Here is a 114,451-nt window from a genome sequence, read left to right as displayed (position 1 = left end):
CAACGTGATCGGCAAGCCGGGGCTCGCGGCGCGGCTCTGTGCTGCGTTGGCTAGCCAGGTGGTGGTCCAGCACCCAGAGTTGCTCGCGCGGCACCGGCGAGCTGTGAACGTCGGTGAACTCTATTGAGCCGCCTCAACGTCTTCGTCACGGTCGGGATGGGGCCGTGGCCGTTCGATCGGTTGATCGCTGCGTGCTCGGCGTTGTGTGCCGACCATGAGGTGTTCATCCAGACCGGTACGTCGACGCTGGTGCCGCCGTGTCCGCACGAACCGTTCATCGGCTACGACGAGACCATGCGGCGGCTCGCCGAAGCGGATGTCGTGATCACCCACGCGGGGAACACGGTGCGGCTGGTGGAACGGATGGGAAAGGTGCCGATCGCTGTCGCCCGCGAGGCGGCACGTGGTGAGATGCGCAACGATCACCAGGTCGAGTATCTCCGCGCCGAAGAGCCCCGCGGGCGAGTGGTCGCTCTGTGGGGCTCGCTGTCGGAGCTGGCGCGCACGGTAGCCGATCATCCGGCAACCGAGGAGAAGTTGCTAGCGGCAATGAAACCCCTAGCCGCCGTCGACCAAGCCGCACTGGAATCCGTCATGGACCGCGCAACCCAAACCCCATCATCGGGCCCTTGTTCCCCGGCGCGTCGGCGTTCGTCGGTCCCAATTGCCGAGGACAACCCGTTCGCGAAGCACCCGACGGCACGCTATGCCTGGGCTTTCGAGCACCTGCGGTCGCGGACCGGGCGGCATCTGGATCTCGGCATCGGCGACGGGACCTTCCTCTCAGCTTTGAGAGACCGTACTGCGTTGAGTGTCGTCGGCGCGGACCCGCATCCCGGCTACCTCACCGCCTTACCGGGGGCTGAGCCGCTCGTGCGAGTAGGGGAGGACCTCCCTTTTGCCGACGCGTCCTTCGACTCGGTCAGCATGCTCGACGTGCTCGAACACACCCGCGACGAACGGTCGACCCTCGCGCAGGTTCATCGCGTACTCCGGCCAGGTGGTCTGCTGGTGCTGACGGTGCCGGCGCGACACGTGTTCTCGTTCCTCGATCCGGACAACGCGAAATTGCGGCTTCCCCGGCTGCATCGCGCGGTCTATGCGGCCCGGTTCGGGCGGGAGGTCTACCGACAGCGCTTCGAGGACTCGTCGGACGGCCTGCGCGGTGACATGGCATGGGATCGTCAGGAGCACACCAACTATCGGCCCGAGGACCTGCTCGGGATGCTCACCCAGGCAGGGTTTCGGCCCCAGTCGCGGGACGGCGCCAACCTGTTCTGGCGGTTCCTGCAGGTCCCGGCGCTACTGGCTCCGTCCCGAGCGCGCGCTCTCTTCGACGCCCCACTCCGGATCGACGGGTCTGTCTTCAAGTCGGCGAATCTCTTCCTCACTGCCGTCCGCGGCTAGCACTTCTCGGAACCAGGTGATCGTTCGGGCGATGCCTTCATCGAACGTGACCTTCGGCGCCCAGTCCAGGACCTTGGTCGCCAGGCCGATATCCGGGCGGCGAACCATTGGATCGTCCTCCGGCTTCGGGATGGTGGTCAGCTCGGACGACGATCCCACCAGCTCGCGGATCCTGGTCGCGATCTCGCGGACAGTCAGCTCTTCGGGATTGCCCAGATTCATCGGACCCGGGTGATCGGAGGCGGCGAAGCGGGTCACGCCTTCGACGAGGTCGCTGACGTACTGCACCGACCGGGTCTGGCTTCCGTCGCCGGCGATCGTCAACGGGATGCCGCGGAGTGCCTGGGTGACGAAGGCCGGAATCGCCCTTCCGTCCTGGGGGCGCATGCGTTCGCCGTACGTGTTGAAGATCCGTGCGATCCCGGTGTTGACGCCGTGCGTACGCCGGTAGGCCATCGTCAGCGCCTCGGCGTACCGCTTGGCCTCGTCGTACACGCCGCGCGGGCCGACCGGGTTCACATGACCCCAGTAGTCCTCGCGCTGCGGGTGCTCGCGCGGATCGCCGTACGTCTCCGAGCTCGACGCGAGGATGAACCGCGCGCCCTTCTCCCGGGCGAGTCCGAGCGCGTGCAATGTGCCGATCGCGCCGACGGTCAGCGTCTCGATCGGAAGCTGCAGGTAGTCGACCGGGCTGGCCGGCGAGGCGAAGTGCAGCACGAGATCGACCCGACCCGGCACGTGGATGTAGTCGACCAGATCGCACCTGACTAGCCGGAAGTCCGGCGATTCCATCAGGTGCTGGACGTTGGTCGGACTTCCGGTGACGAAGTTGTCCAGACACACGACCTGATAGCCATCGGCCAACAAACGTTCACACAGATGCGACCCAAGAAACCCGGCCCCACCCGTCACGACAGCACGCTGCATCAGATTCCCCCTCCCCAACCTCACCATAAGCCCTCGCAACTTCTCCGGTCCCGTCTGCATCGAGCCAGGTAGTCGTGTTTCTAGCGAAGGGGATTTCATGCGCAGATTGTTCGTCGCGGCGGTGGCTGCGGCTCTGACACTCATTCCAGGCACCACGGCGTACGCCGGTACGCCGTCGCCCGGTGGCCGGATCCTGTACGTCGCCGTGGATGACGCGGCCGGTGGACCAGGAAACATCAAGAGTGTGCAGCCGAATGGTCAGGGCGTTCAGGACACCGGGAAGTCGGCCTACTGGTATTCGTCGCCGGACTACTCGCCGGACGGTTCGCAGATCGCCTATGTCGACGGCTTCAGCATCCGGGCGATGGCATCCGATGGATCGAATGATCGGTGGTTGGTCGACGGGGGTTCGGCCCCGGCGTACCCGCGCTGGTCGCCGGACGGGCAATGGATCATCGCGGAGTCCGGTGGAGACATCTGGCGGGTCAGCAAGGACGGGTTCCCGGGAGGCTGGAGTGATCTGACCGGCACGCACGACAGCAACGATCTGGTGCCTTCCTGGGGACCGAAGGGGCATCGGTTCGCGGCCGCGACCTTCAACGAGGTGCGGATCTACAGTGCGGACGGGTCGCAGGTTCGGAAGATCATTCCGTTGGAGGGGGCCTACCGGCTGGACTGGAATCCGGCTGGAGACCAGCTCGCGGTCGAGGCGCACGGTGATCTGTGGCTGGTCGATGTCGGCACCGGGGCGGTTCAGCGGTTGACGAACACACCGAACGTTCAGGAGCTGAGCCCGGTCTGGTCGCCGGACGGGCGCTGGCTGGCCTACGGTCGCGGGGCCGGCGTCTACGACCCGAACGTCCCTGGCTCCGGTGTCAGCCCAGTCATCTGGCTGATGGACAAGTCCGGCGCCCACCCCCACTCCCTCAACACCACCGGCCTCCCGTCCAGTTGGCGCGCCCAGAGCTGACGGTCGCGGCACCACCGGGTAGGCAGCACGCCGGGGTGCTGACCCTTCGGGCGGGGAAGCTTGGCCTCGGGTGGATGTCATCCGGGGTCGAGCGAGGGGGAATGGGGATGGACGAGCCGGACGAGGTGGCGGAGTTTGCCAGGCTGTTCAACGGGTTCCTGGAGCGGATGCAGTTGCCGCCGGCCGAGAACGCGCGGGAGAGCCTGAGAGAGCGCTTGCTGGCTCACCTCGGGATCGATCCGGAAGACCTACCGGTGGTGTCGGCGAAGTTCTCCGCCTTCGAGCTGCCGAACGTCCAGCTGGCGGTCGAGGCGTGGTTCGACGAGTTCGAGGTGGTCGGGCTGGCCGGTTCCGATCGCAATCACCATTCGTTCTCCGAGTTGCTCGAGCTCTCGGCGCATCGCCGGTACGGCATCGGCTCGGTGGACTACCAGCGGCTCTCGATCGCGGTCGACCAGGAGATGGACTGCGTCGCGTTCGGGTTCTACCTGGGGAGTCAGGGCGAGGACCGGTACGTCGCGCTGCTGCGAGCCGCCAACCCGCAGTACGGGCGTAGTGCGGTGGAGCTGGAGGTCATTGCCGTCAGCAAGGAAGCCGGAGAGCGCTTCCTCGGGGAACTGCCGGCGTTGATGCTGGAGCACAACGTGTTCCGCGGGCAGGTGGTGTCGTTCGAGGGGCACGAGTTCGGTCCTGGGGTCGGGCCGTTCCGGCTGCATGCCCGACCCGGGATCTCGCGCGATGACGTGGTGCTGCCGGACGGCGTACTGGAACGCGTCGAGCGCGAGGTGATCGGCATCGCGGACCACCGCGAGGCGCTGCTCGCAGCTGGGCAGCATCTGCGGCGTGGTGTGCTGTTATACGGACCGCCTGGGACCGGGAAGACGCACACGGTTCGGTATCTGCTGTCACGGCTGCCTGAGTTCACGGTGGTACTGCTGGCCGGGACGAGCATCCGCTATATCGCTGAGGCTTGTGGTCTGGCGCGCATGCTGCAGCCGGCGCTCGTCGTACTGGAGGACTGCGATCTGGTCGCCGAGTCCCGGGATCACATGTATGGGGGAGGGCCGCTGCTCTTCCAGGTGCTGAACGAGATGGATGGTCTGACCGAGGAGGCGGACGTCGCCTTCTTGCTCACCACGAACCGTGCTGATCTGCTGGAGCCGGCGCTGAGCCAGCGACCTGGTCGAGTCGATCTTGCTGTCGAGATACCGCTGCCTGACGCCGCTGGTCGTGCGCGGTTGCTGTCGCTCTACGGACCGGCGCTGTCGCTGACCCCTGCGGTCGTCGATGAGGTGGTGGCGATGACGGAGGGTACGACGGCTTCGTTCGCCAAGGAGCTCGTACGCCGGGCAGTCCTCGGAGGCGCCGAGAACGACTCCGTCCCCGGTGACGCCGAACTCCGCGCCGCCGCCGAAGACCTCCTCTCCGACCGAGACGCCCTCACCCGCCGCCTCCTGGGCGCCACCGACCCCGTCCCCTACACCACCCCACCAGAAGCAACCCCAGGTCTCGCCCCAACCTCCTACTGAGCATTCTGAATCGTGCGAAGCTCGTCGCATCCTCCGGCGGACGGAGATTGTCGGCAGCGCCCGATAGGTTGCGCTCATGGAGCTGCACGGACGACCCGACCCGCCCACCGAAGTCGGAGAGAAGGAGACGCTGGTCGCGTTCCTCGACTTCCAGCGCGCCACCCTGCGCTGGAAATGCGACGGCCTGACGCCCGAGCAACTAGGGACCGCCGTCCTCGCGCCCTCCACGCTCACCCTGCACGGGCTCGTCCGGCACATCACCGAGGACGAACTCGGCTGGTTCGGCGGCACCTTCACCGACCAGCCCGCCAACTACCCGTACTACACCCCCGAAACCCCCGACCGCGCCTGGACCGACCTCGACCCAGCCGCGTACGCCGAGGACCTCCGTCGCTACGACGAAGCCGTCACCGCAGCGCGCGCCGCCATCGCAGACCTCGACCCCAGCACCATCGGATCGGACAACGGCGAACGCTTCTCCCTGCGCTGGGTCCTCACCCACATGATCGAGGAATACGCCCGCCACAACGGCCACGCCGACCTGCTCCGAGAACACCTCGACGGCGCAACAGGCGAGTAGCGCACCGGCACCGACGGACGCTCCCGTGGCCTTGCCGACGGAGCTTATTCCTTGCTGTTGAGTGGGTCGCGGCCGATGAAGGCCAGCAGGCGGGTCTGTACGTCGGCGTCGGCCGGCACATGGACCGCCGGGCCGTACTGGCCGGAGGAGCGGAGGAGGTCCTCGATCGGGGTCATGCCGGCGAGGAGGTCGGCGCAGAAGTCCGCGTCGAGCTGCTCGTCCTGGCCGGTGGCGCGGGCGAGGTCCCAGGTGTGGAGGAAGACATCCGTTGTGTAGAAGCGATCCACCGCGTCAGGGAGAGGCAGCTCGCCGACCATTGGGTGCTTGAACGGGGTGGTCGACTCAGGTCCGTCGAGCAACCGCTGCACTGCGTCGGCGTGTACTTGCCAGGCGGCGACCGGGTCCTCTTCCGTTGACGGTCCGCGGTCGAGGTCCAGACCGGTCGCGCTCTTCAGAAAGCCAGGGAACCACTCGACCAGGTGCCCGACCACATCTCGAGCACGCCAATCCGGCACCGGAGCCGACGCGTCCCAGTCGGACACACCCAACACCCGCTTGCTGAACCCAGCAGCCACCACCCGATGCCGCTCACCCGGCTCCACCGGAAGACTCATCTCTCCACCCCAGCAGCGATCCCGGCGCTCTCATCTGCGATGGTTCCCGCATTCTCATCGGCGATCCCGGCGCCCTCACCTGCTGCGAGCAGGTCGTCCAGTTTGGCGTAGCCCTCGTTGAGGCCGGTTTCCATGCCGCTGCGGAGCCAGGCGTCGCGGCTTTCGAAGCTGTCGCACAAGGACTGGGTGTGCAGCCGGGTGCGGCCGTCGCCGAGGTCTTCGAAGGTGAGCGTCTCCAGCGCGACCCCGTCCGGGTCGCCCTCCCAGGTGAACGTCTGCACGATCCGGCCCGGCCGCACCTCGTGGAAGCAGCCGTAGAACGCGAACTCCATCCCGTCCCGGGCAGACACATACCGCCAGTTGCCACCAGTTCTCGCATCCCAGCGGTCCACGGTGGTCGTCATCCCCTCCGGACCGACCCACCGAACGAACACCTCCGGGTCGGTATGCGCCCGCAACAACTGCGCCGGCGTACCGGCGAAGTCGCGGGTGAGCCGGATGATCGGAACCGCCGGATCCGCCTCGATCGCCGTCTTCTTCACTGTCTCGTTCATGCCGTCTCCTCGCGTGCCGGGTGCTGCCCGGTCGCCTCGTCGTCCATCTCCGCCAGTACCGCGTCCAACCGCTGGTACCGCGCCTCGGCCCGTTGCCGATACCGCTCGATCCACTTCGTCATCAGGTCGAAGACCTCCGCCTCCAGATGCACCGGACTGCGGTGCCCGTCCGAAGACCGGCTGACCAGCCCGGCCTGCTCGAGCACCTTCAGATGCTTCGAGATCGCCTGCACACTCACCTCGTACGGCGCCGCCAGCTGACCCACACTCGCGTCGCCCTCGGTCAGCCGGGCCACCAGATCCCGCCTGGTCGGATCAGCCAACGCGGCAAACACCTGCGACAACGGATCACTCATCCCCAACTCCCCAACCTCAACCACTCGGTTGACAATGACCGTAGATCCCAGCCGACTCGTTGTCAACCAGTTGATTGAGGATGGAGCGAGAGTCGCAGCCGGGTGCACCTCGGGTGATGGCAGGATCCGGTCCCATGAACGACTCCGCGAGACGTCAACGAGAAGCCGATCTGGTCGCCTACTACGACGCTGAGGTCCGTGAGCGTGCCGACCGGCCGCTGCCCTCCGACCGGCTGGCGCAGCGGGACGCTTTCGTGGCCCAGTTGAAGGATGAAGGGCTCGAGCGCGTCCTGGAGATCGGCTCGGGGCCAGGCCGGGACGGCGAGGCGTTCGTCGCTGCTGGGCTGACCTACACCGGCGTCGACCTTGCCCCCGAAAGCGTCAACGCCTGCCGGGCACTCGGCCTCGATGCCCACGTAGCTTCGGTCCTCGAACTGCCTTTCGAGGATGCCGCCTTCGACGCCGGATGGACGATGAGCACCTTGCTGCACATCGCCAACGAAGATCTGCCGGCAGCCCTGGCGGAGATCGTGCGAGTCCTCCGCCCCGGTTCGCCGCTCGCGATCGGCCTCTGGGGAGATGAACTCGTGCGCGAGCACTCCTGGGACGACGATCGCGACTTCGGACCCCCGAGGTTCTTCAGCATCCGCACGGACGACGTACTGCGCGAAGAGCTGGCGAAGCACGCAACGATCGAGCAATGGACGACCTGGGAGGTCGGCGGCCCCATGCACTACCAATGGGCGCTCTTGCGAACAGCCGGCTGACTTGCGCCTTCGGCGTACCGGCTGACTTGCGCCTTCGGCGTACCGGCTGACTTGCGCCTTCGGCGTACCGACCGACATGAGGTATGTGCCGGGGAAGGGCTTGCCGCTTCGGTGGCGAGCGTGAGCTGAGCGTGAGTGGGGGAGGTCAGGCGGACACCTCATGTCCGTCGGCACACGCCAGACGCTCGGCCGGCATCGGGTGGGGCGCAGCGACTGGGCCGCGATGAGGGTGCCGTCGTCAATGCCGACGGAGGAGCCGCGTCTGGGGTGGGAGCCCGGCGTCGTAGGAGCTGGCGACGGGGTGGGCCTTTCGGGGTGGTTGCGGATGGAGGTGGAGTAGCTACTCTCTGGGGATGGGTGGTAAGTCGAGGATTGCGCCGGTTCGTTGGGATCCGCCGGATGCGGCGGCCGAGCGGGAGCCGCGGCCGTTGCAGGTCGAGGTTGTGGCGTTGCCGGGGGAGGGGCCGGAGGATGCGCTGATCGACGAGGACGGGAGTGTTATCACCGGGCTCGTGGACGGGCGGATTCTCGAGGTCAGTGCCGATGGACGTCAGATCACCACGCTGGCGGATACCGGCGGGCGCCCGTTGGGACTCGAGTGGTTGCCCGACGGGAAGCTGCTGATCTGCGACGCCGATCGCGGTCTGCTCACGCTCGACAAGGATCGGCACCTCGAGACCCTGCTCAGCGATATCGGCGGGCGACCGATGAAGTTCTGCAACAACGCGGACGTGCTGCCCGACGGCACCATCTATTTCACCGACTCGTCGACCAGGTTCGGCGTGCACGAGTGGATGGCCGACCTGCTCGAGCACTCCAGTACCGGCAGTGTCTACCGGCTGACCCCGGACGGCGAGCTGACCACGCTCGCCACCGGCCGCCCGTTCCCGAACGGCGTCGCGCTCAGCGGCGACCGCAACACCCTCTTCTTCGCCGAGACCGCGAGCTACGGGCTCTACAAACTCGACCTGACCAACCCCGACGCCGAACCGGTCCTCGTCGCCCAGATCCCCGGCCTGCCCGACAACATCGCGCGCGGCTCGGACGGTCTGATCTGGGTCGCCATCGGCTCGCCCCGCAACGCCCTCCTCGACCTTCTGCTGCCAAAACCGCCGGTACTACGGAAGCTCGTCTGGGCCCTCCCCGATGCGGTCAAACCCAAGGCAGCCGACATCATCGAGATCCAGGCGTACGACGACGACGGCAACCTGATCCACGATCTCCGCGGCAAGCACCCGAACTTCCACATGCCCACAGGTGTCCGCGAACGCGACGGCAAGGTCTGGCTCAGCAGTCTCGGCACCACCACCCTCGCCACCTTCCCCACGCCGGCGCGTTAGCCGATCTGCCAGGACCGCTTCGACAAGCCGTACCAGAATCCATCCACGACGGTAGAAGCGGAGCCGAGCGATTTCTCCGCCGCACCCAAAGACACGAACAGCGGCGCGAAGTGCTCGGTCCGCGGATGCGCGATCCCGGCCGCCGGCGCCTTGTGCAGGAAGTCGATCAGCGAATCCAGATCCTGCGCAGCCAACGCCCGCTGCGCCCAGTCGTCGAACTCGATCGACCACGAAGGTGCCGGCCCGTCCGGCCCGCCGCTCATGCTCATGGCGCTGAGATTGTGCGTGGTGAACCCACTCCCGATGATCAGCACGCCCTGGTCCCGCAGCGGAGCCAGCTTGCGCCCGATCTCGAAGAGCTTCGCCGGATCGAGCGTCGGCATCGACACCTGCAACACCGGTATGTCGGCGTCGGGGTACATCTCCTTCAGCGGCACGTAGGCGCCGTGGTCCAGCCCGCGCGACGGATCGTCGTACACGGGAGTGCCCGGAGCCGACAGCAGCTTCAGCACCTGCGCGGCCAGCGAAGGAGCACCCGGTGCGGCGTACTGCACTTCGTAGTACCGGTCGGGGAAGCCCCAGAAGTCGTAGAACAGCGGGACGGTCTCCGTCGCCGCGAGGGTGAGTGGGGCGGCCTCCCAGTGCGCCGAAACGATCAGGATCGCGGTCGGCTTGGCGAGGCCGGCCGACACCGCGGCGAGTTCCGCGGTCCAGACGCGGTCGTCGGCCAGTGGTGGCGCGCCGTGGCTCAGATAAAGCACCGGGGTGGTCATGGCTTCCTGCCTCTCAGAAGGGTGTCACCTTCCTCAATATAGTTGAACACTCAATCTATTCCCAGAGCTCAGCCTCGGAGTCGACCGGATACTGTGCGGACCATGCGATTCGGAATCACGATCCTGCCCGAGTACCGCTGGTCGGAGGCCGCGCCGAGATGGCGGCGCGCGGAGGAGCTCGGCTTCGACCATGCCTGGACCTACGACCACCTCACCTGGGGCGGCCTGCAGGACTCACCGTGGTACGGGACGACGCCCACCCTGACCGCCGCCGCGCTCGTCACCGAAACGATCAAACTCGGCACCTTCGTCACCAGCCCGAACTTCCGGCACCCGCTGGCGCTGACCCGCGACATCCTCGCGCTGGACGACATCTCGAACGGCCGGTTCCTCTGCGGGATCGGCGCCGGCGGTGGGATCGACACCACCATCCTCGGCGGCGAGGAGCTGAGCCCGCGGCAGAAGGTCGACCGGCTGACCGAGTTCGTCGAACTGCTCGACACTCTGCTCACCACCGACAAGGTCGACTACAAGGGCGAGTACTTCGAGACGCGCAACGGCCGCACGTTGCCGGGCTGCATCCAGCAACCGCGGGTGCCGTTCGTGATGGCCGCGAACGGACCGCGATCGCTCCGGCTCGCCGCCCGGTACGGCGCCGGCTGGGTCACCACCGGCCAGAAGGCCGACGGGTACGACGACTGGTTCCGCGGCGTCGCCGAACTCGGTCGCCGGCTGGACGACGTACTGCAGGGGAAGCCCATCGACCGCTACCTGTCGATCGACAACTCCCGGTTCGCGCTGAGCAGCGTGGCCGCCTTCGAGGACGCGACCGGCCGGGCCGCCGAACTCGGCTTCAGTGACGTGATCACCCACTGGCCGCGGGCCGAGGGCGTGTACGCCGGGAGCGAGGACGTGCTCGAAGAGGTAGCCGCCGAGGTCATTCCCCGTTGGAAGGGGTAGCTCGGCGGACCCAGAGCGGTACGGCGTACCAGAAGAAGAGGAACCAGGCGAGGACGATCCCGACGATCGCGAAGGCGGCCGGGCGGGGGACCACCACGTCGAGCGCGAGCAGCAGGCCGCCGCTGATCGCGACGATGAGGAAGGCGAGGCCACCGGCCGCCATCCGGCCGGCGATCGGGATCATCCGGTCGCGCATCTTGCGCTGGAACAAGATCCGGTGGAACGAGACCGGTGCGAGCAGCAGGCCTACCGCGAGCCCGGAGGCGATCAGGGTGCCCGCGTAGACGGCGTGGGTGAAGTTCCCGGCGTCCTGGAAGCGGTTGCTGAACGGGATGCTGAGCAGGAACGCGAACAGGATCTGGGTGCCGGTCTGCGCCAGCCGCAGCTCCTGCAGCAGCTCGTTCCACTGCCGGTCGAGGCGTTCGCCGGTGTCCTCCTCCTTGCGGGAATAGCGCGCAGGCGGCTCGTCGTTCGTCATCGTTCTCCTCGCGGGTCGCGACGAATCTACCCCCGCCGGAAACGCTGGAGAGGGCCACACACCGATTGGTGTGTGGCCCTCTCGTTCTCAGTTTTTCGAAGGCTGATCCGAAGATCAGATCGGGCGGATGTTCTCCGCCTGAAGGCCCTTCTGGCCCTGGGTGATCTCGAACTCGACGCGCTGGTTCTCGTCCAGCGAGCGGAAGCCCGAGGTCTGGATGGCCGAGTAGTGCGCGAACACGTCCGCGCCACCGTCATCCGGGGTGATGAAGCCGAAGCCCTTGTCAGCGTTGAACCACTTGACAGTACCGACAGCCATTGTTGTCTATCTCCTTGATGGCTTGTAACAAGACGCGATCCACACCTCATGAACCGCGTGTCGCCGAAAGGCCCCAGACGACGAAACCGGCCGTACAGCACAGCAAAAGTCAGTGGGAGTCCAAAACTGCAACGCGATAACTGTAGCCGATCTCGGGCGCAGTGTGGGGGGTGATCGGGAACACGTGTCGCGGATAGTTGCCGCTCGCCACGCTCCGTGTCCGGCTCGTGGCAGCGATGACGGGCAGCACCCGACCCGGCGTGACCCGGGCCCGAGACAACGAAACCCACGCCGACCTGCTGTTTCTCCGCCGGCCCCGCTCCCGCAAGCGATTCCGTCGGCCGACAAGGAAGGACAACAGGCTCTGTACGCCGGGTAATGGCGAGCCGAATCTCTCGGCGTGTCGCAGTCTGGACAACTGTTGTGCGGCAGAGAAAAGTGTCCGTACGACGTGAGACGGAGGCGGGACTTGATCCTCAAAGTGGTACGCAGCGGCGGATTCGCCGGGTTGATCGCCCAGGGGGAGCTCGACACGACCGCCGAACCGGACAGCGAGCGGCTCGAACAGGCCGTCCAGGCGCTCGATCCGGAGCAGCTCGGGTCCGGTCGTCCCCAGCCCGATCGGTACGTCTACCGCCTCGAGGTGCGCGAGCACGCCGAGGCCGAGCCCACCCAGCTCACCGTCGCCGAGCAGGACCTCGACCACGACACCGCCTGGCTGGTCGACCGCGTCCTGCGCCGCGAGTAGCTTCGCCGGGAACAGCAAAGGGGGAGCTCCCGCAAGAGCTCCCCGTCAAAAACCTCAGCGCCAGTCGATCTCCGGCGCGCGGTAGAAGTTCACGCTGAGCGCATCCCAGCGCGATCCCTGGGCGCCCAGGCGCACCTTGTAGGTCTCCCAGTTGTGCGCCGACGCCTGCGACCAGCCCAGCTCGGCGATCCCGGGCAGCCGCGGGAACGCCATGTATTCGAGCTTGTCGAGGTTGTCCAGCGTCTCGGTCCAGATCGGCGCCTCGACACCCGCCACGGCCTTCTCCGGCAGGTTCGGGACCAGCGTCGCCGGGTTCCAGTCGTACGCCGTCTTCACGTCGACCAGACCCGCCCAGTCCTGCCCGTACGGCGTGTTCTCGTCGTACTTCATGTCCAGATACGCCCGGTTCGCCGGCGACATCACGACGGTTGCACCCTTCGCAGCGGCCTTCCGAGCGAGCTCCTGCGAGCCCTCGTCGTCAGTACCCCAGTACTGCGCGATACTTCCCGGCGGAAGGTCGGTGTCGCCGATCTCCTGCCAGCCCATCACGCGCTTGTGCTGCTTGGTGATGGACGAAGCAGCCTTCGGGATGAAGGTCTGGTAGTCCGTGTGCGGAGTCGAGTGCGCCTCGTCGCCACCGAGGTGGACGATATCTCCAGGAGTCTGCTGCGAGACCTCACGGAACACGTCGTCCAGGAACTTGTAGGTGATGTCCTTGGCGACACAGAGCGAGCTGAAGCCCACATCGGTTCCCGTGTAGAGCGGAGGCGCCACCCCGTCGCAGTTCAGTTCCGCGTACGACGCCAGCGCGGCATTCGTGTGCCCAGGAGTGTCGATCTCGGGGATCACCGTCAGGTAGTGGTCCGCGGCGTACTGAACGATCTCCTTGTACTGCGCCTTCGTGTACGACCCACCAGGGGTGCCGTCCACTTCCAGGCTGCCGCCGTACGTCGTGAGCCGCGGCCAGCTGTCCACCTGGATCCGCCAGCCCTGGTCGTCGGACAGGTGCAGGTGGAGCTTGTTCAGCTTATAGAGCGAGATGAGGTCGATGTAACGCTTCACCTCGGCCACCGAGAAGAAGTGCCGGGACACGTCGAGCATCGCACCTCGGTAGGCGTACCGAGGCGAGTCGGAGATCGTCGTACCGGCGATCTTCCACGGGCCTGCCTGGCGGGTCCGAGCGTCGGCCTTAGCGGGCAGGAGCTGCCGCAGGGTGGTCACGCCGCGGTACAGGCCCTCAGGCGTCGCAGCGGTGACGGTGAGCCTCGAACGCTCGGCTCGCAGCTGATAGCCCTCGGCGCCGAGGGATGCTGGGCCGTTGGTGGACAGCCGGATGTCGGCGAAACCGGGGAGCACTGGCAAGACGGGCAGCTTGTAGCCGGTGGAGCGCCGCAGCTGGGCGGTGAGCTGGTCGGCGACCTTCTTGGCCGCACGGCTCTCCTTGGCGGACGAGTCGATGCCCACGATGCTCCACGGCTGCAGCGTGAAGGTCTGGTTGGGCAGGGCGTGCTGCGAGGTTGGCTGGGGGATCAAGGCAGGCGCTCCCTGGGCCGATGGCTGGGCGGCGGCGGGCGTCGTGGCGGCGATCAGGGGTGTCGCTAGCAGTGCGGCCGTGAGCAGGCCGGCCAGCGAGACCCGACGATTGAGGCGGAGATGTCGGTCCATGACCGGAAGTGAACGACGGCTCACTGCCGGAGTCAAGATCAATTGGCAAACTCCTTAACTATTTCAGCTGTACTTGCGCGCCATGGCCAGCGCAGGCGCCACGTACGCCGAGCCGAACATCACCACGTGCGTCAGCAGCGGGTGCAGCCGGTGCAACCCGACCCGGTCGCGCCAGCCCTCGGTCAACGGGTGCGCCTCGTCGTACGCCCGCAGTACGCGCTCCAACTGAGGCATGCCGAACAGGCCGAGCATGGCGAGGTCTGTCTCGCGGTGTCCGCCGTGAGCGGCCGGGTCGATCAGGTGGACTCCGTCGGCGGACCAGAACACATTGCCGGACCACAGGTCGCCGTGGATACGCGACGGGCGCTCTTCCGGATCGTCGTACGCGCCCGATGCCAGCGTGCGGCACAGCTTCTCGAAGACCTCCAGCTGCCGCCCGTCGATCGTGCCCTTGTCGTAGGCCATCCGTAGATACGGCTGGATGCGGTAGGTCGCGTAGAACTCCCCCCACGAGTCGACGGGCTCCAGGGCATGCGGTAGCTCGATCGTGCCGATGAACCCATCGGTTTCCCACCCATCAGGCGGTACGCCGAAGTGGTGGGCGCCGGCGTCGTGCAGGACCGCCAGGCGCCGGCCGAGTTCGTCGGCCGCGGCACCGGTCGGCGGAACCGGCAACAGCCTCGGCGTGGCGAGCCGGCCGGGGGAGACCTCGAGCGGTTCGACGACGGGCACGCCACCCGGTACTGCGAGCCAGCGCAACCCGGCAGCCTCCACCTCGAAGAACCCGGGCGGCGCATCGTGCCGTTCCTTCACGAAGACGGGGACGGTCATGGACGGAACTCTGCCAGTTCAGGGACTGATCCTGCTGAGGTGTCAACCGATCGGGGCGGTGGGGTGGGGAAGGAATCCAACACCGCGTGTCGAAAGATGCGCGCGGGGTGGTCGACCTGTCATCGTAGGCGGCCGGGCCTTCTGACCAGGACGGGCCCGGTCGCATGATTCACGAAGCTGGAGGACAGATGACGCAGGTGGCAGAGCAGCCGGGCAGTACAGCCGGGCGGCTCGGCTCGGTGGTACTGGATTGCCCGGATCCACTCGAGCTCGCCCAGTTCTACTCAGCTCTGTTCGGTCTGGAGATCGATGAGCACGGCGACGGCGATTGGCGGAGCCTGACCGGCCCCGGCTCGTCGCTCGCCTTCCGGCGTTCGGAGGACTACGTTCCCGCCACCTGGCCGGGGATCGAAGCACAACAGCTCCATCTCGACCTGATCGTCGATGACCTGGCCAGTGGTCACGCCACGGTCGTCGCCCTCGGCGCCGAACCGCTTGACCCGGTCGATGCACCACCGGCGGAGAACGAGCGCGGCTGGCGGGTCTACGCGGACCCGGCCGGCCACCCGTTCCGGATCTGCCTGGAATAACGCAAACAGCGGTACCCCGGCGCCGGTCGATCCTTCGGGATCGGCCGGCGCTTCTCGTTTCCGCTCCGCCGAACTGGGCAGTGGACCGCTGGAGGTGCCGTCGTGTTCGAGGGCTTCGAGGATTTCGAACTGCAGACATCCGGTACGACGATCCGCGGCCGGCGGGGCGGGACCGGGCCGCCGATGTTGCTGTTGCACGGGTTGCCGCAAACGCATCTGATGTGGCACCGGGTCGCCCCGAGGCTGGCGCGCCGGTTCACGGTCGTGGCGACTGATCTGCGGGGCTTCGGCGACAGCGGGAAGCCGGACGGACCGGCCGACCATTCGGCGTACAGCATGCGGGCGCTCGCTGAGGATCAGGTCGAGGTGATGGCCGCGCTGGGTCATCGGGACTTCCGGGTGGTGGGTCATGATCGCGGCGCGCGTTGCGGCTACCGGATGGCGCTCGATCGCCCGGATCGGGTGGTCCGGCTGGCAGTCCTCGACATCGTGCCGACGGCTGAGGCATTCGAGCGGGCGGGTAAGGAGTTCAGCCTCGGCTACTGGGTCTGGTCGTTCCTCGCGGCGCCCGAGCCGATCCCGGAGACGCTCATCGCGGGTGCACCGGAGGTGTTCGTCGGGCGGTTGCTCGACAGTTGGTCCGCGACACCGGCTGCATTTCCTGCTGAGGTGCGCGCGCAGTACGTCGAGAAGTTCCGTGATCCCGCGACGGTGCACGCGATCTGCGAGCAGTACCGGGCGGCGGCGACGCTCGATCACGACCACGATCGCGCCGACCGGGACGCCGGCCGACGGATCGCCTGTCCCGTTCTCGCGCTGTGGGATCCGGGCGGTGCGGTTGCGCAGTGGTACGACCCGCTGGAGATCTGGCTGGAGTGGGCCGACGACGTGACCGGGGCCGCTATCGGCGCCGGCCACTTCCTGCCAGAGGAGGCACCGGACGAGACCGCCGAACGGCTCATCGACTTCCTCTGAGGCATTGACAACACATTGTCAAAATGACAAGATGTTGTCATGACTGAGAACACCGCGATTGTCCATCTCGCCGTTTACGACACGCTCGCGGACTGGGAGACCGGGTTCGCGACCGCTCACCTCAACAAGCCGCTGTGGCACAAGACCCCCGGCCGGTTCGCCGTGCGGACGGTCGGGCAGAGCCTCGAGCCGATCACCACGATGGGCGGCTTGCGCATCACGCCGGATCGCGCTCTCGCGGACCTCACGCCCGCGGAGAGCGCGATGCTGATCCTGCCCGGGAACGACATCTTCGCGACCGAGGCGTTCGTGCCGTTCGTCGAGAAGGCCCGGGAGTTCCTGACGGCCGGGGTGCCCGTGGCGGCGATCTGTGGCGCTACCGGCGGCCTCGCGATGGCTGGTCTGCTCGACGACCGGGCGCACACCAGCAACGCGGCGGCGTTCCTGGACAGCCTTGGCTACAAGGGTGCCGAGCTGTATCGCGAGGAGCCGGCCGTGACCGACGGCGACCTGATCACCGCCGGAGCGACGGCGCCGGTCGAGTTCGCGCGCGAGATCCTGGCGCGTCTCGACGTGATGGAGCCGCAGGTGCTGGCGTCCTGGTACAAGCTGTATGGCAAGCAGGACCCGGCCGGGTTCTACGAACTGATGTCCGCCTGACGCAGCAGGGAACATGATGACCAAACGCGAGCAAGAACTGCTCAGCGCCGCCGCGTTGACGGCGTTCAAGCTGAACGGGCAGTTCCTGGAGTTGGCCGAGCATCTGGCTCGGCCAACTGGCCTGACTGCCACCTGGTGGCAGGTGCTCGGTGCGGTACGCGACGAGCCGATGACCGTGTCGGGGGTCGCTCGGGAGATGGGCATCACTCGGCAGGCCGTGCAGCGGACCGCTGACCTGTTGGTCGGCCGCGGCCTGGCGGAGTACCACGACAATCCCGCGCATCGCCGCGCCAAGCTGATAGCGCTGACGCCGGAGGGGCGCGCCGCGATGATGGCGATCGGCCCGCACCACGCGCACCACGCCCGCGAACTCTCCGCAGTACTGGGCGCCGACCAACTGGCCGAGGCGGTAGCCGCTCTGGCCAAACTTTCCCAGGCCTTGGACGCCTTGGACCTCACCGACTAAAAAATTCCGGAACCAGAATCTGCCCACCCTCCGCCTTTCTTTTCTTCACCGACGAGAAGTTCCGGAACCAGACTCAGGGAACGTTCCCTTGACACTAGGGTGAACACGCCTCAATCTCTGAGAGAGCGCTCTCTCGCCTGCAGGACGATGTCGCCCATCCGTCTCCTGATTGGTTCCGCCATGTCGAAATCCCCACCCGTACTCCGCCGATTGCTGCTCCTGGTGACCGCAGCGGTCCTGATCGCCACAGCCCTCGTCAGCGGCAGAGCTCAGGCTGCCGTCACCCTCCTGTCCCAAGGCAAGCCCGTCACCAGCTCGTCCACCGAAGGCGCCGGTACGCCGGCCGCGGCCGCCGTCGACGGCAACACCGGCACCCGCTGGTCGAGCGCTTTCAGCGACCCGCAATGGCTCCAGGTAGATCTAGGCGCGACCGCAGCCGTTACCCGCGTAGTACTGAACTGGGAAACGGCCGCCGGGAAGGCCTTCCAGCTTCAGGTCTCCGATAACGCGAACGGTCCGTGGACGAACATCTACTCGACCACAACAGGCACCGGCGGCGTCCAGTCCGTTGATGTCACCGGCAACGGCCGCTACGTCCGCATGCTCGGCACCCAACGCACCACCGGCTACGGCTACTCGCTCTGGGAGTTCCAGGTGTACGGCGACACCGGCGGTGGAACGGGCCCGGTGATCCCGCCGACCGACCCGATGAACCCCGACTTCGGCCCGAACGTCGACGTGTTCACCCCGGCCACGCCGCAAGCCCAGATGCAGGCCCGACTGGACCAGGTCGCAGCCCAGCAACACACCAACCAGTTCGGCACCCAGCGCAACGCGCTGCTCTTCAAGCCGGGCACCTACACAGCCGACGTCAACCTCGGCTTCAACACCCAGGTGGCCGGACTCGGTCTCTCACCCGACCACGTGAACATCAACGGCCACGTCCGGGTCGAGGCCGACTGGCTGCAGCAGGGCGACAACCCGAACAACAAGCAGAACGCCACCCAGAACTTCTGGCGTTCCGCTGAGAACATGGCCGTCACCCCACCGAACGGTCAGATCGAGCGCTGGGCAGTCGCCCAAGCCGCGCCGTACCGGCGGATGCACCTCAAGGGCGCACCGGAGATCCAGCTCTGGAGCGGTGGCGACGGCTGGGCCAGCGGCGGTCTGTTCGCCGACACCAAGATCGACAACCGGGTCGTGTCGGGTGCGCAGCAGCAGTGGATCTCCCGGAACTCGGAGTTCGGCAGCTGGGCCGGATCGGTCTGGAACATGGTCTTCGTCGGTACGACGGGCGCCCCGCCGCAGCACTTCCCGGACCCGGCCCACACGGTCGTCGGCACCACGCCGGTGATCCGCGAAAAGCCGTTCCTGTACGTCGACAACGCGGGCAGCTACAACGTGTTCGTCCCGGCGCTGCGGCAGAACTCCTCCGGCACCAGCTGGTCGCACGGACCCGCAGCCGGTACGTCGATCTCGCTCAGCCAGTTCCTGGTCGCCAAGCCGGACACCCCGATCGCGACGATCAACGCTGCTCTCGACCAGGGCAAGCACCTGCTGCTCACGCCTGGCATCTACCACCTGACCGACGCCATCAAGGTGACCAAGCCGAACACCGTGGTCCTCGGCCTCGGGATGGCGACGCTGCAGCCCGACAACGGCACGAGCGCGATCACCGTCGCGGATGTCGACGGTGTCAAACTCGGCGGCCTGCTGATCGATGCGGGCGCGGTCAACTCGCCGGTGCTGGTTCAGGTCGGCACTCCCGGTTCAACGGCGAACCACGCGGCCAACCCCACCTCACTGCACGACGTGTTCGTTCGCATCGGCGGTGGTTCACACCTCGGCAAGGCAACGGTCAGCCTGCAGGTCAACAGCAACAACGTGATCGGCGACCACATGTGGCTGTGGCGCGCAGACCACGGCGACCAGGTCGGCTGGACCGTGAACACCGCGGCCAACGGGTTGGTGGTCAACGGCAACGATGTGACCATGTACGGCTTGTTCGTCGAGCACTACCAGCAGTACGAGACGCTGTGGAACGGCAACGGCGGACGGACGTACTTCTACCAGAACGAGATGCCGTACGACGTACCGAATCAGTCCTCGTGGACGAGCGGTGGCGGGACGCAGGGCTGGGCGGCGTACAAGGTCGCGAACAATGTCACCACGCATGAGGCCTGGGGCGTCGGCAGCTATACCTTCTTCCAGACCACCCCGTCGATCGTGAGCAGCCACGCCTTCGAAGTTGCGGACACTCCGGGCGTCCGCTTCCACGACCTGGTCACGGTCTCCCTGGGCGGCGTCGGCACCATTAACCACGTCATCAACAACGCCGGCGCCACAGCCAACCTCGCCAACCAGCAGAGCTACCTGGTCAGCTACCCCTAGGCGGTCAGAGCCTTGCGGATGCGCTTCTCCGAGACTGGATAAGGCGTCCCGAGGGTCTGGGCGAACAGGCTGATCCGGAGTTCCTCGAGCATCCACCGGACCTCGAGGAGCTCCGGACTCGGGTATTTGCCGGTCGGGACCGCTTTCAGGCGTTTCTCGTACTCCGCGGTCAGCGTGTGGACGATCGCCATCCCGGAGCGGTCGCGCATCGCGTTGGCGCCGATCTTGTCGAGACGCTGCTCGATGCCGCGCAGGTAGCGGACCAGGTCGGGTAGACGTCGCGCACCCGCTTCGGTGATGAAACCGCGATGCACTAGTCCTTCCAACTGACCACGTACATCGGAGAGTGCGGCGAGCAGGGCCGGGCTGGAGGCTCGGGAGATCTGCTTGTCGACCGTTCGTGCGTGAGCGAGTACCTGTTCGACCTGCTGGAGAATTGTCAGCACGGTGTCGGCGAGGTCAGAGCGGACCGCGTCCCGGAGTACGGAGAAGGCGGTGAGGTTCCAGGCCGGACCGCCCGCTGCCGCCATCAGCTGGTCGACAGCGGCGGAGATCGCGTCGTCGAGCAGGTCGCCGACGTTGCGGTGCGGGCCGGCCAGCAGCGTCATCTTCTGCTGGTTGGTCAGGTTGCGCTGGACGACGTCGATCACCGAAGGCATCGTCAGCAGCAGGAGCCGGCGGGTGCCGGTCCACATCGAGGCGGCCTGGTCACGCTCGGTCTCCTGCAAGCGGATCGCGACACTCTTGCCTTCGTCGACGAGCGCCGGGTAGCCCGCGACGGTCAGTCCGTTGCGGTGTTCGGAGAAGCTGCGCGGCAGATCGCCGAAGGTCCAGTCGGTCAGCCCGGAACGTTCCAGGCCGCTGACCGCCTTCTGCGCGACCTGCGAGATCGCCGCCTTCGTCTTCGGCTTCAGCCGTTCCTTCAGCGCCGCGAGATCCTTGCCCTCGGCCACCGTCTTGCCCTGGTCGTCGACCACCCGGAACGTCATCCGCAGATGCTCCGGAACGCGGCTCCAGTCCCAGTCCTCGGTCTCGATCTGTACGTCGCGCAGCTGCCGGAACTCCCTGGCCAGCGCATCCGTGAGCGGTCCAGACGCCGGGTCCAGCAAGGGCAGCACCTGCCGGGCGTTGTCGGGAGCGGGCACGATGTTCCGCCTGATTGCCTTCGGCAAGGACTTGATCAGCGTCGTGACGAGCTCCTCGCGGAACCCGGGCACGCTCCACTCGAACCCGTCGGCCGTGACCTGGTTGAGCACCAGCAACGGCAGGTGCACGGTGACGCCGTCCGCATCCGTGCCCGGCTCGAACGCGTAGGTGAGATCGAAGGTCATCCCGTTCTGCGTCCAGGTGAGCGGGAAGTCGTTCTCCTGGATCTCAGCGCCGTCACGGACCACCAGAGACCGCTCGAAGTCGAGCAGATCGGGGTCGCGCTGCCGCGCCTTCTTCCACCAGGTGTCGAAGTGCCGCCCGGTGACGACGTCCGCGCCGAGCCGTTCGTCGTAGAAGGCGAACAGCGTCTCGTCGTCGACCAGCAGGTCGCGCCGCCGGGTCCGCTCCTCGAGCTCCTCGACTTCCTCGATCAGCTTGCGGTTCTCGTGGAAGAACTTGTGATGGGTGTCCCAGTCGCCCTCGACCAGCGCGTGCCGGATGAAGAGCTCGCGGGAGACCTCGGCGTCGACCTTCCCGTAGTTGACCTTGCGCCGGGCAACGATCGGTACGCCGTACAGGGTGACCTTCTCGTACGCCATCACCGCGCCGGCCTTGCGCTCCCAGTGCGGCTCGGAGTAGCTGCGCTTGATCAGGTGACCGGCCAGATCCTCGGCCCACTCGGGCTCGATCTTGGCGTTCACCCGCGCCCAGAGCCGCGAGGTCTCGACGAGTTCGGCGGCCATCACGAACTGGGGTGGTTTCTTGAACAGACCAGAGCCGGGGAAGATCGCGAACTTGGCGCCGCGGGCCCCGAGGTACTGGTGCTGGTTCGCCGGGTCCTTCATGCCGAGGTGGGACAGCAGGCCGGCCATCAGCGAGATGTGCACGTTCTGCGGGTCGGCGGCGGCGCTGCCGGAGTTCAGGGTGACACCGACCTGGGAGGCGACCTGGCGGAGCTGGGCGAAGATGTCCTGCCACTCCCGGACCCGGAGGTAGTTCAGGTATTCGTTGCGGCACATCCGGCGGAACTGGTTGCCGGAGAGCTCGTTCTGCTGCTTCTTGAGGTAGTTCCAGAGGTTGAGGAAGCCGAGGAAGTCCGAGTTCGGATCGCGGAAGCGCGCATGTTGCTGGGTGGCTTGGGCTTCCGCGTCGGTCGGTCGTTCACGTGGGTCCTGGATCGAGAGCGCGGCGGCGATCACCATCACCTCGCGGACGCAGCCGTGCTTGTCGGCCTCGACGATCATCCGGGCCAGCCGCGGGTCGAGCGGGATCTGGGCCAGCTGGCGGCCGATCGGGGTCAGCCGGCGGTTGCGGTCGGACTGGCTCTTGCCGTCGATCGCGCCGAGCTCGGTGAGGAGCTGCAGGCCGTCGGTGATGCTGCGCTTGTCCGGCTCGTCGATGAACGGGAACGCGGCGATGTCGCCGAGCCCGATCGAGGTCATCTGCAAGATGACCGAGGCGAGGTTGGTGCGGAGGATCTCCGGGTCGGTGAATTCCGGCCGCGCCTCGAAATGCTCCTCGGAGTACAGCCGGATGCAGATCCCGTCGCTGGTCCGGCCGCAGCGGCCTTTGCGCTGGTTGGCGCTGGCCTGGGAGACCGGCTCGATCGGCAGGTGCTGGACCTTGGTGCGATGGGAGTAGCGCGAGATCCGCGCCGTACCGGGGTCGATGACGTACTTGATGCCGGGGACGGTGAGCGAGGTCTCGGCGACGTTGGTGGCGAGCACGATGCGGCGGCTGGAGCCGTGCGACGAGAAGACGCGGTGCTGCTCGGCGTTGGAGAGCCGGGCGTAGAGGGGGAGGACCTCGACTCCACCGCCCGGGCGGCCGCGCTGGGCGGCGTACTTCTCGTTCAACGCGTCCGCGGTGTCGCGGATCTCGCGCTCGCCGCTGAGGAAGACCAGGATGTCGCCCGGCGCCTCGTACTCGAGTTCGTCGACCGCGTCCAGGATCGCCTGGGTCTGGTCGCGGTCGATCGTGGCCGGGTCGTCGGGATCGTTGATCGGGCGATAGCGGGTCTCGACCGGGTAGGTGCGGCCGGAGACCTCCACGATCGGCGCGGGCCGGCCGTTCGCGTCGGCGAAGTGTTCGGCGAAGCGCTCGGGGTCGATCGTGGCCGAGGTGATGATCACCTTGAGGTCGGGGCGGCGGGGGAGTAGCTGGCGGAGGTAGCCGAGGATGAAGTCGATGTTCAGGCTGCGCTCGTGCGCCTCGTCGATGATGAGGGTGTCGTAGCGGGTCAGTTCCCGGTCGCGCTGCAGTTCGGCGAGCAGGATGCCGTCGGTCATCAGCTTCACGAGCGAGCGGTCGCTGACCTTGTCGGTGAACCGTACGGCGTACCCGATGGTCTCGCCGAGCTCGGTGCCGAGCTCCTCGGCGATCCGCTCGGCGACGGTGCGCGCGGCGAGCCGGCGCGGCTGGGTGTGCCCGATCATCCCGTGCAGACCGCGCCCGAGCTCCAGACAGATCTTCGGAATCTGCGTGGTCTTCCCCGACCCGGTCTCGCCCGCGATCACAACGACCTGATGGTCCCGGATCGCCGCTGCGATGTCGTCCTTGAGCTGACTGACCGGCAACTCTTCGGGATAGCTGATCTCCGGTACGGCGACCCGCCGCCGCTCCACCTTCTCCTCAGCCTGCTGGATCGCCTGCGCAACCCCCTGCAAAGCCTGAGCCCGCTTCTCAGCCTCTTTTACCCCCCGAACCCGCTCCAACCGCCGCCCCAACTGCTCCCGATCGCCAGTCATAACCCCCTCAAGCCGCTTCACCAGGTCGTTGAGCGAGATCTCGCCCTCGACTGGCTGTACTGGTGGAGTGGGGTTGTTGCTACGGCGGCGAGGACGTCGACGACGCGGCGCCGCACCCTGCGCGGAGGCCGGGTCCGGAGTGGAGGAGGGGGCTGGGGTGGGACGCGGTGTATCGGTCCGGGCATCAGGCATGTCGGGACCAGTTTAGGTGGGTGGTTCCAGCGGCTCACGCGGTTTTAGCGGTCAGTCGTCGCGGGAGGTGGGGACCTTGACGGCCAGGACGGGGACGGGGGCCTCGAGGAGGACGCGCTGGGCGGTGCTGCCGAGGATGAGTTTGCCGACCGGGCTGCGGCGGCGCAGGCCGAGAACGATCAGGCTGACGTCCTCCTCGGCGGCTGCTTTGAGGAGTTCGTTGGCGACGTCACCACTGCCGACCGCCTGCCGGATCGTCACCTCGACGCCCTGCTCGCGGAGCTTCGCCTCGGCCGCCGCCAGCTCGTCGGAGTTGGCGTAGCGGGAATCGACGAACGCGTCACCGCGGCTGGCATTGAGCAGCAGGATCGACGCGCCACGCAGTACCGCCTCTGCGCCGGCAGCCTGCAGAGCTGCCTCGCCTTCGGGGGTGGGGACGTATCCGACCAGGATCTTCATGGGGTCACTCTCCCATCAGTCGTCTTCGCCGAAGGTCAGCCGGTCCCTGGTCGGCTGGGTGCCGCGCACCTTCGCGACCAACTTCGGCAGGTACGGCACGAACAGCGCGAGCACGGTCAGGATGATGATGATCAGGCTCAGCGGCCGGGTGAAGAACACGCTCGCGTCGCCGTTGGAGATCACCAGCGAGCGCCGGAACTGCTCCTCCATCGTCGGCCCGAGGATGACCCCGAGGATCACCGGCGCGATCGGGAAGTCGAGCTTGCGCATGAAGAATCCGACGATGCCGATCAGCAGCGCCATCAGTACTTCGTACCCCGACCCGGACAGCGAGTAGACGCCGAGGCACGCGAAGACCAGGATCCCGGCGTACAGCAGCGGCCGTGGCACCTTGAGGACCTGGACCCAGATCTGGATCAGCGGCACGTTCATGATCAGCAGGATCAGGTTGCCGATGTAGAGCGACGCGATCAGCGTCCAGACCAGCGTGCCCTGGTCCTCGAAGAGTTGCGGCCCGGGCTGGACGTTGAAGATCTGGAACGCCGCGAGCATCACCGCCGCCGTCGCCGAGGTCGGCAGTCCGAGGGTGAGGAGCGGCACGAGTACGCCGGAGAAGGATGCATTGTTGGCAGCCTCGGGACCGGCGACGCCCTCGATCGCGCCGTCGCCGAACTCGTCCGGGTGCTTGCGGCCGGCCTTCCTCGCCCGGCTCCGCTCGATCGTGTACGAGAGGAACGTTGGTACTTCGGCGCCGCCGGAAGGGATCGCCCCGAACGGGAAGCCCAGCGCCGTACCGCGCAACCAAGGTGCCCACGAGCGAGCCCAGTCGGACTTGCTCAGGTAACCGGTCCGCAGCTTCCCCTTCTCCAGTACGGCGGGGCGCTCGGGCGTGCTGCGGAGTTTCGATGCCACATGCAACGTTTCTCCGATCGCGAACAACCCGACGATCACGATCACCACGTCGACGCCGTCGAGCAGCCGCAGGGTCCCGAAGGTGAAACGCTGAGCGCCGGACAGGCTGTCCAAACCGATCAAGCCGATGAACAGACCGACCGTGAGCGACAGCAGACCCCGGACGAGCGAGTGGCCGACGAGCGCGGTGACCGCGACCATCGCGAGCAGCGTGATCGAGAAGTAGTCGGTCGACTGGAACTTGCTGGCCAGGCTCCCGATCGGCTTCGCGACGAAGGTCAGCAGAACGGTGGAGATCGTGCCGGCCACGAAGGAACCGATCGCGGCTGTCGCGAGCGCCGCCCGGGCTCGACCCTTGAGGGCCATCTTGTGGCCCTCGATCGCGGTGGCGACACTGGCGGACTCGCCGGGGGTGTTGATCAGGATCGACGTGGTCGAGCCGCCGTACATCGCGCCGTAGTAGATCCCGGCGAACATGATGAACGCGCCGATCGGGTCGGAGAAGTTGAAGGTGATCGGGAGGAGCAGCGCGATCGTCAGGGCCGGGCCGATGCCGGGCAGGATGCCGACGAGCATGCCGAGGGTGACACCGAGGACGGCCCAGAGCAGGTTCATCGGGTCCAGGACGGTGCCGAAGCCGTGTAGCAGGTCGCCGAAGACAGCTTGGGAGATCACAGGCCCAGCACCCCTTCCGGCAGCGAGATGTCGAGGAACTGGGTGAAGGCGATGTAGACCACCACCGCAAGCACGACGGCGACGATGATGTCGCGCACCAATTGCCGGCTACCGAGTACGCGGGCCGCGACGAAGAACAGCAGCGCGGTCGCGAGCATGTAGCCGAGCGGCACGACGAGAAACGCGTAGAGCAGCAAGAGAGCGCTCACTGCGACCGGCTCGAACCAACTGCGGTCGGACGACTTCGCCGTACGGGGTGATCTGAGCCCTTCGACCAGATAGCCGAGTGACAGCAACAACCACGCCGCCGTCACCAGCAACGGAAAGAACCGCGGCCCGGCCGGATCCAGCCCCTTCGGACTACGAATGTCGAACACGCCCACCAGGAACGTGCCGCTCAGTACGACGAGAACGATCGCCGCAACGATCCTGACCAGCCGCGACGCCTCGACCTCTACATCAGAAGCTTTTGCTGTGGTTTCCTCTGTGGCGCTCACTCGATCCCCAATTCTTTGAGGAGGGCCTGGACGCGGGTGGTTTCGTCGGCGATGAACTTCTTGGCGTCGTCGCCGGTCTTGAAGAAGTCGGTCCAGCCCTGGGTTTTGCGGATCTCTGCCCATTCGGGGGAGTCGTTCACCTTGGTGATGAATTCGATCAGGCGTTGCCGGTCGGCTTCCGGGATGTCCGGTGGCGCCACGATCGCGCGCCAGTTCAGGACCTCGGCGTTGTAGCCCTCGGCCTTCATCGTCGGAAGTTGTTTTCCGTTGACCGTCATCGGCTCGCTGCCGGACGTCGCCAGGACGCGCATCTTGCCGGCGGCGATCTGCTCCTCGAACTCGCTCAGCCCGGAGATGCCGACCGTCACGTCGCCGGACAGGATCGCCGCGGTCGCCTCACCACCACCGGAATAGCTGATGTACTTCACCTTCGACGGATCCAGGCCGGCCGTCTTCACCAGCGTCCCCGCGGTGATGTGGTCGGTGCCGCCGATCGTTCCGCCACCCCAGCTGACCGAGGTCGGGTCGGCCTGGTACTTGTCCACGAGATCCTTCAGGGACTTCAGCGGCGAATCCGCCTTCACCACCAGCACTTCCTGCTCGGCGGTGACAGTGGCGATCGGGGTCGTGTCGGAGATCGTGATCTTGGATTGGTTCAGGGTCAATGCGCCGACCATCACCAGGCCGGTGATCATCAGCGTGTGCGGATCCTTGCGGTTCTTGGTGACCAGCTTCGAGATGCCGACCGCTCCACCGGCGCCGGTCACGTTCACCACCGAGATGGACCGGCCGGGGAGGAACTTGTCCTCCTGGATCACGTGCTGCATCTGCCGGGCGGTCAGGTCCCAGCCACCGCCCGGCGCCGCCGGGACCATGATCTCGACGTTGCGGGACGGGAAGTCGCCGGCGACGCTGCCGCCTTCGAGGGCCGAGCAACCGGTCAGCAGCAAGCTGATGCTCAGCCCGGCGGCGATCGCAGTACGCGACATGGGGGGTACCTCCTCAGGTACGGCCTGGTTCGCTTGGCCGAGACCGTAGCAGCATTCCACCAGGAGGTACATAGGTTCCATTAGGTGGATCACGGAGTTATCGTCGGAGCGAGAGCTGATCGGCGAGAGGGTGGGGCATGGCGGACCTGGACGGCGAGCTTCCCGGCGTACGGAGTGTGCATCGTGCGCTGGATCTGCTCGAGCGGTTCGACGACGAGCATCCGCAGTGGACGCTGGCCGAGCTCACTGCTGCCAGCGGTCTGCCGAAGACGACGGTGCTGCGGCTGGTGATGACGCTGGAGCAGCGCGGTCTGGTCGCGGCGACCGGACCCGGGCGGTATGCGATCGGACCCGGCTTCCTGCGCTGGTCGCGGTTGTCGAGCGCGAGCATGGAGATCCCGCCGACCGTGCGGGCGGCGATGAACAAACTCGCAACTAACACAGGCGAAACGGCCAACCTCTACATCAGGGTCGGCCGGACCCGGGTCTGTCTCGCGCAGGTTCAGGGCACGTTGAGCGTCCGGCACACGATCCCGCTCGGAGCCGCCTTGCCGCTGTGGGGCGGAGCCGCCTCGAAGGTGTTGCTCAGCGATCCGCCGTTGCTGAGTGCCGATCCGTCCGTGATCGATGACGTGGCCGCCGATTCGCCGTACGGCGTGAGCTTCGCCAAGAAGCTCCGGAGTGAAGCGACCGCGGCGGGGGAGCGCGGTTTCGCGATCACGCACGGAGAGCGCGAACTCGGTGCCTCCGGTGTTTCGGCCGCCGTGCGCCGACCGGATGGGCGCGTCGTCGCCGCGATCGGGATCGGAGGTCCGACCACCCGGTTCAACGATCAGCGGTTGCCCGCGTATGTGAACGCGGTCCGGCTCTGCGCGAAGACGGTCATCGCCACCGGGTGGAGCGGTTTCAGTGCCGCCTGAGTCTCGGACCGCGGACCTGCTGAGCGGCGTACGGGTTCTTGATCTGACGAATGTGCTTGCCGGGCCGTTCGCCGGCTACCAGCTCGGGTTGATGGGTGCGGACGTGATCAAGGTGGAGGTGCCGGGGTCGGGTGACCTGGCCCGGAACCTCGGCGCGGATCCTTCGCTGAGCAAGGAGGGCCTGGGGATCTCGTTCCTCGCGCAGAACGCGGGGAAGCGCTCTCTGACGCTGGACCTCAAATCCCCTGCAGGTCAAGAGATTTTCGAGCGGCTGGTCGGTGAGGCGGACGTGCTGCTGGAGAACTTCCGGCCCGGTGTCCTCGACCGGCTCGGGTTCGGGTGGGAGCGGTTGCGTGCTGTGAACGAAGGGCTGGTGTACTGCGCGGTCTCCGGCTTCGGGCAGACCGGACCGATGCGCGGCCGGCCGGCGTACGACCAGATCATCCAGGGGTTGTCGGGGATCATGAGCGTCACCGGGATGCCCGATTCGGCGCCGACGCGGACCGGGTTCCCGATCGCGGACACGCTCGGCGGGTATGCGGCGGCGTTCGCGATCTCGGCCGCGCTGGTGAAGCGCTCTCGCACAGGGCAGGGGAGCTTCCTCGATGTCTCGATGCTGGAGACCGCCATCGCGGCGATGGGCTGGGTCGTCTCCGACTACGTGATCGGTGGCCGCGAACCGCGGGCCATGGGCAACGAGAACGTCACCTCGGCGCCGTCTGGGACCTTCGAGACGGCATCGGGTGCGTTGAATATCGCCGCCAACAAGCAGGAGCAGTACGTCGAACTCTGTACTGCGCTGGACCGGCCGGACCTGCTGGCCGATCCGCGCTTCGCGACCCGTGAGGCGCGCAAGCATCATCGCGTGGAGTTGAAGACGGAACTCGAGAGAACGCTCAGAGAGCGCTCTGCCGACGAATGGGATGCTCTCTTGTCGTCGACCGGCGTTCCGGTCGCGCCTGTGCTGACGGTTCCGCAGGCGTTGTCGCTGGACCAGTTGGCAGAACGCCAACTTCTCCACGAGCTCCCCATGCCGACTGCTCAACAGGCTCGGACGCTGCGGGTTCTCGGGAGCAGTGTCCATGTGGATGGCCGTTCGACTGGGCCCTCGGTTCGGCCTCCGATGCTTGGTGAGCACACCGACGAGGTGCTTGCTGAGCTTGGCTTCACGGCCGATCAGATTGCCGCATTGCACAGTGAAGGTGCCGTATGACCAGCGACTACCAGGCCGCAGCCGATTGGTGGGCCACGTCGATCTCCGACATCCAGCCCGGCGTGATCCGGCTGCGTGGATATGCGATCGAGGACCTGATCGGTGGAGCCAGCTTCTCGCAGGTGATCTGGCTGATGGTCCGCGGTGAACTCCCCTCGGCGGCAGAAGCTGAGTTGTTGGAGCTGACGCTGGTCGCGGCCGTTGATCACGGGCCTCAGGCGCCGTCGATCGCGGCTGCGCGGATGGCGGCGTCGTGCGGGCTGGCCTTGAACAACGCGATGGCGACCGGCGTGAATCTGCTGGGCGACGTACATGGTGGCGCTGGGCAACAATGCCTGGAGGTCCTTCGGGAGTTGCGTACCGCAGTACGGGCGGGGGAGTCGCCAGAGGCAGCGGCGCGCGCCCTTGTTACGGCGTACAAGGATCGCAAGGCCTTTGTGCCGGGCTTCGGGCATCGGTTCCATCCGCGCGATCCGCGGCGGGATCCGTTGATCTCGGCCCTCACGGCAGCTGTTGATCAGGGAGTTGTCGAGGGCGATTATCTGCCGCTCGCGCTGGCGCTCGAGGGTGTTCTTGCCGAGGGGCCGAAGCCGATTCCGATGAATGTCGATGGGGCGACGGCGGCGATCTATGCCGAGCTGGGCTTTCCGCCGGAACTGGCTCGGGGGTTGTTCGTGCTGTCGCGCTCGGTCGGGCTGTTGGCGCATGCGTACGAGCAGCAGCAGGAGCCCACCCGGATCAAAGGACCGCTGCCGAAGTCGATCACGCCGACCTACCGCGGCGTACCGCCTCGTCCCGTGTCGAGTTGACAGTATCTGGGCGGCGGGTGGGGGAGAATGACCAGATGCCGGACGACGAGACCATGATCGAGCAGCGGGTGCGGAACCGCTGGGGCGAGGGCGATCGGCTGCGAGTGGAGATCCTCGAGGGCGCCGGGCGGCTGCTGTCCGAGCTCGAGGGTGAGGACGGGCTGACGATTCGCGGTGTCGCGCGGGCGGTCGGGATCGCGCCGGCCAGCATCTATCAACACTTCGACGATCGCGCCGCGCTGATCGAGGGCCTGATCGAGTACGAGTTCAGTCTGCTCGACAAGGCGATGAGCGCGGCCGAGGAAAGCCAGGATCCGGACGATGCGGTCGGTCGCCTGCGGGCGATGGTCCATGCGCATCGCGAGTTCGCTGATCTCAAGCCGGGGCATTACCGGCTGCTGTTCGGCAGTGCCGCGCGACGGGCGATCAGTGGCGAGCGACCGGTCAGTGGGCCGCTCTTCGTCGTCTTCACCCGCCTGATCGAGGCCTTCGATCGCTGCGAAGAGGCGGGGCACGCGCTGCGGGTGCCGAGTCGGCGGGCGGCGTCGCTGGTGTTCGTCGGCGTCTACGGCCGGGCCGCGCTGCTGGACGGCGTACGGATCGAGAAGCTGAGCGACGACGACTTCCTCGACGATCTGGTCTCGCTGATCTTCGCTTAGGTCCTCACTACTGCCAGCGATTACTCGGCTACGAATTGTGATCTGAATCTCACTGCCTGGTATGCCGCGGCCAGGTTACCTAACGTTTGTTCAGTAAGAAAACAATCGTTCGGTAACTCTGGGGAGACGACGATGTCCGAGATCATGGAGGACCTGGCGACCTATCCGATGGCGCGCGGCCGCTGCCCGTTCGATCCGCCGCCGGAGCTGAATCGGCTCCAGGCCGAGGCGCCGCTGAACCGGGTGAAGCTCTGGGACGGCAGTACGCCGTGGCTGGTGACCCGGTACGACGATTCCCGGCAGCTGCTCGCCGATCCGAGGATCAGCTCCGACCCCCGGCGGGACGGCTTTCCGTACGCCAGCGCGGCGCAGGCCCAGCGACCGGGCCAGTTCAACGCGTTCATCGTGCGCGACGACCCCGAGCACGCGGCCCAGCGCCGGCTCGTCACCGCCGACTTCATGATCAAGCGGGTCGAGGCGATGCGCCCGCGGCTCCAGGAGATCACCGACGGCCTGATCGACGACCTGCTCGCCGGGCCGAAGCCCGCCGACCTGGTCGAGGCGCTCGCACTGCCGCTGCCCTCCCTGGTGATCTGCGAACTCCTCGGTGTCCCGTACGCCGACCGCGCGCTCTTCCATCGGCTCGGGAAGACCCTGCTCAAGCGCGACAACACTCCCCAGCAGGCCCAGGCCGCCAGCGACGAATTGCGCGACTACCTCCGCACCCTGGTCGAACGGAAGAACGGCGACCCCAGCGACGACCTGCTGAGCAGGCTGATCGTCGAGCAGTTGCGGACCGGCCAGATGGACGTCGAGGACATCGTCAGCATGGCGTTGCTGCTGCTGATCGCCGGCCACGAGACCACCGCGAACATGATCGCCCTCGGAACGGTCGCGCTCCTGGAGAACCCGGACCAGCTGGCCGAACTGCGGGACACGGACGACCCGAAGCTGGTCGCCAACGCCGTCGAGGAGTTGCTGCGCTACCTGACGATCGTCCACAACGGGCGGCGCCGGGTGGCACTGGAGGACATCGAGATCGGTGGCGAGGTGATCCGGGCCGGCGAAGGGGTGGTGATCGCGACCGAGGTCGCCAACCGCGACGAGGCGGCGTTCCCGGACCCCGACATCCTCGACATCCACCGCGCCGCGCGGCATCACGTTGCCTTCGGGTACGGCGTACACCAATGTCTTGGTCAGCCGCTCGCACGGGTGGAGCTGCAGGTCGTCTACAGCACCTTGTACCGGCGGATCCCGAGTCTCGCTCTCGCCGTACCGGTCGACGAGTTGCCGTTCAAACACGACATGGCCATCTACGGAGTCCACGCTCTGCCGGTGACCTGGTGAAGTCTGTCGCGAGAGGAGAGGTGCTGTGAAGGTCGTTCTTGATCAGGACAAGTGCATCGGGTCGGGGCAGTGCGTGCTGTCGGCACCTGAGGTTTTCGACCAGCGCGACGAGGACGGGATCGCCGTACTGCTTGAAGAGGAGCCGCCCGCCGACGTGGAGAGCGCGACCCGGGAGGCCGCGCGGATCTGCCCGGCGCTCGCGATCACTGTGGCGGAGTAGCGTGCTGAAGCAGATCGTCGTCGTGGGTGCCTCGGCCGCGGGACTGACTGCGGCCGAGACTCTGCGGCGCGAAGGGTATGCGGGTGGACTGACGATTGTCGGCGATGAAGTGCGGCTGCCGTACGACCGGCCGCCATTGTCGAAGCAGATCCTCCGCGGCGCCTGGGAGCCGTCGCGGATCGAACTGCGAACGTCAGAGCTGCTTGCGGAGCTCGATGCCGAATGGTTGCTCGGTACGGCGGCTGCGTCGCTCGACTCGTCGGCGCGAAAGATCACGCTGGCCGACGGGCGAATCCTCGGATACGACGGGTTGGTGATCGCGACTGGTGCGTCGCCTCGTCGGCTGCCGTTCGGTCATGAGCTGGCCGGGGTGCATCTGTTGCGGACTCTCGATGACACGCTCGCACTTCGGGAGGGACTCACTCAGGCGCGCTCGGTGGCGATCGTCGGCGCCGGCTTCCTAGGTGCCGAGGTCGCCGCAGTCACCCGCGAACTCGGCCTCAAAGTCACCATGATCGACCCGCTACCGACCCCAATGCTGCGCCAACTCGGCTCCACTGTGGGCCAATTGCTGCTGGAGCTTCATGAGGCTCACGGCGTTGACGTCCGCTGCGGGACCGGCGTTGCCGGCTTCGTCGCCGCCGACGACCAAGCCGCCCACGGTCGGGATGCCTCCGTCGAAGTCACCAACGGCCGAGTCGCCGGTATCGAGCTTGGTGATGGGACCACGATTCCCGCGGATCTCGTGTTGGTTGCCGTCGGCGCCCAACCGGCGATCGGCTGGTTGGAGGGCAGTGGATTGAGCCTGGGCGACGGCGTCGAATGCGACCAGTACTGCATCGCCGCGCCGGGCGTCGTCGCAGCAGGCGACGTGGCGTCGTGGCACCACCCGGGCGTCGGCCGCCGCCGACTGGAACACCGCATGAACGCCACCGAGCAGGCAACCGCAGCCGCGCAAAACCTGCTGGGCCAGCAGATTCCCTTCGCTCCCATCTCGTACTTCTGGACCCACCAGTACGACGTCAAGATCCAGGTCTACGGCCGCTCTGGCGACAACCTGTCCTTCGAGATCGTCGCCGGCCACCCCTCCGAAGGCCGCTTCGCCGCCCTCTACGGCGACGGCGCCCGCGTAGTCGGCGCCCTCGCCTGGAACCTCCCCCGCCAAGCCCGCCTCCTCCGCCAACACGTCCTCAACCAAACCCCCTGGCACCAAGCCCTAACCCCCACCTGACCCGGTCGCGTCACCACCCCACGCTCCCCGAACCGGTCGCGTCACCACCCTCGCCGTCTCGGCGGAACTCCACCTCACCCCTCCACCCAAGTTCCCGAGCCCCCGCCACCTCCCGGAGCTATGAACACCTCATGCCCTGTCCGCACCCCCGATTCCCTGTCCCCACCCCCGATTCCCTGTCCGAACCCCCAACTACCTAGCCGGGGGTTCGGACAGGAACTCGCTCATGGCTCCCCGAGCTGGTGGCCTCGTCGCCGCTCTACCCCTAGGGAGTATCCGCTCGCGCCTTCCCGCGCTGGCTGGTTCGGGGATCGCTCAGGTTTTTCTGAGTTGGTTGCGGAGGACTTTTCCGGTGGCGTTGCGGGGGAGGTCTTCGACCAGGATGATCTCGCGGGGCGCCTTGTAGCGGGCGAGATTGGTGCGGACGTGCTGGATCAGCTCGTCCGGGGCGACCTCACCCGCCGGTACGACGTACGCGATCAAGCGCTGGCCGAATTCCTCGTCCGGCGTGCCGACGACCGCTGCATCGACGACCGCCGGATGGCTCATCAAGCAGTCCTCGACCTCGACCGGGTACACGTTCTCGCCGCCGGACACGATCATGTCGTCCTCGCGCCCGTCGACGAAGAGCCGTCCGGCTTCGTCGAGGTGACCGAGGTCGCCGGTGCTCATCCGCCCGTCGACTGTCGTCTTGCTGCTCCCGTCCGAGTACCCACCGAAGACCAGCCCACCGCCCGCGAAGATCCGCCCGGTCTCGCCGGCCGGCAGAACCTCGTCGTTCTCACCAAGGATCCGCACCGAACTCCCGAGGCATGGCCGGCCGACCGTTCCCGGTGCGGCGAGGAGATCTGCGGAAGTGGCGATCGTCGCGATCCCGATCTCGCTGGAACCGTAGGCGTCGGTGAGGATCGGCCCGAACTGCGCGATGAACCGCTCGGCCAACGCGGGGCCGAGCGCGGATGCGCCGGAGACGACCGCGCGGAGCGAACTCAGGTCGTATTCGGCGATCGCCGTCGGGCCGAGGTCGAGCAGGCGTTGGAGCATCACCGGCACCGCGACGACGGATCCTGCGCGATTCCGGTCGATCGATGCGAGCACAGCAGCCGCGTCGAAGCGCCGGGCGAGCACAAGTGGCGAACCGAGGAACAGCGCGAGCATCGAGTTGAGCAGACCGAGCCCGTGGAACAGCGGTGGGCAGATCACCATCGGTTCGCCGGAGCGCAGCCCGATTCGGTCCAGCGTGCTCGCGGTGAGTCCGATCAGCCCGATCGCAGTCGGCGCTCGGGGCGCCGCTTTCGGCGTACCGGTGGTTCCTGACGTCAGGATCGTGATGTGCCCGGGCTTGTCCGGCGCGGGTGGCGGCGGCGCGTCACCGCTGGCGAGATCGTCCAGGTTCGTCCCTTCCGAGCCGTTCCTCCAGGCCAGCACACGCGGCAGGTCGGCGTCGATGGCGAACTCTTCGTCATGGATGAGCAGATCCGGCCGATGCTTCTCCAGAACGGCCTTCTGTTGCGGTGCCGCGAACTCGGTGTTCACGAACAGCACGTCCGCCCCGAGCCTCGACGCAGCCAGCGTCGCCTCGAGGAACCCCCGATGATTGCGGCACAGCACCGCAACCTTGCTCCGAGCAACTATCCCGTACTGCGTATGCAGCTCGGCAGCCTGCTGCGCACAACGCTCGTCCAGCTCCCGGTAGGTCAGACTGCCCAATTCGTCGATCACGGCCGGCTGATCCGGATACCGGATCGCCGCCACAGCTCCGAGCGCCGCCATCGACTGCCCCCACTGCCGCAACACCCGCTCGATCGGCAACAGATGCGACGGCCGCACGCCCCGCCAAACCCCAGACCGAACCACCCCCACCGAAACACCAGCAGCCTCACCCGCAACCCGAACCACCCACCGAGGCGGCCGCATCGGCCCAATCGGCCTCACCATCCCCACCACCGCCCACCCGATGCCTGACTCATGGCTTGTTTTTCGGTTTGGTGGTGTGGCGGTAGTACTGCTCGAACAGGCGGTCGGTCGGCACTCGGAGAAGGTTGCCTAGGGCATCGGCTGGGCGGACGAAGGGCGGGGTGATGTTGTTGGGTTTGTTCGCCACGGCCGCACAAACCTGATCAGCCGCCTGCTCAGGGCTCAATCCCGGCAACTGATTGAGCATCGGCGTCGGCGAACTCATCCGCGTATGCACCAGCCCCATATACACGTTCGAAGTTGTGACCCCATCCGACCGGATCTCCTGCGCCACACACCGCAGCCAAACATCGAACGCACTCTTCGATGCCAGGTACGCCGACCAGCGCGCCATCGGTGGCGTACGCACCCCAGCCGTCGACACGTTGACGATGTGCCCGGATCGGCGCTCACGCATGGACGGCAGCAACTCCAGCACCAGCTTCGCCGGCCCCAGATAGTTGACCGAGTTCGTCCGCTCGATGTCGTGGAATCGCTGGTACGAGTCCGCGACCGATCGCCGGATCGACTTCCCCGCATTGCTCACCAGCACATCGACCCGCCCGTGCTCCGCCAGCACGTCAGCCACCAACCGCTCGATCGACGCCGTGTCGGCCAGATTGGTCGGATAACTCTCGGCCTTCCCGCCGGCAGCACGAATCTCCTCGGCGACAACCTCCAACTGATCCGCCGTCCGCGCGACCAGCAACACGGTCGCCCCGGCGCGTGCCAGTCGCTTGGCCGTCGCTTCACCGATCCCGTATGACGAACCGGTCACCATCACGACCTTGCCCCGCACCGCGGAGGTCAGCCGATCATCGGCGACCCAGCTCCGCCCATTGGTCAGCGCAACAAGCAACGGCCACCCGAACGGACGCTTCCCAGTCACCATGGACCCGACATTACCGGCAAGTAGCCAATCTGGGCAGACCCAGTCAGTTCACCTCCCGGGCGATGCGTTCCAGCCAGTCACGGAGCAGCAGGCCCATCAACCCCGGCTGCTCGATCTGCAGATTGTGTCCGGCCAGGTCCAGTACGGCGTACGTCGCGCGTGGGTAGTGGGGGAGTAGCGCGAACTGATCCTCGAACCCGACGATCCCGTCCTGTCGCCCACACAGCAGCAGCGTCGGCCGCTCGTACACCGGTCCGCTCTCGGGCGCGACCGTCAACGCCCAGTTCTTCCTGATCCGGTCCATCGCCGCGGTGTCGGCAGCATCGAGCCCGGGCTGCACGTCCTCGCGATACAGCCGCAGCGTCTCGGACGTCTGGATCACCGCGATCCCGGTGAAGTCCTCGGCCTCCTCCGGACTGAGCGACTCGACCAGACCTGGCTCGACCTCCAACACCACATGCTCGGGGACAGTCCTCTCCGCATGCTCGAGAGCTGCTCCGATCGGGCACAGCAGCCCGAGGCCGAGCACCTGGGACGGGCGCTGCGCAACCAGCCCGCGCGCGAGATACCCGCCGTACGATTCTCCGAGCAGGACGAAGGGCTCATCGCCGATCTCCGCGTCGATGAACTCGAGCAGCGCGGCCATGATCCCGTCCGAGCTGTCGATCTCCCCGGCCGGACTCGCACCCATCCCAGGCAGGTCGGGATAGAGCCGCCGATACCCCGGCACGCCCGCGAAGAACGGCTCGAGCGGACCGGTCATCAGGCGGTGGTCCGGCGTCCACCCATGCAGCGCCAGCACCGGGGTGCCTTCGCCGTGGGATTCGTAGTGAAGCGTCATGGTGGAGTTCTAACAACTCGCTCCGACAATTTCTGAAACCTCGCATAGTGTCGGTCCCATGTCTCGACGATCGCTGCACCTCAACGCTCCCGATGCCACCGTTCTGCGCGCTCGGCTGGACCGCATGAAAGAGGCCGCGGCCGGTACTGGAGTGCTGATCGCACCCGGTTCGGATTTGCGGTATCTGATCGGTCAGGCCGGCGGCTCGTTCGAGCGGCTCACCACACTCGTCATCCCCGCTGACGGCAACCCAGCGATCGTCGTACCGAAGATGGAAGCGCCCGGGTTCGGCGACGTACCGCTGGACGAGCTCGGCATCGAGGTGCTGACCTGGGTCGACGGCGACGACCCGTACGCCGTGGCGGCGGCCCGGCTGGGCAAGGCAGACCGCGTCGCGGTCAGCGACTTCACCCCGGCGCTGCACGTGCTCGCGCTCCGCGAAGCATTGCCTGCTGCGGAACAAGTGCTGGCCGGTCCGATCGTGCGTGAGCTGCGGATGCGGAAGGATGCGGCCGAGATCGAGGCGCTGCGCGAGGCGGGTGCCGCGATCGATCGTGTCCATGCGCGGGTCGGCGATTGGCTGCGGGCCGGGCGGACCGAGAGGGAGGTCGGCGCGGATATCGAGGCCGCGATCGTCGAGGAAGGACACGAGCGCGCGGACTTCGTCATCGTCGGCAGCGGTCCGAACGGGGCGAGCCCGCATCACGATGTCTCCGACCGCGTGATCGAGGCCGGTGACGTGGTGGTGGTGGACATCGGCGGACCGATTCCGGCCGGCTACAACTCGGATTCCACTCGCACGTACTCGGTCGGCGAGCCGCGCGATGCCGGCGTACTGGCGACCTATGCGGTGTTACAGGAGGCCCAGCAGGCTGCCGTCGACGCGGTCCGGCCGGGAGTGACCGCGGCGTCGATCGACAAGGCGGCGCGCGATGTCATCGAGGCGGCCGGCTTGGGGGAACTGTTTATCCACAGGACCGGGCACGGGATCGGGCTCGACGTGCACGAAGAGCCGTACATTGTCAGTGGGAACGAGCTGATTCTCCAACCAGGCATGGCGTTCAGCGTCGAACCCGGCATCTATTCCGACGGCAACTGGGGGGCAAGAATCGAAGACATCGTGATCGTCACAGAAACCGGCGTGGAGCCCGTCAATCACCGCCCCCACACCCTCACCATCGTCTAGCTCGTACTGCGTTGGTCAGCCGGCGCGGAAGGTTTTGCGGTAGGCGAGGGGGGAGACGCCTAGTTCGGTACGGAGGTGGTGGCGGAGTGACGCCGCCGTACCGAGGCCGGCCGTTTCCGCGACGCGGTCGACCGGCAGGTCCGTCGTCTCCAGCAGGTGGCACGCGTGCCGAACGCGTTGCTGCAGCAGCCAGGTGCCAGGAGACTGCCCTGTCTCAGCCTTGAACCTCCGGCTGAACGTCCGCACGCTCATCCGCGCCTGCTCGGCCAACGTGCCGAGACTCAGTTCCTGATCGAGCCGTTCGAGCGCCCAGGCCCGGGTCGGCCCCGTCCCCTCGGTGCCCTCGTCCGGCATCACCCGCTCGATGTACTGCGACTGCCCGCCATCGCGCCACGGCGGTACGACGCAGTGCCGGGCGGACCGATTCGCGACCTCGCTCCCGAAGTCGCGCCGCACCAGATGGAGGCAGAGATCCACGCCGGCCGCCAGCCCGGCCGAGGTGATGATGTCGCCGTCGTCGATGAACAGGAGGTCCTCGTTGAGCAGCACCTTGGGATAGAGCGCACGGAACAGGTCGGCACGCTGCCAATGCGTGGTCGCCGGTCGTCCGTCGAGCAGCCCGGCCGCGGCGAGTACGAACGCGCCCGTGCAGATCGACGCGATCCGGGCACCGGGCCGGATCAGCGCGAGCGCTTCGGCGACCTCGGCCGGCAACGTGCCTTCGTGGCGCGGCTGCGGGATGTAGGTGCCGGGAATGATCACCGTGTCGGCCTCGGCGAGTTCCTCCATGCCGTAGTCCGGGACGAGTGAGAACCCGGCGGCGGAGCGGACCGGCGCAGTGGTGAGCCCGCAGATGCGTACGTCGTACAGGGGAGTGCCGTCGGAGCGGGTCGCGTTGCCGAAGACGGTCGGGGGGATCGTCAGGTCGAAACCGACGACCGGTTCGAGCGCCAGGACGGCGATCCGGTGCGGTTTCACGACGTGCAGACGATCGCTGGAGGCGGTCTTCGAGGCCATGGCCATATCTTGACACATGGTGGCGGTCCGGCCACTGTTTCCGCGACGGATTCTCCGTCATCCTCGCTGGGTGACAGTGATCCTGGAGAAGAAGACTGCCCGGCTGCACCGCGCCTGGCCGGTCGCTGCTGTCGGTTTCATCACCCTGATCGGCGCCGCCGGGTTCCGGTCGGTCCCGAGCGTGTTGCTCGATCCGCTGCACGAGGAGTTCGGCTGGTCGCACGCCACGATCTCCACCGCGGTGTCGATCAACCTGATGCTGTACGGGCTGATCTCGCCGTTCGCCGCGGCGCTGATGGACAAGCTCGGCCTGCGTCGCGTCGTCAGTGGAGCACTGGTGCTGATCGCGCTCGGCAGCGGTCTGACCGTCTTCATGACCTCGTCGTGGCAGCTCCTGCTCTGCTGGGGGCTGCTGGTCGGTGTCGGCACCGGATCGATGTCGATGACGTTCGTCGCGACGATCACAGGGCGCTGGTTCGTAGAGCGCCGTGGACTCGTCACGGGCATCCTCACTGCTGCCGGCGCTACCGGTCAGCTGGTCTTCCTGCCGCTGATTGCACACCTGGCCGGCGCTTATGGATGGCGGGTGCCCGCTCTGGTTGCTACTGGTGCCGCGCTGGCCGTAGTACCGCTCGTCCTGCTCTTCCTGCGGGACTATCCGAGTGATGTCGGGCTGCGGGCGTATGGCGCTCCGGAGGGAAGTACTGCGGGACAGCGTGTGGAGACGACTGGAAACAGTGCGATGCGGGCCTTGAGTGCGCTCTGGAGGGCGATGCATCGTCCTGCGTTCTGGATGCTTGCAGGTGGGTTCGCGATCTGTGGTGCCTCGACGAACGGGCTGGTCGGCACACACTTCGTCACCGCCGCGCACGACCACGGGATGCCACCGACCACGGCCGCGTCACTGCTCGCGTTGGTCGGTGTCTTCGATGTCGGCGGCACGATCGTCTCGGGATGGCTGACGGATCGCTGGGATCCGCGGTATCTGCTGATCGCGTACTACTCGCTTCGCGGACTCTCGCTGCTGGTGTTGCCGTCTCTGCTCGGGCCGACGGCGCAGCCGAGCGTCTGGGTGTTCATCATCTTCTACGGCCTGGACTGGGTGGCGACCGTGCCGCCGACGGTTGCGCTGTGCCGCGAGTGGTTCGGGGTGGACGGGCCGATCGTGTTCGGCTGGGTGTTCGCGTCGCACCAGATCGGCGCGGCGATCGCGGCGACCGGCGCCGGGGCGATCCGGGACGCTCAGGGCAGCTACAACCTCGCGTGGTATCTCGCCGGTGGGTTGTGCGCGGCGGCCGCTCTGATGTCCGCGAGCGTCGGCAGGCGTTTGTCGCCGGCTTGAGACTCTCCGCTAGCCTCGACAATGGTTGAGGTCTAGGGAAGGGCGCATGTGGACATCGAACCTGGTGAGCTGACGGTCGGGCAGTTGGCGGAGCGCAGCGGGGTCGCGATCTCGGCCCTGCACTTCTACGAACGGCAGAACCTGATCGTCAGCCGCCGTACCTCCGGCAACCAGCGACGCTACAAACGGGACACACTGCGAAGGGTCGCGCTGATCCGGATCGCGCAACGGGTCGGTATCCCGCTCGCCGAGGTCGCCGCGATCCTGGCGTTGCTGCCGGACAACCGCACGCCGACACGGCAGGACTGGGCGCGCATCTCCGAGTGCTGGGAGGCGGAACTCGACAAACGCATCCTGCACCTCGAACAACTCCGCAACGACTTCAAGGATTGCGTCGGCTGCGGCTGCCTCTCCCTGGACCGCTGCGCCCTGGCCAACCCGTACGACGTACTCGCGACCCAAGGTCCCGGCCCGCAACGCCTGGTCGACCCCACCGGCAACCCCTGCCACCCCACCTCCTGCGCCAGCGCCTGAACCTGACCTACCCGATCTCACCTACTCGATCTCACCTACCGGCTCGACTCACCGGTGCCTGCCCACCTACCGGTTCGACTCGCCGATTTTTCGACGAAATCCGCGAGTCGAACCGGTGGGTGGGCAGGAAACCAGCGAGTCGAGCCGGTAAGTCGACAGGTCGTCTGAGAAAGGCGGGGTGCCGAGATCGGCAGGTCGTACCGGGGGTGCTTTGCCTTTATCCACAGGGGTTGAGGTCGGCGCGAGCGAACTGGGGGTGCGGGCGTCTAGGGTCTTGGGTATGGGTGAGTTGCTGAAGTTGACCGATGATCGGGCGAGTACCGCGGCGGGTGTGATCCGCGCGATCGCCGGTGATGCCGCGCGGTTGCGGGACGACCAGGAGACCGCGGTCGCCGCGTTGTGCGAGCCGAACGCGCGGGTCCTTGTCGTGCAGGCGACCGGCTGGGGCAAGTCCGCGGTCTACTGGGCAGCCACCGCCATCCGCAGATCCGAAGGCGCCGGACCAACCCTCGTCGTCTCCCCACTGCTTTCCCTGATGCGCGACCAGGTGGCCGCCGCGGCTCGCGCCGGTCTCCGCGCCGCCACCCTAAATTCGTCGAACGTCGACGAATGGTCCGGCATCGAGGACGCGCTCCGCTCAGGCGGGATCGACGTACTCCTGGTCTCGCCGGAGCGGCTGGCGAACCCCGGCTTCGGCCGGCGCGTGCTCGACGGACTGGCCGGACAGATCGGCCTGCTCGTCATCGACGAGGCGCACGCGGTCTCGGACTGGGGCCACGACTTCCGGCCGGACTACCGCCGAGTCTCCGACGTACTACAGAAGCTGAACCCCCAGACCCCAGTCCTCGCAACAACAGCGACCGCGAACGCGCGCGTGACCGAAGACGTGGCCCATCAGCTAGGGGAGTCGACCCTTGTACTACGCGGGCCGCTGGCCCGGTCGAGTCTCCAGCTCTCCGTGGTCGACGCGTTGTCGCCGCTCGACCGGTTCGCATGGGTCGTCGACCAGCTGCCGAAGCTGCCTGGTTCGGGCATCGTCTACACGCTGACCGTCTCCGATGCGCAGCGCCTCGCGGCCGCGATCCAGGAGGTGCATGGTCCCGCGGTGCCGGTCGCGGCGTACACCGGCGGGCTGGAGGCGACCGAACGGGAGAACCTCGAGGACGCGCTGCGCGGGAATCATCTGAAGGCGTTGGTCGCAACCTCTGCGCTGGGGATGGGGTACGACAAGCCTGACCTCGGCTTCGTCGTGCACGTGGGTTCGCCGCCGTCGCCGGTGTCGTACTACCAGCAGGTCGGCCGTGCCGGGCGGGGAATCGACCATGCGGTGGTCGCCCTGTTGCCGTCCCCTGCAGACGCCGGCGTCTGGGACTACTTCGCCACAGCGACGATCCCCGTGCCGGAGCACGTCAGCAGGCTGCTCCACGGGCTCGAAGCCTACGGACCGGACCAGCCGGCGACTGTCCCGTCGCTCGAGGCGGAGACCGGGCTGCGTCGAGGACGGGTCGAGTTGATGCTGAAGCAGCTCGCGGTCGACGGTGCGGTCGAGCGGGTGGAGAAGGGCTGGATCCGCACCTCGGCCGACTGGACGTTCGACGCGGACCACTACGACGGCATCGTCTCCGTACGCCGGCGCGAGGCCGACATCATGCGGGCCTACACCCGCGGCGAACGTTGCCTGATGCAACTACTGCAGGAATCGCTGGACGATCCGTCGGCCGAACGGTGTGGACGCTGTTCGGTCTGCCTCGGACTGCTGCCGGATCCGTTGACCGCGAAGCCGGATCCGGAGACAGTGCAGGCGGTGACCCGGCTACTTCGTGGTGAGACGCACGTGCTGGAGCCGCGGAAGATGTGGCCGGGTGGTGCGTTCGGGGCGAAGGGGAGGATCCCACCGGCGTTGATGGCTGAGCCGGGGCGCACCATCGTGTTCGCCGATGCGCCGGAGTGGCGCGAGGTGATCAGCGAGACCTTCAACTCCGGTACTGGGGGAGACCCTGCTGCGCTCGATGCCTTGAAGGCCGGCTGTGTCGCGGCGTTGTCCCGTTGGCGCGATGCGTGGTCCCGTCGCCCGGAGGTCGTCGTCGCTCTTCCCGCGGCCGGCTACCGCTGGCTGACCACCGAGATCGCCAACCACCTCGCGGAGATCGGCCGGCTCGAACGCGCCGAACTCACCGTCGACGCCTCAGCCTGGGCCGACGACCTCTCCTCCGCCGAAGAGGCTCGCGTCTGGCGAGACGGCCTCAGCATCGACCCGCCGACGTCCCAGGCGATCGCCGACAAGACCGTCCTTCTGGTCGTAGACGCCTCGTCTTCCCAATGGCCGATCACAGTCGCCGCCGCCAAACTCCGCGAGTCCGGCGCCCATGCAGTTCTTCCCCTCCTACTCCACCGAAAGCCCTAGCGAGCGCCCTCACTTCGCGGCCGGGTGCTCACCAACTTCGAAGTTGCTGCTCGCCAAGGCGCCGTCCTCACCCCGGTCATGCGAACCCGGCAAACCACCACCGCCGGAGGTAGTCAGCACCCGCCCCCGCCGGAGGTAGTCAGCACCCGCCCCCGCCGGAGGTAGTCAGCACCCTCGCCCGCCGGAGGTAGTCAGCAGCCGCCCGCCGGGGTGGGCAGCACCCTCCGCCGGAGGTAGCCAGCACCCACCCGCCGGGGGTAGGCAGCAGCCACCCCCGCCGGAGGTAGGCAGCAGCCACCCCCGCCGGAGGTAGGCAGCACCCATCCCTGCTCATGCTTCGGCGGGCTCGGGCTCGGGAGCGTTCGGCTGACTGGGGTCCGCGGGGAGCGACTCAGCGAAGGTTTTGAGGTCGGAGATCAGGCGGGTCCAGCCGTCTTCGATCAGGGCGCGGAGGGCGCTGCCTGGTTCGAAGCCGGTGTGGATGACGGTGAGTTTGACCTGGTCGCCGACCGGTTCCAGGTCGAAGCTCGCCTGGGAGAGGGGTTCGGCGGCCAGTTTGTCGCGCAGTTCGTCGTCCATCTCCGTCGCCCTGGCGAACTCCGGCGTGATGTGGTGCCAGGTGAACGCGAGCCGCCGGTACGGATCGTGCTCCAGCACGACCTGACCCGGTCCCGCCATCGTCACCTCGCCCATCTTCCACTCCATCGGCGAGCCGACCTTCCAGTCGGTGTCGTGGGTGACACCCCAGTACTGCTGGGTGAACTCCGGATCGGTGAGGACCTGCCAGAGTCGCTCCGGTGTGGTCTTGATGTACGTGGTGTAAACGAAATCGTTGTCGCTCATCGTTTCCTCCTCCAAGGAGTTCTTGAGATCGGCGAAGAACTGCACCCTCCGCCGGTCGTACTGCGTGATCCAGCGGTCGGCGATGGCGTTGATCGGCTCCGCGTTCAGGTAGTGCAACTTCTCCCGCCCGCGCCAGGCGGTGGTGACGAGATTGGCTCCTTCGAGCACGGCGAGGTGCTTGCTGACCGACTGCCGAGCCATCTCAAGCCCTGCGCAGAGCTCCCGCAGCGTCTGTCCGTTCTGCTGATTGAGCCGGTCGAGCAACCGCCGCCGGCTCGGATCGGCCAACGCCCGGAACACTTCGTCGTCCATCGCCACTCCCCGCTTCAACAGCCAGGCCAGCCAATATGCAGCCCATCGGCTGCGTATCTGACAATAGGCACCCAAGCGGCTGCATGTCAAAGGAGACTCCGATTCGTATGTCACTAACTATTGATTTACTTACGAGGCCGGAGCATGCTTGTAACTGTTCAGTTAGATACAGTTGGCAAGGAGGAGCTGGACATGACAACCACACTGATCACCGGAGCGAACAAAGGGCTCGGCTACGAGACGGCTCGCCAGTTGGTGGCTGCTGGACACACGGTTTACGTAGGGGCTCGCGATGCCGAGCGCGGCGCCCAGGCGGCCGAGCGGCTAGGGGCGAGGTTCGTTCAGATCGACGTCACCGATGACGCTTCGGTCGCTGCGGCGGCCAAGCAGATCGAGGCCGATGGTGGCCTGGACGTGCTGGTCAACAATGCCGGGATCGAGGAGCGTACGGCCGACGGAGGGTTCGTTGCGGCCACGGAGTTGACGGCCGACAACCTGCGGGAGGGTTTCGAGACCAACGTCTTCGGGCTCGTTCGCGTCACCCACGCGTTCCTTCCGCTGCTTCAGCGTTCGGCGGCTCCGGTCATCGTGAACGTGAGCAGTGGACTCGGGCTGACGCGGGACCTGGCCTCCCCGGACGCGCCCGCGCGGTTCTACCCAGGGATCACCTATCCGGCGACGAAGGCGGCGGTCAACATGGTCACGGTGCAGTACGCGAAGGCGTTCCCCGGCATCCGCATCAACGCCGCGGACCCCGGATTCACCGCCACCGATCTGAACCACAACACCGGAACGCAGACGGTCGAGCAAGGAGCCGCGAGCATCGTGCGCCTGGCCCAGGTCGGCCAGGACGGCCCGACCGGCGGCTTCTTCGACGCCAACGGACCAGTGGCCTGGTGACGACCTGTCCGAGCCCGATTCGTCCGCAGGCGCGGTGATCGCCATGTCCGAGGCGGCCGCGCGGAAACCACGTCCGCGCAACGCGACGGCGACCAAGGCGTTGCTGCTCAAGGCAGCGACCGAAGAGTTCGCCGAGTACGGATTCGCCGGCGCGCGGATCGACCGGATCGCCGAACGCGCCGGTGCGAACAAGCGCCTGCTCTACGTCTACTTCGGTGACAAGAACCAGCTGTTCGACGCCGTCGTACAAGAGCAGACCGATGCCGTCCTCAAGGCTGCTCCGATGGACGACGGTGACCTGTGTGAGTTCGCGATCGCCCGTTTCGACTACGTGCTGGCCAACCCCGACGCACGACGGATCGCTGCCTGGCGCACCTTCGAGCAGACCGAGCCCTCCGACGCTGAGCGGGCGGCATTCCGGGCACGAATCGAAGCAGTCGAGAAGGCGCAACGTGCCGGGCGAATCCGGACGGACATCCCGGCGGCGGACCTCTTCGCCTTCGTCTTGCGGATGACCGAGAGCTGGCTGAGCGCCCCACCCGCACTCCAAGCCGCTGGCGGTGGCGATCCGCTCTCACCCGAGCGGGTGCAACAACACCGCGCCGCGCTGCAGACCGCCGTACGCAGCCTGGTCGCCCAGTCGTAAGCGCTCGAGTGGTGCGGTTTGGCGTCCGCCACAGGCCACCGGACGGCGGCCCCGCTCGTGGTGTCGCGGCAGGTGTTCCCACGAGGGGACTTCAGGCCAGTTCGGAGAAGAAGGCGGTGAGGTCGTCGGCCAGAAGGACTGGTTCCTCGCGGGCCGCGAAGTGTCCTCCGCGGGGCATGGTGGTGTAGCGGGTGAGGTTGTAGGTCCGCTCGACCCATTCGCGGGGTGGCCGGCCTCCGAGGTCGTAGGGGAAGAGCGCGACCGCGGTCGGCACCTCGACACGTTCGACGCTCGGCCTGAGTCCGTGGGCCCGCTCGTAGTAGGGCCGGAACGACGTCGAGATCGTGTTGGTGAACCAGTACAGCGATGCCTGGGTCAGCAGGAAGTCGTCGCCGAACCGGCGGGCCGGGTCGCCGTCGCAGTCGCTCCACGCGCGGTACTTCTCGAGGATCCAGGCGAGCAGGCCCGATGGGGAGTCGGACAGGCCCTGGGCGAGGGTCAGTGGGCGGGTCTGCTGCTGGTGGGAGTAGCCGCGTTCGGCGTCGAACCACGCCTCCTCTGCTGCCAGATAAGCGCGTTCTTCGTGGGTCAGCCCTGCAGGGTCGTCGCTTTGCGGTCCGGCGACGTCCAGGATGTGCAGTCCGGCCACCGCCTCCGGGTGGGCCTGCGCGAGCAAGCTGGCCTCACCTGAACCGAGATCGGAGCCGTGTACGCCGTACCGCTCGAAACCGAGAACGTCGTGCATGAGCTGGTGCCAGATGTCGTGGGTCAGCGGGGCCTGGTCGAGGGTGGGCCGCTGCGGGGACAGTCCGAACCCGGGCAGGCTCGGGACGACAACGGTGAACGAGTTCTCCGGGCTGCCGCCGTAGCGCGAGGGCGTGGCCAACCGGTCGGCCAGGTCTGTCAGTTCGAGGAACGAACTAGGCCAGCCGTTGGCCAGCAGAAGCGGTAGCGCCCCGTCGCGCTCGGCGTCGAAACGCAGATAGTGCACCGACGTGTCGCCGACGTCGGCGAACCCGGACGGCAGGGCGTTGATCGCCGCTTCGTGCTTGCGCCAGTCGTACGCCGTGGACCAGTAGCCAACCAGTCGACGCAACTCGTCGCTGTCGGTACCGGCTGTCCAGGCCTCGACCGGCCATGGCTTCGGCCACCGCGTCCCGTGCAGGCGTGCGCGGAGGTCATCGAGGTCGGCGTCGGGCACCGTGAGTACTTGTTGGGGGCTGAGCATCCTCTGCATCCCTTCTGTCGACACCATTGAACGCTAACAGTGGTGTCGCGCCTTCGCAACACCAGTAAATGTGTATGGTGGTGTCGTGGATGGATTGGACCTGATCGCCGAGTTCCTCAATACGGTCGACCAGCGATCGTTCAGCCGGCATGGCCGGAGTCATGCCGGCGGTGAACGGCTGGCGTCGCCGGGCGATCTGGCGGACTGGCTGGCGGAGTGCGACCTGCTCGCGGCCGGTGATGAGTTGGGGCCGGAGGATCTGACGGCCGCCATCGCTCTTCGTACGGCGCTGCGTCAATCGCTCTCAGGTGAGCTCGATGCCGCCGTGGCGTTCGCGGACTATCCGCTTCAACTGGTCCACGACGGCGCAGGCAGGCTGCGAATCGCTGCACGGTCGGGCAGGCCATGGCTCGACACCATCGTGGAGACCGTGGTTCTGACCGTGGGCCGCGGAGAGTGGAACCGGGTCAAGCTCTGCGCGGCGCCGGACTGCCGGTGGGCCTTCCATGACACCTCGCGCAGTGGTCGAGGGCGCTGGTGCGACATGAACATCTGCGGCAACCGCCACAAGACCCGTGTCTACCGCGAACGCCACCAGCAAGCCGGATGATCTAGAAGGAGTACGCAGACATGATGGCGGCGGATGTTCGTGCGGTCCCGGATCTACGCTACGAGGCTCACCTGCTGTCCACTGGTGGCGACTTGGTGGCCTGCCGGCTCTGACCGCTGGTTCGCGTGATGCGCAGGACCTTCTGGCGCTGGTCCGCGTCGTCGGCGATCAGCCACTTAGGGACCAGAACGCCGGTGATCGTGCTGAGTGTCGCTCCCTCTTGTCAGGTGGCTAACAACAAATCAAGGGCTGCTGACGTCGCTGCGGTAAAAACGATTGAAGTGGCAACCTTTCTGCTCTGGGTGGCAACTGGGGTGTACCGACGAGGACGAGCCGCGGTCAGCGGTACGCCTCTCTGCCAACACCCGATCGGAGCACTACGTGTCACCAGACGACCCGCGATCCGCCGAGCAGCCGTTGCCTCGGGGTCGCACGCGCCGTCGCCGGATGCACCGGCACTTTGTTGTCGCGGCGGCGGTGCTCGCCGCCTCGGCCGGTGTCGGCCTGGCGCCCAGCGCGGGCGCCGCGCCGACCTTCCGCATCCGTGTGGACGCCGGCGCCTCCTTGGGGACGGTGCCCAGCAGTGGTGCCGGCCTCAACACCGGCTTCGGCGACGACCATATGGGGACCGCCCAGGTGTCATCGCTGATGAAGGCGGCGGGAGTTCGGCAGCTGCGCTATCCCGGCGGCTCAGGCGCGGACGACTACCACTGGAAGACCCACACCTCCGGCGACGGCACCGGCTGGATCCCGTCCAACACCGACTTCGACCACTTCATGGCGACCGCGAAGAGGGTCGGCGCCCGGCCGATCCTGACCGCGAACTACGGTTCCGGCACCGTCCAGGAGGCCGCCGACTGGGTCAAGTACGCCAACGTCGACAAGGGTTACGGCGTTAAGTACTGGGAGATCGGCAACGAGGTCTACGGCAACGGGCACTACGGCGACGGCAAGGGCTGGGAAAGGGACGATCACGCCGACAAGAGCCCGAGGGAGTACGGGAAGAACCTGGTCGCCTACTCGAAGGCGATGAAGGCCGTGGACCCGACGGTGAAGATCGGAGCGGTGCTCACCACGCCCGGCGGCTGGCCGGACAAGGAGAAGGCTGCCGGTGATACCGCCGACTGGAACAACACGGTGCTCTCCATCGCGGGAAGCTCGATCGACTTCGTCATCGTCCACTGGTATCCGGGCGGCACCACCACGGCCGACCTGCTGAACACCCCCTCCAACATCGCCGCCACCACGTCCGAGCTGCGCTCGCTGATCGCCAAGTACACGGGCTCGCGCGCCGCTTCGGTGGAGATCGCGGTCACCGAGACCGACGCCGTCGGCTCGCCCGCCTTGACCAGCCAGGCCGCAGCCCTGTTCGCGCCGGACACCTACATGACCTGGTTCGAGCAGGGCGCCACGCATGTGGACTGGTGGAACCTCCACAACGGCACGGACCAAGCACCCACCACCGTCCACGGCCAGACCGACTACCAGGACGGGGGCATTCTCTCCGCTGGAACCTGCGCCGGAGGGAAGTGCGAACCGCCGCGCGACACGCCCTTCCCCACCTACTGGGGCATCCGCTCGCTGACCGCACTGGTGAAGCCTGGCGACACCATGGTGAAGTCGTCCTCGGGCAACTCGTCGGTTGCCGTGCACGCGGTGCGAAACAGCACCGGCGGTCTGAACGTCATGCTGATCAACAAGAGCCCGCAGGACGCGGCGCCGGTGTCGATCTCGTACGCCGGATTCACCCCGGCCGCAGGGGCGGTCACGACCGTTTCGTATACCAAGGGAGGCACCGCCTTGACGACGGCGAAGCGGGGCACGGCGGTCGCACAGACGCTGCCGCCGTACTCGATCACGACTCTTCAGCTGAAGCCCGCGTCGGGGACCCCTGGCGCTGACAAGCCGACGCCCACTCCCACACCGAGCGCCGGTACGTCGGCCGCCCCCACGCCGACCGCCGGTACGCCGACCGCCGCCACACCGGTTGTCTCCGCGGGCGGGACGACCGGAACTCGTGCGCAGGCGGAGGCCGGCGCACCGGTCGGCCGCCAGACCCCGAGCAACAGGTCCGGCGGCCTGGCTTCGACCGGGATGAGCAACTCCGTCACGTACGGCGCCCTCGGTGGCCTGCTGCTCGTCGCTGCCGGCGGCGTGCTGCTGTTTCGCGGACGTCGCCGCAAGGCTTTGCACGGGAAGTGAAACCGTGTGAGTGACTGACGGCCCGGCAGCAACGCCACCCACCCCGTGGCGTGAGTGCCGGGCCGTTTGCCGTCCAGGGCGACCAAAAATCGTGTTGACGGTTGTCGCAGGATGGGAGGGTGGACATCACCAGTCTCGGTTACCGGACGGATCTGAAACTCATCGAGCTGGCCGGGAGTGAGCTGACCGACCGAGGCGAGTACGTCGTGGTCCGGACGCCCGCCAACCCGTCGTACTGGTGGGGCAACTACCTGCTCTTCCGTACGCCGTTCGCCGCCGGTCAGGTCGCCGCGCGACTCGAGTTGTTCCGAAGCGAGTTCCCGGCGGCGAAACATGTTGCCCTGGGCATCGACAACATCGACGGTCAGGTTGGTGCCGAGGAGGAGCTCGTTGCGGCGGGCTTCGGTATCGAGCGGTACACGGCGATGACGGCGACGGACGTGATCGCACCGGCGCGGCCGAACGAAGCAGCGCAGTACAGGTTTCTGGCGAGCGATGACGACTGGGAGCAGCTCACTGCGCTGAACCTGGCGACGGCGGATCAGGTAGTGGACGCCTCTTACGAGGAGTTCAATCGGCGGAAGATCGAGGCTGCGCGTGGGTTGGTGGAGTCGGGGCAGGCGGTGTGGTTCGGCGCGTTCGAAGGGGAGCGGTTACTGGCGTCGCTCGGGTTGGTGCCGGACGGTCAGGGTGCGGCGCGGTTCCAGTCGGTGCAGACGCATCCGGACGCGCGCGGGAAGGGGCTCGCGAGCACGCTGGTGTACCGCGCGTCGACGTACGGGCTCGGTGAGCTCGGCGCCGAGACGCTGGTGATGGTCGCGGACCCGGACTACTTGGCCATCCGCATCTACCGCGCCCTGGGCTTCACCGACACCGAAACCCAAACCCAACTCCTCATCCCCGCCCCCAAACAAGCATGAGGGGGCGGCGCTGCTCCAACCGCGCGGGTGACCGGAGTGGGCCGAGGGGCGCGAGTGCTGCTGCGCTCGGGCGGGCGTGAAAGGGTTGGGGGATGGGTGAGATGAAGGTTGCGTTGGTGACGGGTGGGAGTCGGGGGATCGGGGCGGCTGCTGCGGTGGCGTTGGCGCGGGATGGGTGGGATGTGGGGATCAGTTATCGCACGCAGGCTGACGAGGCTGCGGCGGTGGTTGCTAGCTGCGAGGCGGTTGGGCGGCGGGCGTTCGCCGTACGGGCTGATGTGGGTGAGGCTGCGGACATCGAGCGGATGTTCGGCGAGGTGACGGACGCGCTGGGGCCGATCGGTGCCGTGATCAACAATGCGGGGATCGTGTCGCCTGCGGGGAAGGTTGCCGATTACGACGTCGAGCGGCTCGAGCGGGTGTTCCGGATCAACACCATCGGGGCGTTTCTGGTGGCAGGCGCCGCCGTACGCCGGATGTCGACCGCGCGGGGTGGGCAGGGCGGGGTGATCGTCAACGTGTCGTCGCGAGGTGCTGTGCTCGGGTCTGCGAACGAGTACGTCGACTATGCGAGCAGCAAGGCGGCCGTCGATACGCTCACCGTCGGACTGGCGAACGAGGTCGCGAAGGAAGGTATCCGCGTGCTCGGGATCCGTCCGGGGCTGATCGAGACCCACATCCACGAGGAAGGGCGGCTGGAGCGGATCGGTACGACGCCGCCGCTGGGCCGCCCCGGCAAAGTGGAAGAGGTCGCCGACCTGATCGCCTTCCTGGTCTCCGACCGCGCCTCCTACATGACCGGCTCCTCGATCGACGTCTCCGGCGGCCGCTAGCTCGCTTCGTCAGTAGGGATGGCGAGGTGGGTGGGTTTGAATCTGCCTCGGACGGTGACGGATTCGCTGGGTTGCCAGTGGGTGGCTTCGGCGGGGTCTGCTTCGTTGACGGCCGCCATCGAGGCGATCAGCCGACCGGGTGCCACCTTGGCGAGCTCGGTGAGCCGGGCCGCCTCGTTCACCGGATCGCCGATCACCGTGTACTCGTAGCGCCGGACATCCCCGATGGTCCCGGCGACCACGATGCCCGCCGTCACCCCGATCCCAGCCGTTGCCTCAGGCAACTCATCGCGCAGCCGCCGAGCCAGCGCCCGACCGGCCTGGAGAGCGCTCCCTGCCGCGTCCGGAAGCTCCGTCGGAGCACCGAAGACCGCCAGCACCGCGTCACCGGCGAACTTGTTCACAAACCCTCCGGCCGCGTCCACCTCGTCGACGACGAGAGCGAAGAAACGGTTGAGCAAGGCAACGACTTCGCCCGGCGGCCGGGTCGCGGCGAGTTCGGTCGACCCGGTCAGATCGACGAAAAGCACGGCGACGAAGCGTTCCTCACCGCCGAGCGTGTCACTGCTCAACGCCTCCCGCACCACCGACGGTCCGACGTACCGGCCGAAGAGCTCGCGGAGGCGTTCGCGTTCGCGCAGACCCGCGGCCATCTGGTTGAAACCGGCCTGGAGCGAGCCGAGTTCGGTGCCGTCGAAGACCGGGATGCGGACGTCGAGGTCACCGTCGGCGATCACCGTCAGGGCATTTCGCACAGAGCGGACCGGCGCGACGACGGAGCGAGCGGAGAGACCGGTCAGGATCCAGCCGCAGACCAGTACGACGGTGCCGAGGGCAAGGATGATCACCGAGAGCCGGGTCGCGGTGACATCGCCCTGGACCAAGGCGAGCACGGCAGTCAGCATCAGGCCGACCACGGGAACACCCGAGCCGACCGCCCAGAAGAACACCGTGCGCGCCTTCAGCCCGGCAGCGAGCAACCGACGTGGGGGCGCCTGATAGGCCAGCGCCCGGGCCGCGATCGGCCGGAGTGCGAATTCGGTCAGCAAGTAGGAGGCGGCGCAGGTGACGAAGCCACCGTCGAAGGTCGTGACCAGCACCCGGAGAACGCTCTCTGGTTGCAGAGCGAGCGTGAGCAGGCTGAAGGTGACCGTTGCCAACAGCCACAGGAAGACCTCGATCAGGGTCAGCCGCAGCGGGAGTTGCAGGGTCGCGATCTGCTCACGCCGGGTGGCCGGTCGATCCTCGAGGACCCAGCTCGTCGTCCGCAGACCGAGCCTGGTGGACCAAACACACCCGACGACCAGCGCGAGCAGGAAGTAGGCGGGAATGGCGATCGACCGCATCACGACCAGATCGTGGCTGCTGTCCGGACCGGGGAGCACGAACAGCGCAAGAACGAAGACCACCACGGCACCGATGACGTTGGTGCCGATGGAGAAGATCGTCAGCAGCGTCTGCACCCGGAACCGCAGCATCCGCGGACTCTGGTCGGCCGGCCCCAGCAACCGCGACCCGAACGGCCGCCGTCGCAGGACGACCTCGGCATTACTCTCCGACAGCACCCTCACAGTCTGCAACGAGTTCCACAGCCGATCGGCACCGCCTCGCCCAGTTCAAGTCTTCTTGAGCGGTTTGGCACGGAGATGCCCATGGCTCTAATCGGCCGCGTCATCGGACCGGTCCATGGGTAATGTCCTGCGGACGACATCTGCCTCGGGAGCAACTGTGACGCACGACCGCCACTCCTACGCCGAACCGGCGTTGGTCCGCACCACCCACCTTGAGCTCCAGCTGGACCTGGACTTCACCGCGAAGGTGCTGGCCGGTTCAGCCACCCACACGCTCGCCTGGAGTGGCCCTGGCGACCGTTTGGTGCTCGACACCCGCGACCTGACCGTGCTCGCGATCGAGGGTTCCACCGCGGACGGCTGGGAGCCGCTGGAGTACAGCGTCTCGGTGCCCGACGCCGAACTCGGGTCAGCCTTGACCATCCGCACCCAGTCGCACGAGCGGGTCAAGGTCAGCTACCGCACGGCCCCGACCGCGACCGGGCTGCAGTGGCTGGAGCCGTCGATGACCGCGGGTGGCGTCCTGCCGTATATGTTCAGCCAGTCCCAGGCGATCCACGCGCGCAGCTGGGTGCCGGTGCAGGACACCCCGAGCGTTCGGTTCAGCTACTCCGCTCACGTCACCGCGCCGCCTGAGTTGATGGTGTTGATGAGCGCCGACAACGGCACCGCGTCGCGGCGTACCGGCTCGTACGACGTGGTGATGCCCGAGCCGATCCCGTCGTACCTGCTGGCGATTGCGGCCGGCGACCTGGTCTTCGAGCCGATCGGCGAGCGCTCCGGCGTCTGGGCCGAGCCGGAGATGGCCAAACTGGCCGCGGCGGAGTTCTCCGACACCGAAGAGATGATGCGGGTCACCGAGGCGCTCTTCGGCCCGTATCGCTGGGGTCGGTACGACATCCTCGTGCTGCCGCCGTCGTTCCCGTACGGCGGGATGGAGAACCCGCGGATGACGTTCGCGACCCCGACGGTGGTGATCGGCGACAAGTCCCTCGTCACCGTCGTCGCGCACGAACTCGCGCACAGCTGGTCCGGCAACCTGGTCACCCAGGACAGCTGGGACGACATCTGGCTGAACGAGGGCTTCACGTCGTACGTCGAGAACCGGATCATCGAGGCCGTGTACGGCATCGAGCTCGCGGTGATGGAGACGGCGATCAAGCAGCACTCGACCGTGGTGAAGCTCGATCCGCTGTCGCCCGCGGAGCTGGCGTTCGAGTTGCCTGGGCTCAACCACAAATCGGAGTACCACGGCACGACCGCGCTCGGGCCGCTGAAGGGCAACTGGTTCCTCTCCTGGTTGGAGGAGCGGTTCACCCGCGAGGTGTTCGACCCGTTCCTGCGCGGGTACTTCGACCGGTTCGCCTTCCGCAGCATCAACTCCGAGGACTTCGCCGCGCATCTGACCGAGCACCTGCTGGACAAGCATCCCGGTGTGGTGACCGACGACGAGATCGCGGCCTGGTTGGACGAGCCGGGGATTCCCGCCTTCGCCGAGCGCGCGCAATCCGCTCGGTTCGCGGTGGTCGACCAGAGGCGCGACAAGTGGCTCGCGACCGGCGATCTGCCCGACGCGGCCGGCTGGACGACGCACGAGTGGCTGCGGTTCCTCGACGCGGCGCCGGACGTGTGGACGGCCGAACAGTTGCAGCAACTCGATCGCGAGTTCGGTCTGACCGGTACGGCGAACGGCGAGATCGCGCGTCGGTGGTACTCGATTGTTGCCGCCAGCACCTACACCCCGGCGTACGGCGAACTGGCGAGCTTCCTCACCCGGGTCGGCCGGATGAAGCTGGTCCTCCCGGTCTACCGCGCCCTGGTCGACAACGGCACCGACACCGCCTTCGCCACCCAGGTCTTCGAATCAGCCCGCCCGGGCTATCACCCGATCACCACGTCCGCGGTCGAAAAGATCCTCGCCCGCCCTAGAGGGTGAGCATGTAGCGGTGGGTTCGGTGGGTTTCCTGGTAGCCGAGGGTGGTGTTGGTGCGTTGCATCGGGGTGTTGGTGTCGACGGTGTCGGTGAGTAGGCCGGAGACGTCGGGATAGGCGGATCGCGTACTGCGGATCGCGGCGGCCTTCATCCACAGCGACAGGCCCTGGCCGCGGTGCTCGGGGAGGACCGCGGTGCCGTAGTGCTGGGCGTCGCCGTTGGCATCGGCCGGTACGACGAGTTCGGTGTAGCCGACGATCTCGCCGGTGGAGCGGTTGATCGCGGCCGTGGTGAGCAGGTGTTCGCCGCGGCGCTCGACGACGTTGGCGATGTGCCGGACCCGGTCGACGTCCCAGATCTCGGCGCCGTAGTCGATGTCGCCGAGCGGCGCATCGTCCATCGCCTTCCGCGATTCGGCGTACGTCTCGACGAGCTCGTCCGGGACGACGCCCGGCCAGGAGGCCAAGCGGTATCCGGCCGGCTCGGGCACCGGCGGCTCGGCGTACGTCGAGAGGTCCAGTCGCGCGAAGATCAAGGTCAGCCCGACGGCGAAGTCCCGGTTGGCCAGGAACTGATCTCCGGGCGACCCGACAGTCGCATCAACGAGGATCGTCCGTACTTCGTGCTCCCGGCCGGCCGCCGCTGCGACGGCGAGGAGTTCTGACCCGACGCCGTGACGGCGTTCGGCCGGGTGGACCGCGATCTCGAGCTCGGCGAGGTGCGCGTAGGCGGCCTTGCTGTTGAGGCGCAGAAACGCGGACCCGACCGGATTGCCGTCGCGGTCGGACGCCAGCCAGGCGATCCGGCGGCTGAACGGCCGGTAGTCGGGATCGGTCAGTGGAGTGATTGAGATGGCCAAGTCGGCAAGGTAACCGGGCCGTGCAGGCGCAGGCAACTACATTCCGCCACAAGTGAGCGTTGTTTCGGATACGGTGCTTCGGAGCATTGACACACGAGGGGAGCTCGGGGTGGACCAGCAGTACGGGGGAGAGGCGGCGCGGACGATCGGTGGCGATCATCTGGCGCTGCGGGATCAGGTGCTGGCCGAGTTGCGCCGGCGGATCGTCGACGGCGACTACGCGCCGGGCGAGCGGCTGACCGAGAACCGGCTGGCCGATGACTTCGGCGTGTCCCGGAACCCGGTCCGGGAGGCGCTGCGGGTGGTGGAGACCGAGGGGTTCGTGCAGATCCTGCCGCGGCGTGGTGCGGTGGTGGCGACGCTGGACGAGACGGCGATCCGGGATCTGTTCGCAGTACGGGAGCAGCTCGAGACGCTGGCAGCAGGGTTGGCGGCCGAGCGGGCTACTGCCGAGGACGTCGAGCGGCTGCGGTCGTTGCTGGCGAAGGCGAGTGCTGCGACCGATGCGGAGGACTTCGACGAGGTTGCAGAGCTCAACAGTGCGTTCCATGTCGCTGTGATCGAGATCAGCGGCAACCGTTGGCTGGCGTCGATGTCGTCCGCGATGTACCACCACGTGCACTGGGTGTTCCGCGTCGGCGCAGCGAAGCGCGCACCGCACTCCTGGAGTGAGCACATCCGCCTGGTCGACGCCATCGCCGCAGGAGACCGCACGGCAGCCGTCGACGCCGCCCGTCAACACGTAGAAGCCGCCGCAGCCGCAGCCCTCGAACCAGACCAAAGCTAGCGCCTAGCTGCAGCTACGGCATCTCGTTGGCTAGCGGCCTACGGCGTAGCCCTGCATTCCTCTTGGGTTGGCTGCGGCTGCCAGTACGCCGTCCGCTTCCCGCTTGACCGCACAGAGCCGACCCAAGCTCCAGGGATCCGCTGACGTGACCGCGTGCCCGCGGCGTACCAGCTCATCCCGTACTGCGCTGCCGAGGCGACTCTCCATCACCAGCCCACCGGGCTCGGTCGCCCGCGGATAGAAGGACGACGGGAACCCGGTCGAGTGCCATGCCGGTGCATCGATCGCCTCCTGGAGATCCTGACCGCCCGCAAGGTGACGCAGGAGGAACAAGAGCTGCCACTGGTCCTGCTGATCCCCACCTGGTGATCCGCAAGCGAGCACGGGTGCACCATCACGCAGTACGAGAGTCGGCGTCAGCGTCGTCCGCGGCCGCAGCCCAGGTGCGAGCGACGACGGGAGGCCTTCCTCCAGCCAGAACATCTGCAGGCGACTCCCCAGACAGAACCCCAGCTCGGGGATCGTCGGCGATGACTGCAGCCAGCCGCCGCTCGGCGTCGCGGAGATGACGTTGCCCCACTGGTCGATCACGTCGATATGACAGGTGTCGCCGCGCGTGACGCCTTCCTTGGAGACCGTCGGCTCGCCGGTCGTCCCGTCGATCTGGTAGTTGCCAACAGCAACCGATGTCAAGCGCGGGACCCGGCCGTCCGGACTACCCGGCCGAAGCTCCAAGACCGCGCTCTCTCCGACCAGAGCGGCGCGCTCGGCGGCGTACGCGGGGGAGAGGAGTGTCTTGAGTGGCACGTCCGCGCCGTCGCCGTACCAGGCCTCCCGGTCGGCGTACGACAGCTTCATCACCTCAACAGTGGTGTGCACTGCTTCGGCACTAGTCAGATCGAGATCCGCCGGATCACCCAGCTCAGCTAGAACAGCCAGAGACTGTAGTAGCGCGGGACCTTGTCCCCACGGACCCGTCTTCGCAACTGTGTGCCCGTGCCAGTCGTAGGTGGCCGGCTCTTCCCAACTCGCCTGGTACGCCGCCATGTCAGCACCGGTGATGAGGCCGCCATGGTCTTCACCGCTGGAGTCTCTATGCGGCAGCCGCGAGAACTTGTCGACCGCCTCGGCGATGAAGCCTTCACGCCAGGTGTGCCTTGCCCGCTCGACCTGGTTCACCCGGTCGTCACCAGCGCCCTCGGCTGCGACCAGGAGTCGCTCGAGCGTGTCGGCGTACGCCGTGTTGCGGAAGAGCTTGTTGGTGCTCGGCGGCTTGCCGTCCTGCAACCACAGGGCGGCGGACGTCGGCCAGTGCTCGGTGAAGAGCTGCTGCACGTTGGCGACCGTGTCACCGACGCGGCCGACCAGCGGGTGTCCGTTGCGCGCATAGCCGATCGCCGGCTCGAGCACTGTGCGCAGCGGGAGGCTCCCGTGGTCGCGTAGCAGCAGGAGCCACGCGTCAACGGCTCCTGGTACTGCGGCAGCCAGTGGACCGGACCCGGGAATCATTGCGAGTCCCAGCGAACGGTAGTGCTCGATCGTGGCGCCAGCAGGCGCCACGCCTTGTCCACAGAGCACCCGTGGAGTCGGGTCGGCGGCGGTAGCGATGATCGCCGGCACCTCACCGCCGGGGCCATTCAGGTGCGGCTCGACGACGTGCAGTACGAACCCGGCCGTGGCGGCAGCGTCGAAGGCGTTGCCACCGAGCTCCAGGATCCGCATGGCCGACTGCGACGCGAGCCAGTGCGTCGACGAGACCATCCCGAAGGTGCCCCGCAGGGTAGGCCGGGTGGTGAAGCTCATGAAGCGACTCCTCTGGTGAGATCTCGTACGTCGGGTCCGTGGCCGTCATCGTCGACTAGATGACAGGCGACCTGGTGCCCACCCTCTCCGATGACCCGGGACTCCGGCACGACGGTCCGGCATTTGTCGACGGCTACCGGGCATCTGGTGTGAAAGCGGCAGCCTGGTGGCGGGTCCAGCGCCGAGGGCAGGTCGTCACCGAGCAGCACTGGGCGACGTCCTCGCTGCGTTGCCGGGTCGGGCACAGGAGCGGCTGAGAGCAGTGCCTGCGTGTAGGGGTGAGCTGGTACGCCGAAGATGCGCTCGCGTGGGCCTTGTTCGACCAGTTGGCCCAGGTACATCACGGCGACCTCGTCTGCCAGGTACTCGACCGCTGACAGGTCGTGAGTGATGAACAGGCAGGCGAAGCCGAGGTCGCGCTGGAGATCGGCTAGCAGGTTGAGCACCGATGCCTGGACTGAGACGTCCAGTGCGCTGGTGGGCTCGTCTGCGACCAAGAGACGCGGCTCGGAGATCAGGGCGCGGGCGATGCTGATTCGTTGCCGTTGGCCGCCGGACAACTCGTGCGGGGAGCGTTGGGCGACCTCTGGGCGAAGGCCCACGCGTCTGAGAGCTTCGGTGACTTGGTTGCGAATGTCTGGTCGGCGCATGAGGCGTAGTGGCTCACCGACGATGTCGCCTACAGAGAAGCGGGGGTCGAGGGAACCGGCCGGGTCCTGGAAGACGATGGACACGTTGCGGCGGTGCGGTCGGAGCTGACGGCGGTTGAGGTGAGTGATGTCGACGTCTGCCAGACGGACGGTACCGCCGGTCGGCTCAAGCAGGCGGACGATGCAGCGGCCGACGGTGGACTTCCCAGAGCCACTTTCGCCGACTAGTGCGACGACGGTTCCTTGGCGGATCTGCAGGGAGACGCCGTCGACGGCACGAACCGGTCCGAAGTGCATGACCAAGTCTTGAAGCTCTAACGCGGTTGACTGCTCTGGCGGGTTCATGAGGCATCCACTGGGTTCCAGCAGGCGACCTGGTGGGCGCCGGTGGTGAGCCGCGGCTGCGTCGTAGTACAGGTGTCCAGTGCTCGCGGACAGCGGTCGGCGAAGGTGCAGGCGTCGGGTTGGATGGCCAGAGATGGCACCAGGCCGGGGATCTCGTTCAGGCGGTGAGTGTCTGCATGTCTGCCTGCTGCGGGCGACGCGGCTAGGAGTCCTGCTGTGTAGGGGTGTTGCGGGTGGGCAAACAGGTCGTGGACGCCGGCCGTCTCGACTATGCGGCCGGCGTACATGACAGCGACCCTGTCCGCGAGGTCCGCCACCACACCGAGATCGTGAGTAATCAGGACGATGCTGGTGCCGAGGCGTTCGCGCAGACTTCGCAGTACGTCGAGGATGCCAGCCTGGATGGTTACGTCGAGCGCTGTAGTGGGCTCGTCGGCGATGAGCACCTTGGGATCGCAGGCGACCGCCATGGCGATCATCACTCGTTGCCGCATGCCGCCAGAGAGCTGATGCGGGTAGTCGTCGACACGGCGTCCGGCGGAGGGGATGCCGACGAGCTTGAGGAGCTCTACGGATCGCGCGCGAGCCTTGGCGCGGGAGAGACCGTTGTGGACACGGAGGACTTCACCGATCTGGTAACCGACCGTGAACACCGGGTTCAAGGACGTCATCGGCTCCTGGAAGATGTAGGCGATCTCGCGGCCGCGGATCGAGCGGAGGGTTCGCTTGTCGGCTCCGACCAGCTCGGTGCCGTCCAGCTCGACTGAACCGTCCACTGATGCGCTGCGGGGGAGTAGACCGGAGAGAGCCATCGCCGTGACGCTCTTGCCGCACCCTGACTCACCGACGACGGCCAGTACTTCGCCGTCGCGTACTTCGAGGTCGACCTGGTCCACGGCCGACAGCGGGCCGTCCTCCGTGCGGAAGGACACGGTGAGGCCGCGCACCCGTAGTACGGGCGTGGTCGTCACGGGTGTCATCGGCGGCTCGCCTTCGGGTCGAGGGCGTCGCGGAGGCTGTCGCCGACGATGTTGAACGCCAGCGCGAGCAGCATGATCGCGAGCCCGGGCATGACGGCGGCCCAGGGCGCGCGGGAGGCGAACTGCTGCGCGTCGGAGAGCATCGTGCCGAGGCTGGGCGCCGGCGGTTGGATGCCCAGGCCGAGGAACGACAGCACCGCTTCGCCGAGGATCGCGGCCGGGATCGCGACTGTCGCCTGGACGATGATCACCGAGGCGGCGTTGGGCAGGATGTGACGGCCGAGCACCCACAGATCGCTGGCTCCCTCGACGATCGCGGCCGCTACGAAGTCCAGCGATTTGAGTCTGAGGGTCTCCGAACGGACGATCCGGATCACGCCGGGGATCTGGGCGATGCCGATCGCGATCGCCGCATTCCCGAGGCTCGCGCCGCGGATCGCTGCCAGGCCGACCGCGAGGATCAGGAACGGGAACGCCAGCACGAGATCTGTGAGCCGGCTGATCAGCGCGTCGATCGCGCGGAAGTAGCCGGCCATCAGACCGAGCGGTACGCCGATCAGGAGGGAGGTCGCGACGGCGAGCAGGCCGACGTGCAGGGAGGCGCGCAGGCCGAACATGATCCGGGACAGGACGTCGCGGCCGAGGTCGTCGGTGCCGAGAAGGTAGCCGGCTGTGCCAGGTGGGGCGAACGCCCGGTCGAGATGGGTCTGGGTCGGCTCGTGCGGCGCGATGACGTTGGCGAAGACGGCGACGAGGATCGCGACGGTGAGGACCGCGAGGCCGGTGATGGCCAGCGGGTTGCGGAGGAGCCGCTTCAGAACCTTGCGGCGGCGCGACGGCGTACCGGCTGTTGTGACGGTGACATCGACGACGGCCATCAGGCTTCACCCCTGACCCGGATCCGGGGATCGATGACGGAGTAGAGCAGATCGACGAGCAGATTGATCACGATGTACGCCGTGGCGGTGACCAGGACGACCGCCTGGATCACCGGGTAGTCGCGCTGGAAGACGGCGTCGACGGTGAGTTTGCCGAAGCCCGGGAGTGCGAAGATCCGCTCGGTGACGACGGCACCGGAGATCAGGGCGCCGAGCTGGAGGCCGACGATCGTGATGACGACGATCAGGCTGTTTCTGAGCGCGTGGCGACCAACTACTGCGCTCCTCGGGAGGCCTTTCGCTTCGGCAGTGCGGATGTAGTCGGCCGAGAGCGCGTCGAGCATCGACGATCTGGTCTGCCGCATGATGACCGCGGCGAGGCCGGTGCCGAGGATCATGGCCGGCAGCACGAGGTGGTGGAGGTTGCCGATCGGGTCGCTGAAGAACGGGACGAAGCCCGACGCCGGGAACAGGCCCAGGGCGACCGAGAGATACAGGATGGCCATCAGCCCGAGCCAGAAGTTCGGCACCGACAGGCCGAGGAGGGCCAGCGCGTTGGCCGCCCATTCGGCGGGGCGACCGCGTTGGACGGCGGCGACCACGCCGGTGCCGACGCCGATCACGCCGGCGACCATGATCGCTAGCAGGGACAGCTCCATCGTCACGGGGAGAGCGCTCTTCAGCATCGAGGAAACGCTCTCTCCCGTTCTGATCGAGCTGCCCAGGTCACCGCGCGCCGCGTGGCTGACGAACCGCCAGAACTGGACCAGGATCGAGTCGTCCAGGCCGTACTGCTCCCGGATCGCCCGCAACGACTCGGGATCGCGGTCCTCGCCGGCGAGCGCCAGCGCGGGATCGCCAGGGAGCGCTCTCACCCCGAGAAACACCACGATCGTTGCCAGCAGCAACGTGACGAGCGACTGCCACAGGCGGTGCAGCAGATAACGCTTCATCGATTCCTTCCTCGGTCGCTACTTGTCTCTCTGTTACTCGGCGTTCGGCTACTTGGCGAAGGCGGCGAACGCCGTACGGATGACGCCGTCGGGGTAGGTCTGGACGCCGAGCACCTTCTTCGAGACGCCGGTCAGGTTGCGCTGCCGGTACAGGTAGATCAGCGGGTCGTCCTCGTGCAGCTTGGTGACCACCTGGCCGTACAGCTGGATGCGTTGCGCCTTGTCCTTCGCCTGCCGGGCGTCGGTGAGCAGCTTGTCGACATCGGGACTGCTGTAACCGGCGACGTTCTGGCTCCCCGTCGTACCGACGAAGTTGTAGATGTTCGCATCCGGGTCGACCCGGCCCGACCAGCCCAGCTGCAACAGCTCGAAGTCACCACGGTCCTGCTGGTCGAGCAACGACGCGTACTCGACCGGTTTGATCACCAGCTCGAACCCGCCTTCCTTGACCATCGCCTGCAGCGCTTGCGCGAGCCGCAGGCTGTCCGGGTTGTTCGAGGTGATCATCGAGACCTTGTACGGCGTACTCACGCCCGCCTGCTTCAGGAGATCCTTCGCCTTCGCCGGGTCGTGGGCCGGGCAGACCTGGGCGGCATCGCTGGTGAACTCGCTTTTCGGTGAGATCGGCGAGCAGGCGACGGTGTTCAAGCCGTTGAAGATGGACTTCACCAGCGCTTCGCGGTCGATCGATGCCTCGAGCGCCTGGCGGACGCGCGGGTCCTTCGCGATAGGGGTGTCGAGCTGCTTGAGCGGGTTGCCGATGCCGTTCGCGTTGGCGATGTTGACGGTCAGGCCCTGGTAGCCGAGCGACTGGGACTGCAGTACGGACATATTGCTGTCCTTCTGCAGAGCCGGCGCGTCCTGGGTCGAGAGCGAATCGGCGACCTGGGCGTCACCCGACCGGAGGTTGGCCGAGCGGATGCTGGAGTCGGTGATGATCCGGTACTCGATCGCATCCAGGTGCACCTTGGCGGCGTCGTAGTACAGGGGATCCTTCACCACCTTGATCGAGTTCTGGGCGACCCGGCTGGCGAACTTGAACGGGCCGACGCAGACCGGTGCGGTGGAGAAGTTGGCACCGAGCTTGTTCACCGTGGCCGGGCTGAGGACCATGCCGGCGCGGTCGGCGAGGGCTGCGGTGAGCGGGGCGAACGGCTTCTTCAGCTTGATCACGACGGTCTTCGGGTCCGGCGTCTGGACCTCGGCGATCGGGCCGAGCTCGCTCTTGCGACCCGAACCGGCGAGGGTGAGGCCGCGTTCGATCGAGAGTTTCACGGCGGCGGAGTCGAAGGTGCCGCCGTCGGCGAACTTCACCCCCTCACGCAGCGGGATGGTGAGGCTGAGTCCGTCGGGGGCGATGGTCGGCAGGGCGGTCGCCAGTTGCGGGACGATTTTCGCGTCGGGGCCGAGGTCGTAGAGCTTCTCGCACATGGTGTGGAAGACGTAGCGCGAGTACAGGCTGCGGGAGAGGGTCGGGTCGAGCTTGTCCGGATCCGCCGACAAGGCGACGGTGAGCGTGCCACCGTCCTTCACCTTGGCTGGGTCCGCAGCATCGCCGAAGACATCCTGCCCGGCGGCCTGTCCGCTCGGCTGATCGCCGCTGGACTCCACCGGTGAACACGCCGAAACCACCAACGCGACTGCGACCACAGCCGGCGCCAGAACTCGTGCAGGCAGGAACCACGAGAGCACCCCCGATCGCGGACTCTCCGAAGGTTCTTGCTGGTCAGGATGTGTCGAGGCGCGGTTCAGCTCTGGCGCGAGGGAACTAGAGCGGTTCAGTGCGCGCCGAGTTCGACGGAACATTTCGTCCTCCCGGGATGAGCGGCTCCACCGACTGTTTCATGTATACAAGGCACCCGCGCAAGTGATTCGGCGAGTTTCACTCAACCTTTTCGCTTCTCCCACCGTCGAGCAGTAGAACGATCCAACCGACAGCCCGCAGCAGGTCGCCGGGCACTCCCGCACGACTCAGGTCGCCAACGCTGCCCGCCGGCACACCCCATTACCCCCGACCACCCCCGACGAGCCCCACGTCCCGCGTCCTACCGGTTCGACTCGCCATCGAAGGGCTCACTTACCGGTTCGACTCGCCGTCGCCCCCCGACCTACCGGTTCGACTCACCGTCGATCCCCGACCTACCGGTTCGACTCACCGATTTTTCGCGAAAAAACCGGCGAGTCGAGAAGTTGCGGTCAGTCGAGCCGGTAGGTGAGCCCTTCGACGGCGAGTCGAACCGGGAGGTCGAGCGGCCACGACCGGTACAGCCAGTGACGAACACCTGGGTCGGTCGGCAAGTAGGGCAGCGGTGATCAGGGGCGCCCAGCGGGTCGGGCGGGGATGGCCGTCGCCGGTGGTTCGGCGTACCGGGAGGTGGTCCTGCGGGGAATCTAGAGTTGTTGGTTCCTGTGCAGCAGTCGCCCAGCAGGGAGCCGCCGGGTCAAGGTGCTCTGAATGCGGCATCTGGCGATGGCTGCCGGTGTCATTGACGACCGTCGCGCTGCAGGTCAAGCCTGGGCTCGGTGACACCGACATCGCCGCGAGCCCGGAGTGGTTCGGCGACGGCTGGAAGGCCTTCCGTGAAGTGCTCGTACGCCGTGAGTTGGCTGAGCTGCTGGTCGCCGAAAGCCCGAGGGACTTCAAGATCCAAGAGGTTCCCGGGGCTCCCTGAACGATACGACCGTGTGGTCCGGCCCGCAGCGGTGGTCCGGGCCAGGAGCCGCTTCGGCCCGGCAACCCCGTCCTCGCGGCGTTGCGGGCCGGAGTACGGGTTAGGTGTTCCAGAGGGGCGGGTAGGTGATGGTGCCGGCGGGGACTGGGGTGTCGTCCAACGGGAGGACCATCAGGTGAGGGCCGTCGTCGATGTGGGGATGGTGGATGTCGAAGGTTGTCGCGGGGAGGAAGCCGAAGCGGGGGTAGTAGGTCGGGTGGCCGAGGAGGATCACCAGGTGTTCGCCGGCTGTTCGGGCCGCGGTGAGGCCGGCTTGCATGAGGGCGCCGCCTATGCCTTGGTTCTGGTGATTGGGCAGGACGGCGAGCGGACCTAGCGACAGGACCGGCGTCGAATTGATGTGCACTCGGCTGAAGAGGATGTGGCCGATGATGCCGTCGTCGGCGACTGCGACCAGGGAGAGATGGGGGAGCCAGGCGCCGGGATCGCTGCGAATCGCCTCGACGAGGTCAGGTTCATAGGTCTTGCCGAATGCCAACAGGTTGACTTCACGAATGGCGGCGGTGTCGGCGGGAGTTTCACAACGCGTGATCAGGGACAACGGAGAACCCTTCAGAACAAGGGGAACCCGGCCGATCGGCGTACGCGGATCAGGCCAGGGTCCGGGGGATGAGGACAACTGGCGGGAGCAGGGCGCCGCACACAGCGGCCGCCGACATCGCGGTCATCAACTCATCTCCCTTCCCTACTCGAAGCCTGGCAAGCACTCTATCCAACCCCCGCCGGCCCATGCAGCCGAATTTCGCCGTACCAGTCCTCCAGTACGGCGAAAGCCGCGAACCCGCTGCCGGTCACATTCTCGTGCCGCGCTCCGTCATCGCCTTCAGAAGCCCATCAGCGGACAGTAGAAGGAACGGGAATCATCATGCAGAAGACCAGCAAGATCGCGGTCGTCGGAGCAACGGGTCGCGTCGGCAGGCACGTCGTGCGAGTGGTGGAGGAACACGGCTACCAGGTCGTGCCCATCTCTCGCTCCACCGGCGTGGACGTGATCACCGGGGACGGACTGGTCGAGGCCCTGGACGGCGTCGAGGTGATCATCGACGTGTCCAGCACACCGTCGCCCCAGGAGGAGGCGGCGACCGAGTTCTTCACCACGACCGCCGCGAACCTGCACCAGGCCGGCCACAAGACCGGCGTACGCCGGATGGTGGTGGTGTCGATCATCGGCATCGACGATTCCACCGCCGGCTACAACGCGGCCAAACTCGCCCACGAGAAGGCGGCGCTGGCCGGCCCCATCCCCACCCGGATCGTGCGGGCCGCGCAGTTCCACGAGTTCGTTGAACAGCTCGTCGGCTGGGGCACCCAAGGCGATGTCGCCTATGTCCCGAGCATGCGCACCCAACTCGTCGCGGCCCGCACGGTCGCCGAGAAACTGGTCGAGGTCGCCACCGAGGCCGATCCCGCGCCGGCAGATACGCGTTACCCGGAGATCGCCGGACCTCGGGCCGAGAACCTGGCGGACGCCGCACGCCTGCTGGCCGCCCGAAACGGCAGCCCTGCCCGCATCGAAGAGGTGAGCGATCCGGCCAACCCCGACCGCGACCTGTTCGAAAGCGGCGCTCTCCTCCCCAGCCCCCACGCCACGCTCGCCGGACCCTCGTACGCCGAATGGCTAGCCGAACCCACCCGCTGAGACCCGCATAACCGTCGATCGGATCTTCACGTCGCAGGTCGGGCGCCCCTAGCGTGAGCTTGTCGCAGTGAGAACAGATCGAGTGAGTTAAGGACTGAGCTGGATGGAACCCGTCGTGTTGGCGAAGCATTTGATCGACAGCAATCGGTACATGGTTCTTGGGACCGTGGATCCGGACGGGCGTCCGCGGGTGTCGCCGGTGTACTTCTCGCCGGACGGCTACTCGGTCGTCTACTGGGTGTCTTCTCTCGAATCGCACCACTCACGGAACATTGCTGAGCGGCCTGAGGTCAGCATGGTGGTTTTCGACTCCGCGGCCGAGATCGGAAGTGGGGAGGCGGTCTACCTGATCGCCCGTGCAGAGGAGGTCCCGGGCGATGAGTTGGAGGGATGTCTCGACAGCATTGTCTGGACGCGGTTCCCGGGGCTCAAGCAGTTCTCCGCGGCGGAACTGCGCGATCCAGAGGTCCGGCGGCTGTATCGGGCACGGATCAGCGAGCACTCCATCCACATCCCCGGCCGCCACCCGGAGTACGGCACCGGCACCGACCGCCGGATGACGGTAGACCTCGGCTAAGCGCCACTGGCGAGGGCGGCGGTTGGGTCTCGGTCGGCGGGGCCGGTGGGGAGCCAGGTGTTGTCGATGAGGGTGTAGGGGTGCCAGCGGCCGGTGCGGTCGAGGCGGAGTTGGCGGTCTGCTGCGGTAAGGCGGTTGCCGGAGACCTCGAAGGTGAGGTCCCAGGCTGCCGTCAGTTCGGTCCGCGCTCTAGCGATCTCCGATGGGTCCGGAGCCCACTCGTTGTCGAGAACGTCGAGGCCGGGCGCTCCGCCGTACGACCAAGCGGTGACGCCGACTGCAAGTTCGGCGGGTCGGCCGAGGGCGGTGGCGAGGCGCTCGGTGAACATCGGGTAGTCGGCGGCAAGTCGTACGGCGTCCTGCCACTCGTCCAAGATCCACGGATCGGCCGAATGAGTCAGCAAGGCTCTGAGCTCGGCGCGGGCTCGGCGGGCGGCGTCAAGCACTAGGAGCGGGAGGCTTGCAGGCTCCATCCCGGCGGGTGGTTGCTGACCGGTGACCGCCAGCTCATCCAGCTCGACCTTCGCCGGCAGCGCAGGCGGCTCGGGCAACTCGGCCGGCTCGATGGAGAAGGCTTCAGCCGCAGGCACTCCCACAAGACCATCCGTAGCAGCTGACGTTCCAGTGGTTGCTCGTTGCTGGAGGTCGTCCAGGAGATCCTCGCGGGAGCGGCCGCGCATCAGCAGGAGTACGAACGGGTCCTCGTCGAGCAGCCAGCCGACCTGGTAGCACAACGCGGCCGCGTGCTGGCAGGGCAGCTCCCAACCATCGCAGGTACACGAGGGATCCAGGTCGCCGATCCCCGGCAACAACGGAACCGCGGCATCAGCTGCCGCCTCGACGAGATCGTGCGGCATCTCGCCATCCAGCAGCGCCGCGATGTGCCCGGCGCGCGAGCCCACCTGGTCCAGGAAGCGCGTCCACTGGTCCGCACTCAACCGGTCGACCACCACGACGGCCTCGTAGGTGTCTTCGGGCGCGTGAACCGTCGCCGCGATCCGCCCCGCGCTGATCGTGATGGTCCCGACCTGCCCCGAGTTGGCGAACCGCCGCCCGCGCTTCAGTTGGTCGTTGTCCAGTGAGGTGTCCTCCAGCGCCTGCACCCACGACCGCCCCCACCACGACTGAGCCCGCGTCACCCCACGCCGGGCCCCGAACGCCGCAAACCCCTTGGCCACCTCGCCGCTCATCGCGCGCCTCGGAGTTCTACGAGGTTGGCCAGGTCGGCGTCGGAGAGCTCAGTGAGAGCAGCTTCGCCACTGGCTAGTACCGCGTCGGCCAGTTCTCGTTTGCTGGCCAGCATCGCGGCGATCCTGTCCTCGATGGTGCCCTCGGCAATCAACCGGTGAACCTGTACCGGTCTGGTTTGGCCGATGCGGTAGGCCCGGTCGGTCGCCTGGTCCTCGACCGCCGGATTCCACCAGCGGTCGTAGTGCACGACATGGTCCGCGCGAGTCAGATTCAGTCCCGTCCCGGCAGCCTTGAGCGACAGCAGGAAGACCGGCACGTCACCCGCCTGGAAGCTCTCGACCATCTCCTCGCGCCGCTTCACCGGCGTACCGCCGTGCAACAGCTGACTCGCGATCCCACGCTCGGCGAGATGCCGCTCCAGCAGCCGCGCCATCGCGACGTACTGCGTGAACACCAGCACCGCACCGTCTTCCGCGATGATCGTGCCGAGCAATTCGTCGAGCAGTTCGAGCTTGCCCGACCGCCCGCTCAACCGCGCGCCGTCGCCCTCCTTGAGGTACTGCACCGGGTGATTGCAGATCTGCTTCAACCCGGTCAGCAGCTTCATGATCAACCCACGGCGCGCCATCTGATCACTGGCCTGTACTGCGTCCAGCAGTTCGCGCACGGTCGCCTCGTAGAGGACGGCCTGCTCCCGCGTCAGCGAAACCAGCTGGTCCGTCTCGGTCTTCGGCGGCAGCTCGGGCGCGATCCCCGGGTCGGACTTCCGCCGTCGCAGGAGGAACGGCCGGACCAGTTTCGCCAGCCGCGCGGCGACCTCCTCGTCCTTGTCGGCTTCGATCGGCGTCGCCCAGTGGTTGCGAAAAGTCCCGAGCCGCCCGAGCAACCCCGGTGTCGTCCAGTCGAGGATCGCCCAGAGCTCGGAGAGATTGTTCTCCACCGGCGTACCGGTCAGCGCCACCCGCGCCATCGCCGGAATGGTGCGCAGCGCCTTCGCCGTACCGGACGTCGGGTTCTTCACATGCTGCGCCTCGTCCGCGACCAGCAACGCCCAGCGATGCGCCCCGAGCCGGGCGGCGTCGCGGCGGAGAGTCCCGTACGTCGTGAGCACGAACCCGGCGTCGGCGCCGTCCAGTGATCGCCCGGATCCGTGGAAGCGGCGTACCGGCGTGCCGGGAGCGAACCGCTGGACCTCGCGCTCCCAGTTGCCCAGCAGCGAGGCGGGGCAGACGACCAGCGTCGGACCGGCGGTCTCGGCCGACTCCTGGCGGTGCAGATGGAGCGAGATGAGCATGATCGTCTTGCCGAGGCCCATGTCGTCGGCGAGGCAGCCGCCGAGGCCGAGCGAGGTCATCCGGACGAGCCATTGGAGTCCACGGAGTTGGTAGTCGCGAAGGGTCGCCTGCAACGCGGCGGGCGGTTCGACGATGCCGTCGACGCGGTCGGGATCGGCGATCCTTTCACGGAGCTCGTCGAGCCAGCGGGTCGGGGTGATGGTGACCTGGCGGCCGTCGATCTCGGCCGAACCGGTCAACGCGGCACTCAGCGCGTCGATCGCGGTGACCGGTTTGAGGATGCGTTCGCGGGCTTTCCGCGCGAGGTCGGGATCGATCAGCATCCACTGGTCGCGCAGCCGGACCAGCGGGCGGGTCGCCTCGGCGAGCTGGTTCATCTCGTCCTCGGTCAGCGGGTCGTTGCCGAGAGCAACTTGCCAGCTGAAGTCGAGGGTCGCGCCGCCGCCGAAGAAGCCGGGCATGTCGGAGGGCGGGCCGTCGGGGGAGGTGATCGCGGCGCGGGCGGTGAGTGCGCGGCCGAGGCTGCGCGGCCAGTGCAGGTCGACGCCCGCTGAGGTCAGTCGCTGCGCTCCGCCGGCGAGGAGATCGGCGACTTCCTCGTCGGTCAGCTCGACCCGGTCGGGGACGGGGGAGTCGAGCAGCCGGTTGAGCGGAGCCCAGACGCGGGCGGCGCGGCGAATCGCTAGCGTCGCGTCGATCCTCGCGCGCGGTCCGAAGCCGGTGACGTCGCTCGCCCACACGTCGGCGGCATCGGCAACCAGCGTGGGGTCTTTGAGACTGTGCAGCTGTACGTCGGCGCGGAACTCCTGCGACTCCGGCAGTTCGACCCGCAACGAGATCCGTACGCCGGTATCGAGGCCGGCCGAAACCTCGTCGGCCCATGACCGCAACCGCGGCACCTTCTGCGCAGCCCTCGCCGCGAACAACGGACCATGCGCCTTACTGGCCGCTGGCGACCGAGGCATCCCGTCCGCGACCGCATCGAGGAACTCCCGCACCAACTCCTCACCCACCGCCACCCGAACCCCACCCGACCCTGAGGTAGAGGTGACGCCGCCACCCCCCAAACCTCCAGCTGAGGTTGAGGTGTTCGCTTCCACCTCAGAACCGCTACTGCCTCCTGTAGAGAGGGGAAGGGCTCGGGCTTCGGGTGGGATGGATTCGGCGAGGTGGAGGATGCGGTCGACGTCGGCGGCGTCGAGTGGGCCTACTCGCCACGCGTCGTGGCCGGCAGGGGAGACTCCCGGGAGGAGCCGGCCGCGGGCGACCAGCTGGAGGGCGATGAGCGAGGCCGCACCCCAGAAGGCCGCTGAGCTATGCGCATCACCGGCAGTCCGTGCGCGACCGAGCACCGGTACGGCGTCGGCGATCGGCACCTCGATCACCGGTGTCGCCTGGAGTACGAGCTCATCGTCGGTGCGCACGACCAGGTCGAGCATCGCCTGTTCACCGACGCCGAGTGGAAGCTCTCCGCCCGCCGGATCCCAGAACGCGATCACCCCGTCCCGCGGCGGATCCGCCGGCCGGAACACCGCCGCCAACCCCGTCAGCGCACCCGCCACCGCCGTTGCCAACCCCAGATCCCCTCTCATCACAATCCACCAGCGAGCGCGCCTTCACTCAGTGCGCAGCTACCGGAACCTCCTCGCCCGGCTGATCGAACTGGGTCCGGTACAGCTCCTCGTACCGCCCGCCGTCAGCCAGCAGCTCCGTATGCGTCCCACGCTCCACGATCCGCCCGTCCTCGATCACGAGAATCTGGTCGGCCGCGCGAATCGTCGACAGCCGGTGCGCGATCACGACCGCGGTCCGCCCGGCCAGCGCCTCCGTCAACGCCGCCTGCACAGCGGCCTCCGACGTCGAGTCGAGCGCCGCCGTCGCCTCATCGAGAATCACCACGCGCGGCTGGGCCAGCAGCAGCCGCGCGATCGTCAACCGCTGCCGCTCACCACCCGACAAGCGATACCCGCGCTCACCGACCACGGTCTCCAACTGGTCAGGCAACGACCGGATCAAGTCACCGAGCCGAGCCCGCGTCAGCGCATCCCAGAGGTCCTTCTCGGAAGCCTCCGGCCGAGCTAGCAGCAGGTTCTCCCGGATGCTGTCATGGAAGAGATGCCCGTCCTGCGTCACCATGCCGAGCGTCTCCCGCAACGACTCGGCGGTGACATCACGAACATCCACCCCAGCAAGCCGCACCGCGCCCGAATCCACGTCGTACAAGCGCGGGATCAGCTGAGCGATCGTCGACTTCCCAGCGCCCGATGACCCGACCAGGGCGATCATCTGCCCCGGCTCGGCCCGGAACGACACATCGTGCAGCACCTCGACCCCGCCGCGGGTGTCCAGCTTCGCAACTTCTTCCAAGGAAGCCAGCGACACCTTGTCCGCCGACGGATACGCGAAGCTCACGTGCGAGAACTCGACGGCCACCGGTCCTGCCGGTACGACGCCCGCATCCGGCTTGTCCTTGATCAACGGCTCCAGATCGAGCACCTCGAAGACCCGCTCGAAGCTGACCAGCGCAGTCATGACCTCCAACCGCGCACTGGCCAACGCGGTCAGCGGCGAGTAGAGCCGCGTCAACAGCAACGCCATCGACACCACAGCACCCGCGTCGAGCTGATCGCGCAACGCGTAGAACCCGCCCAATCCATAGACGACAGCCAACGCAAGCGCGGAGACCAAGGTCAGCGAGGTGACGAACACCCACTGCACCATGGCGGTCCGTACGCCGATGTCGCGCACCCGCCGAGCCCGGACCGCGAACTCCGACGACTCCCGTGCCGGCCGCCCGAACAGCTTCACCAGCGTCGCGCCAGGAGCGGAGAACCGCTCCGTCATCTGCGTACTCATCGTCGCGTTGTAGTTCGCAGCCTCCAGCCCGAGCGCGGCGAGTTTGTTGCCGATCCGCCGGGCCGGGATGACGAAGATCGGCAGGATGACCAGCGCGAGCAGGGTGATCTGCCAGGAGACCCGCAGCATCACGACCAGCGTCAGCACGAGCATCACCAGGTTGCTGACGACGCCGGACAGCGTGTCGCTGAACGCCCGCTGCGCCCCGATCACGTCGTTGTTCAGCCGGGACACCAGCGCGCCCGTCCGGGTCCGGGTGAAGAATGCGATCGGCATCTTCTGGATGTGGTCGAACACCGCGGTCCGGAGATCGAGGATCAGGCCCTCACCGATGCTCGCGGACAGCCAGCGGGTGAGCAGCCCGAGACCTGCTTCCCCGACAGCGATGACGGCGATCAGGATCGCCAGCCGCAGTACCGTACTGAAGTCCTTGTGGCCGACGATGGCGTCGACGACGCGGCCGGCCAGCACGGGAGTGGCGACGGCCAGGATCGCCGCGCCGATGCTGAGCGCGAGGAACGCGGCCAGCTTCCGTCGGTGCGGTCGCGCGAACGCGAGGATCCGGCGCAGGGTCGCCCGCGAGAACGGGCGCTTCTCGTCCTGCTTGTGCATCGCGTGGTACATCTGCGTCCACGCGGTCATTTCCATACTCACAGCGGTACTCCGGCGGTCGGTTCGGCCTGGATGTCGAGGGTCTGCCGATGATCCCGCAGGGCACCGACAGTTTCCGAAGGTAGAACCTCAACACGACTAGAGGTCAACTGCACCGCCTTTACTGAGTACACTGTACGAAGTAGTGTAGCCACTCCTGGAAAGTCGTGCACATGAATACGGAGTACAGCGGCTCCGGGGACCCGAAGAAGAGCCTCGAACTGCTCTGGGGCCTGCAGGCGCGGCCGACCCGCGGCCCGAAGCCGGCCTTGACCGTCGAGCAGGTCGTCGCCACCGCGGTCCGGATCGCCGACGCCGAAGGGCTGGCCGCGATGTCGGTACGCCGGGTTGCCGACGAGCTCGGCGTCGGCGCGATGACCCTCTACCGCTACGTTCCCGGCAAGGCCGAGCTCCTCGACGTCATGCTCGACACCGTGTACGGCGAACTGCCGCGCGGCGTCGTCAAGGGGGACTGGCGGGCCAAGCTCGACGAGGTCGCCCGGGAGAACCGGCAGCTCTACCTCAACCACCCCTGGCTGCTCCAGGTCGCGGTGAGCCGGCCGCCGCTGGGGCCGCACGTGATGGCGAAGTACGAGTACGAGCTGTCTGCGATCGAGGGGATCGGGCTGGACGACGTCGAGATGGATGCCGCGGTCGCTCTGGTCAACGGATACGTGCACGGCGCGGTACGAAGTGCCGTCGAAGCGCGCCAGGTGATCCTCCGGTCTGGTATCACGGACAAGGAATGGTGGCTCGCGCACGAACCGCTGCTCGAGAAGATCGCCGACGCCCAGAAGTTCCCGCTCGCTTCACGGGTCGGTACGACGGTGGGCCAGGCGTTCGACGCGCCGTACGACTCCGAGCACGGCTTCGAGTTCGGCCTGGCTCGGGTGCTCGACGGGATCGCGACACTCCTGAAAGATCGGTAATACAGTTGTGAGTGAGTACTCACTCAGTTACTCTCGACGGCGTGAGCCCAAGAGCAACCCCTCTGCCACCTGACGAGCGCCGCGCGGCGTTGGTGGAGGCCACCCTGCCCTTGCTGGAGGAGTACGGCACCAGTGTCAGCACCCGGCAGATCGCCGAGGCGGCGGGTGTCGCCGAGGGCACGATCTTCCGGGCGTTCGGCAGCAAGGACGCGCTGATCGACGCCGCGATGAGGACCGCGTTCCAGGTCGACCCGATGATCGAGGCGCTCGGCGCGATCGACCGCTCGCTGCCGTTGGAGGAGCGGATGGTCGCGGCCGTCGACATCGCCCAGACCCGATTGCGCAGCGTCTTCAAACTGCTGCTCGCGATGCGGATGCACCGCCCGCCGGAGTGGAAGTCCGATCCCGACGAAGAGGCCCGCCGCAAGCTCGACGGCGAACGCGCCGACGAGGCCTTCGCGGACGTCTTCCGGCACGACGCCGGCCAACTGCGTTACCCGCCCGCGGAGGTCTGTCACCGGCTCCGCCTGATCACCTTCTCCGCGACCCACCCATTGATTTCGGCCGGTCGGACCCTGACCGCCGAGGAGATCGTCGACTTCGCGCTCGACGGTGTCCGCAACCATCTCCCCGGGGGCAACTGATGCTTCTTCGCCTCTTGCGTACGCACCTGCGTCCGTACGCCGGCAACCTGTCCTTGGTGGTCGTCCTGCAACTGGTCGCGACGATCGCCTCCCTCTACCTGCCCAGCCTGAACGCCGACATCATCGACAACGGCGTGGCCAAGGGCGACACCGGCTACATCTTCGGCAACGGCGGCTGGATGCTCGGCATCAGCCTGGTGCAGATCCTCTGCACGGTCACCGCCGTGTACTTCGGCGCGAAGACGGCCGCCTTGTTCGGGCGCGACGTCCGGGCGGCGGTTTTCCACCGGGTCGGCGAGTTCTCGGCCCGCGAGGTGAACCAGTTCGGCGCGCCGACGCTGATCTCCCGCAGTACGAACGACGTCACCCAGGTACAGATGCTCGTGGTGACCACCTGCACGATGCTGGTGGCCGCGCCGATCACGATGATCGGCGGCATCTTCATGGCGGTCCGCGAGGACGCCGGCCTGTCCTGGCTGGTGGCCGTCGCCGTACCGTTGCTGGCGGCATCGATCGGCCTGATCGCCAGCCGGATGGTGCCGCAGTTCCGCAAGATGCAGGTCAACATCGACGGGGTGAACCGGGTGCTGCGCGAGCAGATCACCGGCATCCGGGTGGTCCGGGCGTTCGTCCGCGAGCCGCACGAGGTGGAGCGGTTCGGCGAGGCCAACACCAACGTCACGAACACCGCGATCCGGGCCGGCCGGCTGATGGCGCTGGTCTTCCCGGTCGTGATGCTGATCCTGAACATGTCCACCGTGGCAGTGCTCTGGTTCGGCGCCTCCCGGATCGAGAGCGGCGAGATGCTGGTCGGCCAGCTGACGGCGTACATCAGCTACCTGATCCAGATCCTGTTCTCGGTGATGATGGCGACGTTCGTGCTGATCATGGTGCCGCGGGCCGCGGTCTGCGCCGACCGGATCAGCGAGGTCCTGAACACCGAGTCGTCGGTCCGGCCGCCGGTCACCCCGATCCGGAACTTCACCGGTGTCGGCGAACTGGTCTTCGAGAACGCCGAATTCCAGTACCCCGGCGCAGCCGAGCCCGTACTACGAGACATCAGCCTCACCGCGTCGCCGGGCCAGACCACCGCGATCATCGGCAGCACCGGTGCCGGCAAGACCACGCTGCTTTCCCTGGTGCCTCGTTTGTTCGACGCCACCGGCGGGCGCGTGCTGGTGGACGGAATCGACGTACGGGAGATCGACCCGGAGGCGCTCTGGGAGCGGATCGGGCTGGTTCCGCAACGGCCGTACCTCTTCTCCGGGACGGTGGCCAGCAACCTGCGCTACGGCAATCCGGACGCGACCGACGACGAGTTGTGGGAAGCCCTGGAGATTGCCCAGGGCAAGGACTTCGTCGCGGCGATGCCGGCCGGCCTGGACTCGCCGATCGCCCAGGGTGGCACGAACGTGTCCGGTGGTCAGCGGCAACGCCTGGCGATCGCCAGGGCACTGGTCCGCAAGCCTGAGATCTACTTGTTCGACGACTCGTTCTCCGCACTCGACCTCGCCACGGATGCCCGGTTGCGGGCCGCCCTGGCGCCGGTCACCGCCGATGCCTGCGTGGTGATCGTGGCCCAGCGGGTGTCCACGATCATCGACGCCGACCAGATCGTCGTCCTGGAGGACGGCGCGGTCGTCGGCCGCGGCGGCCATCACGAACTACTCCAGACCTGTCCTACATACGTCGAGATCGTCGAGTCCCAGCGGTCCGCGGAGGAAGCAGCATGACCGACCAGAAAGTGGAAGAAGCGGTGGGCGAGGACCAGCCCGCCGCGACGATCAAGTCGACCGAACGGCCGACCACCGGCCGCGCGTTCGGGCCGCCCGGCGGGATACCCGGCGACAAGTCGATGAACTTCGGTCCGTCGGCGAAGCGGCTGCTCCGGCGGCTGCGGCCGCACCGGCTGCAGGTCGGCGGAGTCATCCTGCTCGCGATCGCCAGCGTCTCGCTGTCGGTGATCGGGCCGAAGATCCTCGGCCGGGCCACCGACATCATCTTCGCCGGCGCGATCGGCAAGCCGCTGGACCGGTCCCTGACCAAGGCCCAGGTGATCGAGCAGGCCCGGGCCGCCGGTCAGGGCCGGCTCGCGGATCTGCTGCAGGGGATCGACCTGATCCCCGGCGTCGGGATCGATTTCGATGCCCTGCGCAACGTTCTGCTGCTCGTGCTGGCGCTCTACGTCGGCTCGTTCTTCCTGTCCTGGATGCAGGGCTACATCCTCAACGGTGTCGTCCAGCGGACCGTGTTCGAGCTGCGGTCCGAGGTCGAGGACAAGCTGAACCGGTTGCCGCTGAGCTACTTCGACGGCGCGCCTCGCGGTGAGCTGCTGAGCCGGGTCACGAATGACATCGACAACATCTCGACCAGTCTGCAGCAGACGCTCAGTCAGCTGCTCACCTCGCTGCTCACCGTTGTCGGCGTGATCACCCTGATGTTCGTCATATCTCCGACGCTGGCGCTGATCGCGCTGATCACGGTGCCGATCTCGATGATCCTGACGGCGGTGATCGCGAAGCGTTCGCAGGCCAGGTTCGTCGCCCAGTGGCGGCACACCGGCGCGCTGAACGGCCAGATCGAAGAGGCGTTCACCGGGCACGAGCTGGTCAAGGTGTTCGGCCGGCAGAAGGAGATCGAGGAGAGCTTCCGGCAGAAGAACGAGGAGCTGTACCAGGCTTCGTTCGGTGCACAGTTCATCTCCGGGCTGATCATGCCGTCGATGATGTTCATCGGGAACCTGAACTACGTCGTGATCGCGGTGCTCGGCGGGCTCCGGGTCGCCTCGGGCTCGATGTCGCTGGGCGACGTCCAGGCGTTCATCCAGTACTCGCGGCAGTTCACCCAGCCGCTGACGCAGGTGGCGTCGATGGCGAACCTGCTGCAGTCCGGCGTGGCGTCGGCCGAACGGGTGTTCGAAGTACTGGATGCCACCGAGCAGGTGCCGGACGACGCGACGCCGGAGAAGGTGACGGATGCGCGTGGGCGGGTCGAGTTCGAGCATGTGTCGTTCTCGTACAACCCGGACAAGCCGCTGATCACCGACCTGAGCCTGGTCGCCGAGCCAGGACAGACCGTCGCGATCGTGGGTCCGACCGGAGCCGGCAAGACCACGCTGGTCAACCTGATCATGCGGTTCTACGAGCTGAACGGCGGCCGGATCACGCTGGACGGCGTGGACATCACCGAGCTGACCCGGTACGACCTGCGCTCCCGGATCGGGATGGTGCTGCAGGACACCTGGCTGTTCGGTGGCACGATCCGCGACAACCTTCTGTACGGCAACCTGAAGGCCACCGAGGAAGACATGCTGGCGGCCGCGAAGGCGACGTACGTGGACCGCTTCGTGCACAGCCTGCCGGACGGGTACGACACGGTGATCGACGAGGAGGGCAGCAACGTCAGCGCCGGTGAGAAGCAGCTGCTCACCATCGCCCGGGCCTTCCTGGCCGATCCGCAACTGCTGATCCTGGACGAGGCGACCAGCTCGGTCGACACCCGCACCGAGGTCCTGGTCCAGCGCGCGATGGCCGCCCTGCGGTCCGACCGCACCAGCTTCGTGATCGCCCACCGCCTCTCCACCATCCGCGACGCGGACCTGATCCTGGTGATGGAGGACGGCGCAATCGTTGAACAAGGCAACCACCACGAACTGCTCGCGGTGGACGGCGCGTACGCCCGCCTCTACAACGCCCAGTTCAGCGCCGCTGTAGTAGACATCGACGAAGACCAACAGTCGTTCCACACCCCGGTCCCGCCGGTCCCCACCACAGCCCAACTCATCGCCGACGACGAGGACGAGTCGGCCCTCACCCCCTGACGCACGAGGGGACGCCCCACCCGGGGCGTCCCCGTTTCCGTTCTGGAGCCGTTCAGTCGGAGAAAGCGCCGTCTCCGTCGGCGCAGCGTGGCTGTCGGTGTGCATCCCTCCGCGCGGCGGGGTTCACCTCCTGTAATAGCAGGGCGTTAACCCGCAGAGCGGGAGCTGACTACACGCATCCTGGCCCCCGCGGTGCGGGCTTTGGCGCCAGGCGGCAGTTCGCCAGGAGGCGGAATGTGCCGACGGACATGAGGTGTCGGGCTTCGAGGCAGAAATCTGCGCTCAGGTGGGCGGCGCCGAGGGTGTATATGGCGGACACCTCATGTCGGTTGGTACGGCGCTGCGCTCTGGGGTCGCCTAGGTCGGCCTGTCGGCGAGTTTGGTGGCGATGGGTTTGGGGGTCGGGAGGCCGCGGCGGGTGAGGTCGTTGATGAAGGCCCGTACTACGGGGTCGCCGGTGGATGGGGTGAGGACGACGATGTCGCGGGTGAGTGGGGGATCGAGGCGGCGGATGCTGCCGGCGTACCCGGAAGGTAGGGCTGTGGTCGGGACCAGGGCGATGCCTAGGCCGGCGGCTGCGAGTTCGGCGGCGGTGGTGGTTTGCCGGGTTCGCATGACCGGGCTGAGGACAACGCGTTCGCGAGCAGCGACTTCGGTCAGCCAGGCGTCGAGACCGTTGTCGGGGTGGTAGCCGACGGTTCTGTACTGCGTGATTTCGGCGAAGCTGACCGAGTCGGTGCGGGCCAAGGGGTGCCTCGGGACCATCGCGGCGACGACCTCCTCGATGCCGACGAGGTCGGTGCTGCCGTTCCACTGGGTCGGCCGGGGGCCGATGGCGAGGTCTGCCCGGCCTGACTCGACCAGGTCGGCGAGCGCGTCGGCGCTGGTGAGTTCGGTGAGGGTGAACGTGATGCCTGGGCGTCGGCGGTACCAGGTACGCAGTACGGGGGCCAGGAGGGCGGCGGTCATGCTCACCGCGCAGGCGATGCGGAGGTGACCTTCGGCGCCTTGGGCAACGGACTGGCCGACGGTGAGAACGCGTTCGGCGGCTGCGATGGCGGTGCGGGCGTCGTCGGCGATGGCGCGGCCGGCGGTGGTGGGGCGGACGCCGCGGGGGAGGCGTTCGAGGAGGGGCGTGCCGATCTCGCGTTCGAGACCGGCGAGCTGGTGGGAGAGCGCGGGCTGGGACAGGTGCAGGGTCGCCGCGGCCTTGGTGACCGAGCCGGTGTCGAGTACGGCGACCAGGCACTCGAGAGCTCGCAGCGTTGCCATTCGCTCAGTCTATGGGAAACCTCGGAAAGCCTCATCGCGCGACGGGATTCGTTCACCGGGTCGAGACGTTGGAAGGAGGCAAGAGAGCGTCGATCAAGGAGAAGACATGAGCATGGAACTACAGGGCAAGACGATGGTCGTAGTGGCCGGCAGCTCGGGGATCGGGCGTCAGATCGCAGCCGACGGGGCGGCAGGTGGCGCCCGGGTGATCGTCGCCGGCCGAAGCCCGGAGAAGGTGGCCGCCACCATCGGCGCCTTGCCCGTCGGTGGTCGCGCGGAGGGTGATGCGGGGATTGAGGTGGCGCAGGTCGACCTTGCGGATGAGGGGTCGATCGTGGCGTTGGCAGAGCGGGTGGGCACGGTCGACTACTTGGTGAGTGTGGCGAATTCGTCGGCGAATGGGCCGCTCGGTGGGCTGGAGCGGGACGCCGTGGTTCGGGCGTTCGATGCGAAGGTGATCGGCGCGATCTTGCTGGCGAAGCACTTCGGGCCGCGGTTCGCCGAGGGTGGGGCGATGTTGTTGTTCTCGGGGATCGTGGGGTGGCGGCCGTCGCCGGGGAAGACGGTGACGGCCGCGACGAACGGGGCGGTCAGCTTCCTCGCGTCGGCGCTCGCGACGGAGTTGGCGCCGATCCGGGTGAACGCGATCTCGCCGGGGATCATCGACTCCGGTGCGTGGGACGGCTTGGGCGAAGGCAAGCAGAAGCTCTTCGACACCACCGCCGCGAAGGTCCCGGCCCGTCGGGTCGGTCAACTAGCCGACATCTCCTCAGCCGCCCTCCTAGCCCTCACAAACCCCTTCATCACCGGCGAAACCGTCCACGTAGACGGCGGCGCCCGCTACGCCTGAGCGGTGGTGGTGGTACCCACCCCCGTCGTGGCTGGCGCCCGGCGGTTGGGTGGGGGACGGGGACAACCTTTGGGTGGGGGTCGGCGTCACAGCAGTGGGCGGCGCCGTTCGCCGAGGTCTCCGGCAACGGGACCAGTCTTGTGGGGGAGGCAGTGGTGGTTGGTCTGGGGGTTTCGCTCCTCAGTGGCTGGTTGCCGGTGGTGTTGGAGATTGCGGCCGGTGGTGCGCTGCTGGCAGCGGCCGGCTGGCGGGATCGGCGGTGGCGCACCCGGAGGTTGCCGTTCATCGCCGCAGCGGCTGTTCTGGTCGCGTTCGCCGCGGGGGAGGCGAGCGGTCGTGTGTTCGGCATCACAGATCCACTTCCGCTGTCCCTCTGGGCCTGGCTCGGCGTCTCAGTCGCCGCTCTGCTGGTGCTGATCGTCGGCTGGCGGAGCGCCCGGTGGTGGCGAACCGCAGTCGGCGTAGTCGCAGTCGGCCTGGCGTTGCTTGTCTGTGGCAACAGCATCAACCAGTTCGTCGGCTACTACCCGACTGTCGGCTCAGCAATGGCAGACCTCCGCGGACGCCCACCCGCAGGCCAGATCACCCTCCAGCAACTCCGCGGCAACCACCTCAAGGACGCCGAGCAGACCGGCGAACTGGTGAGCGTCGACATCCCGTCGACGTCCCCGGCCTTCACCCCGCGGAAGGAGCTCGTCTACCTCCCGCCCGTCTGGTTCCGCCACGGACACCGTCCGCTCCCGGCGGTCGAGATGATCGGCGCCGAGCACGCCGCACCGGAGAACTGGGTCCGCATCGGCGGCGCAGTACGGGCCAGCAACGCCTACGCGGCGCACCATCAGGGCCGGTCGCCGATCCTCGTCTTCGTCGACGCCACCGAGTCCTTCAACAACGACACCGAGTGTGTGAACGGTCCGCACGGTAGAGCGGAAGACTACCTGGTCAAGGACGTGCCGCGGTTCGTCATCGCCAACTTCGGGGCGTCTCGCGACGCGCGCCACTGGGGCGTGCTCGGCTTCTCGATGGGCGGCACCTGCGCGATCGGGCTGACTGTCGAACACCCGCAGACCTTCGGGCACTTCGTCGACATCGACGGTGATCTCGGCCCGAACATCGGCACCAAGGCGCAGACGATCGCCACCCTGTACGGGGGGTCCGCGGCGGCCTGGGCGGCCCACGATCCGTTGACCGTGATGGCTCACCACGGCCGGTACCGCGATGTCACCGGCAGATTCGTGAACGGCAGCAACGAGCACCACCTGATCCAGAACTCTCAGCAGCTCGCAGCCGCCGCGCACAAGGTCGACATCCCCGCCAGGGTCGTCGTCATGCACGGCAGCCACGTCTGGCAGTTCGCCGAGGACGTCTTCGCCAGAACCCTGCCCTGGCTCAGCACAGAACTCGGCACCTAAAAGCTACTGCCCCTGACCAGTCGGCGTACGGCGAGTTCGGCCAGCAATGCGGCGGCGTCGGGGAGGACCGAGTCGTCGAAGGCGGCCAAGGGGGAGTGGTTGTCGGCGGCGGCCTCGGGGTCGGGTCCGGCGCAGGCGCTGACGTTCAGGTAGACCCCGGGGACCTCGTTCAGGACGTAGGACATGTCCTCGGCGCCACAACGCGGATTGGCGCGTTCGCGGAACCGGTCGGGGCCGAAGAGATCGACGATCGTGGCGCGGGCGAAGTCGTACTCGTCCGCGTTGTTGACCGTCACCGGGTAGCCCGTCTTGTACTGGACCTCGGCGGTGAGCCCGTGCGCGGAGGCCATCGACTCGACCAACCGGACCGACGTCTGCTGAACCTTGGCCCGGGCCTCCTCGGAGAACGTGCGGACCGTCGCGTCGAAGAACGCGTCGTCGGGGATGATGTTCTCCTTCGTGCCGCCCGCGATCCGCCCGACGGTGAGGACGACCGGGTCGAACACGTCGAACTGCCGGGTGATCATCGTCTGCAGCGCGGTCACCACCTCGCACGCCACCGGGATCGGGTCCTTGCCGCGGTACGGCGTCGATCCGTGAGTGCCCGCGCCGACGATCCGCACGTTCAGCTGGTCGGCCGCGGCCATGAACGAGCCAGGCTTGCTGCTCCACATCCCGAACGGCTGTCCGGCCGATCCGACGTGCAGCCCGTACGCCGCGTCGGCCCGCCGGCCCGCTGCCTCCAGCACCCCTTCGCGGATCATGATCGGCGCCCCGCCCGTGGTCTCCTCGCCAGGCTGGAACATGAAGACCACATCGCCGGCCAGTTGGTCCCGCAATGAATGCAGGATCTTCGCCGCGCCGACGAGCCCGGCGACATGCAGATCGTGGCCGCAGGCATGCATCATGCCGGGATGCTTCGACGCGTACGGTACGTCGACCCGCTCGGTCACCGGGAGCGCGTCCATGTCGCCGCGCAGCAACACGACCGGACCAGGCCCGCCACCGCCCCGCAGTACGGCGGTGACTGAGGAGAGCTCCTTGCCCAGGGTGATCTCCAGGTCGAGACCCTCCAGCGCCTGCAGGACCAGCGCCTGTGTCTTCGGCAGGTCGAGATCGTACTCGGGAACCTCGTGGAGCGCTCTCCGCAGCGCCACGATCTCGTCCGCGTAGACCCGGGACAGCTCGAGCGTGGCGCTCATGCGGTCGGCCCCAGCTTCAGCGCGGACATCACTCGCTGGGCGCTGCCGCCCAGTTCGAGCAGCTCGACCAGATCGAGCCACCGCTCGGGATCCTTCACCGCGGCGGGCATCGTCGCGTCGAACGTGCCGACCGGCGCGTCGTGCGCTACCGCAACCACCTTCGGCGCGACATCCAGGTAGTCACCGGCGTCCAGGATCTTGCGCTTGACCGACGGCGACATCGGCGTCGACGGGTCGGCCGCGGCGGCGCGGATCTCGTCCAGACCCCCGTACGCCGTGATCAGCGAGGCGGCCGTCTTCTCGCCGACACCCTTCACGCCGGGCAGCCCGTCGGAGGCATCCCCGCGGAGGGTGGCGTAATCGGCGTACCGGTTGGCCGGGATCTCGTACTTCGCCAGCAGCGCCTTCTCGTCGTACACGTCCGCCCGCCCGACCCCCTTCGCGGCGGTGTAGACGACCCTGATCCCGCGCGCGTCGTCGATCAGCTGGAACAGGTCGCGGTCGCCGGTGACCACGTCGACCGGCATCTTCGCCTGGTACGCCAGCGTGCCGATGACGTCGTCGGCCTCGTGATCGGCCGCTCCGACAATGGCGATTCCGAGCGCTTCGAGGCAGGCCCGGATATACGGCACCTGAATTTCCAGCCGGTCCGGAACGTCTTCGACCTGATCCCCGCCGGCGGTCACGAATTCGACCCGCTGGGCCTTGTACGACGGAATCAGCGCGACCCGCCAGGACGGCCGCCAGTTGTCGTCCCAGCAGGCGACCAGATGGGTCGGCCGGTGGTTCTCCACCAGCCGGGCGATGAAGTCAAGCAGCCCGCGGATCGCGTTGGTCGGCGTACCGTCGGCCGCCTTCATCGTGTCGGGCACGCCGAAGAACGCGCGGAAGTACAGCGATGCCGTATCGAGCAGCATCAGGCGCTGTCCGGCAATACCAGTCGGGGAGGTGGTCGTGTCAGCCATGGGTCGATGCTTTCATGCCGGGGTCTCGCGGCAGTAGTGTCAGCCTGGTGGAGGACCTGGATCGCAAGATCGTCGAGCTGCTCGCGTCCGACGGACGGATGAGTTTCACCGACCTGGGCAAGGCGACCGGCCTGTCCACGTCGGCGGTGCACCAGCGCGTGAAGCGGCTGGAGCAGCGCGGCATCATCCTGGGGTACGCGGCAACGATCGACCACACCGCGCTCGACCTGCCGCTCACCGCGCTGATCTCGATCCGCCCGATCGACCCCTCCCAGCCCGACGACTCGCCCGAGCGGCTGCGCGACGTTCCGGAGATCGAATCGTGCTACTCGGTGGCCGGCGACTCCAGCTACGTGCTGATCGTCCGGGTCGCCACCCCGGCCGCGCTGGAGAATCTGCTGGCCGTGATCCGCGCCCGGGCGAATGTCTCCACCACGACAACGATCGTCCTCAGCACGCCGTACGAGCGCCGCCCACCGGCGCTCTGAGTAATCGACTGAATGCTTTTCCCGGCGTTACCGGGAATGCGTGAAACACTGTGGAAACAATGCGCGATTTCGGGACGAATCGTTTCCGGAATCGCTCGCGCCGGTAACTTCTCGTCTGGATACTCCTCGCTGAACCTTTCTCGATCGAGGAGTAATTACCTGTGGCAATCTCCAATGCACGACGGCGTGCCGTAGCCGCCATCCTGCCGGTCGCCGTCGTGGCGACGATGCTCGGGCAGCCAGGCACCGCCAGCGCCCTTTCGTCCGACATCGTCATTTCCGCCGTGTACGGCGGCGGAGGCAACTCCGGAGCGGTGTTCAAGAACGACTTCATCGAGCTGGCGAATCTGACCGACAACCCGGTCGACTTGTCGGCGTGGAGCGTCCAATACGCCTCTGCCGCGGGCACCGTCTTCCAGATGACCAACCTGACCGGCAGCATCCCCGCCCACGGCCGGTACCTGGTCCAGGAGGCCGCAGGCGCCGGCGGCACCACCGCACTGCCCACCCCGGACGCGACCGGCTCGATCCCGATGTCCGGTACGTCGGGCGTCGTCGCGCTGGTCACCGCCCAGGTCCCGCTCGTCGGCTGTGGCACCTCGTGCGCGACGGCTCCGACCGTCCAGGACCTCGTCGGGTACGGCGCGACGGCGAACGTCGAGACCGCGGCCGCACCGAGTCTGACGAACACCACGGCCGACGCCCGCTCCGGTGCGCTCACCGATACCGACAACAACTCGCTCGATTTCACCTCCGGCGTACCGAAGGCAACGAACACTGCCGGTACGACGGTTGACGCGGGCAACCCGGGTGGGCCGGTGGACCCGACTCCGGGCACGGTCCGCATCCACGACATCCAGGGCTCCGGCAGGATCTCACCGATCGTCGGCCAGGCCGTCACCGACGTCCCCGGCATCGTCACGGCAACCCGATCCACAGGCTCGTCGCGTGGCTATTGGTTGCAGGACCCGACACCCGACGCGGACGGGCTGACTAGCGAGGGCGTCTTCGTCTTCATGGGCACCACCTCGCCGTCTGTCGTCGCCGGTGACTCAGTACTGGTCTCGGGCCGCGTCAGCGAGTTCCGGCCGGCGAGCGGCTCACAGTCGCTCACGGAGATCGGTGGCTCGCCGACCACGGTCCGGCTGAGTGGCGGGCACGCACTGCCGGCCGCAGTACCGGTTGAGAGCCCTGACGCTTACACGAAAGCGGGTGCGCTTGAAGCACAGCCGTTGGAGCCGTCGAGCTACGTGCTGGACTGGCTCGAGGTACACGAAGGCATGCGGGTGACCATCACGCAGAGCACGCGGCTGGTCAGCCCGGTGAACACCGACTTCGCTGAGCTCTGGGTGACGCTCAAGACCAACCAGAACCCGACTCCGCGCGGCGGCACCATCTACAAGTCGTACGACGACCAGAACAGTGGCCGGCTGATGATCGCCTCGCTGGTCGGTGCGCCTGCGGCCAACGTCGGCTCCACCCTGGCCGCTGGGACGACCGGTCCGCTCGATTACCAGTCGTTCGGCGGCTATGCCTTGATGGCGACCCAGCTCGGCGCGATCACCGAGGGCGGGCTGAAGCGGCAGAAGGTGCTGCCACCGAAGAAGGCCGGCGACCTGTCGATCGCTACCTACAACGTGGAGAATCTTGCCGCGAACAACCCGGACTCGAAGTTCGCGAAGCTGGCCGACGCGGTCGTCAACAACCTGGGCTCACCGGACATCCTTGCCCTGGAAGAGATCCAGGACAACAACGGTGCCACCGACAACGGGGTGGTCGCGGCCGACCAGACGGTCGGGAAGTTCGTCGCCGCGATCGAGGCGGCCGGCGGACCGGCGTACCAGTCCCGTTCGATCGACCCGAGCAACGACACCGATGGCGGCGAGCCGGGCGGGAACATCCGGCAGGTGTTCCTTTTCAATCCAGCCCGTACGGCATTCGTCGACCGCGCGAGCGGTGACGCCAACACCAGCGTCTCGGTGGTCAGGGCGCGCCCGACGAGCAACCAGGTCTCGCTCTCGGTGTCGCCTGGCCGGATCGACCCGACGAGCGACGCGTGGACTTCTAGTCGCAAGCCGCTTGTGGGGGAGTTCCTGTACGACGGGAACAAGCAGCTGTTTGTGGTCGCGAACCACTGGAACTCCAAGGGCGGTGACTACCCGTTGTCCGCAGCGGTGCAGCCTCCGGTGCGTAGCTCAGAGGTGCAGCGGCAGAAGCAGGCGACGGAGGTCCGCGACTTCGTCGAGGACCTGTCGGACAAGAGCGGTGGTCGCGCGCGTGTCGTCGTACTGGGTGATCTCAACGATTACCAATTCAGCCCTGCGCTGCAGACGGTCACCAAGAGTGGGGCTCTACTCAAGCCCCTGATCGAGACGCTGCCCGTCGACCAGCGCTACAGCTACGTCTTCGACGGCAACTCGCAAGTGCTCGACCACATCCTGATCAGCCCGTCCATCCAGGGCTACTCGTACGGCGTCGTCCACCTCAACGCTGAATTCTCCGACCAGGCCAGCGACCACGACCCCCAAATAGTCCGCATCCTCACCGGCTGCGACACCATTCCCCTCCCCACCCGCTGCCTCCCCGGCACCCCCGTCGTCGACGTCTCCACCCCGTAACAACACAAGCACCGCCCAGCCTCCTCCCGGCAGGTTGGGCGGTGCTTGCCCGTCTCACGACCCTTGTCAAGGGTTAAATAGCGCAATGCCGCCGACCACCCCGGATCTCCTCACTGGACCGGGAATGTCGCCTCTTCGACCGAAGGGAGCGCCAATGACTGAAGTTTCCATTGCCGACAAACACGTCCTCGGGGCCGACGGGCGCACGGTGGCCTGGACGGAGACGGGCGAGGGGATCGCCGTACTGCGGCTTCCAGGGACGCCTGGGTCGAGGTGGAGTCTGCCGGTGGATCTCTCGCTGTGGAGTGAGCTCGGCCTTCGGGTGATCACCACCGAACGTCCAGGGTTCGGGCGTTCGACCAGGTTGCCCGGGCGGCAGTTCCGTGAGCACTCGGACGACCTGGCGGCGATTCTCGATCACCTCGGATTGGAGCGCGTCCACCTGATCGGCGGGAGTGGCGGCGGTCCGCACGTGCTCGCGTTTGCGGCCCACCACCCGGACCGCGTAGTCGCAGCCACCGTCCGAGTCGGATATCCGCTCCTGAACGACGACGAGTACGACCAGATGCTGCCCGCCAACGCGGACGTCTTCCGCGCGGCGCGAGCCGGCGACGAACAACGGGTCCGTGAGCTGCTCGCGGACGGAAACGAAGACGGCCCGATGGCTGTCCTCCATGCCGCGATGGTGACGGCACCGCAGTCGGACCGAGACGTGATGAAGGACGCCGCCTGGCGTGCATCCGTCGAAAAGGGCCTCACCGAAGCCTTCGCCCAAGGCATCGATGGCTGGGTGGACGAATGCCTCGCGATCGACGGCCAGTGGACGGACATCGACCTGACAGCGATCCGCACCTCCATCACCTGGTGGCACAGCAGAGCCGACCGGAACTGCCCGTTCCCGGCCGCCCAGCGCCTGGTAGATCGCCTACCCACCGCCACCCTGCGGGAACTCCCCAACGGAGGCCACCTCGAACCCACAAGGTGGGCCCGCGAAATCACCAGAGAACTCCTGGCCCGCTAGCAGCCAGGGGGTATGAGCTCCGGGCACACGGTTATCGGTGAGAGTCTTTGATGAAGATGATTGCGTCGTAGTTGTTCAGGTGGGCCGGGTCCAGTGGGGCGTAGCCGAACCAGGGTGAGACTCGGGGTTTTGTCGCGTCGATGAGCTTGGGGTCTACGACGTATTGGTCCTCTGGCTGTGTGTAGAGGATGCCTTCGATCGTGTCTGGTTCTGGGGCGCCGACGCCCTGATGGTGGATCGTGCCGAGGGCTGTTGCGACGAAGGCGTACTGGTCGCCGAGTTGGGCGCTGACGATGGCGCCGGCGCTCCACCATTCCAGCGACTGATCGGCGAACCGCATGGAGCTCTTGTCGCGCTGGAGATGGGCGTTGTGGGCGTACACCAGGGTCGGGGTTCTCAGTGCGAGGAGATTCGCTGCCATCATCGAATCGCGGATGCGGAGCAACCAGGTGAAGCGGCTTGGCGAGGTGTCGGCCATCCAGAAGTGGTAGCGCAGCAGACCAGTGGCTGTCCGCGCGAACAGCTGTGCCCGATCCCATTCGTACTGCGACATCATCAATTCCGGCGTCTGTGCGTCGAGCAGGGCTGCCAGGTCGTCCGCGATCAGCCGCAGCTCCTTGGCCTCGGCCGTTCGACCGACCGACTTCGACGGATCCATCATCGCGTCCGGGTTGGTCCACTGCTCGTCCGGGCCGAGCAGCTCCTCAAGCCTGTCTGATGTCCACGGAACCTGCGCGGCATCGAGGTAGTGGTGCAAGGCCATCAACGCCTGCCGCGGACTCGCCCCGGCGGCGGTCTCCAACGGCCCGTCGAACCCGGCGAACCGCACCTGATCGGCCGCCTCGCGCCCGTCGTTGTAGGCACGCATCCAGCGAACCAGCTCACGGTTGCCCTCGTAGGCACCCCACCCATGGCTGATCCCGCGCTCCATCACCTCGTCGAGACTTCCGTTGCCCGAAGCAACGTAGTCGTCCACGAGCAGCCCCATCAGACAATCACTCTCCAGAGCGATCGTCCGATACCCCGCCTCCTCCACAAGCTGCCGGAACAACCCGTTCCGCATCTCCAGCAGTTCGTCCTCCCCATGAGTCGGCTCCCCAACCCCAACCACCCGAGGCCTACCCGAAATCAATTCCAGAACCCGCTCCGCATCAATCCCCATACCTTCAACCGTGTCGTTGAATCTCCCGTTAGAAGGTTCCTCACAACCGCCAGCCAGCGCCCCTCACACAACCCTCCAACCAACATCTAAGGCTCTAGGTGCCAGGCGGCGAGCAAGGCGCTGGGCGACTGGTGGCGAGGCGTCACCATTTCGGGGTGTGTGCCGCGATCAGCCGGTGCCCAATTCGCACCAGCTCGGCGCGCACGGACGCCGGTTCGAGTACTTGCACGCCTTCACCGAGGTAGATCAACTCACAGGCCGCCTCACGGACCGAGCTGAAGGTCGCTGTCAACCGGCGTGCCGTTCCAGTTTCGCCGTCGACGGGCCGGGGTCGGGTGTCTTCCGACAGCGCCATGGTGACTCTTCCGAGATCCTCTGGACGAACCTGGAACACTACCTCGACCCGATTGCTCGAGCAGGGCACGCGGCGTCGGGTGACGTCCTCCCAGGCCCGGATGAGGTCGAAGTCGTCGGGCCGCTCGACGGCTTCGGTGGTGGCGTCGGCGTTGGTGGCCCACGAGACGCGAAAGGTTCGCAGGCCCACATCCGCACCAGCAACGAGGTACCAAATAGCGCTCTTGGAAACCAATCCGTACGGATGGACGCGGTGCACCGCCGCATCAGCGCCTGGCGGGGCGTAGGTGAGGTCTACCTGGACTCCGGCGATCACGGCGTCCCGCAACGGCATCAGCGTGGCAGGCGCGGGTTGCGCAGTTCGGCCCCACCGAGTGGGGTCGATGTGAATGGCCTGCCGAGTCCGGTCGGCCTGCTCCCGAGTTGTCGCCGGGAGGGCCTCGAGCAGCTTGCCGACCGCCGAGGTGACCCCCTGCTCCAGCCCGAGGCCGGCCAGCAGCTCTGGCCCGGTCACCAGGAACAGCGCTTGCGCCTCCTGCGTGGTCAGCGCCGAGAGGTTGATCGCAGGACCGTCGAGCAACGCCCACCCACCACCGCGGCCGCGCTCGGAATACAGCGGCAGGCCGGACAGCAGCAAGGCGTCGAGGTCACGGCGGATCGTCCGCTCGGATACGTCGAGGCGCCGCGCCAGCTCGGGCGCGGTCATTCTCCGGTGCGCTTGCAGTAGTAGCGCAATGGCCACCAGGCGCTCGGCGCGCATAATCGCAAAATTATCAGAGAAACAGGACATACAGGTGGCCGGTTTTGTTTCGTACGGTCTCACAAATGTCCGAGCGATCCGGCCCGGACAGCACGGCGGGGAGATGGAGACCACCCATGGCTACGCAGGTACTGACCGGGCAGCAGATCGCCGCAGCAGAACTCGACGGCTGGACCCTACTGCTGTCGTTCGGAGCAGGAGGCCTGGAAACGCGAATCCACACCGAGAGCTTCAGCCAAGGGCTGCGGCTCGTGGAGTCGATCGGGCAGGCTGCCGAGACCCTTGGCCATCATGCCGAGCTTGACCTGCGGCCCTTTCAGGTCGACGTTCGGCTGACCAGCCCTGACGTTCGCGGCGTGACCGAAACCGACATGAGGTTGGCTCGTCAGATCGCTGACATCGTCGCGGCCGTTGGTGCTGAACTCGAATGCGGCAGTCTCACCCGAATCGAACTCGGCCTGGACACGCCCGCCTACGACAAGATCGCGCCGTTCTGGGCGGCTGTGCTGGACTCTCAGGATGTCATCGGCACCGAGGACTGGGGCGATGTCGGTGACCCCCGTACAGGACTGCCGATGATCTGGTTCCGGACCGCGGATGCTCGATCGACACAGCGAGTCTGGCATCCCCATCTGTGGGTCGACCCAGCTCAGGTGCGGCCACGGATCGACGCAGCATTGGCCGCCGGCGGCACACTCGTCAGCGACCAGGGCGCGCCGTCCACCTGGGTGCTGTCCGACCCCGATGGCAACCAGCTCTACCTGTGCACCTGGCAACCAGGCACCAGTTCCCTGTGCGATTCGCAATACCGGCCCGGAGGAACCAACTGGATCGACCGAAGCTGACACAGTACGAGCCGGCGGGCGGGGTCAGACGTCTTCTACCTGGCGTTGGTATTCGTTGCCGGTGTCGAAGAAGGTGTCGAGGTACTCCTCGGGTGGAAGGTCGCTGTTGCGGATCAGGGAGTAGACCTCGGTGCCCGAGAGGATCACATTGATGTCGTCGCCTAGATAGAAGCATTGGGCGAGCCCGAGATAGACCCACTGGGAGTCCTCGATGTACTCCTCGGCCTCGTCCTCGGCCAGTTCGATCGCCGTCTCGAAGTCGCTTGCCTGCCAGAGCGTGATCCGCTCCTCGTACGGCGACTCACTTTCCTGTGCGTCCACCAACTGGAAAACACACCGCACGCTGTACCAGCCCATTGCCCACCCCCGGCGTCGTCTTCCTGACCCACGACATTAGCCCGAAACCACCGCCTGATGTGCAGAGTTCCGCAAGATGTCGGCGGTCGACTCGTCGGCCGGCAGGAACGCTTCCAGCCGCAGCTCGGAAAGCGTCACATCGGTCGCTGTGGCGAAGGAGGTCAAGGTGGTCAACAGCCGCAGTACGCCGCCCGCCGTCTCCAGTTCGAGCGGGATCGCGAAGCCGATGTGATCCGGACCGGGCGGCGTGTCCGGTACGTAGCCGGCGAGCTCTGCGATCAGCGCGTCGAGCTTGGGATCCGCGCTGCCCGCGGCCTTCGTCCTGAGGTTGTCGAGGATGTGGCGTCCCCAGTCGCTCAGGTTGTGCACGCGCCGAGCCATCCCGTCGGGATGCAGCATCACCCGGAGCAGGTTGACCGGCGGTTCCAGTAACCAACCAGGTACGCCGTCGGTCAGCACCGAGATGGCGGTGTTTGAAGCTAGCAGTTCGCCGTACGGGCGGAGGACGACGGCCGGGTAGGGGAGATGCCCGTCGAGCACCCGCTGAAGGGCCTCCCGGACAGGGCGGATCAACGGATCGTCCAACCCTGACTCAGTGAAGACAGGAGCGAAGCCGGCGGCGTGGAGCAGCGTGTTGCGTTGCCGCAGCGACAGTCCGAGCGATTCGCCCAGCCGGATCACCATCGCCCGGCCGGGCTTCGAGCGCCCCTGCTCGATGAAGCTCAGGTGCCGCTGCGTGGTGCCGGCCCTTAGCGCCAACTCCAGCTGGCTCACCCGGCGCGTGGTTCGCCATCGACGCAGCTCGGCGGGGAAAGCAAAAGGAGGAGAGGCGCTCATGGGCCCAGTTGTATCCGGTCGGACCGACAGTCAGCGATTCCCTGGAGGGAATTGCCGCCGGACACCCCGTTGACGACTGTTGACCTCACAACAGCGACCGAGGAGAACGATGAAGAGCTACCACCTGACAGCCGGCGGCGGTATCGAGGGACTGCAGGTTCGCAACCATCCCGACCCGACACCCGGGCCCGGCCAGGTTCTGGTCAGTATTCGCGCCAACGGCCTCAGCCTGCGGGAGTTGAAGGTGCTCGACGGCCAGTACCCGCTGCCGATCACCGACGGCGTGGTCGCCGGATGCGAAGGCGTCGGCGAGGTGGTCGCGGTCGGCACCGGCGTACGGCGGACGAAGGTCGGCGACCGGGTCGCCGCCACCGTCTTCCCGCACTGGCTGGACGGACCGTTCACTCTCCTGTACGCCGACCAGCTGGGCAGTTCGCTCGACGGAATGTTCACCGAGCTGGCCGTGCTCGACGAACTCGCCGTCGTCGCGATCCCCGAGCATCTGTCGTACGACGAGGCAGCCGCGTTGCCGCTGATCGCGTTGACCGCCTGGAACGCGCTGACCGGCGGACGCGGTCTGCAAGCCGGCGAATCGGTCCTGACGCTGGGAACGGGCGCTGTCTCGCTGGCCGCAGTTCAGCTGGCCAAGTTGGCCGGCGCCGAGGTGATCGCCACGTCGTCCAGCCCTGCCAAGGCCGATCGGCTCAAGGCGCTGGGTGCCGACGCGGTGATCGACTACAGCCAGAACCCGAGCTGGTCCGACGAAGTCCGCGCTGTCACCAAGGGCCGGGGAGTCGACCACGTGATCGACCCGGTCGGCATCATCGACCAGTCGGTCCGGTCGGCCGCTATCGGTGGCGAGGTCACGCTGATCGGTGCGTCCCAGGGCCAGCAGGCGAAGGCCGAACCGTTGGCAGCGGCAACCATCTTCCAGACCGGCGCAGCGGTCAGAACCATTGCCGTCGGCAACCGCGCACAGTTCCTCGAGATGAACCGGGCCATTGCCGTCGGCAACCTACATCCAGTGATCGACCGCACTTTCAATTTCAGCGAACTACCCGAGGCCCTGACCTACTACCGCCAGGGCAAATTCTTCGGACGGGTGATCGTCAGCCATTAAAATCAGAAGCCCCGGTGCCGTCCCCTGCACGGCGGCACCGGGGGTTCCGGTCAGGTGATCTGGATGAGCTTCTGGGACTCCGCAGCGTTGCGCGAAGCCTCGGCCTGGGCGGCGGCCTTCGCGATCGAGTCGCCGGCGTGCTGTTTCCACCACTCCTGGCCCTCGGCAGGCAAGGTGTCGATCGGGTCGTAGTACTCGTACGTGCGGTTCAGCGCTTCCGGATCCTGCTGCTCGATGCCGGTGCGGTAGTTCTTCTTCCAGTACGAGATGCCGCGCACCTCGTCGTACTCCGACAGCTGGTGCACCCAGCGCTTCCCGACGTACGGCACGTCGCAGACGATCCGCGGCGTCGCGAACCCGGGCAGGTAGCCGAGGATCCCGTGCTGCAGATGCTGCGCGTCGCGCACAGAGACCCGCCAGTGCTCCGAGAACGGGATCATGTCGCACATGTAGAAGTAGTACGGCGTGATGGTGGCGCCGTCGAGCAATGCGAAACAAAGGTCCAGCAGCTGCGGCACCGAGTCGTTCACGCCGCGCATGAGCACGCCCTGGTTCCGTACGTCGCGCAGACCCGCCTCGAACATCGCCTTGGTCGCCTCAGCCACCAGGGGAGTCACGGACTGAGCCGCGTTCACGTGCGTGTGCATGGCGATCATCACGCCACGCTGCCGGCCGAGCAGAGCGACCCGCTCTACACCGGCACGGACGTCGTCGGACAGCCAGTGCTGCGGCATCCCCATCAGCGCCTTGGTGGCCAGCCGGATATCCCGGATGTTCTCGATCTCCAGCAGACTGGTCAGGAACGACTCGAGTCGCGGCCAGGGCATGTTCGCCACGTCGCCACCGGAGACGACCACGTCGCGGACGCCCGGCGTACGGCGCAGGTAGTCGAGCATGTCGTCGAGGCGCTGCTGCGGCTTGATCGTGAACTTCAGCTTGTCGATCACCGGCGTCGAATTGCCGACCAGGTCCATCCGGGTGCAGTGACCGCAGTACTGCGGGCAGGTCGGCAGGATCTCCGCGAGCACCTTGGTCGGGTAGCGGTGGGTCAGTCCCTCGGTCGCCCACATCTCGTGCTCGTGCAGCGAGTCCCGGGTCGCGTGCGGGTGCGATGCCCAGTCGGTACGCCGGTCGGTGAACATCGGCAGCATGTACCGGCGGACCGGGTCCGCATAGAAGGCTGCCGTGTAATCGTCCGAACCCTCCGGGACGATCGTGTTCAGCATCTGCGGCGGCAGCAGCATCGACATCGTCGCGCGCTCGGCCTGGTCGCGCTCCAGGTCCTCGTAGACGCGCTCCTCGAGCAGGTGGCCCATCACGTCACGCAACTGCTTCACGTTCTTCACGCAGTGCGACCGCTGCCACTGGACCGAGCGCCATTCCTCGGCGGTCACGTCCTTGAACCCGGGCATCCGGGTCCAGTCGGGCTCGACGAGCTCGGCCCGGCGATAGGCGTACGGCTGCTCGTTCGGTGTTTCACCGTTCAGGGCGGCAGCTGCAAGCTCCGGGCTGATCAGATCGGTCACGAGTCCTCCAAAGGGGCTCACTGCGGTGGTCTCATGCGAGGATAGCGATAGAACTTACGGTAGATCCAATAGAACACCGCAAGATGTCCTCTATATCTCCTCCAGAGTAGTATTTTGCGCGGCCACGACGAAGTCTGGCCGCAACCGTGTCTCAAGGAGGCTTCGTGCCGAACACCCCCGGTTCACCTGTCGGACTGCATCGCGTGCTGGAACCGGCGGGCGTGCTGCCGCAGGCCGCGCTCAAGCTGGACGCGCGCCCTGAGCTGTGGCCGGACGAGATCCGGATCTCGGTCGAGCGGCTGAATCTCGACGCCGCGTCGTACCGCCAGCTCGCCGAGGCTCACCAGCACGACGGCGAGGCGGTGAAGCAGGCGGTGCTCGGGATCATCGCCGAGCGCGGCAAGATGCAGAACCCGGTGACCGGTTCCGGTGGGATGCTCGTCGGCGTGGTCGACGAGGTCGGCCCGGAGTCGCCACTCGGCGTACAGAAGGGTGACCGGGTCGCCACGCTGGTGTCGCTGACCCTCACCCCGCTGCAGATCACCGACAACCTCGAGAAGTGGGACGGCCGCAGCGAGCAGGTTCCGGCCGCGGGGCACGCGATCCTCTTCGCCCGCTCGATCGTCGCGAAGCTCCCGGACGACCTGAAGCCGGAGCTCTCGCTGGCCGTGATGGACGTCTGCGGCGCCCCCGCTCTGACCGCGCGGGTAGTGGCTCAGTATGTCGACAAAGGCATAAAGCCTGTCGTGTCAGTAATTGGCGGCGCAGGGAAATCCGGCTCGCTCTCGCTGGCCGCGGCCCGCCACGCCGGCGCCGCGAGAACCATCGGCATCGTCCCGTTCGAGGCGGAGAAGACCCGCCTCGAAGCAGCAGGTATCGCCGACGTGGTTGCTCTCGCCGACGCCCGCGACCCGGTAGCGCTCGCCCAAGCAGTCGAGGCCCAAGGGGGACCGGCGGACATCACGGTCGTCTGCGTCGACGTACCGGGGTGTGAGCACGGCGCAGTGCTGTCCACGGCGGCCGGCGGCACGGTGATCTTCTTCTCGATGGCCACCTCGTTCTCGGCCGCGGCGCTCGGCGCGGAGGGTCTCGCGGCGGACGTGACGATGCTGGTCGGCAACGGGTATGTGCCCGGCCACGCGGCCTACGCGATGGAGCTGCTCCGCTCGGAGCGGGGTGTCCGGGAGCTGTTCGAGGGCAGGCTCGCCGCGGAGGGGCAGGATTAGCCCTGTGCGCACACTTCTGACCAACGGTTCCGTCTACTCACCCGCCGACCCTCATGCCACCGCGATCGCCTTCGACGACGGCGTGGTCAGCTGGCTCGGCGACGACACCAGCGCCGCGGCGTACGCGACCGGCGCCGACGAGGTCATCGATCTGCGGGGCAAGCTGGTCACGCCCGCCTTCGTCGACGCCCACGTCCACACGGCCCAGACCGGTGCCCTGCTGACCGGACTCGACCTGGCCGGTACGACGAATCTCACCGAAGCACTCGACCGGCTCGCGGCCTTCGCAGCGAACCTCGCGCCGGACGCGGTCATCGACGGCTCCGGCTGGGACGAGACCAAGTGGCCCGAAGGCCGTCCGCCGACGAACGCCGAGCTGGACCGCGCCGCCGACGGCCGCCGCGTCTACCTCTCCCGCGTCGACGGCCACTCCGGCGTCATTTCCTCTGCTCTCTCGAAGGCCGTCCCCGATCTGGAGGGCTACGCCGGCTACGACGCGAACGGCAGGGTCGAGCGCGACGCACACCACGCGGTACGGGATGCATTGAGCGAGCTCGTCGGACCGGAGCAGCGCCTCGCCGACGCACGGGCAGCCGTCAAGGCGATGGGCGAACGCGGGATCGGTGCCTTCCACGAGATGGCCGCCCCGCACATCGGCCCGCTCTGGGAGCTCCCGCTGGTTCGCCAGGCCGCCGAGGAAGCCGGTCTCGCCGCGACGCTCTACTGGGGCGAACCGGGTGTCTTCGAGAACGTCACGCAGTACGGGCTTGCAGGCCTGGCAGGCGACCTCAACGCCGACGGCGCCCTCGGCTCCCGTACTGCGGCGCTGCGCGACCCGTACGCCGATCGCGCGGATCACCGCGGCCATGCCTACCTCAGCGCCGAGCAGATCGCCGAGCACGTGATCGCCTGCACCGAGCGCGATCTCCAGGCCGGCTTCCACTGCATCGGTGACGCCGCCCTCGACAACATCGCCCGCGGCTTCGAACTCGCCGCCGAGAAGGTCGGGGTGCAGGCCCTGGTCGCCGCCCGGCACCGGCTCGAACACGTCGAGATGGTCGACGACGCCGCGATCGCCACGCTGGCCCGCTGCGGCGTCGTCGCAAGCGTCCAGCCGATGTTCGACGGCCACTGGGGTGGCCCGGACGGCATGTACGCCGAACGCGTCGGCGACCGCTGGAAGGGTATGAACCCGTTCGGCTCACTGGCCCGCGCGGGCGTCGTACTGGCCTTCGGCTCCGATGCGCCGGTGACCGAGCTGGGTGGCTGGGAAGCTGTCCGCGCGGCGGCGTTCCACCACGACACCGACCAGCGGATCACTGTCCGGGCCGCGTTCGCCGCGCACACCCGGGGCGGCTGGCGTGCGGCCGGGATCGACGACGCCGGAGTGCTCGCCACCGGGACGGCCGCGACCTACGCGATCTGGGAGAGCGACGCCGACCTGGTCGTGCAGACCCCGGACCAGCGGGTCGCCGCGTGGTCGACGGATCCGCGCGCCGGCGTACCGGTTCTGCCTGATCTGAGCGCCGAGGCGCCGGTGCCTGTTTGCCGACGGACCGTGGTTGACGGCCGTCTCGTGTACGACGCAGAAGGATGGTCCTCGTGACCCGTGCAGCGAAGAAGCTCGACCTCGATCCGGTCACCGTCCGGAAGGCCCGCAGTCTGGCCCGCAAGGCCGGCAAGCCGATCGTCAACATCGCCAAGCAGCACACCACAGTCTCGGTCGAACGCGCCGTACTGCGGTTGGCCGGGCTCGCGGGTGCCGACAGCGAGGGCATCCCGTGGGTGAACCGGCTGGCCGACACCGTGCGCGCCGATGTCGGCCTGGAGCACGGTCTGTCCTTGCCGGTCTGGGACGCCCTGCTCCGCGGTGAGGCAGAGGACCTGTCGGTGCTCGCCCAGAAGGCGGCATCCGGTTCGGTGACGTTCCGGCTGCCGGAGGGCAAGGACGCAGTACGAGCCCGTACTGCGGCTCGCCGGGCGGCCGCGGCCGGTCTGAAGAAGGTCGATGCCCGACGCAAGGAACGCGACCGGTTGATCAAGCGGCACGGTGACCCCGAGCAGCGGCCGTGGATCTACCTGATCGTTGCCACCGGCGACATCTACGAAGACATCCCGCAGGCGCAGGCGGCCGCGCGCGCCGGTGCGGACATCATCGCGGTGATCCGGTCGACCGGGCAGTCGCTGCTCGACTACGTGCCCGAGGGTGCGACCCGTGAGGGTTTCGCCGGGACGTATGCGACCCAGGAAAACTTCCGGCTGATGCGGGCCGCGCTGGACGAGTCATCGCGCGAACTCGGCCGCTACATCCGGCTGACCAACTACGCGTCCGGGCTGTGCATGCCGGAGATCGCGACGCTGGCTGGGCTGCAGCGGCTGGACATGATGCTGAACGACTCGATGTACGGGATCCTGTTCCGCGACATCAACCCGATCCGGACGTTCGTGGACCAGCGGTTCAGCCGGCAGATCCACGCCCGTGCGGGGATCATCATCAACACCGGCGAGGACAACTACCTGACCACCGCCGACGCGGTCGAGGCCGCGCACACGGTGACGGTGTCGCAGCTGCTGAACGAGTACTTCGCCAAAGAGGCCGGACTTGAGGACTGGCAGCTCGGGCTCGGGCACGCGTTCGAGATCACTCCGGAGATCCCGGACTCGTTCCGGATGGAGCTGGCGCACGCGATGCTTGCCCGGCAGCTGTTCCCGGACGCGCCGCTGAAGTGGATGCCGCCGACCCGCCACATGACCGGCGACGTGTTCCGCGGCTACCTGCTGGACGGCTTCTTCAACCTGGTCGGCGCGATGACCGGGCAGGGCATCCTGCTGGTCGGCATGATGACCGAGGCGGTCGTCACGCCGTGGATCTCCGACCGCGACCTGGCCCTGCAGAACGTCCGCTACGTACTAGGTGCCGCTGGCAACCTTCATGAGGACTTCCATCCGGCTCCGGACGGCTTCATCGCGAACAGGGCACGCCAGGTGCTGGGGGAGTCCATCGACCTGCTCGAGCGGATCGTCGACGACGGCCTGCTGAACGCGATCGGCGACGGCACCTTCGGGCTGATGAAGCGCCCGCAGGACGCCGGCCGCGGCCTGGACGGCGTGGCCCGCCGCTCCTCGGAGTACTACAACCCGGCGATCGAACTGCTCGAGGAGGCACAGTGAGCATCATTCGTCCCTATGGGGACACCACCGGTGACGGCATGGTGCAGATGTCGTTCACGTTGCCGATCCCGCACGACAAGCGGGCCGAGGGCGCCGCGATCCAGCTGGCCAACAAGATGGGCATGGACCCCGCACTCGTCGTGCACGCCAAGCCGATGGGGCCGGACTTCACCTTCTTCGTCGTCTACGGGCCGGTGAACCACCTGGTCGACACCGACAAGGTCGAGGTGATCGAGCGGGACTACCCGCTGCTGTCGCCGAAGGACGCCAACCTCGCCATCCGCAAGGGCTTGCGTCGCCGGCTGACCGTCGTCGGTGCGTGCATCGGGACCGACGCGCACACGGTCGGGATCGACGCGATCATGAACATCAAGGGGTTCGCGGGGGAGAAGGGGCTGGAGTACTACCGGGAGCTGAAGGTGGTCAACCTCGGCGCCCAGGTCGCCGTACCGGAGCTCGTCCGCCGCGCGAAGGCGGAGAAGGCCGACGCGATCCTCGTCTCCCAGGTCGTCACCCAGCGCGAGGCGCACGTACTGAACACCAAGGAGATGTCGGCGGCCTTCCGGGAGGCGTACACCGAGGAGTCGCGACCCGTATTGGTTGCCGGCGGCCCCCGTTTCACCGAGGCGATGGCCGGTGAGCTCGGCGTCGACCGCGTGTTCGGCCGCGGTACGACGCCGGGTGAGGTCGCCAGCTATCTCGTCGATGCCCTCGTCACCCGCCGCAAGCACGCACCGGTTCGGAGAACTGCATGACCAAGGCAACTATCGGCCTGTCCGTCACCCATCGCCGCTACATCCCGTACAGCCACGCGCACTATGCCGGCAACCTCGTCGACGGCGCCTATGTGCTGGGCCTGTTCGGCGATGTCGCGACCGAGGTCTGCATCCAGGCCGACGGAGATGAAGGATTGTTCGCTTCCTACTCGGACGTGCAGTTCCTGCAGCCGTTGCGGGCCGGCGATGTGGTGGAGGCGACGGCAACGATCACCCGGGTCGGCAACCGCAGCCGCGAGCTCTCGTTCGTCGCCCGGGTCGTCTGCCGGGGTCGCGCCGACCTGTCCGAGTCGGCCGCCGAGGTGCTCGCGGAGCCGCTCGAAATCACCCGGGCGACCGGGACTGTCGTCGTACCGGCCGGACAAGGTTGAGTGACGTTTTAGTTGCCCTGGGTAACGATTACGTGGCGTGCCGAGACGGCTCTGTAACGTAACCTCGATCACCGAGCGTCGATTTGCCTGGCAGTACAGGCGAAAGTGTTACAACGACTCCTTGGAGCCTGCGCAGAGGTTGACACCGTCGCCGCGAGCGAGCATCGTTTTGGGAGTCGTCATATCCCGTTTGTCCAACGGTTCAACGAAGTTCGGCCACCGGATGATCCCGCGACGCTGACCAGGCCAGTGCCAGGCTTGAGTCGACGGGGGCTGAGATCGCCGGTGGTTAGCCCCCCGCGGGGCAGAGGTGGAAGAGGCTCGGCGCCCAGTAGACAACAGCCGGGTGGCTCGCATCCAGCGGCCAGCCGGTTGGTCCGAAGGCCCGCCGAGCCTCTTTCCTTTTGTCTGCGTTTCGGGTGTGGGCGGTCTCGGATCTCGTCTCGCACATCTTCCGGCTACTGACCGGATACATCTGCCGTGCCCGCTCGTTGTACCGTCATCCGACCGGCGTCTGCCGGGTCGGTGAGGCGAAGGGGTACGCGCGTGGAGCGGCTGAGGGCGTTGGGTCGGCTACTACCCAGGGTGATCGTTGCGGTGGCGGCCGGCTGCGGCCTCGGGCTGATCTACGAACCGCACGACCACCCGTGGCTCGTGCTGCTCGCGATCCCACTCTTCCTGGCGACGCTGAACGGCGTCTCGATGAAGGGCGGCTTCCTGGTCGGCTCCGGCTTCGGCATCGCCTACTACCTGGTGCTGGTGCCCTGGATCAAGGTCATCGGCGGCGACGCCACGATCGCCCTCGCGGTCCTGGAGGGCCTCTTCTACGGCGTCTTCGGTGCGCTCGCCAGCCAGACCCTCAAACACCGTCTCTGGATGCTCTGGATCCCGTGCCTGTGGGTGGGCACCGAATTCGCGACCGGCTCCGTCCCGTTCGGCGGCTTCCCCTGGGCCCGGCTGGCCTGGGCGTTCTCCGACTCCGCGATCGGCCGGCTCGCGGCGTACGTCGGGATCGCGGGTCTCAGCTTCATCCTCGCGCTGCTCGGCGTCCTCGTGTACGCCGTACTGCGTCGCCGCAGCGCCTTCAGCCTCCGGTTGGTCTCGCTGGTGGTCGGAGTCGCGATCATCGGCCTCAGTTCACTGATCTCCCTGTCGACCGCAGGCAACGGGAAGACCGTGACGGCCGCGATGGTCCAGGGCAACGTGCCGGGCAAGGGACTGGAGTTCCTCGGCCGCGCCCGGACCGTGACGAAGAACCACATGAACGCGACGCTCGATCTGGAGAAGCAGGTCGAGGCCGGCTCGCAGGTGAAGCCCGACCTGGTGATCTGGCCGGAGAACTCCACCGACATCGACCCGTACAAGGATGCCGAGACGCGGCAGGACATCGAGACCGCAGTACAGGCGGTCAAGGTGCCGATCCTGGTCGGTGCCGTCACCGAGGGGCCAGGCCCGAACGAGCGGCAGACCACCGGAATCGTCTGGGACCCGGCGACCGGGCCCGGCCAGCGGTACGCGAAGCGGCACCCGGTGCCGTTCGGTGAGTACATCCCGTTCCGCGACCAACTGCTGCCCTACATCAAGCGGCTGGAGATGATCGGCCGGCAGACCGCACCCGGCGTCGGGCCGGGCATCATGCCGATCCGGGGGACCACCTACGGCGACCTGATCTGCTTCGAGCTCGCCTACGACAACGTCGTGTCGGACGTGGCGAAGGGCGGCGCGCAGGTGCTCATCGTGCAGACCAACAACGCGACGTACGGCGGGACGGGTCAGCCGGAGCAGCAGTTCGCGATCACCCGGATGCGCGCGATCGAGACCGGCCGGACCGTGCTGATCGCGTCGACCAGCGGGATCTCCGGCGTGATCCGGCCTGACGGGACGGTCGAGCACAAGTCGGGGCAGTTCGTCTCCGACGTGTACGTCGCCTCGGTTCCGGTCCGCGACGCGAAGACGCTGGCAACCACGCTCGGCGGCTGGCCGCAGTGGATCTTGTCCGGCCTGGGGATCATGGGAGCAGCGCTGGCGTTGCTGGCGCGGCGCAACCGCAAGACCGCCGACCCGGGCACCCCGCCGGCGCCGGCACCGGATCGCTAAGCCGTGCCTGTCTAGGAGGAGCCGAGAACTGATGCCGTGGTTCATCGCTGCCGCGTTGCTGCTGGTCCCGATCATCGAGATCTACGTGATCATCCAGGTCGGCCAGGTGATCGGCGGCTGGCCTACGGTCGGGCTGCTGCTGGTCGAGAGCGCCCTCGGCGCCTGGATCATCAAGCGGGAGGGTCGGCGCGCCTGGAACGCCCTCCAGACGGCGCTGAAGACCGGCCGGATGCCTGGTCGCGAACTGGCCGACGCCGCCCTGATCCTGGTCGGCGGAACCCTGCTGCTGACCCCGGGTTTCGTCACCGACCTCTTCGGCTTCTTCTTCGTGCTCCCGTTCACCCGCCCTCTCGCCCGCAAACTCCTGACCGGCTTCGTCAGCCGCCGGGTCGTCACCCAACTAGGTGACAACCCCCTCACCGGCTTCATCCCCGGCAGCTTCCAGCAGCCCCCTCGCCAGACCTCAGGCGACGTCATCCAAGGCGAGGTCATCGACCCCGACCGCCCCCACGACAAACCCCCCACCACCTGACCCAAAGGTTACGTCCGAAGAAGTGGACCACACGTCCCTCCACTTCTTCGGACGTAAGCGCCGGAGGCCCTGCGGGTGGCGGGGATCTCGTCAGGCATGACGAACGGGCCGTCACCAGGAGTGTGGTGACGGCCCGTTCGGCGTTCTATCAGGCGGTGCGCTTGGTGGTGGTGCGGGTGCGGTGCAGGTGGGCGGGGCCGATCTCGCCGGAGCGGAGCAGGGCTACTCGCTCGGCGAGCAGTTCCTCGAGTTCGGAGATGCTGCGCCGTTCGCGGAGCATGTCCCAGTGCGTGCGGGCCGGCTTCTCCTGCTTCGGCTCCGGCTTCTCACCGGTCGAGCGAGCGGCCTCGCTGCCGCAGTGCGGGCACTCCCAGATCGCGGGCACCTCGGCGTCGTGCGCCATCGTGACCTCGACCACATGGCCGCGCGGGCAGTCGTAAGTGATCATCTGGCGCGGCGCGAACTCGACGCCGCGGTCATCCTCGAAGCTGACCCCACCCAGCCCCGAACCACGCAGTACGCGATTAGACATGTCAAACCTCCGAGATTCGTCATCCGTGCCAACGGTCGGCCGACCCGGATCATTCCCATTTTGGCATGCCCGCGCCCCAGGTTCGCACCTGACAGCACCGTCATCACGCCGTGTCATCGGGTGTTCACAAATCACTGTGTGTCGCAGGCCACAGCACCCACCCAGTCGTTCGGACGCGAAAGTCCCCTGCCAGGTTCACAGCCAGTTGCCAGGAATCCGGCGACGATTCCTCAGCAAACGGCCCTAGCGTCTGGCTCCATGGTCCTCCCTCGCCACAAACTCCGTGGCCTCAGCGTGCTCAACGTGGCCCTGGTGGCCATCGTCCTGGCGATCGCCGTCAGCGCCTATCTGCTGTTCTTCAAGAGCGACTCGGAAGCGGCCAGTACGACGCGTCCGTCGACCACCGTGAGCCGCGGCGACGTGACCGCGAGCGTGAGTTCGAGCGGCACCCTGGCCAGCCCGCAGACCGCCTCGCCGCAGTTCGAGACCTCGGGCACGGTCACCGCGGTGCTGGTGAAGGTCGGCCAGGTCGTCGCGAAGGGCGCCGCGATCGCGCGGATCGACCCGGCCGCCGCACAACGCGCCGTACGGATCGCCGAGCAGAACCAAACTGCGTCGGCCGACTCGGTGACCGCCGCCGAGCAGACCCTCGAGGACGCCCAGGACGCCGTCGATGCGGCCGAGGCCACCCCGACACCGACGCCCTCGAACGGTCAGCAGACCCAGTCGCAGTCCGGTGGTCAGAGCCCCGAGGTCGCGCTGAGCAACGCCAAGGCGAGCCTCGCCCGGGCCAAGGCCGACAAGGAACAGGCCGACCAGAACCTCGAAGGCGCCCAGGCCGACCTGGCTGCGACCACGCTGAAGGCACCGATCGCCGGCACCATCACCGCGATCAACGGCTCGGTGGGCTCGGTCGCGGGCGGATCCAGTGGCAGCTCCGGCGGCACAGGAACCGGAGGCACCGGCGCGACCGGCAGCAGCGGATCGACCACCAGCTCGACCGCTTCCAGCGGCGGCTTCGTCGACATCTCGGACCTGAAGTCCCTGCAGGTGGTCGCCTCCTTCCCCGAGGCCGACGCGATCAAGATCAAGGCCGGCCAGAGCGCCACCGTCACCCTGAACGCCGAGCCCGGCACGAACCTGACCGCCACCCTCGCCTCCGTCTCACCGACCCCGACCACCACCAACGGCGTGGTCTCGTACTCAGCCACCTTCTCGCTGGCGAAGCTGCCGGCCGGCGCGCGGATCGGGCAGACCGCGAACGTCTCGGTCCAGACCGCGAAGGCGACGAACGTCCTCTACGTCCCGAGTACCGCGATCGTCACCAGCGGCACCAGCCACACGGTGACGATGGCCGACGGCTCCGGCACGCGCGACGTACAGATCGGCGTCCGCGGCGACAGCTTCACCCAGATCACCTCCGGCCTGAACGAGGGTGACCGGATCGAGCTGATCCAGGGCGCCATCGGCTCCGGTACGGCGGGTGGCGCGGGCGCGGGCCGCACCGGTCAGCTCCCCGCAGGCCAGTTCCCCGCCGGTGGCTTTGGTGGCGGTACGGGCGGAGGCGCCAATCGTGGCCGCTGACGCCGTCATCGACGTACGGAACGTCTCCAAGACCTACGGCGCGGGGGAGACCGCTGTCCACGCGCTCCGGGGCGTCTCATTGAAGGTCGAAGCCGGCGAGTACGTCGCGGTGATGGGATCGTCGGGCTCCGGCAAGTCGACCTTGATGAACATCCTCGGCTGCCTCGACGTGCCTACTCGCGGCGAGTACTGGCTGGACGGCACGAACGTGGCCGGACTGACCGAGGACCAGCAGGCTCTCGTCCGCGGCCGCAAGATCGGCTTCATCTTCCAGTCCTTCAACCTGATTCCCCGTACGACGGCGATCGCGAACGTCGAGCTCCCGCTCACCTACGCGCACCTACGCCGCAGCGAACGCCGGCAGCGAGCCCGACGGGCACTGGAGCTGGTCGGCCTGGCCGACCGCGAGGACCACCGGCCGAACGAGCTGTCCGGCGGTCAGCAGCAGCGGGTCGCGATCGCCCGGGCACTAGCCACCGGACCGCGGATCCTGCTGGCCGACGAGCCGACCGGCAACCTGGACGCGCACTCGACCGACGAGGTGCTCGGGATGTTCGACGAGCTGAACAGCGAGGGCCGGACCGTCGTGGTGATCACCCACGAGACCGAGGTCGCCCAGCATGCCCGCCGGCTCGTCACGTTCTCCGACGGCCGGATCGTCTCCGACGAGGTGACCCGCTGATGTCGCCTCGCGACCTGTTCGGGGCCGCCCTGCGCGGTCTCGGCGCGAACAAGATGCGCTCGCTGCTCACCATGCTCGGGGTGGCCATCGGCGTCGGCGCGGTCATCGTGCTCGTTGCTGTCGGCAACGGCTCCGGGAAGGCCGTGCAGGACCGGCTCGAGGCGATGGGGACCAACCTGCTCACCGTCTCGACTACCGGTGGTGGCGGCGGGTTCCAGCGCGGGCAGGCCGGTCCGGCCGCGCAGCAGTACAGCCTGACTCTGAGCGACGCGAGCGCACTCGCCGACGACCGGCTCGCCCCCGATGTGGCCGCGGTCGCGCCGGTGATGACAAGTTCCGGTACGGCGACCAACGGCGACGTCAGCTACACCATCAACCAGGTGATCGGCACGACTCCGGAGTACATGCCGGCAACGAACACACCGGTCGGTACCGGCGCCTCGTTCACCAAACAGGACGTGGACACCACCCAGCGGGTGATCCTGCTCGGTCAGACCGCGGCCAGTGAACTCTTCGGCCGGCCCAACTCGGCAGTCGGGCAGACGATCAAGCTCGGTGCGGTCGACTTCACCGTGCTCGGCGTACTGGCGAGCAAGGACAGCACCGGCTTCAACGATCCGAACGCGACCGCGATCGTGCCGATCAGCACGCTCCGCGCGACCCAGGCCGGGTACGGCGCGTTGAGTCAGATCGTCATCCAGGCCGCGGACAAGGACAAGGTCGACACCGCCCAGGCGGAGGTCACCCAGTTGCTGACCGCACGCCATCAGGTGCCGGCGACAACGACCTCGCCGTTCCGGATCCAGAACTCCGCGCAGATCCTGCAGACCAGCCAGGACACCGCGGCGACCTTCACCGCCCTGCTGGCGACGGTGGCCGCGATCAGCCTGATCGTCGGTGGCATCGGCGTCACGAACATCATGCTGGTCACCGTCACCGAGCGGACCCGCGAGATCGGCATCCGCAAGGCGCTCGGCGCCCGCCGGCGGGCGATCCTCGGTCAGTTCCTGATCGAGGCCACCCTGCTGAGCCTGCTCGGCGGGACGGTCGGCGTGATCGCCGCGCTGATCGTCAGCCGGTTCCAGCTGGCCGGTGTCCAGCCGGTGCTGGTGCCCTCGTCGATCGCGCTCGCCTTCGGCGTGTCCGCCGCCGTCGGGCTCTTCTTCGGCAGCATGCCGGCCCACCGGGCTGCCGGTCTCCGTCCCATCGATGCACTCCGCCACGAATGAGAGAGGCTCACTCATGAGCACGCCCCAACAGTCACCCGACGAGTTCCAGCAGATCGGCAGCGACGACGAAGTCAACGAGGCGCTGAAGCCGAAGAAGACCCTGAACCTGCCGACCGCCACCGCCGTCCTGGCCGGTGTCGTGGTGCTCGCGATCGGGCTCGCCGGCGGCGCTGGGCTGCATGCAGCTTTCGCGAAGGACAGTACGCCGACCGCGCAGGCCGGAACGGGTCGCGGCTACGGCGGATTCCGGGGCCAGGGAACTGGGCAGCCCGGCCAAGGCGGCGGTGCGGGCGGCAGTGCAGCGATCGGCACGGTGGTGTCGGCGAACGACACTCAACTGGTGGTCAAGACCCAGAACGGCGACGTGACGGTCAAGCTGACCGGCGACACCACGATCGACATCACCAGCAAGGGCACAGCGGGTGACCTGAAGGCGGGGGAGCAGGTGGTCGTCAGCGGTCAGACCTCGAACGGCACCCTCACCGCGACCACCGTCCGCCAGGGCGGCACCGGCTTCGGCCCCGGCGGCCGCAACCCCAGCGCCACCCCGTCCAACTGACCTCCACACCGGGACCAACCCAGGAGCCCCCCTCGAACTGACCTCACCGCACTGGGACCAGCCCGAGTGGAAGCCGACCCTGACCGGCTTCCACCCGGGCTCTTGTTTGCCCAGAGCTCCGATGACTTATTGACGCTGCGGCTTGGAAAGCGCTATCTTCCGACGAAATGAGGCACAAAAAGTACTAATTTGCCTCTTCGTTGACAGGAGAAGCTGGCATGTCGAGGTCGTTGAGATGGGTCGCCGCGGGCGCCGTAGTACTGAGTGTGGCTGGTTGTGGGGCGGGTGGCGCCAAGCCGGTGGCGCAGGACCCGAAGGCTCCGCTGGAGCTGTGGACCCGGACCACCCCTGGGGGTGACGGCGAGAAGGGGATGAAGAAGCTGGCCGCCGCCTTCGAGGCGGCGACCGGGCAGAAGGTCGAGGTGACCGCGATCTTCGACGACTTCGAGACCAAGCTGTCCCAGCGGGCGGCACAGAAGGATCTGCCGGACCTGGTGCTGAACGACTCCTCGCAGCTCGGCACGATGCAGACCCAGGGCATCGTCCGCGAGGTCGACCTGAGCGCGATCAAGGGCAGCGACCAGCTGCTGGAGTCGGCGCTCGCGGTGGGCAAGGGCGGCGACGGCAAGACGTACGGCGTACCGTATTCCGCTCAGGCGAGTGCGCTGCTGATCCGCAAGGACTGGCGTGCGAAGACCGGGTTGCCGGTGCCGAAGACGTGGGATGACCTCGCGGCTCTCGCGAAGGCGTTCACCACGCAGGACCCCGATGGCAACGGGAAGGCCGACACCTTCGGCCTGGCCGTGCCCGGGTCGACCAAGCGTGGCTACGCCTCCTGGTACTTCTCGAACTTCCTCTGGGCCGGCGGCGGCGACTTCATCGCCAAGCAGGCCGACGGGAAGTACAAGCCCGCGATGTCGACCCCCGAGTCGGTGGCCGCGACCAAGTGGTTCCGCGACCTGGCCTGCAGCAGCAAGGTGATCCAGCCGGGTGCCGCGACGATGGACACGCCGCCCACCAACGAGACGTTCGAGGCAGGCAGGACCGGCCTGTACGTCGTGGGCCCGTACCTGCTGCCGCGGTTCGACGCCGGTCTCGGCAAGGACAAATACGAGGTCGTTCCGGTACCGAAGGGCCCGAAGGATTCGACCGTGCTCGCCGAGGGCGGCAGCGTCTACCTGATGGCCGGGTCGAAGAACGAGGCCGGGCAGAACGCGTTCGCCTCCTTCATGATCTCGGCCGACGGGCAGAAGCTCGGGATGGCCGGCCAGAAGGCGTTCAACGTGCAGTTGCCGGTGAACAAGACGGTCGACATCACCGCCGTCCGCAAGGACCCGCGCTGGAAGGTGTACGCCGACGCGTACCGCGACAGTGGCCGGTATGCCCCGTCGATCCCGAACTGGACCCCGGTACGCCAGGCGACCGCCGACACGGTGAACGCGTTGATCGCCGACTGCGGTCTCGACGTCACCAGTGAGCTCACCAAGCTGGACAAGAAGCTGGCCGAAACGCTCAGCCAGCAGGGCATTGCCGCATCATGAGCGTGCGCGAGGCGCCGGCCGCGACGGCTCCGCCCCCGATGGAACGCATGGGTCCTCCCGGCCGCAAGTGGCTGCCGGTACGGCGTACCGTCGGGCGCCGCGCTCGGGGCGGCGCTCAGCGGGGACGCAGGAGCGGCAAGTGGTGGGTGCCGTGGTTGTTTCTGGCGCCGGCGCTGATCCTCTTCACGTACTTCAAGTTCATCCCGATGGCACGGGCACTGGTGATGTCCGTGCAGGACGTGAAGCCGTACCTCGGCAACACCTGGGTGGGCACGGCCAACTACAGCGAGATCCTCGGTTCGGAGAGCTTCCGGTCCGCGACCTGGAACACGATCGTGCTGGCCGTCACGCAGACCGCCGGCTCGATGCTGCTCGGCTTCGGCCTGGCGTTGCTGGTCGAGGGGCAGACGCGGAAGTTGACCTTCATCCGGTCGGCGGCGTTCCTGCCGGTCGTCGTACCGATGGCCGTGGTCGCCGAGCTGTGGCGGATCATGTACCACCCGACGAGTGACGGTCTGCTCAACCACCTGATCGGGCTGGTCGGTCTCGGCCCGTCCGGGTTCATCAACGACCCGGACACGTCGCTCGCCTCGATCGCGGTCACCGGGATCTGGCGCGGCGCGCCGTACGACATGATGATCTTCCTCGCCGGCCTGGCCGGGATCGACCGGGGCCTGTACGAGGCGGCGATCGTCGACGGCGCCTCGACCAGGCGACGCATCCTGAACGTCACGCTGCCCGGGTTGCGGCCGGTGTTCGCGATCCTGTTCGTGCTCGCTGCCGTGCGCGGCTTCCGCAGCTTCACCGAGGTGTTCCTGCTGACCAACGGTGGGCCGAACGGTTCCACCGAAGTCGTGATGACGCTGATCTACAAGCTCGGGCTGGAACAGAACCGGCTCGGAGTCGGCTCGGCGGGCGCCGTCCTGCTGTTCGCCGCGACTCTCGTGCTGACGGTCTGCGTCCAGCTGCTCCGAAGGAGGAAGGCCGCATGAGCGCAGCGACCGAGACCGCGCTAGGTCTGACTGAGCGGAAAGGCATCACGGCGCGAGTGATCAAGGCCGTTGTGTACGCCGGCCTATTCATCGTCTTCGCCGGGCCGCTGCTCGCGTTGCTGGTGAGCTCTTTCAGTGAGGTGTCCGATCCGACGCAGTTGAGCGTGATCCCGCACCGGCCGACGCTGGACAACTTCCGGATCGCCTTCGACCACGGCGTACTGAAGTATCTGCTGAACTCCTTCTTCGTGGTCGGCTTCGGGCTGCTCCTGCAGGTCGCCGTCTCGGTGCTCGCCGGGTACGCGCTGGCCCGCAAGGTGTTCCCGCTGATGACGCTGGTGCTGGTGGCGATCCTGGCCACGATGATGCTGCCCGAGGAGATCCTCGCGCTGCCGTTGACCCTGGTGCTCGGCGACCTGCCGCTGCTGCACGTGAACCTGATGGGCACGCTGGCCGGGATGATCGTGCCGCTGGGCGCGTGGGCGTTCTCGATCCTGGTGATGACCGAGTTCATGAAGGACGTCCCGCGCGAGCTCGAGGAGGCGGCGCGGATCGACGGGGCCGGTGAGCTGCGGATCTTCGCCCAGATCATCCTGCCGCTGTGCCGGCCCGCGCTCGGCGTGATCGGGGTGTTCGGCTTCACGATGATCTGGGACCAGTATCTGCTGCCGTTGCTGGTGGCAACGAACTCTTCGTCGTACACGTTGCCGTTGGCGCTGCGGACCCTGCGGATCGATCCGGTGGTGACGCCGGGGGTGGTGATGGCGGCTTCGCTGCTGGCGCTGCTGCCGTCGGTGATCGTGTTCCTGCTCTTCCAGCGATCGTTCGCCCGCGGTCTCACGGCCGGTGCCCTGAAGGGATGAGTGTGATGAAGGATTGGTTCCGCCACGACCGGTTCGGCATGTTCGTCCACTGGGGGCTCTATTCGCTGGCGGCCCGGCACGAGTGGGTGAAGAACCGGGAGAAGCTCAGCGACGCGCAGTACCAGCGGTACTTCGATCGGTTCGACCCGGATCTGTACCGGCCGCGCGAATGGGCCTGGGCGGCGCGGTCGGCGGGGATGAAATACGTCGTACTGACAACGAAGCATCATGACGGGTTCTGCTTGTGGGACAGCGCGTTGACCGATTACAAGGTGACGAATACGCCGTACGGGCGGGATTTGCTGGATCCGTTCGTCGACGCGTGCCGGGCGGAGGGGTTGAAGGTCGGGTTCTATCACTCGTTGATCGATTGGCATCATCCGTCGTTCCCGATCGACGGATTGCATCCGCAACGCGATGACGACGAGGCCAAGGCCGAGCCGCGGGACCTTTCGAAGTACCGGGAGTATTTGTACGGGCAGGTGCGGGAACTGCTGACCGGGTTCGGGACGATCGACTATCTGTTCTTCGATTTCTCGTACGCCGGGCGGCCGCAGACCTGGGGCGGCAAGGGCGCGTCAGAGTGGGGTGCTGAGGAACTTCTTGCTCTGGTCCGATCGCTGCAGCCGGACATTCTGGTCAATGACCGGACTGGGCTTCCTGGGGATTTCGTGACGCCGGAGCAATACCAGCCGGCTGGTCCGATGGCCGGGTTGTGGGAGGCGTGCCAGACACTCAACGGAAGTTGGGGGTACGACCGGGACAACCACGACTACAAAGGCCCGGATCTGCTGCTGCGAATGCTGATCGACGGCGTTGCCAAGGACGGCAACCTGCTGCTGAACGTCGGCCCGACCGGGCGCGGTCTCATCGACCCCATCGCGCAGGCGACCCTGAAGTCGATCGGCGACTGGATGCACCTCCACGAACGCTCCATCTACGGCTGCGGTGCTTCACCCTTCGTCCCACCCGCCGACTGCCGCTACACCCAAAACGGCGACCGCCTCTACCTCCACCTCTTCAGCTGGCCTTTCCGCCACATCCACCTCCCCGACCTCGCCGGCCGAGTCTCCTACGCCCAACTCCTCTCAGACGCCTCAGAAATCCAGCTCGTAGAACCCGACCCCACCCGAGCCACCAACACCACGCCAGGCGCCCAACCCCCCGGCACCCTCACCCTCCAACTCCCCACCCACCGCCCCGACGTCGCCATCCCCGTCATAGAGCTCTTCCTCACCCCTCCCACCCAAGCTCCCGAGCCCCCAACCACCTCCTCCCCGGAGCTCTGAACACCCCATGCCCTGCCCCCACCCCCGACTTCCTGCCCCCACCTCCGAGTTCCTGGCCGGAGGTTCGGACAGGAACTCGGCCCCTCGGACAGCTTCTTGGGGGTTGGAACAGCGCATGCCATGTCCCCACCCCCGGTTTCCTGTCCTCACCCCCGCTTGCTACCTGAACCCCCCGCCTTCTGTCCGAACCACCAGCCTGTCCGAACCACCAGCCTGTCCGAACCACCAGCCTGTCCGAACCACCAACCTTTGTCCGAAGCCCCTCCTTCTGGTCCGGACCCCCAGGAACTTGACCATGGGGCGTGCACTCTCCCGGCCGCGATCCGGACAGTCTGACCGAACGTGACCTCCCCTTCCGCCTGAGCAGGAGTAGCCCATGGAACGTCGCAAATTTCTCGCCGCCGCTGGTGGTGTCGCCGTTGGCGCAGCGGGCCTCATCGCTGGTGTAGCCGGCGCCTCGGCCTCCAGCGCAACCGGATCCCCACGGATCGGCGGCCTCGCCCCCGCCGCCGATCCCGCCGGCCGCGGGGCCGGCGTCGGC

103 protein-coding genes (1 of these 103 cut by a window edge) are annotated in these 114,451 nt (G+C 67.3%); 62 read left to right on the top strand and 41 right to left on the bottom strand.

All coding sequences use genetic code 11. From position 1 onward, the window contains the following. Both ABZ004_RS11030 and ABZ004_RS11025 read left to right on the top strand, forming a co-directional pair. Positions 1-127, top strand: the 3' end of a protein-coding gene (locus ABZ004_RS11030; protein WP_355679632.1) for a hypothetical protein. The gene continues 338 nt to the left of window position 1, outside the view; the window shows 127 of its 465 coding nt (coding positions 339-465); its start codon lies off the left edge, out of view; the stop codon is at positions 125-127. Next, a complete protein-coding gene (locus ABZ004_RS11025; RefSeq protein WP_355679631.1) occupies positions 124-1,407 on the top strand; it encodes a methyltransferase domain-containing protein in 1,284 nt (427 codons plus the stop codon). The genes ABZ004_RS11030 and ABZ004_RS11025 overlap by 4 nt, the downstream gene beginning before the upstream one ends. On the opposite strand, the gene ABZ004_RS11020 is transcribed toward ABZ004_RS11025, so the two are convergent. Further along, the gene (locus ABZ004_RS11020) at positions 1,303-2,334 is read right to left on the bottom strand and encodes a UDP-glucuronic acid decarboxylase family protein (protein WP_355679630.1); all 1,032 of its coding nucleotides are present in this window, start codon (positions 2,332-2,334) and stop codon (positions 1,303-1,305) included. The genes ABZ004_RS11025 and ABZ004_RS11020 overlap by 105 nt on opposite strands. A gap of 97 nt (positions 2,335-2,431) precedes the next feature. On the opposite strand from ABZ004_RS11020, the gene ABZ004_RS11015 reads away from it, so the two are divergent. From ABZ004_RS11015 to ABZ004_RS11005, 3 genes are all read left to right on the top strand, one after another. Then, complete coding sequence (locus tag ABZ004_RS11015; RefSeq protein ID WP_355679629.1) at positions 2,432-3,304, top strand: hypothetical protein; 873 nt, start codon at positions 2,432-2,434, stop codon at positions 3,302-3,304. A 107-nt stretch (positions 3,305-3,411) separates the two neighbouring features. Next, a complete protein-coding gene (locus ABZ004_RS11010; protein WP_355679628.1) occupies positions 3,412-4,833 on the top strand; it encodes an ATP-binding protein in 1,422 nt (473 codons plus the stop codon). A 76-nt stretch (positions 4,834-4,909) separates the two neighbouring features. Next, positions 4,910-5,413 (top strand): DinB family protein, encoded by a 504-nt coding sequence (locus tag ABZ004_RS11005; protein WP_355679627.1) that lies wholly within the window; start codon positions 4,910-4,912, stop codon positions 5,411-5,413. Between the two features lie 44 nt (positions 5,414-5,457). Here the strand turns inward: ABZ004_RS11005 and ABZ004_RS11000 are convergent, their stop codons facing one another. From ABZ004_RS11000 to ABZ004_RS10990, 3 genes are read right to left on the bottom strand one after another with little or no spacing between them, the layout of a single operon-like run. Then, the gene (locus ABZ004_RS11000; RefSeq protein WP_355679626.1) at positions 5,458-6,027 is read right to left on the bottom strand and encodes a TIGR03086 family metal-binding protein; all 570 of its coding nucleotides are present in this window, start codon (positions 6,025-6,027) and stop codon (positions 5,458-5,460) included. After that, positions 6,024-6,581 (bottom strand): SRPBCC family protein, encoded by a 558-nt coding sequence (locus ABZ004_RS10995; RefSeq protein ID WP_355679625.1) that lies wholly within the window; start codon positions 6,579-6,581, stop codon positions 6,024-6,026. Before ABZ004_RS10995 ends, ABZ004_RS11000 begins: the two co-directional genes overlap by 4 nt. Next, on the bottom strand, positions 6,578-6,937 hold the full coding sequence (locus ABZ004_RS10990) for a metalloregulator ArsR/SmtB family transcription factor (protein ID WP_355679624.1): 360 nt from the start codon (positions 6,935-6,937) through the stop codon (positions 6,578-6,580). The genes ABZ004_RS10995 and ABZ004_RS10990 overlap by 4 nt, the downstream gene beginning before the upstream one ends. Positions 6,938-7,071: 134 nt before the next feature. On the opposite strand from ABZ004_RS10990, the gene ABZ004_RS10985 reads away from it, so the two are divergent. Then, the gene (locus tag ABZ004_RS10985) at positions 7,072-7,704 is read left to right on the top strand and encodes a class I SAM-dependent methyltransferase (RefSeq protein WP_355679623.1); all 633 of its coding nucleotides are present in this window, start codon (positions 7,072-7,074) and stop codon (positions 7,702-7,704) included. 353 nt (positions 7,705-8,057) lie between these two features. Next, positions 8,058-9,044 carry an SMP-30/gluconolactonase/LRE family protein gene (locus tag ABZ004_RS10980; RefSeq protein WP_355679622.1) on the top strand — a complete coding sequence of 329 codons (987 nt, stop codon included), beginning with the start codon at positions 8,058-8,060 and terminating at the stop codon, positions 9,042-9,044. Here ABZ004_RS10980 and ABZ004_RS10975 read toward each other — a convergent pair. Then, positions 9,041-9,817: a class III extradiol ring-cleavage dioxygenase gene (locus ABZ004_RS10975; protein WP_355679621.1), complete on the bottom strand. Its 777-nt coding sequence runs from the start codon at positions 9,815-9,817 to the stop codon at positions 9,041-9,043. The two genes, ABZ004_RS10980 and ABZ004_RS10975, sit on opposite strands and share 4 nt — an antisense overlap. 102 nt (positions 9,818-9,919) lie before the next feature. Between ABZ004_RS10975 and ABZ004_RS10970 the strand changes: the two genes are divergently transcribed. Continuing rightward, positions 9,920-10,777: an LLM class flavin-dependent oxidoreductase gene (locus ABZ004_RS10970; RefSeq protein WP_355679620.1), complete on the top strand. Its 858-nt coding sequence runs from the start codon at positions 9,920-9,922 to the stop codon at positions 10,775-10,777. Here ABZ004_RS10970 and ABZ004_RS10965 read toward each other — a convergent pair. Beyond that, complete coding sequence (locus ABZ004_RS10965; RefSeq protein ID WP_355679619.1) at positions 10,755-11,255, bottom strand: DUF6328 family protein; 501 nt, start codon at positions 11,253-11,255, stop codon at positions 10,755-10,757. The genes ABZ004_RS10970 and ABZ004_RS10965 overlap by 23 nt on opposite strands. Positions 11,256-11,369: 114 nt before the next feature. Then, entirely contained in the window at positions 11,370-11,573 is a 204-nt protein-coding gene (locus ABZ004_RS10960; protein WP_012921273.1) for a cold-shock protein, read from the bottom strand. 469 nt (positions 11,574-12,042) lie between these two features. Between ABZ004_RS10960 and ABZ004_RS10955 the strand changes: the two genes are divergently transcribed. After that, on the top strand, positions 12,043-12,321 hold the full coding sequence (locus tag ABZ004_RS10955) for a protealysin inhibitor emfourin (RefSeq protein ID WP_355679618.1): 279 nt from the start codon (positions 12,043-12,045) through the stop codon (positions 12,319-12,321). A 54-nt stretch (positions 12,322-12,375) separates the two neighbouring features. On the opposite strand, the gene ABZ004_RS10950 is transcribed toward ABZ004_RS10955, so the two are convergent. Then, positions 12,376-13,986 (bottom strand): beta-N-acetylhexosaminidase, encoded by a 1,611-nt coding sequence (locus tag ABZ004_RS10950; protein WP_355679617.1) that lies wholly within the window; start codon positions 13,984-13,986, stop codon positions 12,376-12,378. Between the two features lie 63 nt (positions 13,987-14,049). Beyond that, on the bottom strand, positions 14,050-14,817 hold the full coding sequence (locus ABZ004_RS10945; RefSeq protein WP_355679616.1) for a fructosamine kinase family protein: 768 nt from the start codon (positions 14,815-14,817) through the stop codon (positions 14,050-14,052). 188 nt (positions 14,818-15,005) lie between these two features. Here ABZ004_RS10945 and ABZ004_RS10940 point away from each other — a divergent pair, with 188 nt between their 5' ends. From ABZ004_RS10940 to ABZ004_RS10920, 5 genes are all read left to right on the top strand, one after another. Further along, complete coding sequence (locus ABZ004_RS10940) at positions 15,006-15,407, top strand: VOC family protein (RefSeq protein WP_355679615.1); 402 nt, start codon at positions 15,006-15,008, stop codon at positions 15,405-15,407. A gap of 102 nt (positions 15,408-15,509) precedes the next feature. Further along, complete coding sequence (locus tag ABZ004_RS10935; protein WP_355679614.1) at positions 15,510-16,382, top strand: alpha/beta hydrolase; 873 nt, start codon at positions 15,510-15,512, stop codon at positions 16,380-16,382. A 39-nt stretch (positions 16,383-16,421) separates the two neighbouring features. Further along, positions 16,422-17,042, top strand: coding sequence for a DJ-1/PfpI family protein (locus ABZ004_RS10930; RefSeq protein WP_355679613.1), 621 nt, complete (start codon positions 16,422-16,424; stop codon positions 17,040-17,042). A gap of 16 nt (positions 17,043-17,058) precedes the next feature. Continuing rightward, on the top strand, positions 17,059-17,508 hold the full coding sequence (locus ABZ004_RS10925) for a helix-turn-helix domain-containing protein (protein ID WP_355679612.1): 450 nt from the start codon (positions 17,059-17,061) through the stop codon (positions 17,506-17,508). 180 nt (positions 17,509-17,688) lie between these two features. Continuing rightward, positions 17,689-19,899: a discoidin domain-containing protein gene (locus tag ABZ004_RS10920; protein WP_355679611.1), complete on the top strand. Its 2,211-nt coding sequence runs from the start codon at positions 17,689-17,691 to the stop codon at positions 19,897-19,899. On the opposite strand, the gene hrpA is transcribed toward ABZ004_RS10920, so the two are convergent. The 5 genes from hrpA to ABZ004_RS10895 all read right to left on the bottom strand — a co-directional run bounded on the left by hrpA (position 19,896) and on the right by ABZ004_RS10895 (position 27,519). Continuing rightward, entirely contained in the window at positions 19,896-23,834 is a 3,939-nt protein-coding gene (gene hrpA, locus ABZ004_RS10915) for an ATP-dependent RNA helicase HrpA (protein WP_355679772.1), read from the bottom strand. The two genes, ABZ004_RS10920 and hrpA, sit on opposite strands and share 4 nt — an antisense overlap. 204 nt (positions 23,835-24,038) lie before the next feature. Continuing rightward, on the bottom strand, positions 24,039-24,446 hold the full coding sequence (locus ABZ004_RS10910) for a universal stress protein (protein ID WP_355679610.1): 408 nt from the start codon (positions 24,444-24,446) through the stop codon (positions 24,039-24,041). 15 nt (positions 24,447-24,461) lie between these two features. Next, positions 24,462-26,033, bottom strand: a complete 1,572-nt coding sequence (locus ABZ004_RS10905) for a tripartite tricarboxylate transporter permease (RefSeq protein ID WP_355679609.1) — start codon at positions 26,031-26,033, stop codon at positions 24,462-24,464. Next, positions 26,030-26,530: a tripartite tricarboxylate transporter TctB family protein gene (locus tag ABZ004_RS10900; RefSeq protein WP_355679608.1), complete on the bottom strand. Its 501-nt coding sequence runs from the start codon at positions 26,528-26,530 to the stop codon at positions 26,030-26,032. Before ABZ004_RS10900 ends, ABZ004_RS10905 begins: the two co-directional genes overlap by 4 nt. Next, positions 26,527-27,519, bottom strand: a complete 993-nt coding sequence (locus ABZ004_RS10895) for a tripartite tricarboxylate transporter substrate binding protein (RefSeq protein ID WP_355679607.1) — start codon at positions 27,517-27,519, stop codon at positions 26,527-26,529. The genes ABZ004_RS10900 and ABZ004_RS10895 overlap by 4 nt, the downstream gene beginning before the upstream one ends. Positions 27,520-27,656: 137 nt before the next feature. On the opposite strand from ABZ004_RS10895, the gene ABZ004_RS10890 reads away from it, so the two are divergent. From ABZ004_RS10890 to ABZ004_RS10860, 7 genes are all read left to right on the top strand, one after another. Continuing rightward, positions 27,657-28,439 carry an IclR family transcriptional regulator gene (locus ABZ004_RS10890; RefSeq protein ID WP_355679606.1) on the top strand — a complete coding sequence of 261 codons (783 nt, stop codon included), beginning with the start codon at positions 27,657-27,659 and terminating at the stop codon, positions 28,437-28,439. Further along, a complete protein-coding gene (locus ABZ004_RS10885; protein ID WP_355679605.1) occupies positions 28,429-29,652 on the top strand; it encodes a CaiB/BaiF CoA-transferase family protein in 1,224 nt (407 codons plus the stop codon). The genes ABZ004_RS10890 and ABZ004_RS10885 overlap by 11 nt, the downstream gene beginning before the upstream one ends. Beyond that, positions 29,649-30,461, top strand: a complete 813-nt coding sequence (locus ABZ004_RS10880; protein WP_355679604.1) for a citryl-CoA lyase — start codon at positions 29,649-29,651, stop codon at positions 30,459-30,461. The genes ABZ004_RS10885 and ABZ004_RS10880 overlap by 4 nt, the downstream gene beginning before the upstream one ends. A 35-nt stretch (positions 30,462-30,496) precedes the next feature. Continuing rightward, entirely contained in the window at positions 30,497-31,120 is a 624-nt protein-coding gene (locus ABZ004_RS10875; RefSeq protein ID WP_355679603.1) for a TetR/AcrR family transcriptional regulator, read from the top strand. 132 nt (positions 31,121-31,252) lie between these two features. After that, entirely contained in the window at positions 31,253-32,467 is a 1,215-nt protein-coding gene (locus ABZ004_RS10870; protein WP_355679602.1) for a cytochrome P450, read from the top strand. A 25-nt stretch (positions 32,468-32,492) separates the two neighbouring features. Beyond that, complete coding sequence (locus tag ABZ004_RS10865) at positions 32,493-32,687, top strand: ferredoxin (RefSeq protein WP_355679601.1); 195 nt, start codon at positions 32,493-32,495, stop codon at positions 32,685-32,687. A gap of 1 nt (position 32,688) precedes the next feature. Further along, complete coding sequence (locus ABZ004_RS10860) at positions 32,689-33,918, top strand: FAD-dependent oxidoreductase (protein WP_355679600.1); 1,230 nt, start codon at positions 32,689-32,691, stop codon at positions 33,916-33,918. 315 nt (positions 33,919-34,233) lie between these two features. Here the strand turns inward: ABZ004_RS10860 and ABZ004_RS10855 are convergent, their stop codons facing one another. The 3 genes from ABZ004_RS10855 to ABZ004_RS10845 all read right to left on the bottom strand — a co-directional run bounded on the left by ABZ004_RS10855 (position 34,234) and on the right by ABZ004_RS10845 (position 37,607). Continuing rightward, positions 34,234-35,748: an AMP-binding protein gene (locus ABZ004_RS10855; protein WP_355679599.1), complete on the bottom strand. Its 1,515-nt coding sequence runs from the start codon at positions 35,746-35,748 to the stop codon at positions 34,234-34,236. A 136-nt stretch (positions 35,749-35,884) separates the two neighbouring features. Beyond that, positions 35,885-36,766, bottom strand: a complete 882-nt coding sequence (locus ABZ004_RS10850) for an SDR family NAD(P)-dependent oxidoreductase (RefSeq protein WP_355679598.1) — start codon at positions 36,764-36,766, stop codon at positions 35,885-35,887. Positions 36,767-36,809: 43 nt separating this feature from the next. Beyond that, a complete protein-coding gene (locus ABZ004_RS10845) occupies positions 36,810-37,607 on the bottom strand; it encodes an alpha/beta hydrolase (protein ID WP_355679597.1) in 798 nt (265 codons plus the stop codon). Positions 37,608-37,665: 58 nt separating this feature from the next. On the opposite strand from ABZ004_RS10845, the gene ABZ004_RS10840 reads away from it, so the two are divergent. Continuing rightward, a complete protein-coding gene (locus ABZ004_RS10840) occupies positions 37,666-38,793 on the top strand; it encodes a Xaa-Pro peptidase family protein (RefSeq protein WP_355679596.1) in 1,128 nt (375 codons plus the stop codon). A 15-nt stretch (positions 38,794-38,808) separates the two neighbouring features. On the opposite strand, the gene ABZ004_RS10835 is transcribed toward ABZ004_RS10840, so the two are convergent. Beyond that, entirely contained in the window at positions 38,809-39,810 is a 1,002-nt protein-coding gene (locus ABZ004_RS10835; RefSeq protein ID WP_355679595.1) for a helix-turn-helix domain-containing protein, read from the bottom strand. Positions 39,811-39,880: 70 nt separating this feature from the next. On the opposite strand from ABZ004_RS10835, the gene ABZ004_RS10830 reads away from it, so the two are divergent. The 3 genes from ABZ004_RS10830 to ABZ004_RS10820 all read left to right on the top strand — a co-directional run bounded on the left by ABZ004_RS10830 (position 39,881) and on the right by ABZ004_RS10820 (position 44,090). Continuing rightward, on the top strand, positions 39,881-41,152 hold the full coding sequence (locus tag ABZ004_RS10830; protein WP_355679594.1) for an MFS transporter: 1,272 nt from the start codon (positions 39,881-39,883) through the stop codon (positions 41,150-41,152). A gap of 48 nt (positions 41,153-41,200) precedes the next feature. Next, on the top strand, positions 41,201-41,686 hold the full coding sequence (gene soxR, locus ABZ004_RS10825; protein WP_355679593.1) for a redox-sensitive transcriptional activator SoxR: 486 nt from the start codon (positions 41,201-41,203) through the stop codon (positions 41,684-41,686). A 280-nt stretch (positions 41,687-41,966) separates the two neighbouring features. Then, positions 41,967-44,090 (top strand): DEAD/DEAH box helicase, encoded by a 2,124-nt coding sequence (locus tag ABZ004_RS10820; RefSeq protein ID WP_355679592.1) that lies wholly within the window; start codon positions 41,967-41,969, stop codon positions 44,088-44,090. A 330-nt stretch (positions 44,091-44,420) separates the two neighbouring features. Here ABZ004_RS10820 and ABZ004_RS10815 read toward each other — a convergent pair whose 3' ends face one another. Beyond that, positions 44,421-45,245, bottom strand: a complete 825-nt coding sequence (locus ABZ004_RS10815) for a metalloregulator ArsR/SmtB family transcription factor (protein ID WP_355679591.1) — start codon at positions 45,243-45,245, stop codon at positions 44,421-44,423. 192 nt (positions 45,246-45,437) lie between these two features. On the opposite strand from ABZ004_RS10815, the gene ABZ004_RS10810 reads away from it, so the two are divergent. Continuing rightward, positions 45,438-46,145, top strand: coding sequence for an SDR family NAD(P)-dependent oxidoreductase (locus ABZ004_RS10810; protein ID WP_355679590.1), 708 nt, complete (start codon positions 45,438-45,440; stop codon positions 46,143-46,145). Between the two features lie 43 nt (positions 46,146-46,188). After that, the gene (locus ABZ004_RS10805) at positions 46,189-46,791 is read left to right on the top strand and encodes a TetR family transcriptional regulator (RefSeq protein WP_355679589.1); all 603 of its coding nucleotides are present in this window, start codon (positions 46,189-46,191) and stop codon (positions 46,789-46,791) included. Between the two features lie 91 nt (positions 46,792-46,882). Here the strand turns inward: ABZ004_RS10805 and ABZ004_RS10800 are convergent, their stop codons facing one another. Next, complete coding sequence (locus tag ABZ004_RS10800; protein WP_355679588.1) at positions 46,883-48,019, bottom strand: epoxide hydrolase family protein; 1,137 nt, start codon at positions 48,017-48,019, stop codon at positions 46,883-46,885. A gap of 94 nt (positions 48,020-48,113) precedes the next feature. Between ABZ004_RS10800 and ABZ004_RS10795 the strand changes: the two genes are divergently transcribed. From ABZ004_RS10795 to ABZ004_RS10780, 4 genes are all read left to right on the top strand, one after another. After that, positions 48,114-48,629 carry a CGNR zinc finger domain-containing protein gene (locus ABZ004_RS10795; RefSeq protein WP_355679587.1) on the top strand — a complete coding sequence of 172 codons (516 nt, stop codon included), beginning with the start codon at positions 48,114-48,116 and terminating at the stop codon, positions 48,627-48,629. Between the two features lie 447 nt (positions 48,630-49,076). Next, complete coding sequence (locus tag ABZ004_RS10790) at positions 49,077-50,831, top strand: LPXTG cell wall anchor domain-containing protein (RefSeq protein WP_355679586.1); 1,755 nt, start codon at positions 49,077-49,079, stop codon at positions 50,829-50,831. Between the two features lie 119 nt (positions 50,832-50,950). Continuing rightward, a complete protein-coding gene (locus tag ABZ004_RS10785; protein ID WP_355679585.1) occupies positions 50,951-51,751 on the top strand; it encodes a GNAT family N-acetyltransferase in 801 nt (266 codons plus the stop codon). Between the two features lie 92 nt (positions 51,752-51,843). Then, complete coding sequence (locus ABZ004_RS10780; protein WP_355679584.1) at positions 51,844-52,584, top strand: SDR family oxidoreductase; 741 nt, start codon at positions 51,844-51,846, stop codon at positions 52,582-52,584. Here ABZ004_RS10780 and ABZ004_RS10775 read toward each other — a convergent pair. After that, positions 52,581-54,149 carry an adenylate/guanylate cyclase domain-containing protein gene (locus ABZ004_RS10775; RefSeq protein ID WP_355679583.1) on the bottom strand — a complete coding sequence of 523 codons (1,569 nt, stop codon included), beginning with the start codon at positions 54,147-54,149 and terminating at the stop codon, positions 52,581-52,583. The two genes, ABZ004_RS10780 and ABZ004_RS10775, sit on opposite strands and share 4 nt — an antisense overlap. A gap of 163 nt (positions 54,150-54,312) precedes the next feature. On the opposite strand from ABZ004_RS10775, the gene ABZ004_RS10770 reads away from it, so the two are divergent. Beyond that, on the top strand, positions 54,313-56,091 hold the full coding sequence (locus ABZ004_RS10770) for a M1 family metallopeptidase (RefSeq protein ID WP_355679582.1): 1,779 nt from the start codon (positions 54,313-54,315) through the stop codon (positions 56,089-56,091). Here the strand turns inward: ABZ004_RS10770 and ABZ004_RS10765 are convergent. Continuing rightward, positions 56,081-56,947 (bottom strand): GNAT family N-acetyltransferase, encoded by an 867-nt coding sequence (locus ABZ004_RS10765; protein ID WP_355679581.1) that lies wholly within the window; start codon positions 56,945-56,947, stop codon positions 56,081-56,083. The genes ABZ004_RS10770 and ABZ004_RS10765 overlap by 11 nt on opposite strands. A 109-nt stretch (positions 56,948-57,056) precedes the next feature. On the opposite strand from ABZ004_RS10765, the gene ABZ004_RS10760 reads away from it, so the two are divergent. Then, a complete protein-coding gene (locus tag ABZ004_RS10760) occupies positions 57,057-57,734 on the top strand; it encodes a GntR family transcriptional regulator (RefSeq protein WP_355679580.1) in 678 nt (225 codons plus the stop codon). 30 nt (positions 57,735-57,764) lie between these two features. On the opposite strand, the gene ABZ004_RS10755 is transcribed toward ABZ004_RS10760, so the two are convergent. The 6 genes from ABZ004_RS10755 to ABZ004_RS10730 are packed head-to-tail and all read right to left on the bottom strand — an operon-like array spanning position 57,765 to position 64,954. After that, a complete protein-coding gene (locus ABZ004_RS10755) occupies positions 57,765-59,537 on the bottom strand; it encodes a gamma-glutamyltransferase family protein (protein ID WP_355679579.1) in 1,773 nt (590 codons plus the stop codon). Next, positions 59,534-60,484: an oligopeptide/dipeptide ABC transporter ATP-binding protein gene (locus ABZ004_RS10750; RefSeq protein WP_355679578.1), complete on the bottom strand. Its 951-nt coding sequence runs from the start codon at positions 60,482-60,484 to the stop codon at positions 59,534-59,536. Before ABZ004_RS10750 ends, ABZ004_RS10755 begins: the two co-directional genes overlap by 4 nt. Before the next feature lie 44 nt (positions 60,485-60,528). After that, complete coding sequence (locus tag ABZ004_RS10745; RefSeq protein ID WP_355679577.1) at positions 60,529-61,512, bottom strand: ABC transporter ATP-binding protein; 984 nt, start codon at positions 61,510-61,512, stop codon at positions 60,529-60,531. After that, positions 61,509-62,390, bottom strand: coding sequence for an ABC transporter permease (locus tag ABZ004_RS10740; RefSeq protein WP_355679576.1), 882 nt, complete (start codon positions 62,388-62,390; stop codon positions 61,509-61,511). Before ABZ004_RS10740 ends, ABZ004_RS10745 begins: the two co-directional genes overlap by 4 nt. Continuing rightward, complete coding sequence (locus ABZ004_RS10735) at positions 62,390-63,343, bottom strand: ABC transporter permease (protein ID WP_355679575.1); 954 nt, start codon at positions 63,341-63,343, stop codon at positions 62,390-62,392. The genes ABZ004_RS10740 and ABZ004_RS10735 overlap by 1 nt, the downstream gene beginning before the upstream one ends. A 48-nt stretch (positions 63,344-63,391) precedes the next feature. Next, on the bottom strand, positions 63,392-64,954 hold the full coding sequence (locus ABZ004_RS10730) for an ABC transporter substrate-binding protein (RefSeq protein WP_355679574.1): 1,563 nt from the start codon (positions 64,952-64,954) through the stop codon (positions 63,392-63,394). An 869-nt stretch (positions 64,955-65,823) separates the two neighbouring features. On the opposite strand from ABZ004_RS10730, the gene ABZ004_RS10725 reads away from it, so the two are divergent. After that, complete coding sequence (locus ABZ004_RS10725) at positions 65,824-66,015, top strand: hypothetical protein (RefSeq protein WP_355679573.1); 192 nt, start codon at positions 65,824-65,826, stop codon at positions 66,013-66,015. 100 nt (positions 66,016-66,115) lie between these two features. On the opposite strand, the gene ABZ004_RS10720 is transcribed toward ABZ004_RS10725, so the two are convergent. Continuing rightward, complete coding sequence (locus ABZ004_RS10720) at positions 66,116-66,616, bottom strand: N-acetyltransferase (RefSeq protein ID WP_355679572.1); 501 nt, start codon at positions 66,614-66,616, stop codon at positions 66,116-66,118. A gap of 324 nt (positions 66,617-66,940) precedes the next feature. Between ABZ004_RS10720 and ABZ004_RS10715 the strand changes: the two genes are divergently transcribed. After that, complete coding sequence (locus ABZ004_RS10715) at positions 66,941-67,714, top strand: NAD(P)H-binding protein (protein WP_355679571.1); 774 nt, start codon at positions 66,941-66,943, stop codon at positions 67,712-67,714. A gap of 103 nt (positions 67,715-67,817) precedes the next feature. Beyond that, positions 67,818-68,291, top strand: coding sequence for a pyridoxamine 5'-phosphate oxidase family protein (locus tag ABZ004_RS10710; protein WP_355679570.1), 474 nt, complete (start codon positions 67,818-67,820; stop codon positions 68,289-68,291). On the opposite strand, the gene ABZ004_RS10705 is transcribed toward ABZ004_RS10710, so the two are convergent. The 3 genes from ABZ004_RS10705 to ABZ004_RS10695 are packed head-to-tail and all read right to left on the bottom strand — an operon-like array spanning position 68,288 to position 74,275. Then, complete coding sequence (locus ABZ004_RS10705) at positions 68,288-69,481, bottom strand: SWIM zinc finger family protein (RefSeq protein ID WP_355679569.1); 1,194 nt, start codon at positions 69,479-69,481, stop codon at positions 68,288-68,290. The two genes, ABZ004_RS10710 and ABZ004_RS10705, sit on opposite strands and share 4 nt — an antisense overlap. Beyond that, positions 69,478-72,369, bottom strand: a complete 2,892-nt coding sequence (locus tag ABZ004_RS10700; RefSeq protein WP_355679568.1) for a DEAD/DEAH box helicase — start codon at positions 72,367-72,369, stop codon at positions 69,478-69,480. The genes ABZ004_RS10705 and ABZ004_RS10700 overlap by 4 nt, the downstream gene beginning before the upstream one ends. A gap of 28 nt (positions 72,370-72,397) precedes the next feature. Continuing rightward, entirely contained in the window at positions 72,398-74,275 is a 1,878-nt protein-coding gene (locus tag ABZ004_RS10695) for an ABC transporter ATP-binding protein (RefSeq protein ID WP_355679567.1), read from the bottom strand. Between the two features lie 182 nt (positions 74,276-74,457). Here ABZ004_RS10695 and ABZ004_RS10690 point away from each other — a divergent pair, with 182 nt between their 5' ends. Genes ABZ004_RS10690 through ABZ004_RS10675 form a run of 4 tightly spaced genes read left to right on the top strand, consistent with a single transcriptional unit; the run spans position 74,458 to position 79,677 of the window. Next, a complete protein-coding gene (locus ABZ004_RS10690) occupies positions 74,458-75,213 on the top strand; it encodes a TetR/AcrR family transcriptional regulator (protein ID WP_355679566.1) in 756 nt (251 codons plus the stop codon). 41 nt (positions 75,214-75,254) lie between these two features. Next, on the top strand, positions 75,255-75,857 hold the full coding sequence (locus ABZ004_RS10685; RefSeq protein WP_355679565.1) for a helix-turn-helix domain-containing protein: 603 nt from the start codon (positions 75,255-75,257) through the stop codon (positions 75,855-75,857). Further along, the gene (locus tag ABZ004_RS10680) at positions 75,857-77,590 is read left to right on the top strand and encodes an ABC transporter ATP-binding protein (RefSeq protein ID WP_355679564.1); all 1,734 of its coding nucleotides are present in this window, start codon (positions 75,857-75,859) and stop codon (positions 77,588-77,590) included. The genes ABZ004_RS10685 and ABZ004_RS10680 overlap by 1 nt, the downstream gene beginning before the upstream one ends. Next, positions 77,587-79,677 (top strand): ABC transporter ATP-binding protein, encoded by a 2,091-nt coding sequence (locus ABZ004_RS10675; RefSeq protein ID WP_355679563.1) that lies wholly within the window; start codon positions 77,587-77,589, stop codon positions 79,675-79,677. The genes ABZ004_RS10680 and ABZ004_RS10675 overlap by 4 nt, the downstream gene beginning before the upstream one ends. A 357-nt stretch (positions 79,678-80,034) precedes the next feature. Here the strand turns inward: ABZ004_RS10675 and ABZ004_RS10670 are convergent, their stop codons facing one another. Further along, positions 80,035-80,949, bottom strand: a complete 915-nt coding sequence (locus ABZ004_RS10670; RefSeq protein WP_355679562.1) for a LysR family transcriptional regulator — start codon at positions 80,947-80,949, stop codon at positions 80,035-80,037. Positions 80,950-81,055: 106 nt separating this feature from the next. On the opposite strand from ABZ004_RS10670, the gene ABZ004_RS10665 reads away from it, so the two are divergent. Continuing rightward, positions 81,056-81,799 carry an SDR family oxidoreductase gene (locus ABZ004_RS10665; protein ID WP_355679561.1) on the top strand — a complete coding sequence of 248 codons (744 nt, stop codon included), beginning with the start codon at positions 81,056-81,058 and terminating at the stop codon, positions 81,797-81,799. Between the two features lie 155 nt (positions 81,800-81,954). After that, positions 81,955-83,211 carry an alpha/beta hydrolase-fold protein gene (locus ABZ004_RS10660; protein ID WP_355679560.1) on the top strand — a complete coding sequence of 419 codons (1,257 nt, stop codon included), beginning with the start codon at positions 81,955-81,957 and terminating at the stop codon, positions 83,209-83,211. On the opposite strand, the gene ABZ004_RS10655 is transcribed toward ABZ004_RS10660, so the two are convergent. Beyond that, positions 83,208-84,413 carry a M20 family metallopeptidase gene (locus ABZ004_RS10655; RefSeq protein ID WP_355679559.1) on the bottom strand — a complete coding sequence of 402 codons (1,206 nt, stop codon included), beginning with the start codon at positions 84,411-84,413 and terminating at the stop codon, positions 83,208-83,210. The two genes, ABZ004_RS10660 and ABZ004_RS10655, sit on opposite strands and share 4 nt — an antisense overlap. Beyond that, positions 84,410-85,330, bottom strand: coding sequence for a 5'-3' exonuclease H3TH domain-containing protein (locus ABZ004_RS10650; RefSeq protein WP_355679771.1), 921 nt, complete (start codon positions 85,328-85,330; stop codon positions 84,410-84,412). The genes ABZ004_RS10655 and ABZ004_RS10650 overlap by 4 nt, the downstream gene beginning before the upstream one ends. 95 nt (positions 85,331-85,425) lie before the next feature. On the opposite strand from ABZ004_RS10650, the gene ABZ004_RS10645 reads away from it, so the two are divergent. The 3 genes from ABZ004_RS10645 (at position 85,426) to ABZ004_RS10635 (ending at position 89,505) form a co-directional block, all read left to right on the top strand. Next, positions 85,426-85,866 carry an Lrp/AsnC family transcriptional regulator gene (locus ABZ004_RS10645; protein ID WP_355679558.1) on the top strand — a complete coding sequence of 147 codons (441 nt, stop codon included), beginning with the start codon at positions 85,426-85,428 and terminating at the stop codon, positions 85,864-85,866. Between the two features lie 161 nt (positions 85,867-86,027). Next, positions 86,028-88,484 (top strand): lamin tail domain-containing protein, encoded by a 2,457-nt coding sequence (locus ABZ004_RS10640; RefSeq protein WP_355679557.1) that lies wholly within the window; start codon positions 86,028-86,030, stop codon positions 88,482-88,484. 154 nt (positions 88,485-88,638) lie between these two features. Beyond that, positions 88,639-89,505: an alpha/beta hydrolase gene (locus ABZ004_RS10635; RefSeq protein ID WP_355679556.1), complete on the top strand. Its 867-nt coding sequence runs from the start codon at positions 88,639-88,641 to the stop codon at positions 89,503-89,505. Between the two features lie 31 nt (positions 89,506-89,536). Here ABZ004_RS10635 and ABZ004_RS10630 read toward each other — a convergent pair whose 3' ends face one another. Continuing rightward, positions 89,537-90,667, bottom strand: a complete 1,131-nt coding sequence (locus ABZ004_RS10630; protein WP_355679555.1) for an erythromycin esterase family protein — start codon at positions 90,665-90,667, stop codon at positions 89,537-89,539. Between the two features lie 142 nt (positions 90,668-90,809). Next, positions 90,810-91,781 (bottom strand): WYL domain-containing protein, encoded by a 972-nt coding sequence (locus ABZ004_RS10625; RefSeq protein ID WP_355679554.1) that lies wholly within the window; start codon positions 91,779-91,781, stop codon positions 90,810-90,812. A 116-nt stretch (positions 91,782-91,897) separates the two neighbouring features. Here ABZ004_RS10625 and ABZ004_RS10620 point away from each other — a divergent pair, with 116 nt between their 5' ends. Then, positions 91,898-92,626, top strand: coding sequence for a 4a-hydroxytetrahydrobiopterin dehydratase (locus ABZ004_RS10620; RefSeq protein WP_355679553.1), 729 nt, complete (start codon positions 91,898-91,900; stop codon positions 92,624-92,626). Between the two features lie 24 nt (positions 92,627-92,650). Here ABZ004_RS10620 and ABZ004_RS10615 read toward each other — a convergent pair whose 3' ends face one another. Together ABZ004_RS10615 and ABZ004_RS10610 are read right to left on the bottom strand one after the other, a co-directional pair. After that, complete coding sequence (locus ABZ004_RS10615; protein WP_355679552.1) at positions 92,651-92,983, bottom strand: DUF4288 domain-containing protein; 333 nt, start codon at positions 92,981-92,983, stop codon at positions 92,651-92,653. 36 nt (positions 92,984-93,019) lie between these two features. Continuing rightward, the gene (locus ABZ004_RS10610) at positions 93,020-93,820 is read right to left on the bottom strand and encodes a helix-turn-helix transcriptional regulator (RefSeq protein ID WP_355679551.1); all 801 of its coding nucleotides are present in this window, start codon (positions 93,818-93,820) and stop codon (positions 93,020-93,022) included. A 109-nt stretch (positions 93,821-93,929) separates the two neighbouring features. Here ABZ004_RS10610 and ABZ004_RS10605 point away from each other — a divergent pair, with 109 nt between their 5' ends. Next, complete coding sequence (locus ABZ004_RS10605; RefSeq protein WP_355679550.1) at positions 93,930-94,940, top strand: NAD(P)-dependent alcohol dehydrogenase; 1,011 nt, start codon at positions 93,930-93,932, stop codon at positions 94,938-94,940. A 50-nt stretch (positions 94,941-94,990) separates the two neighbouring features. Here ABZ004_RS10605 and ABZ004_RS10600 read toward each other — a convergent pair whose 3' ends face one another. Beyond that, entirely contained in the window at positions 94,991-96,466 is a 1,476-nt protein-coding gene (locus tag ABZ004_RS10600) for a lysine 2,3-aminomutase (protein ID WP_355679549.1), read from the bottom strand. Positions 96,467-96,630: 164 nt separating this feature from the next. Here ABZ004_RS10600 and ABZ004_RS10595 point away from each other — a divergent pair, with 164 nt between their 5' ends. From ABZ004_RS10595 to ABZ004_RS10565, 7 genes are all read left to right on the top strand, one after another. Then, positions 96,631-97,692: an L-erythro-3,5-diaminohexanoate dehydrogenase gene (locus tag ABZ004_RS10595; RefSeq protein ID WP_355679548.1), complete on the top strand. Its 1,062-nt coding sequence runs from the start codon at positions 96,631-96,633 to the stop codon at positions 97,690-97,692. 4 nt (positions 97,693-97,696) lie between these two features. Then, the gene (locus ABZ004_RS10590) at positions 97,697-99,298 is read left to right on the top strand and encodes an amidohydrolase (RefSeq protein ID WP_355679547.1); all 1,602 of its coding nucleotides are present in this window, start codon (positions 97,697-97,699) and stop codon (positions 99,296-99,298) included. Beyond that, the gene (locus tag ABZ004_RS10585; RefSeq protein ID WP_355679546.1) at positions 99,295-100,863 is read left to right on the top strand and encodes a lysine 5,6-aminomutase subunit alpha; all 1,569 of its coding nucleotides are present in this window, start codon (positions 99,295-99,297) and stop codon (positions 100,861-100,863) included. Before ABZ004_RS10590 ends, ABZ004_RS10585 begins: the two co-directional genes overlap by 4 nt. Then, positions 100,860-101,618, top strand: coding sequence for an OAM dimerization domain-containing protein (locus ABZ004_RS10580; RefSeq protein ID WP_355679545.1), 759 nt, complete (start codon positions 100,860-100,862; stop codon positions 101,616-101,618). Before ABZ004_RS10585 ends, ABZ004_RS10580 begins: the two co-directional genes overlap by 4 nt. Then, on the top strand, positions 101,615-102,010 hold the full coding sequence (locus ABZ004_RS10575; RefSeq protein WP_355679544.1) for a hotdog domain-containing protein: 396 nt from the start codon (positions 101,615-101,617) through the stop codon (positions 102,008-102,010). The genes ABZ004_RS10580 and ABZ004_RS10575 overlap by 4 nt, the downstream gene beginning before the upstream one ends. A gap of 546 nt (positions 102,011-102,556) precedes the next feature. After that, on the top strand, positions 102,557-104,107 hold the full coding sequence (gene lnt, locus ABZ004_RS10570; RefSeq protein ID WP_355679543.1) for an apolipoprotein N-acyltransferase: 1,551 nt from the start codon (positions 102,557-102,559) through the stop codon (positions 104,105-104,107). Positions 104,108-104,138: 31 nt separating this feature from the next. Further along, positions 104,139-104,639 carry an FxsA family protein gene (locus ABZ004_RS10565; protein WP_355679542.1) on the top strand — a complete coding sequence of 167 codons (501 nt, stop codon included), beginning with the start codon at positions 104,139-104,141 and terminating at the stop codon, positions 104,637-104,639. Between the two features lie 148 nt (positions 104,640-104,787). Here ABZ004_RS10565 and ABZ004_RS10560 read toward each other — a convergent pair whose 3' ends face one another. Further along, the gene (locus ABZ004_RS10560; protein WP_355679541.1) at positions 104,788-105,171 is read right to left on the bottom strand and encodes an RNA polymerase-binding protein RbpA; all 384 of its coding nucleotides are present in this window, start codon (positions 105,169-105,171) and stop codon (positions 104,788-104,790) included. A gap of 258 nt (positions 105,172-105,429) precedes the next feature. On the opposite strand from ABZ004_RS10560, the gene ABZ004_RS10555 reads away from it, so the two are divergent. From ABZ004_RS10555 to ABZ004_RS10520, 8 genes are all read left to right on the top strand, one after another. Continuing rightward, positions 105,430-106,755, top strand: a complete 1,326-nt coding sequence (locus ABZ004_RS10555; RefSeq protein WP_355679540.1) for an HlyD family efflux transporter periplasmic adaptor subunit — start codon at positions 105,430-105,432, stop codon at positions 106,753-106,755. After that, on the top strand, positions 106,745-107,437 hold the full coding sequence (locus ABZ004_RS10550) for an ABC transporter ATP-binding protein (RefSeq protein ID WP_355679539.1): 693 nt from the start codon (positions 106,745-106,747) through the stop codon (positions 107,435-107,437). Before ABZ004_RS10555 ends, ABZ004_RS10550 begins: the two co-directional genes overlap by 11 nt. Then, positions 107,437-108,666 carry an ABC transporter permease gene (locus ABZ004_RS10545; protein ID WP_355679538.1) on the top strand — a complete coding sequence of 410 codons (1,230 nt, stop codon included), beginning with the start codon at positions 107,437-107,439 and terminating at the stop codon, positions 108,664-108,666. The genes ABZ004_RS10550 and ABZ004_RS10545 overlap by 1 nt, the downstream gene beginning before the upstream one ends. A gap of 13 nt (positions 108,667-108,679) precedes the next feature. Further along, entirely contained in the window at positions 108,680-109,225 is a 546-nt protein-coding gene (locus ABZ004_RS10540) for a hypothetical protein (protein ID WP_355679537.1), read from the top strand. Positions 109,226-109,443: 218 nt separating this feature from the next. Next, positions 109,444-110,766, top strand: a complete 1,323-nt coding sequence (locus ABZ004_RS10535; RefSeq protein WP_355679536.1) for a sugar ABC transporter substrate-binding protein — start codon at positions 109,444-109,446, stop codon at positions 110,764-110,766. Then, positions 110,763-111,758 carry a sugar ABC transporter permease gene (locus tag ABZ004_RS10530; protein ID WP_355679535.1) on the top strand — a complete coding sequence of 332 codons (996 nt, stop codon included), beginning with the start codon at positions 110,763-110,765 and terminating at the stop codon, positions 111,756-111,758. The genes ABZ004_RS10535 and ABZ004_RS10530 overlap by 4 nt, the downstream gene beginning before the upstream one ends. Further along, positions 111,755-112,621, top strand: a complete 867-nt coding sequence (locus tag ABZ004_RS10525; protein ID WP_355679534.1) for a carbohydrate ABC transporter permease — start codon at positions 111,755-111,757, stop codon at positions 112,619-112,621. The genes ABZ004_RS10530 and ABZ004_RS10525 overlap by 4 nt, the downstream gene beginning before the upstream one ends. A 5-nt stretch (positions 112,622-112,626) precedes the next feature. Then, on the top strand, positions 112,627-113,910 hold the full coding sequence (locus ABZ004_RS10520; protein WP_355679533.1) for an alpha-L-fucosidase: 1,284 nt from the start codon (positions 112,627-112,629) through the stop codon (positions 113,908-113,910). Positions 113,911-114,451: the final 541 nt, after the last annotated feature.

The sequence above is a fragment of the Kribbella sp. NPDC006257 genome (assembly GCF_040613535.1).
Lineage (GTDB): Bacteria > Actinomycetota > Actinomycetes > Propionibacteriales > Kribbellaceae > Kribbella.
This window is presented reverse-complemented; position numbering and strand designations above follow the sequence as displayed.

Bases quoted from the DNA above. Each gene is read 5' to 3' on its own strand.
- ABZ004_RS11020 (WP_355679630.1), bottom strand. From the start codon at position 2,334: ATGCAGCGTGCTGTCGTGACGGGTGGGGCCGGGTTTCTTGGGTCGCAT.
- ABZ004_RS11015 (WP_355679629.1), top strand. From the start codon at position 2,432: ATGCGCAGATTGTTCGTCGCGGCGGTGGCTGCGGCTCTGACACTCATT.
- ABZ004_RS11010 (WP_355679628.1), top strand. From the start codon at position 3,412: ATGGACGAGCCGGACGAGGTGGCGGAGTTTGCCAGGCTGTTCAACGGG.
- ABZ004_RS11005 (WP_355679627.1), top strand. From the start codon at position 4,910: ATGGAGCTGCACGGACGACCCGACCCGCCCACCGAAGTCGGAGAGAAG.
- ABZ004_RS11000 (WP_355679626.1), bottom strand. From the start codon at position 6,027: ATGAGTCTTCCGGTGGAGCCGGGTGAGCGGCATCGGGTGGTGGCTGCT.
- ABZ004_RS10995 (WP_355679625.1), bottom strand. From the start codon at position 6,581: ATGAACGAGACAGTGAAGAAGACGGCGATCGAGGCGGATCCGGCGGTT.
- ABZ004_RS10990 (WP_355679624.1), bottom strand. From the start codon at position 6,937: ATGAGTGATCCGTTGTCGCAGGTGTTTGCCGCGTTGGCTGATCCGACC.
- ABZ004_RS10985 (WP_355679623.1), top strand. From the start codon at position 7,072: ATGAACGACTCCGCGAGACGTCAACGAGAAGCCGATCTGGTCGCCTAC.
- ABZ004_RS10980 (WP_355679622.1), top strand. From the start codon at position 8,058: ATGGGTGGTAAGTCGAGGATTGCGCCGGTTCGTTGGGATCCGCCGGAT.
- ABZ004_RS10975 (WP_355679621.1), bottom strand. From the start codon at position 9,817: ATGACCACCCCGGTGCTTTATCTGAGCCACGGCGCGCCACCACTGGCC.
- ABZ004_RS10970 (WP_355679620.1), top strand. From the start codon at position 9,920: ATGCGATTCGGAATCACGATCCTGCCCGAGTACCGCTGGTCGGAGGCC.
- ABZ004_RS10965 (WP_355679619.1), bottom strand. From the start codon at position 11,255: ATGACGAACGACGAGCCGCCTGCGCGCTATTCCCGCAAGGAGGAGGAC.
- ABZ004_RS10960 (WP_012921273.1), bottom strand. From the start codon at position 11,573: ATGGCTGTCGGTACTGTCAAGTGGTTCAACGCTGACAAGGGCTTCGGC.
- ABZ004_RS10950 (WP_355679617.1), bottom strand. From the start codon at position 13,986: ATGGACCGACATCTCCGCCTCAATCGTCGGGTCTCGCTGGCCGGCCTG.
- ABZ004_RS10945 (WP_355679616.1), bottom strand. From the start codon at position 14,817: ATGACCGTCCCCGTCTTCGTGAAGGAACGGCACGATGCGCCGCCCGGG.
- ABZ004_RS10940 (WP_355679615.1), top strand. From the start codon at position 15,006: ATGACGCAGGTGGCAGAGCAGCCGGGCAGTACAGCCGGGCGGCTCGGC.
- ABZ004_RS10930 (WP_355679613.1), top strand. From the start codon at position 16,422: ATGACTGAGAACACCGCGATTGTCCATCTCGCCGTTTACGACACGCTC.
- ABZ004_RS10925 (WP_355679612.1), top strand. From the start codon at position 17,059: ATGACCAAACGCGAGCAAGAACTGCTCAGCGCCGCCGCGTTGACGGCG.
- ABZ004_RS10920 (WP_355679611.1), top strand. From the start codon at position 17,689: ATGTCGAAATCCCCACCCGTACTCCGCCGATTGCTGCTCCTGGTGACC.
- ABZ004_RS10910 (WP_355679610.1), bottom strand. From the start codon at position 24,446: ATGAAGATCCTGGTCGGATACGTCCCCACCCCCGAAGGCGAGGCAGCT.
- ABZ004_RS10895 (WP_355679607.1), bottom strand. From the start codon at position 27,519: ATGTCGCGTACTGCGATCGCCGCCGGGCTGAGCATCAGCTTGCTGCTG.
- ABZ004_RS10890 (WP_355679606.1), top strand. From the start codon at position 27,657: ATGGCGGACCTGGACGGCGAGCTTCCCGGCGTACGGAGTGTGCATCGT.
- ABZ004_RS10880 (WP_355679604.1), top strand. From the start codon at position 29,649: ATGACCAGCGACTACCAGGCCGCAGCCGATTGGTGGGCCACGTCGATC.
- ABZ004_RS10875 (WP_355679603.1), top strand. From the start codon at position 30,497: ATGCCGGACGACGAGACCATGATCGAGCAGCGGGTGCGGAACCGCTGG.
- ABZ004_RS10870 (WP_355679602.1), top strand. From the start codon at position 31,253: ATGTCCGAGATCATGGAGGACCTGGCGACCTATCCGATGGCGCGCGGC.
- ABZ004_RS10850 (WP_355679598.1), bottom strand. From the start codon at position 36,766: ATGGTGACTGGGAAGCGTCCGTTCGGGTGGCCGTTGCTTGTTGCGCTG.
- ABZ004_RS10845 (WP_355679597.1), bottom strand. From the start codon at position 37,607: ATGACGCTTCACTACGAATCCCACGGCGAAGGCACCCCGGTGCTGGCG.
- ABZ004_RS10840 (WP_355679596.1), top strand. From the start codon at position 37,666: ATGTCTCGACGATCGCTGCACCTCAACGCTCCCGATGCCACCGTTCTG.
- ABZ004_RS10835 (WP_355679595.1), bottom strand. From the start codon at position 39,810: ATGGCCTCGAAGACCGCCTCCAGCGATCGTCTGCACGTCGTGAAACCG.
- ABZ004_RS10820 (WP_355679592.1), top strand. From the start codon at position 41,967: ATGGGTGAGTTGCTGAAGTTGACCGATGATCGGGCGAGTACCGCGGCG.
- ABZ004_RS10815 (WP_355679591.1), bottom strand. From the start codon at position 45,245: ATGGACGACGAAGTGTTCCGGGCGTTGGCCGATCCGAGCCGGCGGCGG.
- ABZ004_RS10810 (WP_355679590.1), top strand. From the start codon at position 45,438: ATGACAACCACACTGATCACCGGAGCGAACAAAGGGCTCGGCTACGAG.
- ABZ004_RS10805 (WP_355679589.1), top strand. From the start codon at position 46,189: ATGTCCGAGGCGGCCGCGCGGAAACCACGTCCGCGCAACGCGACGGCG.
- ABZ004_RS10800 (WP_355679588.1), bottom strand. From the start codon at position 48,019: ATGCTCAGCCCCCAACAAGTACTCACGGTGCCCGACGCCGACCTCGAT.
- ABZ004_RS10790 (WP_355679586.1), top strand. From the start codon at position 49,077: ATGCACCGGCACTTTGTTGTCGCGGCGGCGGTGCTCGCCGCCTCGGCC.
- ABZ004_RS10780 (WP_355679584.1), top strand. From the start codon at position 51,844: ATGGGTGAGATGAAGGTTGCGTTGGTGACGGGTGGGAGTCGGGGGATC.
- ABZ004_RS10755 (WP_355679579.1), bottom strand. From the start codon at position 59,537: ATGAGCTTCACCACCCGGCCTACCCTGCGGGGCACCTTCGGGATGGTC.
- ABZ004_RS10750 (WP_355679578.1), bottom strand. From the start codon at position 60,484: ATGCACTTCGGACCGGTTCGTGCCGTCGACGGCGTCTCCCTGCAGATC.
- ABZ004_RS10745 (WP_355679577.1), bottom strand. From the start codon at position 61,512: ATGACACCCGTGACGACCACGCCCGTACTACGGGTGCGCGGCCTCACC.
- ABZ004_RS10740 (WP_355679576.1), bottom strand. From the start codon at position 62,390: ATGGCCGTCGTCGATGTCACCGTCACAACAGCCGGTACGCCGTCGCGC.
- ABZ004_RS10735 (WP_355679575.1), bottom strand. From the start codon at position 63,343: ATGAAGCGTTATCTGCTGCACCGCCTGTGGCAGTCGCTCGTCACGTTG.
- ABZ004_RS10715 (WP_355679571.1), top strand. From the start codon at position 66,941: ATGCAGAAGACCAGCAAGATCGCGGTCGTCGGAGCAACGGGTCGCGTC.
- ABZ004_RS10710 (WP_355679570.1), top strand. From the start codon at position 67,818: ATGGAACCCGTCGTGTTGGCGAAGCATTTGATCGACAGCAATCGGTAC.
- ABZ004_RS10705 (WP_355679569.1), bottom strand. From the start codon at position 69,481: ATGAGCGGCGAGGTGGCCAAGGGGTTTGCGGCGTTCGGGGCCCGGCGT.
- ABZ004_RS10700 (WP_355679568.1), bottom strand. From the start codon at position 72,369: ATGAGAGGGGATCTGGGGTTGGCAACGGCGGTGGCGGGTGCGCTGACG.
- ABZ004_RS10695 (WP_355679567.1), bottom strand. From the start codon at position 74,275: ATGACCGCGTGGACGCAGATGTACCACGCGATGCACAAGCAGGACGAG.
- ABZ004_RS10690 (WP_355679566.1), top strand. From the start codon at position 74,458: ATGAATACGGAGTACAGCGGCTCCGGGGACCCGAAGAAGAGCCTCGAA.
- ABZ004_RS10680 (WP_355679564.1), top strand. From the start codon at position 75,857: ATGCTTCTTCGCCTCTTGCGTACGCACCTGCGTCCGTACGCCGGCAAC.
- ABZ004_RS10675 (WP_355679563.1), top strand. From the start codon at position 77,587: ATGACCGACCAGAAAGTGGAAGAAGCGGTGGGCGAGGACCAGCCCGCC.
- ABZ004_RS10670 (WP_355679562.1), bottom strand. From the start codon at position 80,949: ATGGCAACGCTGCGAGCTCTCGAGTGCCTGGTCGCCGTACTCGACACC.
- ABZ004_RS10665 (WP_355679561.1), top strand. From the start codon at position 81,056: ATGAGCATGGAACTACAGGGCAAGACGATGGTCGTAGTGGCCGGCAGC.
- ABZ004_RS10655 (WP_355679559.1), bottom strand. From the start codon at position 84,413: ATGAGCGCCACGCTCGAGCTGTCCCGGGTCTACGCGGACGAGATCGTG.
- ABZ004_RS10650 (WP_355679771.1), bottom strand. From the start codon at position 85,330: ATGCTGCTCGATACGGCATCGCTGTACTTCCGCGCGTTCTTCGGCGTG.
- ABZ004_RS10635 (WP_355679556.1), top strand. From the start codon at position 88,639: ATGACTGAAGTTTCCATTGCCGACAAACACGTCCTCGGGGCCGACGGG.
- ABZ004_RS10630 (WP_355679555.1), bottom strand. From the start codon at position 90,667: ATGGGGATTGATGCGGAGCGGGTTCTGGAATTGATTTCGGGTAGGCCT.
- ABZ004_RS10625 (WP_355679554.1), bottom strand. From the start codon at position 91,781: ATGCGCGCCGAGCGCCTGGTGGCCATTGCGCTACTACTGCAAGCGCAC.
- ABZ004_RS10620 (WP_355679553.1), top strand. From the start codon at position 91,898: ATGGCTACGCAGGTACTGACCGGGCAGCAGATCGCCGCAGCAGAACTC.
- ABZ004_RS10615 (WP_355679552.1), bottom strand. From the start codon at position 92,983: ATGGGCTGGTACAGCGTGCGGTGTGTTTTCCAGTTGGTGGACGCACAG.
- ABZ004_RS10610 (WP_355679551.1), bottom strand. From the start codon at position 93,820: ATGAGCGCCTCTCCTCCTTTTGCTTTCCCCGCCGAGCTGCGTCGATGG.
- ABZ004_RS10605 (WP_355679550.1), top strand. From the start codon at position 93,930: ATGAAGAGCTACCACCTGACAGCCGGCGGCGGTATCGAGGGACTGCAG.
- ABZ004_RS10575 (WP_355679544.1), top strand. From the start codon at position 101,615: ATGACCAAGGCAACTATCGGCCTGTCCGTCACCCATCGCCGCTACATC.
- ABZ004_RS10565 (WP_355679542.1), top strand. From the start codon at position 104,139: ATGCCGTGGTTCATCGCTGCCGCGTTGCTGCTGGTCCCGATCATCGAG.
- ABZ004_RS10560 (WP_355679541.1), bottom strand. From the start codon at position 105,171: ATGTCTAATCGCGTACTGCGTGGTTCGGGGCTGGGTGGGGTCAGCTTC.
- ABZ004_RS10555 (WP_355679540.1), top strand. From the start codon at position 105,430: ATGGTCCTCCCTCGCCACAAACTCCGTGGCCTCAGCGTGCTCAACGTG.
- ABZ004_RS10545 (WP_355679538.1), top strand. From the start codon at position 107,437: ATGTCGCCTCGCGACCTGTTCGGGGCCGCCCTGCGCGGTCTCGGCGCG.
- ABZ004_RS10540 (WP_355679537.1), top strand. From the start codon at position 108,680: ATGAGCACGCCCCAACAGTCACCCGACGAGTTCCAGCAGATCGGCAGC.
- ABZ004_RS10535 (WP_355679536.1), top strand. From the start codon at position 109,444: ATGTCGAGGTCGTTGAGATGGGTCGCCGCGGGCGCCGTAGTACTGAGT.
- ABZ004_RS10530 (WP_355679535.1), top strand. From the start codon at position 110,763: ATGAGCGTGCGCGAGGCGCCGGCCGCGACGGCTCCGCCCCCGATGGAA.
- ABZ004_RS10525 (WP_355679534.1), top strand. From the start codon at position 111,755: ATGAGCGCAGCGACCGAGACCGCGCTAGGTCTGACTGAGCGGAAAGGC.
- ABZ004_RS10520 (WP_355679533.1), top strand. From the start codon at position 112,627: ATGAAGGATTGGTTCCGCCACGACCGGTTCGGCATGTTCGTCCACTGG.